Raw genomic sequence first — 115,343 nt, 5'->3', positions numbered from 1 at the left:
ATCATCAATATAATCGACAATGCGCAACACATATTTTATTGGAGTATTACCACTTTGATAATGAAGGATGAGCTTTTTACCCCTCATTTTCCATATCAGCTCGCTTTGCGTATTGTCCCAATGCTGAATCGTGCCTGTTCCATCTTCGTTAAAAGTCACGCTGGCAGTACTCGCTGCTTTAAACCAAGATACTTCGGCATGTGTCACTTCATCAATATATTCGATTTCCCAAGTTTTGTTTACCAGTTGAGTTTGCCACTTTTGAAGCTGACGTTGTTGCACAAGCTTGGCATTGTTTACCTGAGTAAATGTTCTGAGTACCCTCTGTGCTTCTTTATGCCAGACTTGAATATGTTGAGTGTAGTGTGTGTCTTGCCCTAAATTTTGAGTATTCACGGTCAATGCCGTTAACTGATAGATATGTGTTTCATTTTCTGCCATCAACAGCTCATATTGAGTGAGGGGCTGGTCAAGTTGAATATGAATTTGTTGCTTAGGTTGCCATTGCCACCGGCCTGTAACTTTAGTATCACTAAAGAGTATTGCCTGCTTATTTGGCCTGAAGGTGAGCTTATAGGCCTGATTCACAACATCATGATCCACAAGAAAATAGTGCCCCTGAATATGGGTGGTGTGTTTAGCAAATACTGACGCTGAGACAGAGCCAAGTAATAGCATTGCGAATAATAGTAGTGTGTTTATTGGTTTTATTTTCATTATTATCATTTCCTTGATTGTATAAATCTTATTCAACTTAGCAATAAAGGATATGATATACAATGTGTTGGTTATGAATTAAATAATAAAAAAGTATGGATGTTGTGAAGGGAGTACATGAAAAGGAAAAGGCATACTTAAAAGCAAGGTAGCGGCGTGAATGTCCGCTACCTTATCAGTATTTGGTGCCTTATTGGTTAGATACCACGATTAAGCGAATAGCATCTAACTTAACTTGTGCTTTTGAGATGTGCTCACTCAATTGTGCTTTTTGCTTATCGAACACCTGAATTTCTTCATCACGAATATTCGGGTTGATTGCTTTCAGTGCACTTAAACGATTTTGCTCTTCTTCTAAACGCGTTTGCATATTGCTTTGCGCTTCGGTCTGCAAGGCTTCTAATTGCTGGTTCGCAAGTTCATTTGCTTTGGCAATAAGTGGGTGGATCCCTGACTGCAATGCATTTGCCAGTTTACTAGCCGTTTGACGTCCAACGGCTGAAAGCTGCTGATTAAACGCGTCAAAAGCAACATTGTCCGCCAAGTTATTACCTGCTTTATCCATTAATACACGAATTGGCGTGGGCGGTAAGAAGCGACCTACTTGTAGAGATTTTGGTGCTGATGTCTCAGCGACAAAAATAAGTTCAACAAAGAAAGTTCCCACTGGGAGCTTGTTATTCTTCAGTAGTGCTACAGACGCACAGCCAAAATCATCATCGCAGATCATGTCCATCACACCTTCAACCATTGGATGGTCCCAGCTGATAAACTGTGCATCTTCTTGAGACAGCGAAGTTGAGCGGTCGAATGTAACAGTAATGCCGTCATCCTTTAAGCACGGAAATGATGGATTGAGCATATGTTCCGTTGGCTTGAGGATAATGGTGTTTTCGCCTTTATCTTCTTGGTTGACGCCAAAGGTATCAAATACATTGATCATAAACGCAGGCAAGATAACATCGTCATCCAGTTGCTCAATCTCAGTGACAATGCGCTCTGCGCGACCTTGGCCACTAGAGTGCAGTTCTAGCAAGCGGTCACGGCCTTGTTCCATTTTGGCACGTAATACTTTGTTCTGTTCGGCGACTTGCTCTAGTAGCGGGTCTAATTCTTCTTCATCACAGTTATGTGCGCCGATAAACTCTAGTAAGTCTTCACCAAACTCTTTATAAAGTAGCTGGCCTGTGGTGCTGGTGGTTTCAAACGCATCTAGCGCTTCGTCGTACCATCTTAGTATGACTTCTTGCGCGGTATTGCTGAAATAAGGCACATGGATGTTGACGTCATGTTGTTGGCCAATTCTGTCCAAGCGACCAATTCGCTGCTCTAATAGATCTGGATTAAGAGGCAAATCAAATAGGACAAGGTGATGCGAAAACTGGAAGTTACGACCTTCGGAGCCAATTTCAGAACACAGCAGCACTTGCGCACTATCATATTCATCTGCAAAGTATGCCGCTGCGCGGTCACGCTCAATAATCGACATGCCTTCATGGAATACTGCTGAGCGGATACCTTCGCGTTCACGTAGGGTTTGCTCTAAGCTAATGGCTGTTTGTGCTTCTGCACAAATTAAAAGCACCTTTTCGTGTTTGAGCTCTTTCAGTTTTTCGATTAACCAAGTTACGCGCGGATCAAACTGAGTCCAGCTTGCGCTTTCACCTTCAAACTCTTGGAAGATTTTTTCAGGAAATAATGCACGTAACGCGCTCTTTTCTGCACTTTGAATACCGCCAATGTTGCCTAAAACAGACATGGCTGTTTTGTATTGCTTCGGCATTTCTACAGGGTAGGCGTGTACTTTACGGCTTGGGTAGCCATCGATGCCGCTGCGGCTGTTACGGAATAAAATACGCCCAGTACCGTGACGGTCTAAAAGCATACTGAGCAGCTCTTGTTTTGCACTTTGCTCGCCACTTTTTACCTGACTCAGTAATTCTGAGATATCTGTTTCTTTTAACAGTGAGGTAATGGTTTGAGTCGCTTTTTCGTCAAGCACGCCATCTTGTAGTAGCTTATTAGCGGCGTCGGCGATTTCTTTGTAATTACTTTCTTCTTCAACAAACGCATCATAATCGTAGAAACGATCAGGGTCTAACAGTTGCAGGCGTGCGAAGTGACTACGATGGCCAAGTTGATCTGGTGTTGCCGTCAATAGGATAAGCCCAGGAATGTCTTGGCTCAGTTCAGCAATGCGTTGATATTCCGTGCTTGGCTTGTCATTTTCTACCGTTAAATGATGTGCTTCATCGACGATGAGGAGGTCCCAATCAGCCAAAGTTGCTTGTTCAAACCAACGGCGCTTTTTCGTTATAAATTCTAGACTGACCAGCACAAGTTGTTCTGTTTCAAATACATTGGGTGAGTCGGCAAAAGCTTCATCACAACGCTCTTCATCAAATATTGAAAAGCGTAAATTGAAACGTCGTAGCATTTCAACTAACCACTGATGCTGCAGGCTCTCAGGTACAACGATGAGCACGCGGTTAGCACGACCCGTGAGTATTTGCTGATGCAGGATCATACCCGCTTCTATGGTTTTACCTAAACCGACTTCATCCGATAGCAAAACACGGGGTGCAAAACGTTGTCCCACTTCATCAGCGATATACAGCTGATGAGGGATCAAACTCGCACGTTGGCCAATTAGACCCTTAAGATGAGATTGCTGACGGTTAAGCTGGTGCTGCCAAGTTTGATAGCGTAATGTGTAGCGATCAAAACGGTCAACCTGGCCAGCAAATAGTCGGTCTTGTGGTTTGTTGAACTTAATAAAATGATCTAGAAAAGTCTCTTTTAGGCTGACTGTTTCTTCTGTATCTAGACGAACACCATGATAGCAAAGTAAATCTCCTTGCTCTTCAATGCTGTCGACACGCATTTCCCACTCTTCAACACTGCGGATCACATCCCCAGGATTGAACGCTACGCGAGTAACCGGTGCTTCTTGTACAGAATAAACGCGGTTTTCTCCACTGGCGGGAAACAGAATGGTTACTTGTCGACCCTCTAGGCCGACAATGGCCCCTAAACCCAAATCTGATTCGGTATCGCTTATCCAGCGCTGACCTAAGGAAAAATTCATGGTTTTCTCATCTTCGCAGAAAAAAGGCGGCTATGTTACCGAGAAGCAAAGCCTTGTTCAAGATTGTAAAAGCACATTAAATATGCCTTGCCTCAGGTATTTAATACGGTTTTGCACAGTGTCTTGTACACAATGCAATTTTACTTATTGGTAATTATTTTTTATTACGCAATATTGGTTCTTAAGCATAGCCAAAGTTTATGTGCATTGAAGATAAAATATACGAACTTACGGGGTAAAAAAAGTACTCAGCAATAAATTTTGTTTTTACTTTAGGAACTTTACAAAGGGGGCGTTGAGAAGTTTTTGTCATAAAAACGACTTTTGTGACAAATAGACTAAAATTAAGTTAGAGCTTTGTACTGTGTGGCGAGCAGTACGTGGTTCATTCATAGAAATTGCAGACGAATAGGAATGCACTATGGGAAAAGATGACCTCGACCGGAAAATTTATGTTTTAGATACCAACGTTTTACTTCACGAGCCCCTCGCTTACCTCTCCTTCCAAGAACACGATGTAGTTATCCCTATGACAGTGTTAGAAGAACTTGACCATATCAAAGACCGCAAGCGCGATGTGAGTCGAGATGCACGTGTAGCGATCCGTAGTCTAGATGACGTGTTAACTAATGCAACGCCAGAGCAAATGCTCGAGGGGGTTGATTTACCAAAAGTACAAAGAGATCCAAATAAACCTGCTAGCAGCGGCAAGCTGATTATCGTTAATGATCACCTCTATCCAGATAGTATTTCAGGCTTACCTGGCAATGAAAACGATCACAGCATTATTAACTGTGCGCTACAGTTACAAAAGCAATACGCAGACAAAAAAGTGGTGCTAGTCACCAAAGACATCAACATGCGTTTAAAAGCCAAAGGAGTTGGTCTGAAGTTTGTTGAAGACTATCGAACAGACCAATTAATTGATGACATCAACCTGCTCACCTCTGGGTATAACAAATTTGAAGGGGACTTTTGGGCCACCGTAGGGGAGTGCCAAACTGAACAACAGGGTCGCTATAGCTTACACAAAGTGCCCAAATCTAGAATGCCAGAAGTGTTTTATAATGAGTACCTGCTGGACGATAGCGAACACTTTGCCGCAAGAGTGGTGGGATATGATGAGTCGTATGTGACATTAAAAGACATCAGTGTTGAGCGACTACTACATCAGCAAGCTTGGGGGGTGAAACCCAAAAACGTGTATCAGGGTATGGCGCTTGATGCGTTACTCGACCCTAATGTAGAGCTGGTGGTTCTGACTGGGCCCGCTGGATGTGGTAAAACCTTACTGGCCCTTGCTAGTGCGCTGGAAATGATCATCGAAAAAGGCATTTATGACAAAGTGATCGTAACGCGAAATACGCCAGAGATTGCTGAAAGTATTGGCTTTTTACCAGGCACGGAAGAAGAGAAAATGGCGCCTTGGCTCGCTGCTATTACTGACACCTTGGAAGTGCTGCATAAGCATGATGAAAGCCCAATCTCGAGCCGTAATTACATTATGGAAAAGGCCAATATACAGTTTAAATCCGTGAATTTCATGCGTGGTCGCAGCATTCAAAATGCAGTCGTGATCTTGGATGAAAGTCAAAATCTCACCGCGTCTCAGTTAAAAACCATTATTACGCGCTGTGGCGAAGGGACCAAGTTAATTTGTACGGGAAACCTTGCCCAGATTGATAGTAATTACCTGACGCCTGTAACTTCAGGGCTTACCTATATCGTGGAGCGTTTTAAGGATTTTGAAGGTAGTGCGACCATTAACTTGAATGGTGTCGTGAGAAGCCGTTTGGCTTCATTTGCAGAGGAAAATTTATAATTTTTTAAAGCATCTTCACAAACCGTGGATGTCATGTATTAAAAAGCTGTGGTCTTTTCGCCGCAGCTTTTTTGTGTGTCATCATAATGGTTTGCAGTTGCATTATTTATCGATGACACCGAGTTTAGCTTGCTTATCCAACACTGGCTCGCTAACCTTTCAAAAAACAAGGAATAATAATTAACGAGTCTTTTAATGGACATTTTGTCAGAATTCCTGCCGCTAAAAACCTATCGACGTTCAATTTGTGTTGCACTATTTATTCCCCTTATTTTGGCGATCGTACTGTGCTTTCACCTATTCAATATCAAACTCGAACGTCAGTATGAAATTTATCAGCTGCAATTTTCTTCGGCACTGGCACAAGTTGATCAAGCCGCGAGTGCTGCAAGCACGGTCATTGGCAGCATAAAACGAGGCTTGGACACGCCTATCAAGTATCAGCTTGACGACAGTGTTCAGCAGCAGGTGCGTCAACAACTCGGTTATTACTATCACCAACTGCCCGATCAGGGAGGCGAACTTATCGGGCTCGGTACATATCAGGCATCTCCTCGAGTGATTGAGCATTGGTTGCATGTTATGGCCTTGGGACCAAGTTTTGATACGGCATTGGCACTTATTTCAGAGCTAGAAGCCGTTGCCTATTTTAATGAATATGGATTTGCGTTTGTAAAGCGTCGAGATAATACCAAAAGTCATTTGTTAACGGCCATTGTTGAAGGGCGATTCAGCCCAAGACGAGGGGTTATTTCTACGCCAGATAGCAAGCATAGCCGTATATTCGGAAACGAATACTTCAGTATTACGCAACCGGTAAGTAGTGGTGGAAAGTCGCATATAATACTGATTTATAATGCAGATAAAGTAACTGATCTACTAGATAAACTCATATTTAGCGGTGGATCATTAGCACTGGTTGATCAACAGGCCCGCGTATTGGTGCAAAGCCGCAATCAAGGTGCGCCTATCAAGATTAAAGAAACGGACAAGTCGCTGCCTTGGCTTGGGGGCGTTGAATTTCAAGGGGATACTCAAAATGCGCCCTATACATTGCGATTTTCTCAATCAGAGTCTGAATTTACGGCGGCAGTTTATTTAGAGGTCATGGTTGAACTTGGCTTCCTAGTGTTATTTATCTTATTTACCTTTTTCACGTTTACATGGCTTAACGGACAAATTTTCATTCGCCCACTGAGACACTTTGTCAATTATCTCACTAAGCAAGATTTGGTTGAAGAGCAGACCTTGAACTATCCCGTACCGAAAGATTGGCAGCCTTGGTTTAGTGAAATTAAACGGGTGGTTTCACAGCGGCAAAGCCTATTTTCGCAGATGGAAACGCACAATGCGCGTTTGGACGAGCAAGTACAACGACAACGTCAGGCTCTTTCTAGGAGTTTTGAAGCCAAAGAGCGCCAGGCAGCGTTACTGAATACCGTGCTTAACTCAGTGCCAGATTTAATCTATTTCAAAAATATAGATGGCTCTTTTATTGGCTGTAATCAGGCATTTGAGCGTTTTATCGGGGTGACGCAAGGTGAACTTGTGGCCAAAGAGCATCATGAGGTGAGTCAAAAGTACTTTGATTTACTGGACTTAGAGCATGCGATGGAAGTACATAGCATCCCCCTGACTGAGACATTTGACTTTGATGATAAATCTTACTTGGTGAGTGTATCTCCCTTATTTGACGAACAAGGAAAGCGCATAGGTAGCTTAGGGATCGCAAGGGATATCAGTGAGCAACAACAGGCGATGACCGCGTTACGAGCCTCGGAGCAAAACTTCAGAGCGGCCATTGAGCATGCGCCCAATGGCATACTGCTCGTTTCAACAGAATGTATCGTACTGGAATTTAATCGCGCCGTGCGCAAGTTACTCACTGGTGTGGAAGTGGGCACGCATATTAGCGGTTTATTTGATACTGATGAATTGGATACATTAAACAGCGTGTTGCAGCAGCTGCTAGAGGAGCGTAAGGGTGCTAAAGTCCTCAGTTTGGCCCAAACGGAGCCTGCCATTTGGTTGCAACTAAGTATCTCTTTGGTTTGGGATAAACAGAAAAACCCTAAATATTTCGTTATTCATGTACAGAATGTTACTGCATTGACCCAGGCGAAGATTGATGCTGAGCGGGCTAACAAGGCAAAAAGCCGCTTTATAGCTAATATTAGCCACGAAATTCGCACTCCCCTTAACGCCATATTAGGGCTTGTCGGGATTTTAAAACCTGGCTTATCCAAGCCGCAAGATATTGAAAAGCTCTCACATATTGAGGGGGCCGCTCAGCAGTTATTAACAATGCTGAGCGACATTTTGAGCTTTGCGCGTCTAGAAGGTGGGCAAGGAAAGCTTAACCACAAAGCCTTTTCAGCCATTAAATTAGTGAATAGTCTCAGTGCTTTAATTCAGCCATTAAGTGATGCTAAAAACCTTGCATTAAGGTTAGAAGTGGGCGCGACCGTCTGGCCAGAATTTATAGGTGACGAAGCCCGTTTAAAACAAATATTGGTTAACCTGCTGGGTAATGCTGTTAAGTTTACGACCAGAGGAGAAGTTGGATTACGGGTTGAATCTAAATGGGGTAAAGAAGGAGAGCAATGGCTGTCATTTTCTGTGTTTGATACGGGGCCTGGGATTAAAAAAACGGATCAGAAAAGGCTATTTGATGCGTTCACGCAGGGCAATGAGTCTAATTCTCGGGAGCACGACGGGATAGGTTTGGGGCTGGCCATTGTTAAGCAGCAAGTGGCTTTGCTAGGTGGTAAAATTGAAGTGCGTAGCGAAGAAGGGTGCGGTAGTACCTTTGAATTAGAGTTAATGTTGCAAACAAAGCAAAGTACGCAATTGGATCGTCAAACGCCAATTTGCTTGATATCTAATCAGGACCAACCTGCTTACTTAGATGCGTATGAAATTCAACATTTTGCCAATTTTGGTGAGGCGCTACATCATTTAGATGCGTTTACTTATGTGGCATGCGATAACTTTGATGAACTAACGTACTTATGTGACCACTACAGCGAAATAGGTTCCTCGACATGTAAAGGGTTAGTGATACCTGATAACTTAGACATTGATAATCGTGTTATCCCGTTGCCGATATTTAAATTACCGACGCATGCTTTCTACCAATCTTTGTGTTTATCACCTTTCGAGTCCAGCCATTCACACTCAGTCGAAGAGCACAGCTTAGCAAATGCTTTGTGTGTCGTGGTGGATGATAATGAACTCAATTTGGATATTTCTAAAACCGTTTTAGAACAACATGGTGCGGCAGTTGTGGCATTGACAAGTGCACAAAATATCGTGGAGATATGTGCGAAATTAATGCCCGATATGGTGGTTATGGATATATACATGCCGCACATTGATGGTTACCAAGCTACCGAGTTACTGCGTAAAGAATTTGATCAAACGACTCTCCCTATTATTGCGTTAACAGCCAATGCGCATGAGCATGAGCGAGAAAAAGCGTTTGCCAAAGGCGTTAACGAATTTTTGGTCAAGCCCATTTCCCCGGCTGAGTTAGGCGCTGCGCTTAAGCCGTTCTCAAGCAGTCAACATATTGTATTTGATAAAGACTTTGCGTTTAAGCAATTGATGGAGAACCAGCCTTTGGTTACGGCAATGCTACAGAAGTTTGCTAAACTGTGTGATGAATATACTGTTCGCATACATCAAGCGAGGACTCATACTGAACTTGCTGATGTAGCACACAGCATCAAAGGTGCCGCAGGTGGCATTGGGTTATTACGTTTAGCTGAATGCGCAAAAGAGGTCGAAGCGATTGCGCGGCAGCAGGCTAAAAACATCAGCATTGAGTGTGCTCAATCAAATGACGCTGATGAGCTAAAAGACAGTAGAAAAGGTGAATTAGCCGCGTTAGTGAGCCAAGCTCAGCAGTTTATTTCATTCGAGATAAAAGGAAGTTAAATGCAAAAGTCAGCCAATATCTTAGTATTAGACGGAGACCCATTAAATCGTGTGGTTCTTGAGAATACCCTCAGTGAAGACCATCTCGTCATTAGTTGTGCTTGTAGTGAAAAGGCATTTGAGCGGCTAACGCAAACCAAGTTTGACTTGATCATTGTTGATATTTTAATGCCAGATGACGAAGGGCTAGATTTTCTGTTACAGCTAAAAGCAGACCCCATGTGTTATCAAATCCCCGTGATTGTGATTTCTGCAAGCAACAGCTATCAAGATGAGGCCCGTGGGCTGATGCTTGGGGCTGTTGACTATATTGTGAAGCCATTTAGTCCGAATATCGTCAAAGCGCGGGTTAAAATTCACCTCGCTATCAAACAAAAAAACGATTTGCTAGAGCGACTCGCAAATATCGATGGTTTAACAGAAGTACCCAATCGCAGAGCGCTGGATGAAACGCTGGCACAATTATGGTATCAAAGCAGAGATCAGCATGTGTCGCTATCCATTTTGTTGGTGGATATAGACTACTTTAAAGAGTTCAATGACTCATGTGGCTACAGTGCTGGGGATGAATGCCTTGTTAAGGTTGCCAAAGCGTTAGAAAGCATCACCCAGCGGGTCGATGGCTTTGTAGCACGTTACGATGGGGTACGTTTTGTTGCGCTAGTGAACAAGCGCGGTGCGGAGCAAGCCTTGGCATTGGCTTCAGCGATGCATCAAGCTGTCGATGCATTAGAGATACCCCACCCCAGTTCACCAATTTGTGCCCATGTGACAATCAGTGTTGGTGTGGTTCATGTGAGTGATGATTTTTCTGGCGATCAAACCGAAAGCTTAGTGCAAGCGGACGAAGCTTTGGTTAAAGCACATCAACTTCAAGAGAGGGTGGTGCTTGTTAATCGATAAACAAGCACGAAAAAGCCGCATATAGCGGCTTAGAACAGGGAAATTAAAAGTTATTTATCTTTGGTTTTACAGGTAGCTATCAACCGCAGATTGACCAAAGCCAATTAATTCTTTGTCTTTAAAGACAAGTGGTGTGCATTCATCTTTAGTGACTTTGCCATCCGAGTGCTTACTGTTCGTCGCAAAATACAGCACCTGATAGGTGTGGCCATCCTTTGATACAGCTTCGGTAAAGTCTGGGGTATTAAACTGCTTGATGACTTCTTTGTATGTCGTGCCAAGCGCAAGGTTACTTATTTTTTCTCTGTTACTCTTGTGGGTTGATTCCCAGCTGCTGTTGTAGTGGCGCATTTCGCCATCTGACACAGCAACAATACAGCCTGATAAAAGAGTCGTGCTTAGAAGCGCAGTTGCAACAAGTAGTTTTTTCATTTTTATATCCTCTGTAACTCAACATATGGCGATGATTGATGCCAAGTTATCCATTTGTTTTCCAGTTTGCTTGATAGATTGCAAATGCTTTGCCAATTATTTTTTATTTATTAAACAATGACTTACTAATTCTTGTTAGTGTGCGCATGTGTATAAAAAACAAATAAATAACTAAAAAAATCAAAATGTAGTCGATTACACCACACGATTTGTTTGACCACCATTTAGGTAGCTGTCGATGTTTTCGGCGATGCCTGCGACCAGTCTACCAATAGACTCTTTACTTGCCCATGCCGTATGTGGTGTGAGAAGTAGGTTGTCGCCTCGATATTGTATAAGCGGGTTGTCAGGTTGTGCAGGTTCACTAGACAACACATCTACTCCTGCCGCTGCAAGTTGATTACTTTTTAGGGCCTGTGCCAATGCGTGTTCATCAACTATACCACCGCGTGCTGTATTGATTAAAATGGCGTGTTTAGGCAAGAGAGCCAAAGTGTCTGCATTGAATACATTTTCTGTTTGTGGAGTGAGCGGGCAATGAATAGATACAATGTCTGCAACTTCTAAGGCTTCTTCAAAGGCCATCCTGCCACGTCGCACTTCTTTACTGTTGGGACGCTCAGCAATAATTACTTGTGCACCAAATGCCTCTGCGACATTGGCGACTGCTTGGCCTAGGTTGCCATAACCTACGATAACAAATCGTTTATTGGCAATCTCATTGATCGAGTGATCTAAACGGCAAAACATGGGGCTTTTTTGCCAAGCGCCGTTACGACAATCTTCAGCATAACGATGGATATTTGTCATTAAGTTGCCAAGCAAAGTAAACGTATGCTGTACCACAGACGGAGTTGAGTAACCTGCAACGTTGGTTACGGCAATGCCCGCCGCCCTTGCCGCTGCCAAGTCAATATTATTGGTCCCTGTCGCAGCGACGCAAATTAACTTTAGTTTGGGCGCTTGAACAAAGTGGCTCTCATTTAATTGTACTTTGTTTGAGATAACAACATTGGCGTCTTGAATTCGGTGATGTACTTGCTCAGCGGTTGTATGGTCATAAGTGGTCACGGTACCAAACTTCATCAAAGGTGACAGATCAACGCCGGCTAAAGTGGCCGCATCCAAAACTACAATAATCATATTTTTATCTCGTTATTGACCTTGGAGTTAACACCAAGGTTTATACTTTCTATTAGGATGAAATATGCAATCGCTTGAGCGACGTTTTTATAAAAGTGAGCCTTACCGCGAGATTTGCAAAGTTCATAAAGTTAAGTTCGAAAAAGCGTTGCGCAGTTTACCACTTTTCAGACCAAAGTAGGGGGATTGCGGCAATTGATTTTTTAATCGCCATTGTGCGGCGGCGGTGGCGAAAGTCGTTAATGATAATAAGGGAACAGTGAGATGTTTCGAATTGGGCAATTAGCAAAGCAGCTAAATGTGTCGACAGACACCTTAAGGTACTACGAGCAGCAAGGATTATTGACGGCTTGTGAAAGAAGTGCTGCTGGGTATCGTCTTTATGATAAGCAGGCTGTAGACAGGATGCAGTTTATTATTCGCGCGAAAGAAGTCGGATTTAACTTGAAAGATATCCAAGAATTGTTGAGTATCAAGATAGATAAACAACTACACAGCTGCGAAGAGGTAAAAGCATTGACGCTACAAAAACGAGACTGGATCAGAGCACGAATCGCCCAGTTGAGTATCTTTGAGCGGTCATTGACCTTGCTTGCAAACCAATGTTGTGGAGGCAGTGAGCCTGCGGATACATGTTCAATTTTAACTGCATTGGAGGATGTAGATGGCGCTAATTGAGAATTTTTGGCAACTATTTGTGGTATCGGCACCGTGGCTAATGCTGGGGTTATTGTTGGCGGGCTTACTTAATGTCTTTATTCCAAAAAATTTTTTACAAAGACACTTGGGAAAAGAAGGCCTTTGGACGACGGTAAAAGCGGCATTGATAGGCGCACCCATGCCATTATGCTCTTGTGGGGTGATCCCCGCAGCCATTGGATTGAGACGAGCTGGCGGCTCTAAGAGTGCAACAACTGCATTTTTAGTATCGACTCCTGAGACTGGTGTTGATTCTATTTCGGTGTCTTATGCGCTGCTTGGCCCTTTTATGGCAATCATTAGGCCGATAGCCGCAGTGGCAAGTGCTATTACCGCAGGCCTGCTGGTGGGTAGAGATAAGCAAGTGAATGAGCCGCTAGAGGCAGCACAGAGCGAAGAAAAAACATCTAGTTGTTGTGGCACTGAAAAGCACGTGGCGCCACTTGTGGCCAAAACATCATGTTGTAGCACAGATGCTGCAACAGTTGCGCAGGTCAATTCATGCGGATCGGTCGCAGTAGAAACAAGTTGCTGTGATATAAAGCAACCAGCAGTGCCTAGCAGCGTGCACCACCATTCACAAAAAGATCAAACACACACGTCGCAAAGTTGCTGTGAGCATGACACTGAGCCGAAAAAAACAGATGCGTGCTGTTCAACGCAATTGCCCGTGGTGCCGAGCTTTGGGAATAAGCTTTGGCAAGCAACCAAATTTAGTTGTAACAAGCTGTTATCTGATACTATGGTTTGGCTTTTAATTGGTATATTCTTCGCAGCTCTCGTGCAAACGTATGTACCAACAGAGTTTTTAGCTCAGTGGGGAGATGGCATTTTAGCCATGTTGGTGGTGATTTTGATCAGCATTCCCATGTATATCTGTGCGACCGCTTCAACACCTATTGCTGCGGGTTTATTGTTGGCAGGCGTCTCTCCGGGGGCCGTGTTGGTATTTATGTTGGCAGGGCCAGCCACGAATGTGGCCACGATTGGTGTGGTTGCAAAAGAGCTTGGCCAGAGGGCGGTGGCTGCCTATATTGTCGCAGTTATTGGCGTTGCTATCGTGTTTGGCTTTTTGACTGACTATTTGGTGTTACAGTTTGGTTTTGAAGTTGCGCCAATGGTTGGCCATGAGCATGAGGTGTTACCCAATTGGCTAAGCCAAGTGAGCGCATTGGTATTGGCAGCCTTGATGCTGCGCTTATTTGTAATCGATTTGAAACAGCGTTTGGCCAATTAGTGTGGTCAGACTTGATATTCTTAGCATCTCTTCGGAGAGCGGGATAGAATAGGCCGTTTTTTGTCACACGATCCAGATCAGTAAGAGTAATTTAGTGGATAAATACGCAGATATAAGACCTTATAACGATGAAGAAGTACCAGCTGCATTGGCTAGGCTGTTAGCCGATGAGCAGTTTTTGGATGTCATTGCTGAACATAATTTACCAAAGTGGATTGCTGCTTGCCCTAAAGTGAGCCGTCCACTGGTGCGTGCGCGCTTAAAGTTAAAGTGGCGCACTGTTAACAATGTAGAGGCTGTTCAAAATGAGGTTGCCACTTACCTGTCAATGCTGATTGAGCGCACAACGGATAAAGTGACTTATTCAGGCCTAGAGCAACTGGATAAAGACTGTGCTTATTTGTTTATCTCAAATCACCGCGATATTGTCCTAGATCCTGCCCTAATGAATTGGGGACTACATCAAAACAATTTGCCAACTGTGCGAATAGCGATTGGTGATAACCTATTGCAAGTGCCGTATATCACTGAATTGATGAGGCTCAACAAAAGCTTTATTGTGAAGCGCTCGGCAAAAGCACCAAAAGAGATGCTTAAGGCCTTGTCTCAATTATCTGGCTACATACATGACTCATTGGATGAAGGCCACTCTATCTGGATTGCGCAAAAAGAAGGCCGCGCTAAAGATGGCATTGATTTTACCGATCCAGCACTTCTGAAAATGCTGCAACTACACGGTCGAAGACTTAAACTCCCGTTTTCTGACTATGTCCGTAAATTAAAAGTGGTACCGGTTTCTATTTCTTATCAATACGAGCCATGTGCGCTGGCAAAAGCGAAAGAGCTTTACCATAAGCAGCAATTTGGCGAGTACCAAAAAGCTGAAGGCGAAGATATCAAGAGTATCATTGATGGCTTTAGTGCTGATAAAGGCAATGTCCATGTTGCATTTGGTACCCCGATTAATGATGAGTTTGAAACGCCAGAGCAACTTGCTGAGATCATTGATAAACAAATCATTGAAAATTATCACCTTCATTCAAGCAACTATTTAGCCGCTGGAGAAGCGGGGCAAAGTAGTCACGAAGAGACGGCATGTTTCAATAATAATCTTGAGTCTGTACCACAAGAGTTGAAAGAATTTGTGCTATCTATGTACGCACAGCCAGTGAAAAGAAAGTCGTCGATTTAACATACTGAATAACGAACAAAACTAAGCGTTCAAAGGGCAACCTTTGGGCGTTTTTTTGTATTTGTAATGTGAAGAAAATTAAACTTACAAGATGGGGGTATAAGTGTCCCCGGCTGCGCGGATGCGGATATAAGTCCTTGAACCCTAAGGTTCAAGGCGGAAGGCAACAACCCACCGTAGGCTTCTCGGTACCTGCCAAGCTTGCGCAAAAGTGGATAAACTGCATCCCTTAAAAAAGTTTATCGGCTCAGGGACATAATCCACTGTCCGGCGAGCTAGGGAACGCTTTAAGTATATAAGACATCTTGGCTAGCTTAAACCTAAATTTGAAAAAAACTCGTCTGTTTGCTGCGAAAAACAACACTTCATAAACAGTGGTCTGATTTTGTTGATTTTACGTACATACAAACGCACGCGTACGAGAGTTATAAGACTTTATTGGCTCGCAAAGCATACATGTACGTAAAAATTGTGTACGAATAACACAAACGGCAATTGTCAGATATAAAACAAGGGTTTTTTCTCTGTATGACAGACAATTCGTTGGAGTTGCTATACTTCGAATGGTAGCATTAACGCTATCAAGTGAATGAGAATTAAGCCTTATGATCGAACTAAAAGACTATCAGCAAGCTCAGTTATTGCTGGAGAAACACGGTATTTTTGTAGCACCTTCAGAAGTACATGGCACCATCAGCGGCATTTTGGCATGCGGCTTAAACATCGATGAAAAAGAGTACCTAGGCTTACTCAGTGATGTGTTTAATGATGGTCAGGGCTTTGGTGTTGAGTTAAAAGTATTTTTGGCAGAATTATACAAGTTAGTTGTAGAACACTTTAACGATCCTGAATACACGTTTGAGGTGTATTTACCACAGGAAGACGAAGCGCTCATCGATCAAGCCAATGCCCTTGTTGCATGGGTATCAGGATTCCTACTTGGTTTTGGTTTAAAACAAAAAGACTATGGAAAGCTATCGGCAGATGTCAAAGAAGTGATCAGCGATTTTAGTGAAATCACCAAACTTGATACACATTTTGACGATACAGAAGAAGACAAGCAGGCATTCCATGAAGTCGTAGAGTATATTCGTGTGTCTGCGCTGCTGTGCTTTGCTGAAATGGGTCGAGAGCAAGGCGACGCGTCCACTTCTAAAACAGTGCATTAATTATGATAAAAAATGAAGAATTTGTAGCTCGTCGACAGAGGCTACTGCAAAGCCTAAAAAACAATTCTGTTGCGGTGATCCCCGCAGCATCTGAGATCACGCGAAGCCGCGACACTGAGTTTCCGTTTCGCCAAGACAGCGACTTCTTTTACTTAACTGGTTTTAAAGAGCCAGATGCCGTACTGATACTGAGCAAAGATAAAGACGGTGTGGCTAGTAGCATTTTGTTTTGTCGTAATAAAGACAAATTGGCAGAGGTATGGCACGGCCGTCGTGTAGGTTTTGAAAAGGCAAAAAGCCAATTTTCGATGGACGAAACCTATGCGCTCAGTGAATTAGATAACGAGTTGCTTACCTTCATCAATGGTCGACAGACACTGTATTTTGCACAAGGGACTTACGGCGCATTTGACGACAAAATTTGGACTGTATTGTCAACTTTGCGCGGTGCGCCAAAAAAAGGTTATCGCGCGCCAGAAGTTATTCAAGATATTCGCCCACTCATTCATGAAATGCGTCTGTTTAAGTCTGACGCTGAAATAGAAGTCATGAGAAAAGCGGCAAAAATCAGTGCCGAAGCACACGTTAGAGCAATGCAGTTTGCCAAAGCAGGGGCGACGGAGTATCAGCTAGAAGCGGAGATCCACCATCACTATGCGATGAATGGCGCACGCTACCCTGCGTACGGTACGATTGTGGGCTCAGGCAACAATGCCAACATTTTACATTATACCGAGAACAGTGATGAGCTAACACAGGGCGATTTGATCTTGATCGACTCAGGCTGTGAGCTTGAAGGGTATGCTGCAGATATTACGCGCACCTTTCCGGTCAGTGGCCAATATAGCGATGCGCAAAAAGACATTTATAACTTGGTATTAAAAGCACAGCTGGCCGCTTTCGAGGAAGTGAAACCTGGCGGTACTTTGGTGCAGGCGAACAATGTTGTGATGCGTATTCTAACCGCAGGTTTGGTTGAACTTGGCATTCTCGCGGGTACCGTAGACGAACTCGTTGAAGCGCAGGCGTGTAAAGCGTTTTACATGCATGGACTAGGTCACTGGCTAGGTTTAGATGTACACGATGTGGGTGAGTACAAACTGGATGAAGCGGATCGTCCATTTGAAGCTGGTATGGTGTTAACCATTGAGCCTGGCTTGTACTTTGACGAAGATGCAGAAGTGCCAGCAAAGTATAAAGGCATAGGTGTGCGTATTGAGGATGACTTGCTGGTCACGCAAGCGGGTTATGAAAACTTAACAGTTGATGTGCCAAAATCTATCGAACAGATTGAAGCACTGATGCAAAAAGCCTAATCGCACAGTTTAGGAGTATCGGCTTGCAACACTTTGATGTGCTAATCGTAGGTGGCGGGATGGCTGGAGCAACCGCTGCCATAACTATTAAAAAACAACACCCTCATTGCCGTATTGCTGTGGTAGAGGCTTTTGTACCAAAGGCTAATACTCACCCTAGCTTTGATGATCGAAGTATCGCGCTGGCTGAGCAATCGATTGATTATTTGAGTAGGTTAGAGCTGTTTAGTAAAGAGTGGCGTTTTGCCGAGCCCATTTTACAAGTCAATGTGTCTGATCGCGGTCACTTTGGTAAAACCACCATCGAACCAAAGGCGTACGATGTTGATGCACTCGGCTATGTTGTTGAAGTTAACCCCTATGGACAATTTCTGCATCAGCAGCTGCAAAAGCACGACATTACGGTATTTTGCCCTGCGACGGTGTCATCCTTATCTCAACATTTGGACTATGTAGAGGTCTCGATAGCCTTAGCGTCTTCAGAGCAGAAGGTTAGCCTGCAAGCCAGTTTGCTCGTTGTTGCCGATGGCGCACAATCGCCAACGCGTGCGCTTTTGAATCTTGAATTTAATAGCTTTCCTTACGAACAAGGCGCCTTGATTGCCAATGTCAAAGTAGCACAAGGCCACAAAGGCCATGCCTTTGAGCGTTTTACACCGCAAGGGCCTATGGCGCTGCTGCCTATGAGTGATGATAGGTATTCAGTTGCGTGGTGCATGAACCGAGAAGCGTTAGATGACGTGTTGGCCTATGATGATGCGCAGTTTTTAGCGCGGTTACAGCAAGAATTTGGTTATCGCGGAGGTATCTTCGAAGCGGTGGGAATGCGCAGTAGTTATCCATTGGTGCATGGGCGCGTGTCAGACGTGGTACATCATAGAGTGGTACTCATTGGCAATGCTGCACATGCTATACATCCCATTGCAGGGCAAGGTTTTAACTTGGGTGTACGTGATATTCAATGTTTAAATGCGTGCCTCAAACAACATGATGTAAGTGAATGGGGCAGCCATGCATTCACTCAAGCATATAAGGTGGCACGAGAGCGTGATATTAGTCGTGTGATGACGTTAACCGATGGATTAGTACGCCTGTTTTCAAATCATTCTCGTACGGTGGCTTTTGGACGCAGCTGTGGATTGCTGTTAATGAGCCTGTTTACCAATTTCAAAGCGCCATTAGCCAAGCAGCTAATGGGCCGAGTTAAATAAAGGACGCTTTATGCAACAAGCGCAAGTTTGTATTGTCGGCGGTGGTTGTGTCGGATTGACCTTAGCACTTGGTTTGGCACAAAAAAACATTTCTGTACTGGTTTTAGACGCAGGTAAAGCACCTTCGCCTTTGGGTGAGCAATACAGTATGCGCGTTAGCGCAATCAGTCTCGCAAGCCAGCAATTGTTTGAATCGATAGGCGCATGGCCCGAGATCGTCGCAAGTCGCGCAACGCCGTATTCTGCGATGGACGTAAGAGATGCAGACAGCTTTGGTAAAATTGCGTTCGATGCCGCTTCTCTCGATTTACCAGAATTGGGTCATATCATTGAAAATGATGCGATCCGCTTTGCGCTGTATGAAAAGTTGCAAGCATACCCTCAGGTAACATTGGCCTTTGAAAGCCGTTATAGCACCATTCATCAAACCGAAACCGATGTATTGGTGACGCTCGATTCTGGCATGCCAGTGATGAGCAAATTGCTAGTGGCTGCGGATGGCGCAAACTCTGGCGTAAGGCGATTATTTGATCTGCCACTGAGTTTTTGGGACTACGACCATCATGCGTTGGTGGCAACTGTGAAGACAGATTTGCCCCATGAGCATGTTGCCAGACAAGTATTTTTACCGACAGGGCCATTGGCATTTTTACCTTTGCATGAAGACAACATGCATTCAATTGTTTGGTCTACTTCTCCAGAGCATGCTGAGCAATTAATGGCACAGGATGCACAGGCATTTAATAAATCACTATCTGCGGCAATTGATATGCAGTGTGGACTGTGCGAAGTGCAAAGCGACAGAGCGGTATTTCCATTGACGATGCGTTATGCGCAACAATGGCTTAAAGGCCGGGTGGTGTTGATGGGTGATGCTGCGCATACGATTCATCCGCTCGCGGGCTTGGGAATGAACCTAGGTCTTAAAGATGCCGCGCATTTAATCTCTGCTCTTTCGAGTGATGATACGGAGTTTGCAGCGCATTCGGTGCTTCGAGAATATGAACGCACTCGCAAGCTTGACGCGCAAAAACACATTGCCATGATGCAGGGCTTAAAAGAACTCTTTGAGGGCAGTCATCCAGCCAAAAAGTTAATTAGAGGTTTGGGGCTCAGCATGGTAGATAATTTAGGCCCAATCAAAAACTTATTTGTAAAGCAGGCGGTTGGCCAGTAAACCGCCGCAAGGTACTACCCAAGTCGCAGTGCAATAAATTCGGCCAGTTTGTTCACAGCGTGCGCCGACTCTTGGGTGTTTTTAATTAAGCTGATGCCGATTTGCCCCAAAGCGGGTAGGTGAGGTGTATGCTGTTGATAGGTCAGCTCGCTCGGTACGGTACTTTTGGCAAGTACTGTCACGCCCAACCCTTCTTTTAGTGCTGCGGTTAAACCAGTTAAATCGGCATTGCTGTATACGATGCGAAAAGGACGGCCGCTTTCTTGCAGTGCTTCAATGGCTCTGCGGCGATAAATACACCCTTCAGGCGCAGTAACGAGAGTAATGACTTCTTGCTTTGCGAGATTTAAATCGCCCACCCATACCAGTTGATCACGCATAAATACGGGATGAGACATTGACTCGAGCTCTTCATTTAAAGCGAGTACTAGGTCAAACTGGTCTTGTCTCGACACTGAAAGTAAATGCTTACTTAGTCTTGACTTTACTTCCAGTGCAACATCTGGATACAAAGATACAAAGTCGCCGATAATAGCAGGCAAAATGCGTGCGGCAAATTCACTGGGTATGCCAAGGCGTACACGACCTGTCACACTCTCTGAGGTAAACTGTTGTAGTATCGCGTCATTGTATTGCAGCATTTGTTTGGCCTGCGGTAGTAACAACTCGCCATATTGATTGAGTACTTGTCTCTGGCCTTGTTTTTTAAACAGCTTGCAACCGAGCAAGTCCTCTAATCTACGGATCTGTAAACTGACCGCTGGTTGAGATAAACCCAGCAGTTCACCCGCTTTGGCAAAACCTCCGACCTCTACAACCGTGACGAGCGTGCGTAGGCCATCAATTGATAAGTTCTTCATATTTAAAAAAGCTATTTATAATTCTCGAATACATTAATATTATTTATCAATTGATAAATAATTACAATTTGTTGTTGGTTATCCGCCACCCTATACTTTTGCTCATCTTAATTTCACTAAGGTGGTTGTATGACGTTTTCACCCATTATTTTTGCCAAGCACCGTCAGGGTACTGTTCCTGCGCAAAATGCCTACAGAAAATTGGAGTGTCAGGTTGTTATTGATTTTAGTGGCTTCGAAACGACTCCTTTTCTTAACAAAGAGCTGGGTATCAATCTCAACAAGCTGATTGCCCCAGGTTTAGGTATCCAAGGCGTGTTTGCTAATGGCGACAGCTATGCCGTCTACTACTTTAGTGAAACTGCATATCGTTTTGTGTTAGGCCAACAAGCCGCCAATACTTTAGTTGCTTTGGTTGCTGAACATGAGCATGAATATGACATCGAATTGATGCGTCGTGACGATCTCATGATTGGCCAGATTTGTGGGCAATCTGCGTTTGATTCATTACTAACGCATTTTTCGCTTACACCGGGTTTGGGGATTTCAGATCTACACACTTGTTATGGTAAGCAAAGTGGTGATGTATTTGTAACGACATTACTGCAAGATGGCGTTCAGCAACATCAACTGATTGCGCAGTCTAAACCGCTGACGGTTTGGCAAGAAAAGCTTAGCGCAGAAGGTTTCAGTATAAATTAATTCCGTGCATTTGAGTTGCAATGCAGCTCAAGATTAACCCCGTTCGAGGTCTTGTGATCTTGATATGTGTGACCACCGTATTTGATGGTCGCATTAGACAAAAAGTGAAGGACAAGTATGACTTCTAAAACAGTACTACATGCTAAGCACCTAGAAGCTGGCGCAAAAATGGTTGATTTCCATGGTTGGGAAATGCCAATCAACTATGGTTCGCAAATCGAAGAGCACCATGCAGTGCGTCAAGACGCAGGTATGTTCGACGTGTCTCACATGACAATTGTGGACGTTAAAGGTGCGGATGCGCAGGCATTTTTACGCAAGCTAGTAGCAAATGACGTTGCTAAGCTAACTGTGCCTGGTAAAGCGCTATACACTGGCATGCTAAATGAGCAAGGCGGTGTAATCGATGATCTTATCATCTATTTCTTCACTGAAACTGAGTACCGTCTAGTTGTTAACTCAGCAACACGTGAAAAAGATCTAGCGCACATCGGTACTGTGGCAGCTGACTTTGAAGTGACAGTAACTGAGCGTCCTGAGTATGCGATGATTGCTGTACAAGGTCCTAATGCAAAAGAAAAAACGGCAACAATTTTAAGTGCTGAGCAGCAAGCGGCTGTTGAAGGCATGAAACCATTCTTTGGTGCACAAGCTGGTAATTTATTCATCGCAACAACAGGTTATACTGGTGAAGCGGGTTATGAGATTGTTGTGCATAACGACGATGCTGAAGCACTTTGGCAACAATTACTTGACGCAGGTGTGCGTCCTGCTGGCTTAGGCGCGCGTGATACGCTACGTTTAGAAGCGGGCATGAACTTATACGGTTCTGATATGGATGAAACTGTATCTCCACTGGCTGCAAACATGGCTTGGACCATCGCTTGGGAACCAGAAGATCGTGATTTCATCGGCCGTAAAGTGGTTGAGCAGCAACGTGCAGACAAGAGCACGGATAAGCTGGTTGGCTTAGTGCTTGAAAGCAAAGGCGTACTACGTGGCGGTTCTAAAGTTATCGTAGAAGGTGGCGAAGGTGTTATTACTTCTGGTACATTCTCTCCGACTTTAGGTTTTAGCGTTGCCTTGGCACGCGTTCCTCGTTCAACTGGGGAAACGGCACAAGTTGAAATGCGCAAAAAGCTAGTAGACGTTAAAGTTGTGAAGCCTTGCTTCGTACGTAACGGCAAGTCAGTGATCTAAGCTATCATTGTAACGAGTAGAATAATGGGCAGTTGCCCAAACAAATGACCAAAGGAACAAAAAATGAGCAACATTCCTAGCGAGTTAAAATACGCATCTTCACATGAATGGGTTCGCGCTGAAGGCGACGGTGTATTCACTGTAGGTATCACTGAGCACGCACAAGAGCTGCTAGGTGACATGGTATTCGTTGACCTACCAGATGTTGATGACGAAGTAGATGCTGGCGAAGACTGTGCAGTTGCTGAGTCTGTGAAAGCAGCTTCTGACATCTACGCGCCTATCACTGGCACTATCGTTGAAATCAACGAAGAGTTAGAAGACTCACCAGAGTCTGTTAACAACGACCCATACGGCGACGGTTGGTTATTCAAAGTGAAAGCATCTGATGAGTCAGAGCTTGCAAACCTACTTGACGCTGAAGGTTACAAAAATTCAATCGACGAAGACTAATTCGTTGTAGAACTTAAAAGCCCCAATTTCTGGGGCTTTTGTTGTTAAATTAAACCGTTTTGGTTTGGTTTATCTCAAAGCATTATTTTGTGACTGCGTTACCAAGGCCTTTGCTTGGCAATGTTTGCTAGGCATCAATGCAGGACACACCCACTTAATTTGGATCATAGGAATCTGGACTAATGTCAAACGCCAAATCTCTTGAACAATTAGAGCAAAAGCAAGACTTTATTCGTCGCCATATCGGCCCGAATGCCGCACAAGTAAGCGAGATGCTTGCTGAGCTTGGAGTATCAAGTGTTGAAGAGCTGATCGGTCAAACGGTACCTGACTCTATTCGTTTAGAAACAGGTCTTAAGATTGGTGAAAGCCGTACTGAAGTTGAAACGCTAAGCTACCTAAAATCAGTAGCGGGCCAAAACAAAGTATTCAAATCATACATCGGCCAAGGTTATCACCCTACACACGTACCTAACGTAATCTTACGTAACGTGTTAGAAAATCCAGGTTGGTATACAGCGTATACACCTTACCAGCCAGAGATCGCACAGGGGCGTTTGGAGTCACTTCTTAACTTCCAAACTCTAACTATGGATGTGACTGGCCTAGACTTGGCAAGTGCATCTTTGCTTGATGAGTCTACCGCAGCTGCAGAGGCGATGGCCCTAGCTAAGCGTGTAGCAAAAGCAAAAAAAGCAAACATTTTCTTCATCGCAGATGACGTACACACACAAACGATTGACGTAGTAAGCACCCGTGCTGAACAGTTTGGTTTTGAAGTTGTGGTTGCCCCTGCGAGCGACGTAGTAAATCACGAGATCTTCGGTGCACTATTCCAGTACCCGTCAACATCTGGTGAAGTAGTTGACGTCACAGACCTTATCGCACAAGTACAAGACAAAAAAGCGATTGCGTGTGTTGCAGCAGACATCATGAGCTTAATGCTATTAAAAGCGCCGGGTAAACTAGGCGCAGACGTGGTACTGGGTTCTGCACAGCGCTTTGGTGTACCTATGGGCTACGGCGGTCCACACGCGGCATTCTTCGCAACACGCGATAAGTACAAGCGTTCACTACCGGGTCGTATTATCGGTGTTTCTAAAGACCGTTTAGGTAACGACGCACTACGTATGGCGATGCAGACGCGTGAGCAGCACATCCGCCGTGAAAAAGCGAACTCAAACATTTGTACAGCGCAAGTATTGCTCGCTAACATGGCGGCGTTCTACGCGGTGTACCACGGTCCACAGGGCCTTAAAACCATTGCACAGCGCATTAACCGCTTTGCAAGCATCTTGGCAACGGGCCTTAAATCTAAAGGCGTTGCACTGAAGCACGACACTTGGTTTGATACCATCACGGTTGTGGCTGAAGAAGCAGACAAAAATGCGGTTGTTGGCCGTGCCGTTGCAAACGAAGTGAACTTTGCAATTAACCACGCCGGCGAGTACTCAATCGCACTGAACGAAACAACAACGCGCGCAGACATCACAGAATTATTCGACATCATCCTAGGTGAAGGCCATGGTCTTGATGTGGCTGCGATTGACGCTGAAGTGGCGGCAAACGACATCACAGGTATTCCAGCAAGCTTGGTACGTGATGACGAGATCCTCACTCATCCAAACTTCAATGAGTATCACAGCGAAACTGAAATGCTGCGTTACATCAAGCGTTTAGAGAACAAAGATTTGGCATTGAACCACTCAATGATTTCTTTGGGCTCGTGTACTATGAAGCTAAACGCGACAGCGGAAATGATCCCAGTAACTTGGCCTGAATTCGCTGAGCTTCACCCATTCTGTCCACTTGAGCAAGCACAAGGTTATCAAACTATGATGACTGAGCTGCATGACTGGCTTGTAAATATCACAGGTTACGATGCAGTATCACTACAGCCAAACTCAGGTGCACAAGGCGAATACGCGGGTCTTATCGCGATCCGTAAATACCATGAATCACGTGGCGAAGGTCACCGTAATGTGTGCTTGATCCCAAGCTCTGCACACGGTACTAACCCGGCGTCTGCACAAATGGCAAGCATGAAGGTTGTGGTTGTTGGCTGTGATGACCAAGGTAACATCGACCTTGACGACTTACGTGCTAAAGCTGAAGAAGTGTCTGAGAACCTATCTTGTATCATGGTAACTTACCCGTCTACACACGGTGTATACGAAGAGACTATCCGCGAAGTCTGTGACGTTGTTCACCAGCACGGCGGCCAAGTATACATGGACGGCGCGAACATGAACGCGCAAGTAGGGGTAACAAGCCCAGGTTTCATCGGCTCTGACGTGTCACACTTAAACCTACACAAAACGTTCTGTATCCCACACGGTGGTGGCGGTCCGGGTGTTGGTCCTATCGGTGTTAAATCGCACCTAGCGCCATTTATGCCTAACCACAGCATCATCAATGTTGCGGGCACTACAGAAGGTAACGGCGCAGTATCTGCAGCACCTTACGGTTCAGCGGCGATTCTACCTATCTCATGGGCATACATTGCGATGATGGGCAGCGAAGGACTTAAGCAAGCGACTGAGATTGCAATCGTCAACGCTAACTACCTAACAGCGAAACTGGCAGAACACTACCCAGTGCTATACCGCGGCCGTAACGACCGTGTAGCGCACGAGTGTATTGTTGACTTGCGTCCGCTTAAAGAAGCGTCTGGCATCACTGAAATGGATGTGGCGAAGCGTCTTATGGACTATGGCTTCCACGCACCGACGATGTCATTCCCAGTAGCGGGCACACTGATGATCGAGCCTACTGAGTCTGAGTCTAAGGTTGAAATCGACCGCTTTATCGAAGCGATGATCTCAATCCGTGAAGAGATTGCTAAGGTTGAGTCTGGCGAGTGGTCTGTAGAGAACAACCCACTGGTATTTGCGCCGCACACACAAGCTGACGTACTAGGTAACGAGTGGGAGCGTGCATATGACCGCCTCGCAGCGGCATTCCCAGTACCTGCTGTAGCAAAAGACAAATTCTGGCCAACGGTAACGCGTATCGATGATGTATACGGTGACCGTAACCTGATCTGTTCATGTCCAGCTGTTGAGACATATGCAGAGTAATGGATTTTTGTGTCGGGATATTTAAAATCCAGACAAAGGTAATTAAAAATAGACAAACTTAGGTTTGTCTATTTTTTTACTCTTTTTTTGATAGGTAAATAAATTTATATGTTGTAAGATTAATTACCAATAATTATAAAAATTAAAGTAACTTAATTTTGAATACTCTATTTACTTGGCTTGGTAATAAAGACCTTGAGAACATGCGGCCAGAGCAAAATGCTGCAATTAGTACCATAGCAATAAAATCAGGCACGCCGTTTGATAAAATAGTCATCTTAGCGAATAAAGATGAAGGTAAATGGAGCTCATTCGAAAAATATCTTAAAAAGAAAATGGCAATTATTGGACGGCCTTCTGAAGATATAAAGATATACAACGCTAATATAAGCAGCCCGATTGACTATCCCTCTATAGCTATCGAAACAGAGCAATGGCTTAATAAATTATCAGAGCAAAGCGAAACTTTATCAATAAACCTTACTTCTGGAACTCCCGCAATGTCGACGCTATCTGTGTTAATCGGCAAAGGGAAGACTAACATTAGATTTGTACAAGCTACTCCAAAAAATGAATTAATCGAAACGAACATACCAATTGATTTTGGAAAAGAGTATGTAAAGTCAGCCTCAAAGAGTATTGCATCTAAGGCTTCCTCAATGCCTAAGAGCAGCAAGGCGTTTGATGGTATTTCTGCTAAATCGGAATCAATGAAAGAAGTTATTTCAAAAGCAAAAATTATAGCAAAGTCAGAACTACCCACTTTAATCTTAGGTGATACCGGTACTGGTAAAGAAGTAATGGCTAAAGCCATTCATAATGCTAGTTTACGTGCAGGTAAACCAATGCGAGCGGTTAATTGCGGCGCATTTCCTGAAAGCATAATTGAGTCAACATTGTTTGGTCATGTAAAAGGTGCATTCACTGGAGCATCAGGAGATAAATTAGGGCTATTTGAACAAGTTGACGGCGGTACATTATTTTTGGATGAAGTTGGAGAGTTAACTCCTGCAATCCAAGTTAAGTTATTACGAGTGTTACAAGAGCAGGAATTTGAACGACTAGGTAGTAACAAAACTCTCAAGGTAGATATAAGAGTTATTGCAGCAACACATCGAAATCTCATTGAAATGGTGGAAAAAGGTGATTTTAGAGAGGATTTATTCTACCGGCTGGCTGTAGGCATTATTAAGTTGCCTAGCCTGAGAGAAAGAAAAGAGGATATTACTGCGTTAGTCGAGCATTTCACAAATGAAATCAATTCCGCTGGCGATAAACATCCGGACTATAAAAGTAAGATAATCTCCGAAAAAGGAATAAAATTTATAAATTCACAACCTTGGCATGGCAATATCCGGGAATTATGGAATACGTTAAATCGTGCATTTTTGTGGTCAGAAAAACAAGTTGTTACAGATTCTGATATATCTGATGCAATGATTGTGAGAGCTAAAAAGTCAGAAGAAGCGGAAGTAACATTAATGTTAGGTCAAACAATAGATCTTAATGAAAACATTGAGTTATACAAGAAGAAATATATTTTGGCAGCGCTTAAAGCTACAGGGAATAGTTTAACTAAAACGAAAGATATGCTTGGGTTTACTCATCACCAAACGCTAAAAGGCTGGATGGAAAAACTTGGAATAGAAATACCGAAATAGCATAAAGCAAGTTTTGGCATTTTCTTTGCGATAGGGAACATAAGGAATAATTTGGAATGAAGCAATCAATGAATTTTGAGTTTATAAGACCACATATGCCACAGGCGGCAGATCTCGGTTGGTGTGCAGAGAATGTATTGCACATAGATCCGGGAAGCTCTCAAACGAGACTCAGAGCTATCTGTGAATGCATAGTGAATGAGATCTATGAACAAGAATCATTGACTAAAAATGCGCTCGATACACTGAATAACTTGATGAAAAAGCCTTCTTTCAATGACTGTATTGATAAGTCATTGAGCTATCAATTACAGCAATTAAAAAATTCTGGAAACAAAACCGCTCATGGTGGGATGGGACAATATCGTGATGCGTGTGTATGTTTAGGTACCGCTCACAGCGTTCTTACTTATATGGCCGTTCATTATTTCGGCATAGCAAAGTCTGCTATTCCAGCTTTTAAAGATATTCCAGACCCGAAAATAAAAGCTAAACAAGAAATTGAAGAAAGTAAAAAGAAAGCTAAAGAAGCAGAAGAGAAAGCTCTAGCTGCAATTAAAGAAAAAGAAGTTGAACGAGCCAAACGTAAAAAAGTAGAAGCGTCAGCAGAGCAGGTTAAGAAATCCAGACAAAGGAGTGTTCATACAGCTGAGTCTTTACAATGGAATGAAGCAAAAACTCGCGAACTACTTATTGATTCAATGTTAGCTGATGCTGGTTGGGATATTAAAGATAAAGACCAAGTAACCATTGAAGAGAAGTGTGTAAGCCCAATCGACGGGCGTAACTTAAAAGCTGATTATGTACTTTGGGACAAGAATAAACTTCCTCTTGCCGTTGTAGAGGCAAAACGAGCAAGTGATGAAAATCTAGAAGCTGGTCGAGAGCAAGCGCGTGAATACGCATCTGCGTTGCAGGAAAAAACAGGTCAAAGACCCGTTATATTTGTTAGTAATGGTTACGAAACAGAAATTTGGGATGATGAGCAAGACAATAGTGCTCGTACTATTTACGGGTTTTATGACATAGACAGCCTTAAGTATCTTATTTTTCAGCGTATCTATAAAACAAAAGAGTTAGAAAAAAATAATCCCGATACAGGTATTGCTGGTCGAGACTACCAAATTGAAGCTATCAAAGCAGTCGCTAAACGTTTTCAAACTGATCATAAAGATCACGCCAGAAGAGCACTAATTGTTCAAGCAACAGGAACAGGAAAAACACGTGTAGCAATTGCCATATCAGATCTATTGGCGCAACACAGTTGGGCTAAACGAATTCTATTTCTGTGTGACCGAAAAGAACTTCGTAGACAAGCTGATGATGCGTATAAAGGTTTTCTTCCTTCAGAATCTCGTTGTGTTGTGGGTGACAAGTCCGAAATTGACGATACTGCTAGAATATACATATCTACTTACCCTAGCATGATGAATAGATATGCCAGCCTCAATGTTGGCTTTTTCGATTTGATCATTGCAGATGAATCACATCGTAGTATTTATAATAAGTATCGAGAATTATTCGAATACTTCGATGCATATCAACTGGGGCTAACTGCTACACCAGTGAAATTTGTGAAACGTCATACCTTTGAATTATTTGGCTGTAAATCTACAGATCCAACATTTGATTATGGTATGGAAGAAGCAGTTAAGCAGCATTACTTAGTGCCTTATCGAGTTAAAGATTTTACTACTGAATTTTTACGTGAAGGTATTTGTTATAGCGACTTAACTGATGAACAAAAAGCACAGTTAGAAGAAGACCTAGGTGAAGAAGAAGCTAAGCGAACTAGAATTGCAGGTAAGGATATTGGTCGAAAAATTCAAAGTGATGATACAGATCGTTTATTACTAGAAAATCTAATGAATAATGGTATCAAAGATACTAATGGCTTAATCGGCAAAACAATTGTGTTTGCTCAAAGCCAGCCACATGCTCAGAACTTAGCCAAAGTATTTAAAGAAAATTATCCACAATACGGTGATCGCGTTTGTAAGGTTATTCACAATAAAGTGCGTAATGCCGAAGCATTAATTAAAGAATTTAAAAAAGGCACAAATGAATTCAGAATCGCAATATCTGTAGACATGATGGATACGGGCATTGATGTTCCAGAAGTAGTTAACTTGGTGTTTGCTAAACCTGTTCGTTCTTGGGTTAAGTTCCATCAAATGATTGGCCGAGGAACCCGTTTGTGTCCTCAGCTATTTGGACCTGCCGATGAAGATGATCATACCCATCCGAATCACAAACAAGAGTTTTGGATCTTCGATCATTTTGGCAATTTTGCCTTCTTTGAAGAAGAGTACCAAGAGGTTGAACTGACAAGTTCTAAGCCAAGCCTACAATTATTATTTGAAGCCCGATTTGAATTAGCTAAACAATCTTTATTAAAAGGTATAACAGCAAAAAAATCTTTTGATTTAGCGAAGAACTTACTTAGACAGGACATTAATGACCTTCCCCAAACGGCGGTAGTTGTTAAGCGTGAGTTACGTAATGTTCATATTCTTCAGCAAACATCGGCAATTGATGATTTTGATGCATCAACACAAAAGCTCTTGATGGATGTTATCTCACCATTGATGGCGCAACGTGTTGTCCGAGATAAAGATGCAATCATGTTCGACCGCTCAATTGTAGAGCTACAGCGGGCGGTATTAAATTCATCATCTAGCTTAAATGATTTAAAGATAGCTCTTATTGCTGAGCTTGATGAGCTAGCTGTAAATATTGGTGCTGTTAGAAGGAAAGAAACTCTAATTGAACAAGTAAAATCAAAAGATTTTTGGGATAATGTTTCAGTTGAGTCATTAGAAAATATCCGCACTGAATTACGTGAAGTAATGAAGTATAAAAAGCGTAAACAAGGCCCAATTAATGGCGGCTTAAAAACGTCTACAGCGGAAGATAAAGACAAAATACAGGATGAAGAGCGTAAAGTAACATTAACTGATGAATCACAAGCCTTATTGTATCGCGAACGTACTGCTAAAATTTTAAAAAAAATGTTAAGCACTAATCCAGTATTAACCAACGTTTATGAAGGTAAAGAAGTTAAACCAGAAGAGCTAGATAGTTTAGTTTCTACAATATTGGTTCAACATCCAGGTGTTGATATTTCAGTCCTTAATGAGTTTTATGGTCGTACTGCTGAAGATTTACAGACTACTTTGCGTTCACTTATAGGACTGGATATTAAATTTGTACAAAAGCACTTTGCGGCATTTCTAAACGACCATCCGCAACTAACGCATAAACAAGTGCAGTTTTTAAGAATGTTAGAAAACTTTATTGGTGAACACGGTGTGATCAGTCAAAGCCAATTATTTGAATCACCGTTCAGTAATATCGACCCTATGGGAATATCAGGTATTTTTGAGCATCAAGATATAGCTGAACTTGTAACTCTACTTACACCGTTTGTGTATGAAAACAAAGGCTCAGGTTCACAAACAACAAACTAATTAATTACATCGAGCAGAACAGTGATGCTTGATACAGGAAAGAATAATGTTAACAGGTAAAATTCGTAACGAAATTGACCAATTATGGGAAAAGTTTTGGACAGGTGGTGTTACTAATCCGCTAACCGTAATTGAGCAAATTAGTTACCTTATGTTTGCGCGTATGCTTGATGAAAAAGAAACGCAAAAAGAAAATACATACAATACTCAAGTTGCTCTCGGTCAAACGCCAACACCTTTTAAACGTATTTTCCCTGAAACGGAAGAAGGCCAGTTACTGCGTTTTCAAAATTTCGGTAGCATCAACAAAGGTGATGAACTGTTAAAACACTTACGAGATAACGTATTTCCACATTTTGGACAAATCGAAACAGAAGCTAATGATTCTATAAATGCTGATATGGTAGCATTTATGGCTGATGCTGACTTAGCTGTGCGAAACCCTGCGGTATTGCAAAGTGCGATCAAAATGATTGAAAAACTTCCGTTAGATCAGTCTGATGTTAAAGGGGACATTTACGAGTACTTATTGAGTAAATTAACTACCGCAGGCATTAACGGCCAGTTTAGAACACCTCGCCATATCATTGACACTATGATTGCCTTGGTTGAACCAAAACCAACAGAAGTAGTTGCAGATCCATCATGTGGCACGGCTGGCTTCCTTGCTCGCACAATGGAGTACTTGAATCGAAAATACTCAAGCGAGTTTGGCGTGTTAACCGATGAAGACGGTAACAAGCATTATACTGGCGATAAGTTAACACCATATCGTGACCATATTGAACAAAAAATGTTTTGGGGCTTTGATTTCGACGATACCATGTTACGAGTATCAGCAATGAATATGCTTTTACATGGTGTACCTGGTGCCAATATACATTACCAAGACTCTTTAAACAAAAACATGCAACAACACTTCCCGGAGCAGGTTGAAGATTTTTTTGACGTAGTTCTTGCAAACCCTCCTTTTAAAGGATCTTTAGACAGTGAAGGCGTGAATCCTAAAATATTGGATCATGTTAAAACAAAGAAAACTGAACTTCTTTTCGTTGCCCATATCCTTAATATGCTCAACGTTGGAGGCCGAAGTGCTACCGTAGTGCCGGACGGTGTATTATTTGGCTCTTCAAAGGCTCATGTAGAATTACGTAAATTCTTATTGGAGAACAACCAATTAGAAGCCGTTATTTCATTACCGAGTGGTGTTTTCAAGCCCTATGCAGGTGTATCAACAGCGATATTAATTTTTACTAAGGGCGGTGATACTGAAAAGGTTTGGTTTTACGACGTTGAAGCTGACGGCTTTAGCTTAGATGACAAACGTGTAAAAATTGATAGTGATGATTTGCCTAATGTTATCGAACAATATCATGCTTATCAGCAAGCGATACAAAATAATAAGCCATTAGACAAATGGAAGGATAAAACAAAAAAATCGTTTTTCGTTGATTTTAAAGATATTAAAGCAAGCAAGTACGACCTTTCTCTTAATCGCTATAAAGAATTGGTTTATGAAGCCGAAGAGTATGAAGAACCTCAAATTATACTGAAGAAATTAGTTACTTTAGAAAACGAAATTTTAGATGACTTGAAAGCTCTAGAGGATATGTTATGAATTGGCCTTTAGTCAAACTGTCTGATGTTGCACAAGTAAACCCAAGGCTGCCAAAAGATGTCGATGAAAACCAAGAGGTTACATTTTTGCCAATGGCTGCGGTTTCAGAGAGTGGCGAGCTTTTAGTTCAAGAGAAACGTATTTTAAAAGAGACAAAAAAAGGTTTCACTTATTTTGAGAAAAACGATGTCATTGTCGCTAAAATCACACCTTGTTTTGAGAATGGTAAAGCTGCATTTTTATCAGATTTAGATACATCAATTGGTTTTGGAAGTACAGAATTCCATGTCATTAGAGCAGAACGGAAAAAGTTAGATCCCAGTTATTTATTTTATTTAATTTGGAATGAGTATTTTCGTCATTTTGGTGAGCGAAATATGACGGGCAGCGCTGGGCAAAAACGTGTGCCAGCCGACTTTTTGAAGACCCTTGAAATCCCGCTCCCTCCACTTAGTGAACAGAAGCGTATCGCTACTATTTTAGATAAAGCAGACAAGGTGCGGCGTAAACGTCAACTATCCACTGACCTAGCCGATGACTTCCGCCGAAGCGTCTTTCTAGATATGTTCGGCGATCCGGTGAATAACCCTAAAGGGTGGGAATCTAAAAAACTTGGTGACTTGTGCGCTGTTGGTTCTAGTAAACGAGTATTTGTGGATGATTTCGTAGAATCAGGCATTCCATTTTATCGTGGCACTGAAGTAGGAAAGCTGGGAAATGATGAACAAATCGAACCGAGCTTATTTATATCTCAAGAACATTATCAACAGTTAAAAAATCATGGTGGAGTTCCACAAATTAACGACTTATTACTTCCTTCCATTTGTCCTGATGGACGTATTTGGCAGGTAAGTCATCGAGAACCCTTTTACTTTAAAGATGGAAGGGTGTTGTGGATAAAATCAAGCCAAACGTCGGTGAGCACCGATTACCTGAGAAGCTTTTTACAACGAATATTCTTAGCAAATTATAACTCTATTGCTTCAGGAACAACGTTTGCAGAACTGAAGATAGTCGCATTAAAAAATCTAGATATTTTAATACCTCCAGACGACTTACAAATTGAATATTCTCAATTGATGGAAACAGCAATGAAGCACACTACGAAACAGATAGAAGCGACTAAAGAGCAAGCTCAGCTTTTTGATTCATTAAGCCAAAAAGCTTTCGCAGGTAAGTTATAAATATAATAACAGGGAGGTTTTATGCCATTTGATTTAAGTAATACTCTGGTCGTCGGAATTTCTGCAACAGCTTTGTTCGATATGAACGATTCGGACCAGATGTTTCGTGAAGCAAAAGAAGAGGATGCAGATAAGGCCATCGAGCTTTTTCGGGACTACATGCGCAAGTATGAAAACGATCCGTTACAGCCTGGCACAGGGTATCCACTTGTTAAGGCGTTGCTTGGCCTTAATCAATATAAACATCAAAACGATAAGTCACCATTGGTTGAAGTGGTGGTTATGTCGCGCAATAGTCCAGATACAGGTTTGCGAGTCTTAAACAGCATTCGCCATGATGGGCTGAATATTAGCCGCTCAGCCTTTACCGCAGGAGAATCTGCGGCGGATTATGTAGAGGCTTTTGATGTCGATCTTTTTTTAACAACCGATGTAAAAGATGCCCAGCAGGTGATTGACTCGGGTCATTGTGCTGCTGCCATTCTAAAAGAACCGCCAAAAACCAACAGTCAAATTCCGGAGGGGCAAGTTCGCATTGCGTTTGACGGTGATGCTGTGCTGTTTTCTGATGAGAGCGAACTGGTTTATAAAACTCACGGTATGGAAGCGTTTCATGCGCAAGAAGATGCCTTGCAGGATACGCCAATGGAAGAAGGCCCTTATGCCAGTCTCTTGATCAAGTTATCTAAATTGCAAGACCGCTTACCTATGAAAGTAGAATATTCGCCCGTAAGAATTGCAATAGTGACCGCCAGAAATAGCCCATCGGAAATGCGCGTTATTAAAACGCTGCGTCATTGGGGGGTGTATGTTGATGAAGCATTTTTCTTAGGTGGCGTGGGCAAAGATAAGGTATTGCAAGCATTCAAACCCCATATTTTTTTTGATGATCAAGATGTGCATCTTGATTCAGCCGCAAATCTAGTACCTTCAGGAAAAGTTCCTTATTTAAGCACCTCAGCACTTTCAGAATCAAAAGAAGAAGTAGAACAATAATGAGAATAACCCAATTATCACTGACTAATTTTAAGTCATTTAAACAAACTCAAACCATTAAGTTTGCACCGGTTACATTGCTTTTTGGGCCAAATAGCGTTGGTAAAAGTACCGTGCTGATGGCGCTAGCCTATCTTCAACAAATATTACAAAAAGGCCAATGTAACCCTCAAAGGCTTGATGTATTGGGCGGTAAATTTGTTGGCGGCTTTAAAAATTTGGTACACGGTCGTGATTTAAATAAAAGCATAAAGCTAGCTGTTGAATTTGATAAACAAAAATATATTGGGCAAACCTATAATGAAGTGATGGACCTTTTAGCTTATGAGCTTAATTTCCATCATAATAGCCCAAGCGAGTTTCAAACGGCAAAACTCGAATTCGAAATATCTTGGTCGAAACCACTTAATACTGCTTACGTATCTGCCTATAAAGTATGGTTAGATGGCTTATTTATAGCGGCTTTAAATAGTGATTCAGGATTAAAACAACCGATCATTGAAAATCTAAACTACCTTCACCCACTTTTGATTCCAGAGAATCATGATGATTGGCTGGAAGAACAATTTGATGACGGTGATAAAGTACATTCTGCACTGGAAGCTAAATCACTTGAACTGAAAGGGTATGAAAAACAGCATTGGCGAGAAGTCGCAAAAGGAGCCGATTTCATTGAAGACCCAGAAGAGTGGCCTGATTTTACTGACTACTGCTTCGTAAGTCACTTGCATAAGTTGTTAAATGATAACCGTCTGATTTCAAAACAAATGGATGACACGTTTATTGTTAAATCATGTAACGCAAAGTATTGGCATGTTCCCATCGGTTTTGAGGGGCACTCAGGTGCCCTTCCAAATACAGGTAAGGTACTAAAAACACCAATTGATTTAGATGATGACCCCTATACAGCTATGGTTCATGAAGTGTTAAGTGATATCGTTGTTTCACCATTGGATGATTTGTTGATATTCCTTGAAAAAAGTTTAAGCATAGGCCCTCTTAGAAACATACCTGATGCTACTTTCCAAGCAAATCCTTATCCAAAACAGTCTGATTGGCACAATGGTATCGCCGCTTGGGATGTATTAGCTCAAGCCGATGTTGAATTATTAAGAAAAGTGGATAGTTGGATTTCTAGTCAAGAGCATCTGAACTTGGGATACGGAATAGCTTTAAAAGTGGAAAAGCAGTTTGCTGAGTTTAAGAAAATTAGCACAATTGATGGTCACGATAAAGTTGAGAAACAATTGGAAAGTATGATTTTTGAAGATACATTCCAAAAAGAAACAAAGTTCAGATTTGACGAAAAAAACACTCACTATGAATATGCTTTATGGGATGCCGATAACCATATTGATGTTAGACCAAGTGACGTTGGCGTCGGAGTTTCACAACTGATGCCTTTGGTTGTTGCGGCTTTGAGCCGTGATAGTGGATTAGTGGCTGTTGAGCAACCAGAACTGCATGTACACCCAAGAATACAAGTCGCCATTGGTGATCTGTTAACGCAGTTAGAGAACCCTGCCAGCTTCTTAATTGAAACCCATAGTGAGCATTTAATCCTGAGAATTTTAAAGCGTATAAGAGAGTCATCCGCGAAAACGCTTCCTGCTGGATTAAGTAATGTATCTCCAGGTGATATTAGCGTTGTTTGTTTTAAAAGTTCAGAAGATGGAGTTAGGGTAAATAAATTGCCTGTAACTGAGGATGGCGATTTTTCAGAAAGGTGGCCAGGTGGATTTTTTGATGAAAGAGACGAGGAATTATTTTAATGTATAAGGAAGTTGCATTAGATCCCTCGTGCTTAGTTGATTTTCATTATTATGGGCTTTTGAAAACGGCTTTTGGCTTTGAAAAGGGGCGTTACGTAATTGCTCCTGTTAGAAATTGGGCACAACAGGCATTTCACTATGTTAAACACTCAGAGCTTCAAGATGTTAAGAAAAAATCCATTACTAATTATCTAAATAAGCTCCAAAAGTCGAAAGACGAGTCGCTAATTTTATTGCCAAAGTATAGACAGGACACCGGAAAAGAGTTTGAAGCCAACTGGATTCAATGGCTGGAGCATCAATTAAAATTAAGAGATTTTTCATCTGTGGTTTCTGAAAATTTGGGGGAAAGCGCGATTTCTTACAATCAGTTAATCGAAGAGCACCCTGCTTGGAAGATTCCACCTTCAATACGTATTAATAAAAAAGCCCAAGATATACTTGAAGCAATAAGTCCAGTCTTTTACTTAAGTGAGAAAATATTAATTGTTGACCAGTATTTTAAATTATCTTCTAATCCAGTTTTGACAGGTGTTTTCAGTCTTTTACAACAGCTTAAATACACAAAGTCACTTACTTTGGTTACTAGCATCGAGACTCTTAGACCTTTAGAAGTATTTCAAAATGAGTATGCTAATAAATTTGATTTCATTCCTAATTTTAAACTAATAGTTGCACCTGAACGTTATTTTCACGATAGGTACATTATTACAGAAAAAGCTGCTATCAAATCCGGTCAAGGATTTTCCCAAGATGTAATAAAAGGTACACAAGCTGACCGCTTGAGTATAAATTTAGCGGGCATTGATGAATGTGATGAAACAAGGCTTTGGGTCGGAAAAGTTGTGGAAGATGGAAAAGCCAGCTGCATAGAATTAAAAAAATAGTCATAACTTGCTATGTGGGCGATTGATAAGGAGTACAAATGAAGTTTTGGAAAGTATCACATGGAAAAGGAAGTCTAAATGAAGAAGAGTTTAATTGGCTTCTCGACAATGAATTGCTGGCTGTCCATAAAGATACGGGTCGTGGACAAGCCAATCTATTTTCAGAAAAACTAAATGAAGGCGATATCGTCTGTTTAAGCAGAAGTAACGAAGTTTTTGCTTTGGTTAAAGTTTCAGCGACGGGAGTTGAACCTGAAAAGTTAGTTGATACTCCCTTAGGTAATGAGTGGCTACTAAAACCATATTCAGTTTTAACTTTTCTACCAGAAGAACGCATATATAAAGGAAAACAAAAAGGCTGGACGCCTAATTACAATAGTACATGTGCAATTGTTGCTAACAGTGATTTAAGAGAATTCGAAGAATTAATACTCAAGCCTTTCTTTGATGTGGAGCTTGATGAGGTTGGGCAAGGTGAAATGACCGCGCAAAAAGAAACGGAAGTTAAAATGAGTTTAAATACTATTTTATATGGCCCTCCGGGCACCGGAAAAACATTTCATACGATTCAAACGTCAGTTATGGCAGCGGAACCAGATTTTAAAGCTAAATCACGTGCAGATTTGAAAAAGAAGTATGATGAATTAATCGCTGAGAAACGTATTCGATTTGTCACTTTTCATCAAAGTTATGGTTATGAAGAGTTTGTGGAAGGCTTGCGTGCAAACTCAGATCAAGGTCAAGTTTCATATGATGTTGAACCAGGGATCTTTAAACAAATTTGTGAGCAGGCATCGCAAGGTGTTGAACCAGATAGCGACCCTTTAGAGCAAGCGCTTGAACAATTTAAAGCAGAATTAGAAGAATCAGCAGTATTAAGTCTAAAGACACTTCGCGGTAATGATTTTGGTGTACAGTATCATGGCAACACAACCTTTAGAGTTTTCCCTGAAGCAACCAGTCATGAAGACTTAGGTAGAGGTTACCCTGTTTCCATCGATAATATACGCAAGCTATATCGTGGGTTAAGTACTAAAAAAATCTATAACTCTTCGTATGTAAAATCGATTCTTAATTATGTAAAAAAAACCTATAACGTTAGTGATTATGAAGCCCCTAAACAAGGCCAAGCAAAGAACTTTGTCTTGATTATCGATGAAATTAATCGCGGTAATATATCAAAGATATTTGGTGAGCTCATCACCTTGATTGAAGACACTAAACGTTCTGGTGAAGGTCAGGATGAAGCGATAGAAGTGCTGTTACCAAACTCAGGCGATCCCTTTACTGTACCTAATAATTTATACCTTATTGGCACAATGAATACCGCAGACCGCTCTTTGGCAATGATGGATACAGCTCTTCGTCGCCGTTTCGATTTTGTTGAGATGATGCCAAAGCCTGAATTATTTAATGACATTACCGTTAATGGAATCGACTTAGAAGAATTAATTCGTAAGATGAATCAGCGAATTGAAGTGCTTTATGACAGAGAGCATACGCTGGGGCACGCTTTCTTTATGCCAGTTAAAGCGCTAGTTAAAGATCAAGACAAAGCATTTAATGAACTTAAATCGGTATTTAAAAATAAGGTCATACCGTTATTAGAAGAGTATTTTTTTGAAGATTGGAACAAAATCCGTTTGGTGCTTGGTGACAACCAAAAAGCTGAAGACTTACAGTTTGTCAGTGAAGAAAAACAATCATTTGATAGTTTGTTTGGAAATGACCACGGTTTGAACAGTTACCAGCAAGAAGAAAAAAGCTATAAACTTTTACCTTTTGATAATGATGTTTGGGATTCCCCTGAGGCATATATAGGCATATATAGAGCTAAGAAAGAAGATTAGCAGTGAAAAGGATTCAAACAGCAATAACAGTATTCGAATTTGGTTATTTGGGTGTTGGTGAAAAGGCTGAGCAGTCAAAGCGTATAACTAAAATAAGCAATGCTGCGTTTACTTACCTTAAACAGCTTTGTTTATGTGACGAATCTGAAAGTCGCTTTCTAAGCCTTAAAAGCATTGAGAGCACAGAAGTACTTCAGATTCAAAACTATGCAGGCGTATTATTTACGCCAGATGGAACTCAAATTGAGGTTCTGCCTAAAATAGGTCGTAAACTTGAAGGCGAAGATGGTGAAGAAAAGGCTCGTGGCTCGTTGCTTAATATGCTGGCGACACTTGGCACATTTCGCCATATTCAAACTCACAGCGCAAATCTCACCAAGTCAAAAATGCCTCTACTTGAAGTATTCATTAGCCAGTTCTTAGATTCAGTAAATACCCTTGTTAAAAGAGGCTTACGTAGCGACTATGTGAGTAGGGAAAGTAATCTATCATTCTTGAAAGGTAAGTTACTTGTTGGCAAACAAATAAGAACAAATTCAATTAATAAGCATAAGTTTTATGTTGAACATGATGAGTTTTTACTTGATAGAGCCATCAATAGATTAATTCATACCGCATTAAATAAAGTATCGAGCTATAGCAATAGTGCAAAGAACCAAAAGCTATCTAAAGAGCTAATGTTTGCCTTTGCTGATATTCCTCTTAGTACCAATGTTAAGAAAGATTTATCTGCTGTTAAGTTAGATAGAGGGATGAATTATTATAAAGTCCCTTTTGAGTGGACTAAACTCGTTCTGGATGGTTTCTCTCCATTAACCATGCAAGGCAATAGCTATGCATTATCACTGTTGTTTCCATTAGAAGCTGTATTTGAAAGCTATGTAGCGTCAGAGTTACTGACATTACTACCGGAGCACATGACTCTTGATACGCAGGTGAGAACCGAGTCATTGGCTACGTTTAATAAACGAAAATTCTTCCAGCTAAGACCGGATCTTTTCATTATCAACAAACAAAGCACCAATGTTGTTTTAGATACTAAGTGGAAGGTAATTGATAGCACTAAAGACAATGGCACAGATAAATTTGGCTTATCGCAAGGCGACTTGTATCAAATGTTCGCTTATGGTCATAAGTATCTTAAAGGTAGTGGTGAGCTATTTCTAATATATCCTAGCCATGATGACTTCATTGAACCCATTCAATACAGCTTTGAGTACAGTAATGAGTTAAGGCTTTGGATCATCCCTTTCGATGTTTCTCCGAATATCCCAAATGATGTAAGTCGAATTACCTTTCCTAAAAACAGCACATTTCAAATTTAAAACCTCTAAATAAGGTAGATAAAACTACTAAAAAGTAAGGTTTATTACTTTTTGGTGGCTCTTTGTTTGTTAATATCCTTAAAATTCAACAAGATAGCTTTTGGCATAAAGGTTGTAATAGTTGGTGTGTAACTAACTACTATGAGACTTTGCCATGACTTCTAAAATTATACTTAATGCCGACGACCAAATAGCTTGCCCACATTGTGATAGCGAGTTCCACATTCGGGACGCTATTGCCAAACATTTAATTGAGCAGCATGAAGGCGAATACCAGCAACTTCTGAATCAAGAATTAAGCTCGATAAGAGAGCAGGCCGCAAAAGACGCTGAAAAATCAGTAACTAAAACTTTTAAACAACAGCTTGCTGTATTGGAAGAGCAGCTCGCTGACAGTAAAGAAAGTGCTGATACTCTACAAAAACGAATTAAATCCGAAAAGCTGAAGGCTGAAGAGCGAGTTCGTGAAGCCGTAAAGCTTGAGAAAGATGCACTGGAAGAGTCACTTAAAACCAAAGATGAACAGCTTGCGCAATTTAGAAAAGAAGAGCTAGCACTGAGAAAAGCCAAAACTGAGCTTGAAGATCAGCAAAAGAATATGGATCTAGAATTGGCTCGTCGTATTGAAGCTGAAAAGCAAACTCTACGTGATGTAGTGTCAGATGAATTTAAATTAAAAGAAGCGGAATACCGTAAGAAGATTGATGATGCTTCAAAGGCTAATGAAGAGTTAAAACGAAAGCTAGATCAAGGCTCTCAACAACTTCAAGGTGAAGTGCTGGAGCTAGAATTAGAGTCTGAATTGGCTCTATCAAACCCATTTGATGAAATTGAACCTGTTAAAAAGGGTGCAAGAGGCGCTGATGTTATTCAAACAGTACGCATGCGCTCTGGTACTCCTTGCGGAAAAATTGTATGGGAAGCTAAGCGAGCTGAAAACTGGTCAAACACTTGGATACCGAAGCTAAAAGGCGACACACAAGACGTGGGTGGAGATATATCAGTATTGGTCACTACGGTGTTTCCTGCTGAAGCTAATGAACCAATGTTATTGAAAGATGGTGTATGGCTAGTCAAACCTGCATTAGTGAAGGGGCTAGCGGAAGCTTTACGCACCGTGTTGATTGAATCTCAACGACAAAAAGTTGTAAGTGTAGGTAAAAGTGAGCAAATGGAAGCGCTTTATGACTATATCTGTAGTAATCAGTTTGTTCAGCGCATCAAGGCGATAGTCGATCACCAGGATCAAATGCGACTAGAGCTGGGGAAGGAAAAATCAGCGATGCAGCGAATATGGAAGAAACGTGAAGGGCAAATTGACGGTATTACAAATCAAGTGATGTCTATGTGCGGTGAATTACAAGGGTTGTCGAATGGAAGCATGCCTTTGTTAGATGATATCGCTTTACTTGAATCTGAAGGTTGAAGCAATGACTGCGCCATTGAAATGTAGATGGCGTAGGCGATTTTTTTATGAATCTATAAGGATAAGCTACTTGTCTTTTTAGAATTTATTATCAATACCAAGCGGCTGTTTAGAACAGATATCTATAAAAAAAACTGTCAGAAAAATAAGCTAAATAACTACGGTTTTGAAAGTTAAGTATTAATTTTGTGCTGCTATTTCATATCTGACAGTTTTTTATTTATTGTAAAAATATGTTTTAAAAACAACGGCTTGAAGTTTGTTGTGTGTTTTGCTAAATCTAAGAAGTTGTTGTTAGTGTGAACTTAAGGGTAACTATTTTAATAATGAAACGTAGAAACAAAATCACAAATAAAATCAGAGATGGTTGGATAGAAAACTGGAAGCGTGCAAACCAAAATAGCGCTCACTATGTTTCATTCATAGAAACTCAAGATATGAAGTCACAGGGAAGTAAGTCGAGAACCCCTGACTTTGATGAGTCTGGCCAAGATCGTGATTTTCTTTCTACAAATGAAAGACACTTTTTTTATCGATTGCGTTTTTCTCGACGATTTGTGTGGATAAAGGAGCAGTATCCATTACTGTAAATTGAGAGAGGTGTTGCCATAGCTAAAGCGCTGGGAGTTAGGTACCCCACATATCCATATTCTGCTAATGTTCAAGTTGTAATGACAACAGACTTTTACTGTCAGCAGATAAATGGAAAGAAAGTTGCTTATTCAATTAAAGACCAAAAGGCTTTTGAAAAGTTAACTGATAAACAAAAAGAAAACTTAGAAGCTAAGCAAAAACTGGAAAAGGCTTTTTGGGAGTCACAAGGCGTTAAATGGTACTTGGTAATGAGTGAAAACATCAAGACTATTTTCTCTCAAAACCTTGAACAATTGTACCCATCTAGCTCATTAAGCACATCGTTAAAGCTAATAATTACCCGATGGCAAATACGTTTTTTTGACTTAATTTCAGAGAGACCCAAGAACCGCTTTAGCGATATTTTAAATTCGTTGGCGAGTGAGTTTGGGATTGATTATTTTGACAGCGTAGAGATATTTCAACATTGCGTATGGCACAGAAAAATTTACGCTAATTTGTCGGAAAGGTTACTTGAATTTGAGTTCTCACCAAATGAACTTGGTATCCGAGGCGTTAACTGATGTCTCAAATTACTATAACACTTAACGACTTGGTTTTACCAAGAAAAGGAATGAAGGCAGCGATTTCAGAACCCCATGTGATTATCTATATCGATAAGCAACTAGATCGAGTATACGCAATGGATATGACCAGGGATAAAAAACCAACATTACTTAGCTACGAAAAATTAATTTTGGAGCTGGAATCTGGTGATTTAACTAAAGGTGAATTGGATTTACCTGACTATATGAAGAAGTCTGACAAGTTTATTAAACCAAGCCAGTTAAGTAAGCGAGATAAAAAATTTCAGATTATCAAGCCAATTTTGTACGACTTAGAGACTTTCTTGGTTTCTAGAAATTATGGTAATCGAAAAATTAGTAATTGTTTAGAGGTGGCCAAAAATGTTGGTTTAAAAGCTACTCGTACTCAGTTATATGAATGGCTTTACAGGTATTTCCGAACAGGTTGCAACATTAATGCATTCTTAAGAAAGCCAGGTACAGGAAAATCTTTGGAGAAGAAATATACCAAAAAGACGGGACCTAAAAGGGCTTCTGGTGTCATTGGGCGAATGAGAAACGAAATTGACGATAAGCATATAACAAAAATAGTTAACCAACATATCAAATGCAGAAACCCCAAATCGATTCCTGCTGCGTTCATTGAGTATGAGGATACTTTTGCTAGTGACCCTACTGTAAATGCAATTACTGGAGAAATTACAGGTTATAAACGCTGGGATGAAGAGAAGAGGATCTCTGAGGGGCAATTTAAATCTTATGCTAGAGAACTAATTAAAAAAATATTGAAAGTTTTAGAGCTACTCAGGGTAAAACTGACAAATTTAATAAAGATCAAAAGGGTCTTTCTGGTGATATCGATAAATTTTACGCCAAAGGGCCTGGGCACGCTTATCAAGTTGATGAAACACCTTTGGATATTGAATTAGTTGATGAGTTTGATCCAACAAGAACAAAAAGGTTAGGAAAACCAACTTGTTATTCTGTTATTGATATGTTTTCAAGGGCTTGGGTTGCACTACTTCTTACCTTTGCCAAGGCCTCAGCTCATACCGCGCGAGAAGTTTTGTTTGTAGCGTTTAGAGACAAAGAAAAGTTTTGTCAGGAAATTGGTGTTGAATTAACAGAAGGTTGGTCATTTAGTCGGAAGTGTAGATCAATATTTGTTGACAATGCTGAGTTTAAAGCTGAGTTGGAAAGAGCGTTTAGCAAAGACGCTCAGATTGAGCAAGTTTACAATACGGAAGGAAACTCACAACAAAAAGGACTTGTAGAGCGCAGGCATATGACGCTTGAGGATTTTTAGTATGGAAAGGTACCTGGTGTAGGCAGAAAGAAAATAGATGACTATTTGAAAAGAAATTTACGACGAGATGCCCTAATAAATAAAAGGGAGCTTTACCAAATTTTGATTGATTTTATTACTCGCTATAACAATTACTATCCACTTGAAGATATGCCATTAACCAAAGAAATGCGTATTGATGGTGTTGATCCTATTCCAATGAGCAAGTGGAATTGGGGGCTTGTTAATCGTCCTGGATATCTAAAGTCCGTGTCAGAGGAAGAGCTTTATTTAAGTCTTTTAGAGGTTGGAGAAGTTACTGTCCACCGTGGTTACTTGTTATTGCCCGGTAGGTTTTTAAAGAGACGTGACGGCAATAACTCTAAAGGGCTGAAATACAAATGTGAATGGACCAAGGAGAATGGTATTCAAGACCTGAACGAAGGTCCTAATAAATTACCAAGGTTATCGTGTCGATTTATGCGTTATTCAATGGGTCAAATATTTATTGAAACAGAGGATGGTTTTAAAAAAGCAGTATTAACAGAGGTTGATGCTGCTTATCAAACCATGTCTGATGAAGAGGTTAGAAATGACAAAATTCATCAGTCTAATAAGTTGAAAAATTTAAAATCTAAACATGATGAAAAGCAGGGTGAAACTCGCTTAAAAGCCAGCAATATTGTTGCCAAGGCCGCTTCAGAGAAAGCACCAATATCAACACACGAAGCTAACTCTCAAGATATAACTGCCAACCGTGAGGAAAGCCATTCTTAGGGAAGTGAAAGATTCTCAGAATAAGTTTCATGAACATACGGGCTCTCTATCTAATGCAAGTAAAGAAGCTGAAACTAGCCTTCATGATGAGGATGAACCAAGTTTGGTTACTAAGTCAAACCCGACGGCATCATTATTTGCTGAAAAAATGGCAAGTCGTCGAAATTCAAGATCAATTAGAGGTAGATAATGGAATTTGCTAAAGCTGTTTATAAGCATTCAAATAATACTGATTTTCAAGGTAATCCACTTATAGAGACATTACCCATTAGGTTAACTGTAGATAAGTTCTGGGATGCTGTAGAGGATTTAGTTGAAGTTCCCGATGACTTTGAAAGTTTGGATGTTGAAACGTTAGAGCATAAAGCTTCTAAGATCATGAAGTCAGTATCACCAACATCAGAGTATTACGATGTTTATTGCGACTTCTTAAATATATTGAAAGAAGGGTTAGCTGAAAGGAACCCTTGTGAAGAAGATACCGTAAAGTGGCAAAACCAGGTTGCAACAGCAAAGTATAAACGCACTCGGACGACTGCTCCATCTGTTAAGTTTACTGGATATAGTGGTATGGGGAAAACCACACTGTTTGACAGTATTCTTACGTTGATTAAACCTGTATTTCGCCACCCAGAAGATGGGCCTATGAAGTGGGAGTGGCTTCAAATAGTCTACATCAAAGTTGATATTCCGGCGGATGCGGACAGTAAAGAAATATGTTTAATTATCGCAGCAGAGATAGATAAAGTGCTGGGTACTGATTATGAACAGCAATATGAATCACTAACACGCAGAGGTGTATTAAGAAGCTAGTCACATTATGCTCAACATTGCTTATTGGAGCGATCATTTTTGATGAAATACATAATATTTGTTTTGCTTCAGCTAATGAACGCGCCATGATCTTTATGCTATTTGATCAATTAACACAAGTGGCTCGAATACCAACTGTGAAAATTGGTACCTCGAAAGCTAACCGGTTGGCAGAAAAAGAATTTACAAATGCTCGTAGGTTGGGTATTCCCCATGAATGGCGCAATTTTTCAATTGGTTCTGAAGATTGGAAGATGTTGGTTGAATATGCTTGGGATTATCAACTAACCCCAGATTTTACTGAATTAAATGATGAGATATTTAAAAAGATTTATAGCTTAACTTTGGGAATTCCTCACTGTTTGTTTTTTCTAGTAGAGCAAGCAAATAAATATTGTTTACGAAAAGGTATTAAGAGTATTTCTATTGCAATACTTGACCACATATTTGATACAAAATTTTCAATGATGAAGCCTGCAATTATAGCCCTTCGACATGGGAAACTTGATGCTTTTGACGATATCATGACTTTGGGGAGAGGATTGGACAAGGAAGTTAAAAAGCTAATTAAAGAATTACTAAAAGTAGCTGATGACCATAATTTTAGTGGCGTTGAAGCTAGAGCTATATTAGAACAAATTGAGGTTTATTTACCTGAATACAAATTAACTCAAAAAGAAACGAGAACTGTAAAACGGCTAGAGAAGCAAGTAGCAATGATACCTTCGGAGTTACCGCTTGACGATGATGGTTATGAAGGTGTTCCTCTATGATTGTTTCATTAAACAATCCATTTTCGGGTGAACATATATACTCCTGGCTTATTAGAGCTTATAAGCTCTCCGGGTATGCGGAATTTTTATATTTTCAAAAAAAGTTGCTATTCCAAGATCGGTTTCTGCATCCAAATAAATTGTTTTCTAAATCTATTGAGGCATTAGTAAATCAACACTGTGATAGAAGTAAAGTTCTATCGAACAACACAGTAGCTCCATTGTGGCAGTTATCCGTGGGATCTCTTCTTAATGATAAGGATCCAACATTAGATGCATTTAGCCATATGAACGAACAACAGCTTTTTAGCTTTGATACAAGCTGGCACAGTTGTAAAAAGTGCAGGCAAGAAGATCTTACTGAGTTTGGCGTTAGCTATTGGCATACACAACACCAAATTCCAAGTGCCTTTATGTGTTACAAGCACAATACCATTATTGAAAAAGCACATGATCCAGTAAAAAACTTGTATACCGAATTACTCCCGAGTGACATCAAAGGGTGGGTTCCTGTTATTAAATTCCCCTCGGAAGAGTTAAAAACATGGCAATCATTTGTATTTAAGGTTTTCGCACATTGTATAGATAAACAAAAAGAGTTATTGAAAATTCAAAAAGATATAATAGAACATCTCAATTTAAACCAACAACGTGCGTCTAAAATAAAAGTAATTTGTACAGATTTAATCCCTAAATTTGAAGTTGGTCTAGGTCAAGAATTACTGGAATACTTATTCAGAGACTACGCAAGATATACCAGACGAGGTAGGCCCAACATACTTGCTGCAATGTTTGTGGACTCTACCTTTATAAGCGGGCGAAATCCGGTTTATTGGCTTGCTTTATTTTATTGGCTAAGACATGAATTAAAGCTCGATGGAGCGTTAGCGTGAGACAACATCCTGCATTTCCTACGCCTTTTCCGGATGAGTCTATTTTTAGTCTTCTTTGTCGGTTTCATCTTCTGTCTGCTGGCGCTTCATTTAAGAAGAATACATTAAGTGTCATTGGAGTTAACGGCTCTAGGCCTAGTAATGAGTTTCCTGGTTACCTGCCTTCTATCGCTAAGTTATCGGGAATATCAATGGAGTACATTATTGAACACATGACAAGTGTTCAATATTACAAACCATTCATTAGCAATGATATTTTTCAGTTACTGATTGGAGCATTAGAAACTGGTGGCACAGGGAGTCTCCAGAGTAAGTTAGGTAATGTAGCTAGTAGGCTTACACCTGGTCAAACGTTGAACTATTGCCCTAAGTGCGTTGAAATTGATTTTAAAAAATACGGTGCAGCTTATTGGCATAAAGTTCACCAACTTATAGGCATTACTGTCTGTCCAGTGCATGGCTGCTATTTAGGAACGGTTCAGCGAAATAGTATCAAGATTCTTCTGTCCCCAAATTATACACGTGAAGTTAATGCTCTAGCAGAAGAATTTGATTTTAATAAACTCATTTGTGAGGAATTTTTTGATTTTGAGTTTCGACTTTCCTTAAGTGATGTTTATAAAACTTATAGAAATCAGTTGTTAGAATTAGGCTTTGTCACAGAAGCAAATCATATTAGGCAAAGGCTACTGAGGAAATTTATCGCGGGTAAGCTTAATTTGCTCGCTAAAAATTCAGCTATTTTTAAAGTTCTTGAAGAACAGTGTATTAAAGAGCGTTACCCAGAAACTTTATTTTATAACAATTTTCGATACCACCACCCAATAAAACATTTAGCATTAATTTATTTATTGTTTGGCAACTGGAAAGCTTTTAAGAAGTCCGTTATTTCCAAAGAGAGAAGTATTGAAACTACTAAGCCTACTAAAACTTGCAGTACCTTAAAAATTGACTGGACTATAGGATTAAGGATGCTGAAATCAGGCCATAGCCTGCGTTACGCTGCAAGAGCGATAGGCACAACTATAGCAACATTAAAAATTAAAGCTCAGCAACAGAACCTTCCCTTAGATTGCAGACCTTCTAAAGTTTTTGACACAGAACAGAGGATGATTTGGCGTAAATTGTTCGTAGGTCAGGGGTGTAAAAATATTGCTGAGACAATGAATTTTTCTATAGGTGCGGTTGAGAAAATCTTAACCCGATATCCAGAGTTAGTGGTACTCAGAAAGAAAATTAGATTTAAAAACCGCTTAAATCAGCACCGACAAAAAATAGCACAGCTTAAACTTGAGCTTTCTACAAGAAATGAAATAAAAAGCGCAGCTCCTGCAAGCTATATCTGGCTTTTTAAGCATGACAAAAGCTGGTTATATCGGAATTTACCTATCGATATTCCAAGAAAAAGTCGCTACAAGAATCGTGGCACGTGAAAGTTATCTTCTTTTAAAAGGAAAAACTATGGTACCTGAAAATCATTTTGAGCGCCTGACAGAAAAATGCCCTGAAATTAGAAGTAAATTGTTAAAAATGTTCAAAACAGAAGAGCAAGCCTTGAAGTGGTTGAAGCAACCTAAATGGCAGCTAGGAGATCAGGCTCCATTAAGTTGTTTGGATACTAACCCTAATTTGATATTGGAACTAATTGACCAAATCAATCGCGGTGATTTCTCATAGGTCTAATAAGAAGCAAATGAGAGGTAAAGGGCTAGAGAGTGACGCAGTACATATATGTTGAATTATAAGAAAGTTTTATTAATTGATTTACTGCAAAAATCAACTAAGGACTAAAAATTTAAACTATTAGGAAACTAAGCTTAATGACTAATGAAGTAACAGAAAAACGAGAAGATCAAATTCCACAAATGGTGAAAGATATATGTGATCGAGAATTTGAAATATTGAGACATCGAATAAAATCAGAGAACAGCTCAATAAGTGAGGCAGCGATTGACAAAACTTTGAGGCTAATAACTCCCATTGCTGCGGCTTTAACTCTTATTATTGCAGTCTCTGGCTACCTTGGATATCAGGATATAAAAGCATCAGCTGAAGACCTTGTTAAACAAAAAGTTAATAATTGGTTTTCTTTGGATACACCGTCACCGCTAGTCTCTGAAGAATTGAACCCTCTTCGAGATAGGTATTTGATAGACAGCGTCACAATTAGATACTTGAGAGACAAAGCTGAACCGCATCAAAATTATTTTAAATTAACCGAAAAAGAGCGTGAGACATTAATAAGGATAGCCAATGACAAAAATACAAGCTTAGTGGACTTTTCTGATGCTATAGAAGCTTTAAAAGCTGGAGAGCCTGGTTTTAGTGACTTAGTTAATAGAATGCCTGGCGATTATCGCGGTATAAGATTTGAAAAAGTTTTTACAGAAAAAGGATTTAAAGATCAGATTACCAAACAAAAGTTGATACTCAGAACTTATAATAATGACTATTCCCTCGTATCGATCGCGAATAGTATTCTAAAATCTGAATCTCAGCTTTTAAAGCCGGAAGCTTTTCAATTAATTGCGAATACTAGGCAGCCTTATGCCATTGAATATGCTAAGAAAACCTTGGCCAAAAACGATTTTAGTATTGATGGGTTTGAGTTGGTTAAATACTTAGCTAAAGAAGCTCCACATTCCACAGAGCTCTTGGAGTATATTGAGCAAAATTACAAAAATGGTAAGTACAATATACACACTTTAGGTGACGTTTTAGGTTTATATTCTGAGCTTATTCCTTACAAAGACAATTGGTTTCTATTTGATGAAGATGAATCTCTTTTGAAGTATAAAACCGAATTGGCCTTTAGCTTGTTTGAGGGGCTCGTTGATAACGGCGTGAGATTTAGAATAGATAACCGAACTGAGACATTATTTTCAAGCATAAATGAAGGTTCTTATATTTCGATGGATAGACCTAGTGCTGAAGAAATTTTTGAAAATCATGAGCTATTAAATTGGTTAGTTTCAAAAAAAGAGAATGACCTACTTTGGCTTACAAGAATTGTGGATACATTTGATATCAGAAATAACGACGAAGTAATTTTAGCAATTCAATTAAATCTAGCCAAAGGGACAGAAATTGAATTGATTACAAATAAAAGTCTAAACGAATCTAATGTCATTGGACCTATTTTGTTAAAGGTCAATGAAACTTCGAATGAACTTTCTGTAGTTTATAGAAATGACATCGGTACTATTATTTCAGATACAGTTAAATCAGTAAGTAAGCTCTCAGGTTCTAATCTGACCTTTAGCTTTCACGAAGATAGTTTATACAGATACTCGCCTTATAATTTTAATTAAATAATATGATATAAATTGTCTGGAATTTAAATGCATTAATATTGATTTTTAACTATCGGTTTAATTGCCTTATCGTGGAGGTTTGTCCAATTTTAAAATAAACCGTGACATTTTAGGTTGGGCTAATTCCCGACTTGGAATTTTGAAAACCGCCTTAAGAGATTAAGGCGGTTTTTTTGTGGGTGTAGGTCGTCAATTATGGCGACACTTTAATACCCGTGGCAGCGGCTTTATGACGGGATTTGTTCTGAGTGTAGGTCGTGCTTTAGCGTGACGGGTTTGAAATTTGTCTTCAATTTGACTCTTTGTCGCGTTGGCGACGGCAACCAAGGGGCGGCAAGCATTTCAATTTAATAACGTGCAGAAGTTCATCCATGAAGCTTCTGCCTGTCGGCATCCATGCCTCCACTTCCTCGCGCTGCGAAACTTCGTTTCGGTCACTCGTCACCCCTCTATCACGCTTAATCTTCAAATAATCACTTGATGAAGGTGCAAAATATACGTTGCGAAGCAAGGTTACTTTTGCGCAAGGTGAAATGAGCAACTTACACAAATATTAAAAATACTGATTAGCACATCCATGTGCCAGCGTGGCTAGGCTCACATCCATGCGCGCGCATTACTCATCAGTTGCTTATTTTCAGGGGGGAGTGGAGTTGTCTGTGGGTTTGTGTGCTTGGGTTGAAATATCAATGACTTTGACCCCTTTGATTACTTTAGTTGACGCAGGTATTGAGCCTTGATTTTGAAATTTGTCCATGGTTTTTTAAAATTCGCTGCGCGATTGGAAAGTTGCTTATACAAATCTAACAGTGCTTGCAGATAAGAGCCTTTTTGGTTGCCGTTGTTTTCAATAAATATTTTAGCGGCTTCGTTAATTTCGCTTTTCTTAACAGCCAAAACCTGACGCTGTTCGTTGATCTCTTCATCAAGAGCCGCATGCAACATTTTATTTTCCTTGTCTACTTCTTATGGTTGCTGATTGGCGTTTTCACCGTCTAGGTTTTGCGACAAAGGCGAGATCATAGATTTTTTTCGGGTTAAAGTCAGGGCGTTGCCTTGTTGTAAAGGCGGCTGCGAACTTGTGGTTTTGACATCATTAAATGAATTACTTCGTTTCATCGTATAGTCCTTGTTATTAACAGTGGACGCAGCCTAGAAGAATGGGTTGAGGTGATACTTGTTGTTACAACGGTTGCTTTTGGGCTAATGACTTAATTGTTCGGTGTTCCTTTCCAGTGCCTGTAATCAAATGGGTCAGAGTACTTAATCCGCAATCCTCGCAATAGCCAACTAAGTTGTTTGTTGAAAGCGTTTCATTTGTATGAAAATTCATTGACTCTGTCGCGTTATTTACTAAAAATCGCTTAAATCAAGCGCGTAAAGCTACAGGCATGCGTTTGTGGGTCGTTAGTTTTAGTCCGCAATTATAGTGCTAGCTGAGCGAGTGTTAGAATACTTTTTATCATTGTAGTTAGGGGAAGATTTTGGAAACAGTTTCAGAGAAATGGGTTTGTGGGTTTTGGAGAAGAATCGGAGCCTTGGCTATTGATACGCTAGTTTTAGGTGTTTTGGGGTATGTATTAGGCTTATTTCTTGAGGATCTCTTTGTCGAGCTTGGAGGGTGGGGCCGGCTAATTGGTTTTGCATTATCAATTACCTATTTTGGTATAATGAATAGCTCCTTATTCAATGGCCAAACAGTTGGTAAAAAATTACTTAATATTAGAGTCGTTGATTCATCCAATTTGACTATCAGTCTACCTAAGTCTTTTTTAAGGTATAGTTTCCTTGCAGTTCCATTTGCACTCAATGGCGCGCAAATTATGAATGAAGCTTTGCTCTCATTCTTAGTCTATCCCTTATCGATGATCCTCTTTGGTTTTTTCTTTTCAATTGTCTATTTGTATATTTTTAACCGCTCAACTCGACAGTCATTGCATGATCTAGCAGTAGGTACATATGTTGTTAATGTAAAAGTTAGTTCTGAAAAGCTCCCCCCTGTGTGGAAAGCACATTTCGCTGTAGTGATATGTTTGTTCATAATAGGGGCCTTGAGTCCAGTATTTACTTCTGACTTAGCTAAATCAGAACCTTTCAAAGGCTTGCTAGTAACTCAGGAAGCCGTAATTAAAAATAAATCGGTGAAGTATGCTGGGGTCACAGAAGGCGTAACCACATTCACCTCATCTGACTCTGTCAGCAAAACCACAACATATGTGAATGTTCAGGCTTTTCTCTATAAAAATAAAGTGGACGATTCTGAAATCGCAAAACAATTAGCTCAAATAGTAGTTGATACTTATCCAGAATCACTCACCAAAAACTTGATTCAAGTAACCCTTACCTATGGCTATGATATTGGGATTACATCAAAGTGGAATCGGCATAATTATCAATTCAACCCAAAAGAATTGAAAATGTCGAAGTAAGAATCAAAGGGGTCAGAGTCATTTGATCCTAACTTTTAATGAGTCTGCAATCTTATAAGAGTTTGGTTGAGGAAAGAGTACTGTGCATTTTTAAAATCATTTACTCTGACCCCATTGATCCCATCCTGCGCAAAAGTACATTTTGCAACTGAACCAACCTTGTAGCTGGTACGATGAGTTGTTACTCTCAAAATAAATAACCACAATTTGAGGCAACATCATGCAGGAGTTTTTCGAAAAGTTTGCAATTAATACAAAAATTAATGTGGTATGGGGCGAAATGGATGCATTGGGGCATGTGAATAACGTGTCGTATTTTCGTTATTTCGAAACCGCTCGGATTGATTTTTTAAAGCAAACCGGCTTACTTTCTATTTTGTCTGAACCCAGCCATAGTCCCGTGCTACGTGATACTTATGCGCAATACAAACGACCAGTGACTTTTCCTGATACTTTGTATATTGGGTCATATATCACTGATATAAAAGAAGACCGCTTCACAATGCGCTACGAGGCGTTTAGCGAATCACAGCAAGCAGTATGCACAACGGGGTATGCTACTGTGGTGATGTTTAATATGAAAACAGGGCAAAAAGCGCCGATCCCAGACAATATGCTCGCCATACTTAAGCGATACGAGATGTAATCAATAGGGTCAGAGTCGTTTGATCTCGCTTTTTATGATTCCTTCGTCTCCGTAATAGCCTGCAAAGCTGTTTGTAGGCAGCGAGCATTACATTTAAAAATCATTGACTCTGACCCCATTGAATTAGCAGGGATGAGAAGGATTTTTAAAGGCCCCTCTCTGGTTTACAAAGGGGCTTGTTTCAGCATTTATTTAAATTTGACTTGTATTATGAGGTTACTTTTTTATTAAATAAGTTACTCTTTTTATTTTGTTTTTGGGTCGTGTTTTGCTCGCCTTTTGAAAATGATTTAGCGAGTATTACTGAAGAAATGATGAGCAAGATAATTTCTTTTGAAAAGGTATTCCAATGAAAAACAGGGTTTTGAAATACGTATTTCTCCATGCTCCAATAAACTACTAACATCACTCCAAAGCCGATTATTGATGAGAGTACCTTCTTTACTACATCTGGAACATCGATTGAGGATAATTTAGCGATCAGGGTAAATATACTGGTTAGCACTAAGAAACCAATATATGAACTCCAATCTAGGCTTTCCTCTTTAACACTGAAGAACATGACAATAAATGCAGCTAAAGCACAGACAGAATAAAAAACTGATAACAGGACTCTCGAGGCTACTTCAACAGCTTTCCAACCAGTAAACTTCATAAAGGCCGACGTTGCAATTGCAAATACAACAAGGCAGCCTGTCGAGATCAACCAACGAGGGCTCCAAAAGTCGGAATAAACTTCTTCACGGATAAATGTATAAATAGTTAAAAAGCTAGCTAATGCAGAGGCTGTGCTCAAAATAAAGGCCATTATGTTATTCATTACTAATCCTTTAACAAGTGATAAACACCATTTTTATTGATGATATAGTTTCATAAAATTAACACTTGTCTGGCTGTTTGTACATCTAAAGTCAAATAAATACAGAGTGCTCTGCTCAGCATTGGGGTTAGAGTTATTTGATGCTGGCCAGCAATGAATTCTCGAAATAGTCTGCAAAGCTGTTTGTGGGCAGCGAGCATTACATTTTAAAAATCATTGACTCTGACCCCATTGATATTCATCTATTGGATATAAAGTTATGGAGACTTGTTTAATAAGGTGATAGCTTACCGAAAAATTTCATTTGTACTCGTTTTTCGCCTAAAAACCTTTGCTTTGGCGGGTCACAGTACTAACAAGTCGCAACAGCAAAGGAAGTATGAGCTTTTCAGATAGACCTTACCTCAGAGAGATTCAATTAAAGCGCGACAAGATAGACAACTTCGAGGTTTATCCTTTTAGTATTCCAGCGATCAACGAGCTAGATTATTTAGAGTTTCATCCCGATGTGACCTTTTTTGTAGGAGAAAATGGGGCGGGCAAGTCAACGCTGGTTGAAGCAATCGCAGTCGCTATGGGGTTTAATGCCGAAGGTGGCACTAAGCAGTCAACGTTTGCTACCAATAAAACCCATTCGCTTCTGCATGAGTACCTCAAGCCAATTAGAAGCTTCAAGCACCCAAGAGATGGCTATTTTTTGCGTGCAGAAAGCTTTTATAATTTAGCGACTCTGATGGATGAGGTTGGATACCTTCAGAGTTATGGAGGGAGATCTTTGCATCAACAGTCACACGGTGAATCATTTATGGCGACGTTGCTGAATAAGCTGCGCGGCGACGGTTTATACATTATGGACGAGCCCGAGGCTGCTTTATCACCTGCACGGCAAATGGCAGCGGTATCTGCAATTCATCAATTGGTACAAGAGAATTCTCAATTTATTATAGCGACTCACTCGCCAATATTATTGGCATATCCAAGGGCAAAAATTTATCAATTCTCGCAGACAGGCATATATGAAGTCGCTTATGAAGACACCGAGCATTACGCAATAACGAAAGATTTTTTGAACCATCATCAGCAAATGATGAAAGTACTCATGGAAGAGTAATTCCGGTATGATATTGGCATTAATCGGACAGCAAAACCATGAATGTCAAAATTAACCGCGAAGCAGAACATCAAAGCCATAGTGACTGCAATTAACGCTGAAGAGGCTTCACTTAGAGCGCGTTACCCTATTCTTAGTCAGCAAAACAGCATTGCCATGGTGATTTTGCTGTTGTCATTATGTTCATTTATTGGTGTTACAACGCTCTACTATTTTGCCTTGATGCCTGCGTGGCTGTGTATTATTTTGACAGCCTTTATTACTTCCATTGCTCATGAACTTGAGCATGACCTACTCCATAAGCAGTATTTTAGTAAACGTCCGTTTATACATCATTTTATGATGTTAATTGTGTGGCTGATGCGGCCAAATACGGTGAACCCTTGGTACCGCAAAAAAATTCATCTACACCATCATAAAGTGTCTGGTACTTCTCAAGACCTAGAAGAGCGTTTAGTGGGCAACGGGATTCAATCGCCTTTTTTGAGAGCATTGGTGATTGCAGATGGGTTGCTTGGTTTAGTAATCAATGCAAAGCGTTTTAGTAAAGAGATCCGTGGTTTTAAGTTTTTACAGGTATTCAATGCAGGCGCGCCGCTTGCGACGGCTTACTTTGCGATTTTATATGGTGTGATTGTCTACTATGCGCTGCAATTTGTTCAGCCATTTGAATTGCCTAGCTGGGGAGCTGAGTTACTTGCGGTTGCTGAGTTCTTGATGGTAGTGCTGATTTTGCCAAATGTTGTCCGCTCGTTTTCGCTTAATTTGGTGACCTCTTCAATGCATTATTATGGCGGTGTGAATAATGTGTTGGAGCAAACACATGTGATCACCAGTCGCTGGTTTTTACCCTTTCAATTATTTTGTTTTGACTTCGGCCGTACGCACACCATTCATCATTTCGTGCCTAATCAGCCCTTTTATATTCGACAAATGATTAGTAAAAAAATACGGCCAATTATGGCTCTGCACGGTGTACGATTTGACGATTTGCAAAGCTTAAAGCATGCAAATCAGTACCGAGAAAAGCGCAGGTAGGCTGCTTTTTGTAGCCATGGGGTCAATCAATGGGGTCAGAGTCATTGATCCTTTTCAAAAATACTTAGCTTTAATTGATTATTAAAAAGCCAAAGAGAGTGTGAGGTTACAGTCTGAATGAGGTCAGTTCTCTAAAGCTGTCTAAGCAATCAACGACTCTGACCCCATTAAAATTAATGCACGGTTATTGGGTGATCATTCACCACCAAAGACTGGCCATTTTTCTGGGCGCGAAGAAAGCTCGATACGAGAACATCGTTGGACAAGGTATTGATATCGTCGACCTCTTCGACCATACAAAACATAATGGACTCCCAACCTAAGTCTTTAATAAACGTCTTAAGTTGGTTGATATTATCTTGATAGTTTTCATCGGTTGTTAATAGGCCGATAGAGTGCTTATTGCCGTGTTTGTACTTTCCTTTTTGAGTGGCCGAGCATTTTGCATACCCGCTTAACACATACACTGTACTTTCGCTTTTATTCATAATGATGACATTACCCAATTGAATTTGGGTTCTCTAATGCATTTTTCAAACCAAACTTATCAGTATCTCGATATTGCATGTCTAAGCCTTGAAAGTATTGAGGAAAATTATCTCTTACCTATATCAGAGAACCATGCCTCATAAAGGTGTCAATTTTTTGCAAAACAGAGGGGGAAAGGGGGCAGAGTAATTTGATTTCACACAAAAATACTCAGCTCAAGTTAATGGGCATAAAATTAAAGTGTCGATACGACATGACTTATTACGCTCAGAAATGCTAAACGCGTAACTCTTTAATCGGGCTTATCTCATTTGACGCCAAAGTTAGGTTAATTGCCAAGCGTTATCCAGAGGTCTTTATTATTTGTGGGGGTTGATTGCGACAAAAATGGATTGTTTATCGTTAATATCGTTTTATTTTGCCATTGGCTGAGAGGAAATAGGTGTTTAGTGGCTGAATGGGTTTTCATATAGTGATCAAAACTCCCATCTTCTAGCGCACGGGTTAACCCTAATTTAAGGTCATTAATGAGCTGTTTGTTGTCTTTGTGTGTAAAAAAGTACATCGGGAAGCGATAGTGTAGTATCAAATCATCGTAAACCATTAAATCGGGCATGATTTTATTGCGACTTACCACTTCAGAAAATGCCTCGTTTATACCTCTTGGAAATGCTTTACACCTTCCGGCATACACTTGTTTAAACATGTTTTCGTAAATGACATTTGTAGTAACACTAAGGCCTGCCGCTAACATAATATCGGTATCTGGCCAGTGTTGCCCTTGGCACAGTGAAATATTTTTAAGCGATTCTATGGACTTAATTTCAGAGAAGAACGGCGCATTGTCTTTGTGAATCGTAAAAACGCGATACCCAAGCAACCCCTTGTTAAGTGGAATGCGCACGACGCCCAACTCAGATTCTCTCTGATGATTAGTGCCAGCCCAATATAAGTCAATTAAGCGCCCTGACTTTAATTCAGAGAGTGCACGGTCTTGCACCATGTAAGGAGAAAACTGAATTCGAATTGGTTTATTTAGCTTTTCAAATGCGAGCTCGATAAGACCGACGTAGTAGTTGTGAGTGCTATCATGTTCAGATTGGCTACCGCGCACGCGAATAGTCTCACTTGCAATAGAAGTGTAGCTTAATAGCAATAGCCAAATAAGAATGACTTTGTTCATTGGCTTCTCTTAATTACTTTTTACTTATACTAGCGTAGTGCATATTTTTAACTTTCGTGACGTTTGTCTGCAAATCAATGGGGTCAGAGTCGTTGATTCTATGAAATAGAAAAACTTGCTCATATATCTATAAGTTACACTTTACGAGCAGGCTTAGATTAAGTTTGAGGTGCTCATTTTGACTTGGCTGAAGTAATGCAATGAGGCGTCGTTATATTTCTTCACTGGGATGTGGGCTACTTTTTTTGGGCTTTCCAAGTTCCACCGTATCGATATGATTGCGCATAATGCTTTTTGATAATAAGTAAACAGCGGCCACAATCAAACTGCCATTGGGTGATTGTGTTATGGCGACAGCGATACATAACTGCTTTACTTTGTTTGCATTGTGCACAGAGTTTATGGCGTATTCATATAATATCTCACTTATTGATTATATTGAAAAAACACACTTAAATTACATTCATTTAGTTTTTCTAAGTTGGTAACTAAGTGTTCAGAACAGTGCCTATAAATACGAAGTTAATTGTAGTTCGAACAGTGTCGCTCATTTAATGCATTTAATTATATTAAAAATGATTAATGCTATAAAAATCAATATATAAGAAAGTCCGTAACCTCGAATGGCTCTTGCTAATTTAAACTAGAAAAAATACTTAATGACTCTGACTACTTTAAAATTTAGATAAAAATAAGGTGAGGAAAAAGTTTTATTTTTGTGTTGATCAAAAAGTGTGCTGGTGTTAGTGTTTTGTAAAATAAAAACAGAAAAGGAAATTAAAATGAAACTAAAACTAAAAAGTAAACCAATTAAAAACCTTTCGAAGGGTAAAAGTGCGTTACAGGCTGATGTTACACCTCAAGTAGGCGGTGGATATACTATCGATCATACTAGATTAGCTAGCTGTTGGGTTTGTCATATTACTAAGTAGTCGCGGAATATCGCCACTAGTCAAAGGGATCAGAGTTGCTGATCCCTAAATAAAATACCTACGAAATAGATAAGTAACTAGAGATTTTCACTTTGTAGGTTTCAATTTATGCTTTGCTGTTAGTAAAGCGATTTTTACTTCAACTCTTCAACTTCTTAATAAGATAGCAGCGTGATTTGGTTCTAAGCTACATGTGTCTTTGCTCAGTTTATTTAGATTTAGACAGTGCGCATTGTGTCATATGGCTAGTACAGCACACGTTTTACACATATTGGTAAAACACAAGGAGCAAGTGGAAGATATTCTTAAGCAGTTAAAGAAAGATGTTAAGTTTCAAACTTTAGTTAAAAACGCTCAAAGAGTGGGATTTGGGAGAGTTTAGACGCGACACGATGCTTCCTCAATTTGATAAAGTTTGCTTTTCTTATGAAGTATTCACACCACAGCTAGTCAAAACAAAATTTGGCTGGCACATCATCAAAGTATTGTACCGCTTATAAAATATCAATAAGGTCAGAGTTGTTTGATCTCACCTAAAAGGTCTCCAGCCTGATTAGAAGTCAAAGAATGATCCGCGCTCTCAAATGCAGCCAGCTCATATACTCATCCGCATGTTTTTAACGCCTTATTACATAAAACTCCCCGAGCTCATTATCGGGCTGTGCCTTAAGGTGTGCGTCTAAAGCGCAATTTACAGGATCACAACTATGGCACTAGAAGACTTATTGGTTCGCTGGTATGACGCAAATGGCAAAGCGGCGGCTACGGTAGCAGACATGGATAAAGAAGAGCTGGTTATCGGCCCATTTAAGCTTTGGTTGTTAAAAGACATGGCGGTCACTTTATCTGGGCGAAGACATTTTTTTGCATTCCACGTCAGTGACACCAACGTACTCTCAAGCAGATACTTTTGGGAATCGAGCAGCGAAGGCTGTTGGCGAGCGGGTACTGGTCACGATGACAATGGTCGATTTAAAAAGGGTCGTGAGAGGGACTTTGGAGGTTACATTTTCGAAACGCAATTACACCACCTACTCGAAGCCAAGCTCAATAGCAGTTTTGTTGAAAAGAGTCAGGCTGGCGACCTGTTCAGTGTCGTCAAAAAAATCGGTGATGCGCCTAAAAAGAGTTTAGTTGAGGCTTATCTAAAAGACGGTATTTTTAATATCTACACTCCTTTGATCAGTTATGAAAAAGCCCTGACCAATGTATTAGCGGGCAGACTCGACAGTATTGACGAAGACTTCGTTAAAGGCCAAATCGGCGCGACCGATTTACAGCAGGAGATTGAATCTGCAACGACCCCGACCAAGCGTAAACGGCTCAAGCAAGATGATACTTTTTGGCGCGGCCTTAATGACTGTTTGACCCATAAGGTTGCTAATGGTGACTACCACTACAATTTAAGCACTCTGGACGATAAACGCGTTAATATAGAAACCTATCAATATCGCGGCGACAAAAATGTCGACATTGAGATTGCTTATACTCAGGACAATTTTCAGTTATCGTTCAAGAGCAAAGATTTAAGGGTTGAAGACACCATCAATACGCGTATTTGCTGGGTTAAATCTGTACGTATTGCAGATGCCGCGCTAACCAGTTTCGGCAACTATGCCAAGTTTCCGATGGATCTTTGCTTTTTACCGCAAAAAGCCATGGATTATAACGAACAGGTGGGTCTGACTTCGAAGAATCGCCAGGGGTTAAATTATGGCTCAGGCGGCCAATACACCTGCCTAGCTTTGTACGATGAAAAGTATTGCCCGCTCATACAGCAATTCAAACGCGAAAATAATTTTTCATTGTTCACTCAAAAAGCGCTCTTGCCCGTGGTCAAGACTTATGCCGATGCCTTAACCGCCAGTTTTGACCCCGCAAAAATCACCCAACTAAAAGAGGCCATCGCCCATGGTTGCGACGCTTACGTAGTAAAAAACGGTGAGATTAAGGGGTCAATAATACATCGTCATGGTAAAACAGGTGTAAACAGGGCTAACGCCTTTAAAGACAAAATTAAGGGCTGCGTTACTTTGCCTGATATCACATCGGCCATTGACCAACTATTTCGCCTTAATCAAGTCGATGGGAACAACCAAGGCGGTAGTATCAATCATAACCCCAGTTCGCTGATTACCTACATCTACAAGGATATATTCCCATTACTCGAAACGGCTGGTCTACAGTTGAATGACCCGAGCAACTCGGTGATTAAAAAGGTGCTGATCAAGCATTTTACTGGCAGTGCTAATTGTTTGGTGCGATTGGGCGTTATTGTCGCACTTTACAAATATACCGCAGACACTGCCACCCAGACTGATTTGGGCGTGATCCTCAATGCAATAAAAGGTTCTCTTTGATATATCATTGATTTAAGTACGAAGGCCATGGTGGCCTTCACGCTTAAACTAAACTTGAAAGTGCTCAACCACGTCGATTTTAAATCCGGCAGGGTCTTGTAAAATAAAGTGTCTTTGCCCCCATTGCTCCTCTTTATAGTGCATCGCTATGTCTAATTCTTGTGCTTGTGCATAGGTATAAGCTGCTCGAGCATCATCCACTTCTAGCGAAATTACATATCCATCTTGTTCCATTTTGGGATGCAGAAAATCTGGTTGAGAAGGGTGGTTTGGATGCAAGAATCCCAATTGAACACCAGAGCTTGGCTGCACTAAATGTAAGTAAAAGTCCTCTTGATAAAAAACGGCAGTAAACCCAAAAAGGGTATGGTAATAGTCTTTTATAATTTGGAGGTGTGGTGTGACCATCATCGGAAACATGGCTTGTACTTTAATCATATTTATACCTTTTTAACTTGATTATGTTGATGTCACATATACTGCGTTATTCAGTTTTGCTTTTATTGTATAAAACGGACAAGTTTTGAAATTTTCTGGGGGTAACACCGGCAAAGCGCTTAAAGTGCTTAATAAAATGCGCTTGATCATAGTAGCTATCTTGCCAAGCGTGCGTTTCAGGTGTGTTTATCAAAGCTTTTAATGAATGTTGAAAGCGTAATACTTGCGTAAAGTCTTTGGGGGAAAGGCCTAGGTGGGCATGAGTTAAGCGACGTAATTGGCGCGCAGAGAGACCAAACTCGCTGCATTGTTTGTCTGATAAAGGCATATGGGTATTTAGGTGCGCTTGGCTGTACCGAATAAAGTTTATCAGTCTTGGGTCTAATTGAGGTAGGTTCACTTCTTTTAATAACAATTGAGATAACGCTTTGCAGCGAGATGAAAAGTCTAAGCTGGACTGTAAAATTTCATAGGTATTTTCAATTAAATCAAATGGAAACAAACTTGCGGCATCAACAGCGCCATAGCTTGCCCAGTCACCCAAAGGGGCCTTGCACAAACTTGTGTGCCCAAGCAAGTTAAAGCGAATACCAAAAAACTGTGCGGGTCCCTCAAACTCGAAGGTATTGGCACAGGTAAAAGGAGCGATAAGCATATTATCATCAAAACAATTGAGATTAATTATCCAATCAACACAGTTGTCCGGAACACTGTGGTATGCAAATTGACCTAATGGGGTATGTATTTGCCAAAATAGATTCACCCAACGACAAAGGGGGGTTGGAGCGTGCAATGTTTGGTACTGCTCTGCAATCGCTACTTTACCTTGAACGGGATGATAGTTAAGTCGAAGCATATGGTCTTAAGTATGACATTGGTTGATAAGTAATATTGGTTCGCACGCCAAGGGAGTTAAACAATTGATACTATATAACACAAGACTACACGATTTTTGAATCAATGGGGTCAGAGTCATTGATCAATTCTTAAAATTCCTTGTTGTGACAAACACATGTCTAGCTAAAGAATAAGTGATACTTGAATTGAACTATGGCGAGTATGCCTAAACGTATATAGAGCAGGTAAATATTCAAATGTATTGCTTTGTTGGTAAAACCAACAAAGCAATATGCAGTTTATCTAGCGTCTTTATTCAGCTGCTGTTTTTGCTGTTTTGAAGTGAGTGATGAGTGGCTTGATACAAAAGTGTGCAAAAAAAGATACCGCTACAAATAGCACTACGCCCACAAATGGGATCATAGGACCTGTAAAATAGGCCCCGCCTAATATGTAACCGACAATGGCTTCAATTCTGTACAGGGGTAAAAAGAGTGCAATAAATACCAGGAACATTAATATCGATACTGCGATTGTAGAATAGCCTAGGGTAAAAATAGTTGATTGAATGAGACTAATAAGTAACATGCCTAAAAAACTAAAGCTGGCCATTTTATTAAACTCAGTGCGAGCCTGCCCACTTTTTAAATGCCGACCTCTTTGTTCAAGGCTGTAAGCGGTGACCCATACCAAGCTGGGTAATATAACAAGCCCCCACCAATTTGACAAACCAGGCATATTCTCTCGCGCTAAAAAGTGATGAGTAACAACACCACCATGCAAGCTTTCCCAAATTAGTAGAGTGATCTGACAAACGATAACCACCATCAAGAGGTAATTTCTTGTTCTTTTTATATCCATAATACAGTTCCTTATTTTGTACAGTAAGTGCATAGTCATACAGAGCAATAAGCACACCAAATATAAAGTATTGTATTTTCAGTAGGTTGTTATTTTAAAAGGGATGCATTTTTTCTCAGCTACCAATTGTTAGTGATTTTAATGAATAAGTGGCGAGAACCAGTAAAAACTGACTCAGTGGCGTCGGCTCAGTTGCAGTAGAAAACGACGCGCGCAAATCATATTTGTTTATGGGTACTACCCTGTTTAATCAGACCTCAAAATAGCTCATTTCACTGTATGTACTTTGTCCACTCATACCCCAACTTCAAGACCGCTTTTCTAGGCGAGCTTTGCTTCTAGCGGGCGAGCGCAGCAGCCTACGTAATAATCTGTAATGGTGATTAATATAGAGAATGCTAGTTTGGTTATTGTTCGTGAATGCAGTATTCACTAATTAGATATGATTTTTACTGAATCTAGAAAGGAATTAAAAAATGTGCACCGACTTTTCAATCAAAGCTCTAACATTGAATCCAGATAAAAGTATTCCTGTAATAGGCCGCTCTATGGAGTTAGGTCCTAATTTAAAATCACAGATATTTTTTCGATCTCAAAATTTTGAATATACGCAGCTAGCAGGGCACTCATTGGATATATTGGCTGAGGATAAGACCAGAGAGCATTTTATCCTTCGTCCGGATATTAATAAAATCACCCCGTTACTGTTAACTTGGAAAGGGAAGTATGACTTTATAGCTCTAAATGGTTTTGCGACTGAAATTAGTGACGTACTTGATTTAAAGAGCGATATAAACGCAAATATTGCGACCAATGGAATGAATAGCGAAGGCCTGACAACAGGGACAATGGTGTTAGCACAATCAAAATACCAAGACCCTCTCGACGAGCACAATAAGCCCATTGCATTAAAAGGTGTGATCTATTATCCGAGTCTAACAACGTGGATTTTGTCTAACTGTGCAACCTGCCAAGATGTAATTGATGGCTTGCAATATGGGCAACTTAAAGTCAATAAACATGGTTCTAAGCTAAAAGAGAGCAAAGTTGCCAAGAAAGACAAAATAGTGGTTGCCAACCCTTTCATACCAAGCTCGGTACCTAGTGCTATGAATTTTCATTTCCCTGTTCATGATGCACTTGGAAACAGCATTGTATTGGAATATGTAGATGGGCAATTACAAATCACGGATCTAAACCCGATTGGTGTGTTAACTAATGATCCTTTAATTAGTTGGCAGCAAGAAAATGTGATCAACAATTATGTGAATGTGGTGCCATTTAACTTCCAAAATGATGATGGATACCCAGATGTTCCGAATGTTGATGTCGCTCATCGCACAGCGTATAAATTTCATTGTTTTTCTCATGCCCAAGGCACCGGGTTTTCGGGTTTACCTGGGAGCTCAACGCCTGTAGACCGCTTTGTTCGAGCTGCAATGATGAGTAATTTCTCATTCCCTGTTTTTCAACTTTTGGAACCGGGAGAGGTGGAGAGTGTTAAGCTATTCAAGAAAAATGCCAGTGACTATGCAAAAGTTTACAATGAAAGGCTACCGATAGAAGCCGATATTGAAGTTGGTATTGCTGATGCAACCACATTGGCATTTCATATACTGAATACGGTTGATATCCCATTGGGAACCAGTCGCGATTCACAAGGAAGAAAAGTACACGATTATACTCAATGGGCAACCGTCGCTGATTTAGTCAACAAAACATTTTCGGTTCGAATGTACCAATCAACACAGGTTTTTGAATTCAAATTAGAAAATATTGATTTTGAAGGTTTGGAATCTCACGTACATTCGCTTGATGTAACGATTAAGTCTGTAGACTTAACTGATGTAGTTAATCAACACTCTTCGTTTGTAAAGCAGTCACAGCAGCAGACCGTTTAATCGAACTTAAATCAATGGGGTCAGAGTCAATGGTTTCTATCGAATTACATGTTAGACCTGGCCTTTTATATCTTCTGTGATTGTTCACAAAGTCACACTTAGCTTTTATCCATATTACTTGTAATTAGTGCCTAGCACTCATCATTCACGGCGTTTTGGTGTATTATTGCTGTCATAAAAAGTGCAATAATTTGAAAGTGAGCATTGAGTGATATGGCCAGTACAGCACATGCCTTACACATATTGGTAAAACATAAAGAGCAAGCAGAAGATATTCTTCAGCAATTAAAAAAAGGGGCTAAGTTTCAAACACTAGCAAAAAAACATTCGACCTGTCCATCTGGTAAAAAAGGGGGGGATTTAGGTGAATTTAGGCGCGGTACCATGGTCCCTCAATTTGATAAAGTCTGCTTCTCTTGTGAAGTGCTCACGCCGCAGCTAGTTAAAACGAAATTTGGCTGGCACATCATTAAAGTCTTGTACCGCACGTAAAATATCAATGGGGTCAGAGTCATTGATCCCAATGTAAAATACTCAGCTATAGTTAACAGACTAAACACTAAAGGATTAGTGATACTATGGCTAGACTGCCCAGATTAAACTTACCCAATATTCCTCAACATGTTGTTCAGCGTGGTAACAATAGGCAAGTGACTTTTGTCGAAAATATCGATTACGCTGTTTATTTAGATAAGTTAAAACAGTATGCGCATGAATACGATGTGCAAATACATGCATACGTTTTAATGACAAATCATGTGCATTTACTGCTTACACCAACCACCGCCAATGGGGTAAGTAAGCTTATGCAGTCACTAGGGCGTTACTATGTAGGTTACTTTAACCGTGCTTATCAAAGGACTGGTACTCTCTGGGAAGGGCGTTATAAGTCAACCTTGGTGGAGACTGACAATTACTTTTTGCTAGTCAGCCGCTACATCGAGCTTAACCCTGTGCGTGCTAATATGGTGTCTCGCCCAGCGGACTATACTTGGTCGAGTTACCAGCATAATGCGGTGGGCAAACGGGTTGAGTTAATTACAGAGCATGCGCTGTACAGGGCGCTTGGCGTAACTGATCAAAATAGACAAGCGTGTTATCGCGCCTTATTTGAAAAACAAATACCCGCAAAAACGTTGGCGGATATACAGAGTGCTACCAACAAAATGTGGGTACTTGGCAGTGATAGGTTTAAACAGCAAGTTGAGGCTTTGGCGGGCAGAAGAGCCACGCCATTACCACGAGGAGGGGATCGTAAGTCAACAACATATAAAAAACAAAGCAGCAATCAATGACTCTGACCCCATTGATTTTAAAGTATGTCTGCGGGCTTCCCTTCTCTAGCTATTTTGCCATCTTTAATCTCAATGATGCGGTCCATCATGGTAAGTACATCATAAGAATGCGCAATAGAAATGACGGTTTTACCTTTCATAAGCGTTTTGAGGGTGGCAATAAACTGTGCTTTTAAGTCGGGGTCTAGGGCGCTAGTTGCTTCGTCCAGCAAGAGTATTTTTTTATCTCTTAATATGGCTCTAGCCAATGCTAGGCGCTGGCGTTGGCCTCCAGATAACTGTCCACCATTTTCACCGATAAATGCACATAAACCTTGGCGACCTCGGGTATCTTCGTAGCTTTGCACAAACTCTAGTGCATTGGCTTTTTCGAGTGCTTGCCTCACGGATTCTCTGCTTACATTGTTCAAACCAAATGCGATATTCTCAAAAATACTTTGATTGAATAGACCAATATCCTGATTTAAAAAGCTTAGCTCGCTACAAACGCTATCGGTTGAAAAATCTTCGATATTTTTGCCATCTACATAAATTGCACCCTCTTCAATCTCGTCAATACCTGAGAGCATATTGAGTATTGAAGATTTGCCTGCCCCAGACGGGCCTATGATCCCGACTTTTTCTCCCGCTTTTATTTTTAGAGATAAACCGGTAAAGAGAGGCGCTTTGTTTTCATATGCAAACACAACATTTTTGAAGGTAATTTTACCTCTAGTTACGTTGAATTTACCCTCTTCTTCAAAAGGCTCGACGTCTTCAAGAAACTCGTTAATTACCTCTCTACCGACAGTGACTTGACCCCAAGAAACAAAAAAAGCGTCAAACTCATCTTGGCACCATTCCGACAATGAGATGACCCGATAAACTAAGGCTAAAACCATTGAGAATTCGCCAATGGAAATGCTGTTATCAATCCATAATTTCAAACATAAAGCACCTGTACCAACAACTAAAATGCCATTGAGCAATCCTGTCATAGATGCAAAGTTCGAGAAGACACGATATTCTTTCGCGACAACTCGGCGATGCCTTGTCGCCCATTTTTCTACGAACTTTTGTTCGTATTCTTTATTCGATAGCATTTTTACTGTGCGAATACGCGCAAAGCGCTCTGTGAATTTGCCAGTGATCTCAGCGCAGCTTTCTGCTTCTAGTCGATTAGTGACTTTGGCTTTGGGTATCCATTGCCAAATGAGTAAGGCTAAAAATACGCTGGTCCAAATTAAAAAAGGTAAAATAAGCCAACCGTCAATATTACCAACATAAAATAGCAGCGCGCCCAAGAAGGCGAGTAAGAAGCCCGCAAATCCACAAAACTGCAAGACCACATCGATGATGGCTTCAGATGTATCTACAATCACAATGGCTGTTGAGCCAGGGTCATCCTCTTCGTGGTAGCTTGCGGGTGAGCCTATCAATGTACGATACAGTTTTATGATGGTGTTTTTTTGAAGGTTAGGCCCCAATAACTGATGAAAAACGAGGTTTTTACCTAGGGTAATTGTGGGAATAACAATCGCAATGGCAATTGCGATGATGGCTAAATCAACTCCTTTTTCGTTCAACTGGGCACGATCGCCAGAGGTGTCCAGCCAATCAACTAACTCTCCTAAAAAGTCGAAGGTAACAATCTGCAAAACGCCGCCTAACAACGCAATGATAAACGCAAGCGCTATCCAGCTTGAAAACTCCTTTGAGCACTGGCGAATAAAAGGTAGGTTGTGGTGGGCTTCATTTAACTGACTGTCAAAAGTGTCTTTGTGACCTAATCTTTCAAAGAGTTTAAATAATGATTTCATCGCATTATATCGCATCTGGATGTATGGGGCCTGACTCAGATGGGGCCTGAGTTCGGTATAAATAAGCCACTGATTAGGGCGTGACTCCTCATATCAGTGGCTTGTTCTTCAATGTTAATGTGCGTTTAGGGCAAGTTGGGTAATTAACTAGTCTTCGTCTTCACTTTCATTAGATGTTTCTGGGGTGTAATCGTCCCAATCTCCTGCTTCTGGCATTGATAGCTCATCCACGTTTTCACAATTGATTGCTTGATTCACATAGTCTCGCATGTCTTTCGATAAAAAGAAGGAACCAAAATGCGCTTCTGGTGAGTAATACTTAGTTTGAATATCTGCTTTAGCAAAACGCGATTCAAGCTCTTCAATCGACAGGGTGTTGATACTGCCATTTCTCGTCGCCCAAATAAACGCGTGTGAGCCGCCAAAGTAGTCGTAGCAACCACCCAAGTAGATACCGGCAGGGTTATTAAATGCCTGAGTCAATCGGGAAACCATAGACTGCATCATATAAGGTTCAAAGTAAGGGGTACCACCTTGTGCGACCAAAATACCATCAGCTTTGAGGGCTTTTAAGCAATTTCCGAAAAATGACTGGGTAAAAAGTGTTTCTGATGCACCTCCATCTGGATCGGCTGCATCTAGAATGATCAGATCAAAACAATCTTGGTATTGAGAGATAATATCTGCACCGTCGCCAATACGAAGCACAAACCTTGGGTCATCAAATGCGCCATTGTTGATTTCTGGCAAATACTTACGGCTTAATTGGACGATTTGTTCGTCAATATCCACCATAACCACATTCTCTACGCTGTGGTGTTTTAAAACTTCGCGCGCACTACCACCGTCACCACCGCCAACGATAAGTACGTTTTTTACGCGATTATGAACAAGAATAGGAACGTGAGCCATCATTTCATGATAAATGTGTTCGCCTTTTGTGGTGACTTGAATACCGTCATCGATGCGCATGACTTTGCCAAGGTGGCGGGTTTCAAAAATGCTAACGTCTTGAAATGCAGTTTCCACATCGACTAAGTCTTGTTCTGAACGAAGTGCAATGTGAACGCCACTTGTCATTTGCTCATAATGCCATTTTATATTTGTCATTTGCGTTATTACTCCGTTTTGTTATGCGGTTTTGAGGGTTGTTTTTAACTGGTTGTGTAAAAGAGGTTGGAACTCTCCAAAGCGAGTGACAGTGCCTCCCCTTGTGAGGGTATTAACCACCATCTTGCCCGGCTGGAAGTAGCGTTCGATGATCGGTAGACACAACTCTGGTTGTGCGTCACCACACATAAAAATGTCCATGGCAGCAAAGTTAAACTCAGGCCAAGTGTGAATCGAAATATGGCTCTCAGCTAGAATAATCATGCCCGATACACCGCCATTTGTTTCGAAGGGGTGTAAATGGGTATTCAAGATCGTGGCGTTTGCAGCATGGGCACACTCAACCATCATGTCTTCTATACGCTTCTCACCGACTAAGTTTGAAGCATCGAATATATCGACGATTATATGTTGACCCAAAGGGTGAACTGACTGTGGCTCTGAAGAGGGTATATTCATTCTTTTACTCAGTTTTTGTTGAAACGGCGCTCCGGGGCATCGTCTTTTTCAATACTTTTGAGGCGATGTAGACAAACACCTAGCGGCCCAATACAGACGCATTTGAGCACTGAATTGTGCAACGATTGTGGAATCCGAGATCAATGGGGTCAGAGTCGTTGATTTTGACACTGTTATCTTGTTTATTTGTTAAAGGTGTTAAAAGCAGGCATCTACGAGCGTTCAACATGGCCGCCGTCGCCATATAAGATTTAAGCGGCTACAGTTATTTTCTTGTCTTTGTTGATGCTGAGTATCCTATTTTAACGTAAACTAACTAGGTTATATTTCTATATCTATGTGCGTTCGAAGTTCGTACCCTATAGATACACACCTTTTACTCAGCCAGCCAGTGATAGGCTCGAGTATTCCTTGTTTTGAAGGCAACTATGAAAAAAACATTTGAGTTAACTCACCCAAAAATTAAATTAGCCAGGCGTGTTGACGCGGTTAAATATGAAATTAAAAAATATCTGAAGCGCGAGCGTAATAAAACTCTACCTGCAGGTGTTGATTTTTGGGACTTTGACTGTAAGTTCGGTAAAACTGAAGCAGAAGCTCAACCAGTGCATGTATCGCAAATTAATAAGCTAATAGATCAGACACAGCTTGAAAATCTTACATCATTTTATGTTGAGATATTGGCGAAAGCTGGTTACAGACAGACGCGTTTGGATGACGAAGAGTAAAAACAATTAAAGGGGTTAGAGTCGTTGAGTTTGATCTTTTAAATTCAAAGAATCAATGACTCTGACCCCATTGATTTAGGTTTGTTAATTGACCGCTTTTGGTGCCTTTGATGCAGTTGCCAGTCTCGTTTCAAGACGTTCTAATTGCTCTGCTAACGCGTTTTGTGTGATTTCAAGTTGCGCAAGCGTGCCACCAATTTCTACCTGTTTGGCATCTCTGCCACGTGATTGAGATTTCAATTGATCTAGGTCGGTGTTTATCGAGGATAACTGCTTTTTTAATGCCTGTGCCGCCTGCTGTTGTTCTTCTAATATCGATAATTTAAAGGCTAAATCGGTTTGGCTTTGTGAGAGTGTCGCTACTTTTGTTGCGACACCTGATTGGGTGTTAGCCTGCTCGCTTTGATTTTTTGCAATGCTGCTAGTTTGCTCTTTTAACTTTTTGATTTCAGATTGGTTTCTTCGCCAAGCCGACGCCCAAAGTTTATCCATTTGTGACCAAAGCTCATCGGTGCGTTCGCTCAAAGCTGCTAACTTTGCCTGTATCGCTCCTGCCGATGCGCCCATTTCTTCGCCTGTTGCAGACAGCGTGCGTTCCAGCTCTGCAATACGCTTGGTTGACTCGAACAATTGAGCCTGTGTGGTTTGGTTTTGTTGGTAAAGTCCATATGACCCGGCAGCCAATGCAATAATTGAGATTGCACCTAACCAACTCATTGCGCCCGCTTTTTTTACCGGAGCCGTTTGTTGTTCGGGGCCTTCGCTAGAAGAAGAAGGTTGACTATTAGAAGGGTTGAGGGACTGTTTATAGGTTTCAACCTGATCTAAGTCGGGCGTAATACTGGGTAATTCAGGTTCAATTCTTTTATCCAACGCACTTTCCTCGCTTGGGTTTATATGGAATGGGGCAGCTTACTTGAAATCTGTCGTAGATGGAATCCACAAATGACTTGAGTTAGTGTCGCTATGTACATTGAACACGCGCTTAATTTTATTGATTTATCCGCTATTGGCCTGATTTGTCAGAAAAGTATCTAGCAATACATGGTGTTTTGGATGCAAAGAATAGATGGGCAAATGACGCGTCACGCCATCAACCTGAAAAATGCTAATACTTAAACTTTGCACTGTACCGAACAATCGCACTGTCTTGAGGTTGTCATATATTCTGAAAATTCTCTCTTAAGCCCCGTCAATGCTGGCGTTTTATGTGCCGAATCGTATTTTGCTGTAACGATGCAAATGTGAATTTTTTAATAAATGCGCGATTTTCATTATTCCATACTGGCGGGTAATTTTCTTCCTGCTACTTTTTTGTATGAAACAGCACTAATGAAATGATTATTAGTTACAGCGCCAAGGATCTGCCGAGTGTACTGGTAGAAGCTTGACTAAATGGACTCTTTTACAGGCTAGGTATTATGGGGATCTCATACCACAGTTATATTGGCACAACTGTTGACCAGCTGCCAAAATTACCGTGTTCTTCAAACGGACACCTTTCTCTAAGCACGCCAGTCGGTAGTTGCGTCGATAAATATGGTCGTATTTGGTTGGCCGATACGGCACATAACCGCGTATTGGTGTTCGACTCTGAAATGGATCAAATTCTTGCAAGCTATGGCACTGTCGGGGCTGGGCAGGAACAATTCAATATGCCGTTTAGGTTGCATGCTCATCCGGATAAAAATTGGGTGTATGTTACAGATATTGGTAATTTCCGAGTTCATATAGTGGAATACACCGAGCAGTTACATCTCCGCTCGATTAAAGTCTTCGGTTCTGAGCCTGAGGTCGAACTTAAGGGCCCCAATGGCATTGTGGTGCATAGTGGTAAAGTGTGTGTGGCTGATGAATTTTATGAAGGGCCAAATAGCCAGTCCCGATTAGTTATCTTCAGCGAAGATGGCAAGTTTGAAAGATCAATTGAAGAGATAGAGCCGCAAGGTGGTGGAGACTCTGTTCACTTACTGTGGCCCCAAGGTCTGAGCTTAGATAACAATGGCAATATTTATATAGCCAACACGGGGTTCGCAACCGTAGTTCGTTGTGACTGGCAAGGTAAAGGGGTGACTTTTAAGGCGTCTGGTAAGTGCTACATCGACGGATTGGCACTCTCCCGTGGTGTGTCTGTGATCCAAAACCGTATGCTTATCCCCGGTGGTGAGCCAAACGCCATTTCAGTGTATGACTTAAATGGTCAGTTTATGGGTCGTTTAGACGGTTTTTTTGCGCCAGTGCAGGTTACCCAAGCGATAGAAGCAAACACTTTGCTTATCACCGAACCATTTTTAGCATCGTTGCAAAAACATGCTGTCAATTTATCCACCCTAAAAGGGGGCAAATCGCGGGCGACGCGAGTTCTAAAAACGATTGGCGACGAACGTGATAATCCTGGACAGCTGCATTTTGTGACCTCTGTTGTTGGAGACGTTACTCGCACGCAGTCGGGTTATTCAAGTAATGCTCCTATTTTTGAACATTGGGTTGAGCATCAGCTTGCATTTCAGGAGCAGCTGGTAAAAGTCATGCAACCACCTGGGCTACCTTCTTGGTTGAGCATTGCTTTATCGGCGCAAACGGAATGGGTGCAACGGTGGCAACAGACTATGGTGCGGATTTTCTTGAATGATAAGTTTGATGATCCAGAGGACCTGCTTTGGATGATGGACTCAGGTAATTACCAATTGCAAGCAACCGAAGATGGTCAAAGTGATTCAGCCAGACCCATTAGTTTACCCATGTTACCTGGGTCGTTAGGGATCTCGTCATTAATACCTAAGCGAGCGCTGCCGGGTCAATTAGATCCAGAGGTACCCTTGTTAGTTGTGAGTAATTATTTAAGTGGAATTGTGACTGTTTTACAGTACAACGATACATTGGGTGAAATGGTGCCTTACACCGTTTTCGGTGGTCTAGGAACTGGTGATGAACAACTTAATAAGCCGCAAGGGATAGCAATAGACCCCACCAATAACGATATTCTAATTGCAGATTCAGGCAATAACAGAATTTGTCGTTGGCGCCTTGCAGATACTGGTGGGCCTTTTTTAGTTCATACCTTTGGTCGTCTGGGCTCTGAGCATGGCGAGTTTCACACCCCTTCAGATATTACCGTTGATGCGCAAGGCACATGCTTTATCACCGACCAAAATAACAACCGTATTGAAGTTTATGATCAAGCAGGTAAATGGGTACGCAGTTTTGGTCAAGAGGGGTATGGCACCGACAATGGTAATTTTTTACTGCCAACGAGCATTGATCATGAAAATGGCTATTTGTTTATTTCTGATCTTGTGAATCGAGCAATCAAAGTTTTCACTTGCTCAGGTAAGTACGTGGAGTCGTTCAGCGGCTTTGGTGCAGACAGAGAGAAGGGACAGCTGTGGCTGCCTTATCTATTGCACGTTAAAAACAGCAAAGTCTATTTGCCAGATTGTGCGCTGAACAGAGTGAACGTTTATCAATTTAACATTTAACAAGGACTGTGCGTGCGCTGCAAGCCTTAACTGTGCAGTGGTGGCGTGTACAGGCAATCTCAGGGGGAGTTATGGAGAGTGTATTTAAGCGTGCACAGGGAAAAAAGCTGTTGCATCGTAAATCACAGGACGAAAAGAGAGTATGCCAAAAGTCAGAGGCACACTCTCGTGATCTTATGCAGCAATTTCAAGAAGTGATCCAACACGTTGAAAAAAACGGCAAGGACGAGGACACATGTCGAGAGGCACTACGCCGCCTTTACAGTAGCCATGAGTCCTGTTTTTCTTCTCAAAAAGTGACAGAACCGCACGAGTAGCTGGGAGGCTCTATGAACTATTCAATTCATAATGCACCGATCGGTGCCCGCGCATGGATGATAGTGGTGTTGTTTGCGGTAGGGTTATTCGCTAACTCTTTGCTAGATGCACATAATACGAATAAACATATGCGTGCCAACTATGAATATGGCGTACAACTTATTATTGAAAGCGCGCTGGGGGTGATTAACTATTATTATGAGCAAAGTAGCAGCGGTGTATTGAATGAAGAAGAAGCAAAACGCTTAGCGCTAGAAGCAATCTCAGCTATGCGATTTGACAACGGTAATTACATCTTTGTCTCAGATAAAAATGGGATCCAACTGGCATCCGGTTTAAAGCACTTGCTGGGGACCAATATTCTGCCTCTGAAAGACGGTAACGGTAAGCTGTTTGTTGAGGAGTTATATGCAACAGGCAAAAGTGGCGGGGGGTTTGTGGAGTACTTATGGAAAACGTCACCAGATGCCACAGAGTTGACTCCTAAAACCAGTTACGCTGACTACTTTCACCCATGGGATTGGATGATTGGTACAGGCATCAATATTACCGCTTTGGAGGAAGACATCGAGCAATCTCAGATGATTTCTCTGATGAATGTCGTAATGGTTTTGGCAGTGCTGTCCACCTTGGTGATTTATTTCATCAGAAGTATTACTAAACCAATTAAAAATACGGTTTCGGCAATGCGGGATCTCGCCAGTGGTGAAGGCGATTTAACACAGCGTCTGAAAGAAGAGGGCAGCAAAGAGTTGATTGATTTGGCACAGTATTTCAATCGTTTTGTGGGGTCAATTCAAGACATCATGCTCAGTGTCAGTGCTGCGGGAACACAACTGTCCGATTCTGCTAATCGACTTTCTTCCTCTGTGTCGAGTGTTGACATGAATCTAAATCAGCAAAGAAATGACACACAAGAGCTGGCTGGCGCCATGAATGAGATGCTCAGTGCGGTGACGGAAGTATCTGGTAGAACTGTGGATGCTTCAGAGTTCAGCGTAAAAGCGGCCAAGCAAACTGAACAAAGCCTTGAGATTATTGAATGTAACATTCAAAAATCTCAATTGTTAGCGCAAGACATCGGTGAAGCCAGCGAGGTAATTGCACAATTGGCTTCGGATAGTCGCAATGTAGATACCGTACTTGAGGTGATCCGAGGAATCGCAGAGCAGACCAACTTATTAGCACTGAATGCAGCTATTGAAGCGGCACGAGCAGGGGAAGCCGGACGAGGCTTTGCGGTGGTCGCCGATGAAGTGCGCACTTTGTCACTGCGTACGCAGGAATCGACGATTGAAATCCAAACCATTATTGAAAAACTTCAGGCGGGGGCTGAACAAGCTGTAGAAGTGATGAGCAAAGGCGCTGAAAAAGCTTCAAATACGTCCGAGATTTCTTCCTCTGCTGGTGATGCGTTAAATGAAATCGCGCAGGAAGTGCACGCTATTCAAGGTATGAATCAGCAAATTTCAGCGGCGACAGAGCAGCAAACTATGACGGTCAATGGCATTAATCAAAATGTCGCGAATCTAAATGATGGCTCATCATCACTGGCTAATGAGTCAACCTTAATGGCGACCGCCAGTGAAGAGCTGAGTCAGGTTTCTGACAATATGATGAAAATGATTAATCGGTTTAAGTTAGCTTGATACTGGTATTGATATCACACGCAATCAATAACCATTTCAATAGACGTTTTTTGACTGGTTGTGCTAGCACGCAGTAAAGTGCTAACACAACTGTATATAGCTTGAAAGTCATTCCTGCACGCTGTTTAAAAGCAAAGAACAGCGATAATGTAAGGTATTTTCAAGTGTTTAAGATGCTTGAGCGTCACCCCTAGTTATAACTCTCATCAACTTTCGGTCGTTGATTACGATTTTGGTCTGAGCGTTTCGATAACTTGTGCATCAACCCATTTGGGGGCGCCAACAACGTAGCGGCTGCCATCATGCCTAACTTTGGCATCACCACGCCAGTAAAATAGGTATTTGCCATCATATTAGCAAAGGGGTTATACGTACTAGGTCTAGCACTTAAAAAAGGTGTATTTAATGTGTTTTACATTTAGGAATGTAGCACCATATAACAATAATAAGCACCGCAAGATAATTAATGAAGGTTAAATATAAAGTGATTTTTTAGGCAAGCAATATTAAATTGCTTGCCGGTTTGAAAGAATTTAATTTACTTATTAATAAACGTTGTGATTGTGTTTTATTCTATCTGAAGCGTATTGTTTAATGTGTCAGGAGGGACTATCCCATGGCTTGTACCACCTGATACTTTTTTTACTTCGACGTTTGAGAGCTTTTTCATCGTTTTTTTATGAAGTTTCATTTAAAGTCCTTTTATATTTTGTTTGGTATTTAGTCGTTTTAATTTGGTTGGTTATGCTGGTTTGCTTTTGTTATTATAATTTGAATTTATTTTATATACTATTGTTTCGGTATGAAAGTTTTAATTTTATTCTTGCATTATAAGGGATGTTTTATTTTCCTTTTTTGAGCGGTTTCTCAAGTTTTTAATACGCAAATTAACATTAAAAAGTTAAATAATTTTCACTGTTTTTAAAGCGCCAGTGAAATAGTGCCTATTACATAGGTGTAAGCACGGGTGTAAGCACGGGTGTAAGCCAATGTTATTGGCTCATCGATATCTGGAAGATGTTAAAAAACGCAGTAAAAGTGAATTTGATAGTATGTGGTATTTGGCATAGAGCAGAAAATGTTTGCTGACTGTTGTTTATGGGGGGGTTATTTTCTTGATTAAAAGTAGCAGTTCAAATAGAGCTATTGTAGCTGCTACTGCTTAATTTTAGTCCTCAGGTCCATTCATGGTAAATACCAAGTGCTTGCGCATATCTTTTAAAATCACCCCTTTTTTGACCATGGCGGCACTTAAACGTTTTTGCCATTTTAGGAGATCAGGTTTTGCGGCTTCTAATGCTTGCTCATTTTCGAATTGGAAGCACAATAACAAAGAGCTAGGAAACAAGTGGAATTCCATATCAAACCAACATTGCAACATTCCTGGGATTTCTTCACGTGCTTGCGCTTCCAGCTTGTCAGCAACTGCAAGTACAAGTGCTTGTTGTTTTTCTTGCACTTTAGAGAGTTTTTTCATAATTGGGCTCCTGTCAAAAGCTAAATATCAGGCCTGTTAGGCGGATTATAACCAAGGCGGTTGCGAGTCAACAACCAGAATCAAAACAGAAGAGGAAAAGGCCTAAGTTGGAGCCTGTGATCAGCTAATAAATCACCAGTTCAATAACTCTAGAATATATCTCATTCCCAATCATTCTTTTCTACTAGGCAATAATTTATTACTGTGCACGCTAGATAAAAATTCAAATTATCTTCTTAGTTAGATTTTCTCATTTACAATCATTTATAGGTAAATTTATGTCCTTCATCGCTATGGTGAGCCTTGCCGTTTTCGCCGCAATTCTCATTGTATTGTTCCAGTCTCAGAAAAAAGGTGCAACGCTTTCTCGGCTCGTGCTTATTGGCCTTTCTTTGGGGAGTGTATTTGGTTTTGCATTACAGTTTTTGCTCGGAGAAGGCCATCAAGCCATTGAAGAAACTTTAAACTGGACGAATGTGGTCGGAAGCGGCTATGTCAGTTTACTTAAAATGATCATAATGCCGTTGGTATTGGTTTCTATGGTCGCTGCGGTGGTTAAACTTGATAAGTCGGGTGCGCTTGGCAAAATCAGTGGCGTGACCATTTCAGTGCTGGTGGTGACGACCATGATTGCAGCATTGATTGGCATATTTATCACCCAACTATTTGGTCTGAGCGCAGAGGGTTTAACTGAAGGGGCGCGAGAAACATCACGTATTGCGGTGCTAGCATCTCGCAGCGAAACGGTCAGCGAGCTGTCAATTCCACAAATGTTGGTAAGCTTTATCCCTACTAATATCTTTCAAGATTTAGCATGGGAGCGTTCAACGTCAATTATTGCGGTCGTGATATTTGGTATTTTAACAGGTGTTGCGGCGCGAAAAGTGATGAATGAGCGTGAAGAATTAGAAGCTCCTATTCGTACATTTGTTGAAACGCTTCAAGCAGTAGTCATGCGATTGGTTAAAATGGTGATTTCGCTGACACCATATGGTGTTGCTGCGTTAATGGCAAAGGTGGTCGCGACTTCCAGTTTGGCTGATATCACCAATTTGCTAGGCTTTATTGTAGCCTCTTATTTGGCGATTTTCTTAATGTTTGTCGTACATGGTCTGCTAGTTGGACTAGTTGGTGTAAGTCCTAAACAGTTTTTCCAAAAGATTTGGCCTGTACTGACTTTTGCATTCACATCTCGCAGCAGTGCTGCAACGATTCCGCTGAATGTAGATACGCAAATAAACAAGCTTAATGTGCCCCCAGCAATTGCTAATTTGTCAGCGTCATTTGGTGCGACAATCGGTCAAAATGGCTGTGCGGGCATTTACCCTGCGATGTTGGCGGTTATGGTTGCTCCCAGTGTGGGCATTAACCCTATGGATATCTCTTTCATAATGTCATTGGTGGCGATTGTTGCAATTAGCTCTTTTGGTATTGCAGGAGTGGGTGGCGGTGCGACATTTGCAGCCTTGATCGTGTTACCTGCAATGGGCTTACCTGTCACAATTGCCGCGCTGTTGATTTCAATCGAGCCGCTGATTGATATGGCGCGTACTGCGTTGAATGTTTCTGGTTCGATGACTGCTGGCACCATAACTCACCGCCTTTTAGGCGACAAGGCACAAGCTTCAGCGCCGGCTGAGTCAGTCGTGCAATCTTAATTGATACAGCAAAAAGGGGTCAGATATTGACCCCTTATATCACCCTAAAACTTCCTTTTTCAACTCTTTTGGATAACGTGTTGCCAAAGGCATATATCTTTTGCCACCTAATAGATGAACAAGAAACTTATTTCATACACCCAAATGATATGTCAGCAATGATACTAGTAAAGTAGGGCTTTCCGTAATCCTTATAAAGTAAGGTAGGATGACGTTTTTTTCATTCAGTGATTTAATTAAAATATTAATGCTTACGTATATTTTGCTTCAATCTATTTGGTTAAATAGGAGGCTTGTAATAATATATAGCCAGTTTTTATTCCAGCTTATATCCTATGAAGTTACTACTCTGTATTTTACTATTTGTTTCGTTTAATGGGGCTGCCAAGCAAATCTATGCTCAAAATAGTGAGTGCCAGTTAGAAGATGCCGAGCCCATTAAGGTGGAACAGGATTATATTGAGTTTATTAATCGTTACAACTACACACAAGTGGTTGATATGCTTCGTTCCTTTCTTTTTGACAAAGCGGCATGGCATAGCAGAAAGCATCCAAATGGTTTGAAGGTTAAAAGCTTTAATATTGAATATAGCGAAAGGTTGCACACCGTATCTTATGCGTACTTCATTCTACAACCTGTTAAATCATGCTCAAAACCCGTGATAGTTGATGAGGCTAACTTAAAGCTTATCTCTCTAACTAATCAGAAGTATCTAAATAAAAGTGAGCAAGATCCTAACCCTTTATACATCAGAACCAATTTAATCACGCCAGAAAGTGCTTTTGGTGCAAAATTGGGAGAAAGCTATGCTGAAATCATTGAGCGCTTTGGTCGCTTCTCATTATTGTGGCCAATCAATGACACCATCTTTATGGCGGTACTGGGGAGGCGGCATGCTTTTTTATTTGAGGACCAAAAGTTCGTTGGTTATCACTATAACGCCAATTTGCTTCCCGTCTCGCTGACAAACATGTTAGAGCAAACGGATGCGGGCGAGATTTCGGTGGATGGGAAAAATGCATTTGAACTTGGAGCTGGACCAAGAGGGCAAATTACCAAAAGACATATTGAGTTGTTTAAGCTGTATTTTGACAATATTGACTGGTCAATTTGGGAAGATGGGTATGACCCGACTGAGAAATTTATTAAAGTGAGCGGTCTGTCAATTGGTGATTGGAAGATAAGCAAACATAAAGCAAATCCAATTCCTTGCTTTGACTTTGAAAAAGATGTCGAGCAATTTGTAGGTGAAAACACAGGGAGGCTGATATCGTCTGTAGACAAAAAAGGCCGATTGAATTATCTCACTGGGTGTATGCAGCAAATTGTGATCGAACATGGGCAGGTTTCTGAGGTCAATTTACTAGAGCAGTGGACAATCTCGAGAGCTAAATTACTGATTAAAGACAATACTCTAAGCCAACTCTCACCATGGCAGTTTTTAACAGTTAAAGAAGGCGATCCGGAAGAGGTATTGAATGGGGTGGGGTATACTGAATACAGTCGTGAGTCTGTGCCGTTTATTTCAGCTAAGTGGCAGGGCGAATTTTTAAAGTACGATGGAATGGTGTATGCCGCAAAACTAAAGCCTGTGACCAAGCAACAAGAAGAGAGTGATGATTCGCTTTAGAGGGAATCAAAGGCCCTAATTAGTGAGGTCGTATAACTATTACATTCCATTAAGGTTTGAAATAGGTGAGACTATTCTCTAAAAGCAAATACAAGCATAGGGACCTAGTTCTAATGGAGAAAAATATAAGGCAGCTATGATACGGAGCATATTTTTTGTAGTAGTGAGTTTGTTTTTTAATTCTGCATTCGCCGCACCAGTAGTACCAGATGGTATCGAGTCCGTTGTATTTGCGCACTCATATATTGAGAAAGTTGGTGGTGAGGTTATTGCCGAAGAAACGGCCGTTAACGACATAATTAGTATCGGTGAAAGTGCTAAAGTTTTACAAGAACGAACTTGGATTATCCCCAATAGACTGGGGACGGGGTTTGAAATTGGTGTGGCTTTTTATTCTATTCCTGTGCAAATACAATATTTTGATCTTTTGATAACTTATCCTGAGACCACTTTACCCTCTGGTGAAAAAAAGTCTCGGCTGGAACGTAAGATTGATATTTCGGGGCATCAAGGAGAATACGTTTGGGGATTTGGCTACTATTTTGATTTCCCCTATGAAACTACACCCGGAGACTGGCATATAGAAGTACGAGCAAAAGGGAGTTTAATACACCGCTCTAAGTTTACGGTGGTTACCCAAAACTAACTCATGTATTTATCTAACCAAGGTGGTGCAGATTGAGCCGTAGCGAATTTTTTACTCCACTGCACCTAGTTGATTGGCTTTATGACTCTGAATTTTTGTCGATAGGCCAAGGCCTCATGCTATAAAGCACTTTATCTTTTAGAACCAGCTTGTGTCTAATGGCTGCCCCAATGTGTAATACGACCAATGCTATTAGCCCTTGAATACACAAAACATGAATCGCACGAAATGTGTTAAACAGCTCTGGGTCATGATTGCCATTAAGCAAAACACTGCCAAAAAGCTGCACTGGTAAGTAATGGAAATTAGCGGTTGTATAGCCGGTCAACGGGACCAATACCATGAAAATATACATGGCATAATGAGCTGATTTTGCCATGTTTGCCAGCGTCGTTGATTGTGCATGTTTCGGTCTTGGGTGCTTTAAGACAAACCTTTTGCCAATGCGTATTAATAAGATGGCAGCTAGGCAAACTCCAATACTCGCATGGCCAATTAGCATAACGGTGCGATCTGCATCACTCATCTGCGGATAAAAACCAATAAATGCAAAACACATAAGGGTGAATAAAAAGGCGGATAGCCAGTGCAGTAATTTATAAGACCAACTGTAAGAATTCACGAACCGTTTCCTCTAAAAAGCAGTAATTTGTTTCAGGTTGAGAGCTTAATTGATATCTTTATTTAAATAATCGTCGAAATTTACAAAAGATTGTTTTTATATATGAACAATGATTTGAACCAAATTCGTATTTTTTGCAAAGTGGCTCAATTGCAAAGCTTTACCAAAGCCGCTGAGGCACTGGACATTGAAAAGTCCACAGTGAGTAATAAAGTCAGTCACCTCGAAGCGCGTTTAGGCGTCAAGCTGCTGCAGCGAACCACACGCTCCGTAAAATTAACGGAGGAAGGAGCGCAGTATTTACATTTTTGCGAGCAGGCGATGTCGCAATTGGCGCAAGGAGAAGCTTTTTTAAGTGAGATACGCGAGCAGGCTTCTGGCCATCTACGGGTTGCAGTCCCGCAAAACTTTGCTGATTTTATGGCTTCAACGATTGTTGTGCCATTTTTGCAAGCACATCCTAAAATCACTTTGGAGGTGCAGCAAGGCGCACATAGTGTGGACTTAATTAAAGATGGTTTTGATGTGGCGGTGAGAGCAAGCTTTAGTGACGTGGAAGACTCTAGCCTCGTCTACAGAAAAATATATCAGTCGCAGCGCGTGTTCGTCGCGTCACAACAGCATGTTGCCGAGCATGGCGTTGCCAGCAGCATTGAACAATTGCGCTCACAACCTTATATCGCCAGCTTTGCTGGCGCGCGCAGCGATGAGTCATTTAACCAAGTATATGCACAAGACAAATGGCATACCCTAAATGCACGGCTAACGGTCAACTCGACAGCCGCGGTACTCAGTGCGGTTGAAGCTGGGCTGGGATTCGCTATTATGCCTATTGGCATGGTAAAAGATAAAATTGCATCAGGTGAGTTTGTACAGATTGCATCCGATATAACCTTAACGGATTCAGTGATTTATCTAGTGTACCCAAGCAGAGTGGGGCAACCAGCCAAATTGAAAGCCTTTCTCGATATGATGGTCAGTTGGGGAGAGGGGATGATGCAACCAAATAAAGTGAAGTAGCCTGTATTTGGTTGCATTTGAATCGGGGTTTGCGATGCTGTTTCAGTTAGGATTAACTCATTGAGTCGAAGGTTCCTCGTCTGGCGAGCTCCACTCCTTTGTTGCCAATGAGCAAAAACCTATGTGCTTCGTTAAAACACGGCCACTGCAATTTTTCTATTTGCTCTGAAATAACCTGATTGTCTACGCTAAATCGACGATCTTGATTATTACGTCGCAGTGACTTGTCACTTAATTGAAAGGCGACCAAGGTGACAAGTGCACCGTAATTTCTACCCAGATCACAAACAATACTCCTGAAGTCTTTACGAATATTTGTGGCGTCCCACACCACATTACGCTTTTTGGCGAGCGCTTGCTTTAAGCGTCTTTTGGCAAGTTGAAGAACTTGTCCACGGCTTTTTTGGCAGGCTTGGTGACCATTTAGCTCCTGCCGTATGCCGTCAAGAGAAATGACTTCAAATCCAGCAAGGTGTTTTTTAATCCAAGTAGACTTGCCGCTGCCACTGATGCCACACATCACATACAGGTGGCTATAACTTTGACAGGCGTCATAGTTCTTAGCGATAGCTTCCTCGATGGTACTGATTTGTCCATGTGCCAATTGACTGATGGCAAGATTACTTAAATATGTTTGCTGAGAAGGAACTTTTTTCACTTGAATTTTGGATAACAGTGTCAAAATAGCGTTGTCTTGCAGTCCCCATAATTCATAATCTTGCGCAAACATTTTAAACTCTTCAAGCATGCCAAGCTGTAGTGCAAGGTCATCACAGGTCCTGCCTTTCATATCTGCAACTTCAAGCCAATATAAAAGTTCTAGGTTGGCATTTATGGCTAAGTGCAAATAATCTCCATAACTTTGGTTCTTTATCACCAGTAGCTTCAATTGGTTGTGAAAACCGACTAATCCCATAACCGTGGAAATGACACTATATGCCAATGGGAGCGCGATTAAGCGAGTGGCCAAGTAACTGGCACCCATCTCTTCATGTCGAGGAGCGACAACGCGCTCTATACCCGCAATTTCTTTGCGCCGAGTAGAGCGTGGCTTGGCAATATCATGAAGCAGTGCACCGAGAATAAGCGCTTGTCGGTGGACCCCTTTTATATGGCATGCCTCATTATTGAGCTCTGTGTATAACGCTTTTAATACCATATCGGTATGAATCGCGACATTGCCTTCAGCATGCCAGATAGGGTCTTGTTCTGTATCCTCGAATTGTAATAATAGTGGAAAGTAATCCGCCAAGTAATCAAGGCACTCTTGAAAGTCTGGTGTGTGATCTTGCGTGAGGCTGTTTAGCCAAGCTTCGAGCGCGCTCATTTTCGAGTTCCTTTCAAGCGATTGGGAATAACGTCAGTGTGCATCCAGTGTTTATTGGTTGTAACATGGTCACGCCTGACCCACTTCGCCACAGACTGTGAAAAAGCCTCAAACGCAAAGCTGTCGGCAAGACGCACCACATAGCCTTCTTGTTTTGAGGTATCCAGAGTGATGCTTTTAATTACCTGCTCATCCCAAGGGCCGACGTACAACTCTTTCGGTGCACTGAGCCCAAGCTGCTGAAAAAAGACTTTGCTATCATGCCAGTTTAGAGACTCATTGCGTTCATTCCACACCGAAAAAGCCAAGAAATAGCTACTCAAAGCATCGTAACCAATGGCGTGTTTGGCATACAGGTTTTCACCACAAATACGCCAACCTTTCGGTATTTTGTAACCTATTTGCGCTTGCAGCGCTTTGACCCAAGCTCTAGATGGGTGAAAGCGACTGTCCAACGACCGCGCGTGAATATAGTCGGTGTATAATGTGGTGTTTTCACCATCCATTTTTTCAGTTACAACGACTTGCTGGCCTTCAAAAAAGTGCGCATGTGTTTGTTGTAAATCATCTGGTGTCGCACCCGGCGACCAAGGTAGGTGCGGTGTACGGGGGTACTTAACTCTCATAATGTAATTCCAATATTTATGTCAATGATGGCCAACCGTGAGACTGGCCAGTACGCAAAGGGCATAGGCACATATCGCTTCCAAAATTAAAAGCACTCGAGATGCTGAAGCTATGTGCAAAGGTGGAATTACATGGTTTTATCCTCTTTAAATCGGTTAGGCATTGAAGGGATATGAGATACCTAAATGCATGCTTACAACTTCTTTGAAAAGTTGAACAAGTGCTGGGTCCATATACCTGTATTCATCGGGTACATCTAGCACCCGTATATCTTTGTATCTTGTTTGGCGAGCAAACTGGCATTTCAGTCGACACTTATGCTTTTCTTCCATGGTAAAAATGATATCCGCCCATTGGATATCTTGTGTGTTGACCGTCTTTTTTGCTCTTGGGCTGGTGCCAGCTGAGCGCACATTGATCGCTGAGTGATTTTTCCATACTTGCTCCCCTGTTGGGCTACGCCATTGATTACGGCTACAAATAAATAAAACATGACACATAATTTGCTCCTTGTTAGGGAGTTGCAGGGCGCATACTAGTGTTTGGCGACAAACTTTGGCCCTTTAAAAACCCTCATAGGGTCGCCTCGTTCAACTTTCTGATGCTGTTGCCAACGCGATTTCTCTTGTGCGTGCACTTGTGTTTGCTGAATTTCAGCCAACTTTTGCAGAACCAATGCTCGAGCCAGCTTTTTATTAGCATGTTGGCTGCGCTCACTTTCAACGCGTACCGAAATCCCCGTTTTAGCATGCGTCGCTCTGACGGCTGAATCGGTTTTATTCACATGCTGGCCACCGGCTCCCGATGCTCGGCATGTTTGAAAGGTGATCTCGGCGTCAAATTGATGCTCATCTAATTCATACATTTGGCCACTGAAAAACCAGTTTTTACGTCTATGGTTTGGACGAAATTGGCTTTCGCATACCCACAACATCGCGCCTTGCCAACTTTGCGCAAATTGCTTTGTGGCCTGTATATCAGGTGATGATAACTTCACCACGACTGACTTGTAGCAGGTTTGCTTTTCTGCGGGTGTCAACTCAAGAGTCTCGCAGACTATCCCTTGAGATTTGCTCTCTTTTAGTATTTGAGCAAAAGCTAGACCAAGCGCTTTACAGCATTCAAGGGGGCCTTGCCCAGAAGACAATTGCAATAAAATCATTCTGAGCAACTCCCATTGGTTTTAAACGTGAGTACAGGGCGAAGTCTGGCAATGACTTCAATTAATTTTGCATCAATGAGATCACTGATGATGGTTTCGCATTTTTTATAGGCTTGGGGTGCTTCATCGTACAGCAGTTCTTTGTTGCCACATATCACGCGGCTCCCAATTGCAGTGCGATACAAATCATCACGTTTGTATTTGTGACTCAAGCGCCCCTGACAATCACCTCGTTTCCACTTTCTGCCCGCTCCATGGGCCAGCGAAAGCAAGTTAGAGTGCGCTTGTTCACTGGTGCCAGTAATGGGTCGAACTAGGTAACTGTAATCACCTCGAGAACCAGGAATGACCACGCAGCCTTTATCGCTCGGCGTTGCGCCTTTACGGTGCAGCCAGCCAAAGGTGTTACCAATACGTGTTTCACAAACTAAATTGTGATTAATATCTAACGTGCAGTGCCCAGTGGCTCTGATGGCATCTAAAAAGCGTAGCGCAATCAACTCTCGGTTGAGCTCGGCCCATCGCAGCGCCTCGTCGTGCGCCGTTATATAGTCTTGAAAACTCGCCTCATGGATGTGCAACCCGTCATGATTATAGTGTTCAATGTGGTTTACTAAAATGGATTGGCCTAAACCTCTTGAGCCGGAATGCACTAATAGTTGCAGCTGCTTTTTGTTGAGGCCAAGCGACTCCAAAGCGCTTTGGTCATACACTTCGTCGATAGCTTGGAACTCAGCAAAATGATTGCCACCGCCTATTGTGCCTAGTGCATGGTCAAAGCGATGAGTGACAATGTTTTTTTCTGCTTTACGTGCCTGAATTATTTGTTCCCAGCTCGCATCAAGAGGCTGCTCTACGTGTGCAAACTTTTTAGTCAGCTTGTCTAAGTTGACCTTAGCGACCTTCACGGAAGTTTGCCATAGCGACATTCCACAGCCAATATCGTTACCGACAAGTGCTGGATAAACTTTATCTTGAGTAAAAAACGCAGCCCCAATAGGGTAGCCTCTTCCTGGGTGTAGATCTGGCATACCAGCTACATGGTGCATACCTGCAAGCTGAGAAGTTTTAACTAGTTGCTGGATAGCTTGCCCTTCAATCCACGTATCATCAGACGCAATGAGGGTCGTATTTTCTGTAATTTTTTGGACGGAGTTGCCCATAATACCAATACCTTAAAATAGTATTTAAAACGAAAAACGTATTGGCAGGCCGTACTCACTTTAAGTGACCGGAGGTAGCTTTACACGAAAGCTAAAAATGTAGTTAGCTTCTAGCTACTTAGCGGATTAGACCTGCAAAGGGTAATAATGTATGTGTCATGGTTTATACTCCTCTACAGTTAGGTGGTAATGAATAATTCGGCGCAATGTTAGTCCCTTTTTTAAACCAATGCAAACACAAATTTTATATTTGTTGGTCACAATAACGGTGGCTAAAAGCGCGGGGATAATGTACAAATTAAAATTAAGACTTTTTAAGTGTTTGTTTATTTTGATTTTATAGGCTTGGGGAGAGGCGTGACTGCTCCCCAAATAGTCGTGTACTGTCTATTCTGGTTCGTGGAACATCTCTTCAACCTTTAACCCTGTGAGCTTCTTGAGGGAGGTTAGGAGATAATAAAGCGCAACAAAAAAGATGATCATGGTAGGTAGCACAATGACTGGGTAACTCAGTGCGGTCATACGGCCCAATTCGCTATTGTAAGCTTCAGTGCCAGCTGGGCTGACGACGATCATTTTTGCCAAGACATAGTTTAATACCGACGATAAGAAAAAGGATGCGGCAAGAATATTGGATGCGACAACTTGCACTTTTGACAGCTTTTCGGTGTTGCCTGCTTGCTCCAGTGCAGACTCTATTTTTTTGATGTCCATGATATTGTCGTTAAACATCATTGTTTTAAGTAGCGGGTATTTAGTGTATTGGCTTACTACGATGGCAATACCGATGATGCCCGGTATTAACGCTTCTTTAATCGCAATGTATTTAGCATCAAGCTCTAGCAAGCTAATGCCGCCAGTTAGAAGAACAGACACAATGCCTAGTCCAGAAATAAAGTTGAATTTCCCTGTTCTACTGCGCTCCCAAAGACCAAAACCGACAGGGAAGGCAAGGGCTACGATAATACCCAATGTTGGTCCTAAAGAATCTTCACCAGACAAGCGAGTAAGCACAAGTACAGGAATAATAATGTTAAACATCAACTGGCTAAACATGCCAGATTGTTTCTTGTCAGTTTTAGGCACAAGCACCTCATTAAAAATAATCTGAAATTGATTAGAGTGTACGGCAATTTAGGCCTGCGCGGCAATCTTCATCAACAATCCACAAGGCATTCGACCAGTTTTTCGTACAGCAGACAGTAACTTCTAATAGCATTACAGTGATGTGAATGCTTATTCACGAGGTTGCATGTTATCAATGTTGCTTTTATTGGGATTTAAAAGTTGGGTTGTAGATGAAAAAGCACAATCAAAGAATAATAATTCTTTAATTGTGCATAATAATTCTTTATGATGTTGGGTAACTTGTTCGTGTTTAATCATTCTGCATTCAAAAGGTAAATACAGTGCGTACAACTGAATTGGTCGCTGGCTTTCGCCAATCTACTCCGTATGTAAACGCTCACCGCGGCAAAACGTTTGTCGTTATGCTTGGTGGAGAGGCCGTGGAGCAACCAGGTTATCGAAGCATCATTAATGATGTGGCTTTATTAACGAGCCTAGGCATCAAAATTGTTTTGGTGTTTGGTGCGCGACCACAATTTGACAATGCTTTGTCCCAAGCTGGTATCCATAGCGCGTTTCACAATGGGATCAGAGTCACTGATAACGAGTCGCTTCAAACTATTAAGCAAGTGAGCGGCGCGATGCAGTTAGATATTACGGCAATGCTTTCGATGTCACTTTGTAGCACGCCTATGTCTGGAACTTCATTAAATGTGGTGAGTGGAAACTTTGTGATTGCTCAGCCTCTTGGGATTGATGATGGGGTGGATTATCATCACTCAGGGCGTGTTCGCCGTGTTGATGTCGATGGGATCAGGCATCAACTAGACAATAATAGTATTGTTCTGTTGGGGCCCATTTCGGCTTCTGTAACTGGGGAGAGTTTTAACTTAACCGCAGAAGAAATTGCAACTCAGGTGGCGCTTAAGCTCAATGCGGACAAGATGATAGGATTCTGCCATGAAGCGGGTATCCTAGATGAAAAAGGTGAGGCGATTGCGGAGTTGATGCCCAATGAAGCCGCTCATTTGTTGGCAAAGTACCACAAGAGCAGTGAGATTTGTAAAAGTGCTGCGGTGTTTTTAAATGCGGCAATCGAAGCATGTCGAGGGGGGATCCATCGATGCCATCTAGTGAGTTATAAAGAGGACGGTGCACTGTTGCAAGAGCTTTTTTCATTGGATGGGATTGGTACGCAAATCGCGCCACAAAGCTCAGAGCAATTGCGAAGTGCAACAATTAGCGACATTAATGGTGTGCTTAACCTGATCCGTCCGCTTGAAGAGCTGGGCTATTTGGTGCGTCGATCAAGAGAGCAATTGGAGATGGAAATTGAGCAGTTTACAGTCATCGAACGGGATGGCTTAATCATTGCCTGTGCTGCTCTTTATACATTCCCAGAAGAAGAAGCCGGAGAGTTTGCAAGTCTTGCTGTGCACCCACAGTACCGAGATGCGGACAGAGGCAGCTTTTTATTAAGAACAGTCATAAACAAAGCAAGAAAACAGGGCTATAAAGCTCTATTTGCTTTGACTACGCGCAGTATCCATTGGTTTTTGGAGCAGGGTTTTGACTGTGCCAACGTGGACGACTTACCAGCTAAGAAAAAATCACTATATAACTATCAGCGACGTTCAAAAATACTGAAGTTAGACCTGACTCGGCTGCCTAAAAACCGCCATTTTTAAGGCCATTTTTACCCTGTCACTTGGTTAATTGATTCAGTGATGGGGTAAAAGTCTTTGAGATATTGTGCCTGTGCAGAGTCAATAAACCAATTTACCCGCCAAAACTTTAACCGCAATTAAGAAATAAACCTAATAACACTGTGTCTTAACCCTTCTAATAAGGTGCATGATGCTACTTAGCAACTCTGGGCTTTTGCGAGGGTGCTTATTAAATGATTAATAATGTACCTTTTATGGGTTTTTATTTTGTTTTTTCTGAGGTAGGGTTACTTTACTGAATGATTAAGCCCTAATTTAGATGGGAGTTTAATTTTTCACTTTCCAATGTACGCCGGAATATAATAATAATAACAACATTCCGGCAGCAGTATTGTTTATAAAATGGTAAGGATTAACCATATGAAATTAAAATTACAAAAAAAACAAATTAAAAGCCTTTCTCAAAAAAATATTAATGATGGCAAAGCTTTAACACCTAATGCCGTAGGCGGTTTGGGTAATACTCATCAAACGGATGGTAATATTTGTCAAAATTTGTCTCTTGCTCCAAAAACATGCGGATACGTTGAGTAACCTCCCCCCTTTGACAGATTTGGTTGTTTGAGAGCATCATTTATGTGATGCTCATTGTCGTATCTACAAGGTTTTAATAACCAATCTTTTATACAGGCCCGACCTTAAGAGTCTGCTAATCTTCATCGTAATTGTTGAGCGCTTTATTTATCCGCCATTTCATAACTGATATTCTACCTGTATTGCACATCCAAAGAGCCAAACAGCATGATTGATGACAAAGAAGAAATTAGTACTTTAGTAGAGTTAGAGTCATTTTTGACTTTAGTGGAAAACGGAGGATTGGGACTGGAGAATGTAGCGGGCATTGCGCTTGCAGTACATAATAGCAGTGGCAGACCGTTTGTAGCGGTATTAGATGATAACCATCAGCTTTTGCTCGGGCGCTGGGTTACTCAGGAGGTCTTCGAAAATGGTAAAGACCTAGTAAGGGTTGGTCCTAAACAGCGCCATTAGTGTATTCGTCTGTTGAGTTAAAGGCGCGATTTTGTCGCTTTTAGCTCCGCTAGTTACAGTAATATTGGAAGCTTATCTGCATTTTGCGTGGCGATAGTGTTACATCTTCCCCCTCTTTTACTTCACCTCAAGCCTTTCTAAATTGTCTATCTGATGGTTAAAATGACACCTTTGTACTGATTTGACCGGTTGGTTGAAAAAGTAAGAAGTTTATAAACATTAGGAAAATTCGCGTGTCGACAGCTGAAACGGTAAAACAAAATGGGAGTGGGGTTATCTCATTTATAGAAAAAGCCGGTAAGAAAATCCCTGATCCCATTATTATATTTATATGGTTCATCCTAGGTGCCTTTGCTTTAACAGCCCTCATCGGAGGTTTAACGTTTGAAACACAAGGTGCAGATGGGAACCCGGTTATCCATACGATTAAAAACATGACAGATCCTACGCATGTTGTATGGTTTTTTGACAATGCCTTGTTGCAAAATTGGCTTGGGTTTGGCAATGGGATACTTGGTGTGATCCTGATCGTGATGCTTGGCGTTGGGGTTGCAGAAAGCTCGGGTTTATTCAATGCGATAATTAAAAAACTAGGTACTCGCTTAAAAGACAAGTACTTAGCTCCTGCCCTTATCTTCTTGGGGATTATGAGCTCCATTGCGACAGATGCGGGTTATCTAATTTTAATTCCGCTCGCAGGTTTACTCTACGCAGGGCTTGGTAAAAATCCATTGATTGGTATGGCGGCTGCGTTTGCGGGGGTTTCGGCTGGGTTCAGTGCAAATTTACTCCCAGCAACGCCAGTTGATGTTGTTATTGGTTTAAATGCACAGATCTTTGCTGAATCACAGGGGATTCCGTTTACGGATGCGAATGGCAATGAATTAACGCCAGCAACGATGCATTATTACTTTATTTTTGTATCTACCTTTATGCTAGTCGGTATTGGTGCGTGGGTAACTAAAAAGTTTGTAGAACCGAGACTGTCGAAGATGTCCTACGAGCTACCAGAAGGCATGGATCTATCTGATTTTGCGGTTACGGAGCAAGAGAAGAAAGGTCTTAAAGCCGCTTTATGGGGGTTATTACTATCATTAGGTTTGGTTGTATTACTCGCAATTGGACCGTTAGCGCCTTATGTTGATGAGTCGGGAAAAACCATCACACCTTACTTAAACAATGTCATTTTACTCATCACTTTAGTCTTCACGACTGTAGGAGCCGCATTTGGTGTAGCAACCGGCAAGTTTAAAAGCCTCCAGGATGTCGTAAAAGCCATGGTCGCACAAATGAATACAATGGGTTATATCCTTGTATTGACCTTCTTCTGTTACAACTTCTTAGGTATTTTGGGTTATTCAGGGTTAGGTACTTACATCACATATATTGGTGCAAGTGGTTTATCTGCACTTGGTCTTCAACAATTCCCAATTCTCCTGATTATTGGTTTTGTGATTACCACTGGATTGATAAACCTGTTTGTGGGCGGGTTAACATCAAAGTGGATGCTACTAGGACCGATTTTCGTCCCGATGTTATATCAGGTTAACCCAGCTATGACGCCAGATTTGGTTGCTGCGGCTTACCGAGTAGCAGACTCTTCTACTAATATTATTACGCCAATGATGACCTATGCAGGTGTCATTTTAGCATTTATGCGCAAGTACAAACCTGATCTGAGTTTTGGTGAGGTTATTGCGATGATGATCCCATACTCAGTGGCATTTTTGATATTCTGGACGTCACTGTTGGTTGGCTTTTTTGCCTTTAACATTCCATTCGGTTTCTAATATCAAAGCATAAAAGCGAAGATAGCTACATACATTAAATGCAAAAACGCCGCGAGATGTTCGCGGCGTTAGCTTTTTTAAGCCCTTTTGCTTTTTTAAATTCAAGTCCACTTTGTAGATGTGATATTTGTAAGTGGTAATGATTTGCGTTAGCATTTATTGAAATTAAACATCTAGGTATTCAACATGAGAAAAGAACGGCCAACTAATTTGGCAATTCAAACCATGGCATTACCCATTACTGCGTATGCTTCAATTTTGCACAGAGTAAGTGGCGTTATAGTCTGGGGCGCGGCTGTGGTTTTACTGCCATTGCTAATTTTTGCTATACAATCAGCACAAAACTTCGACACGCTAAGTACAATTTTTAATGAAAACTTTTTTGCGCAATTTGTAGTTTGGGGATTATTAACGGCACTAGGTTACTATTGCTTGGGGACACTAAAACATATTATTCAAGAGTTTGGATATTTCGAAGAACTCGCCAGTGGTTGCATGATTTCTCGTGTTGCGATTGGGCTAGGTGTGTTACTGAGTATCGTTGTGGGAGTTTTGATATGGCTATAATGAACATTGCGCGGTCGGGTACTAAACAGTGGGTTTTGCAGCGTATTAGTAACGCTATCATCGTCGCGTACAGCATATTGATTGTGGTGATGTTGTTATCTGAACCTGTAACCAGTCACCATGCATTAGTGAACATGTTCACACCACAGTGGTTTAAAATAGTAACAACGCTCGCCGTATGCGTGTTTGCTTTTAACGGTGTGATAGCCGGTTGGCAGATTGCTGGTGATTACGTCAAAGGCGATACGATCAACAAAGCCTTTAACTTAGTTTGTGTGTTGTTGAGTTTGTCTATGCTCGTAACTGTTACAAAACTCATCTGGCTTTAGTGCAATAGATATCAGTCATACTGCTCTTCTTCTAATGGGAAGAGCAGATCAAATAAAGGCGCAATGACACTCACGGCAATTAAAGCGGCAGATAACGCCCAGACATAGCCAAGTTCAGTATTTGCTTCAATTAACCACGATACGCTCATGCTAAGCCAGAACACATTAAACAGCATAATGTAAAAGTTGGGCTTTAATGACTTGGCACAATGTTTACAGCGAACCGATTCTCTGTTCAGCAGTGGTGTTCGCTCACCCAGTGTTAGTGGTTTATTACAACAAGGACAGGGGCGTGTGACAAAATCTTTTAGCATAACTAGACTTGAATGATAATTGTTATCATTCAAGTCTAGTGGTTTTATACTGCAATTGAAACCCCTAAATGACAGCTGGCACAATTTTTATCGATTAAATATTAGAAATGTACTTATTCCCCATGTTGCCGGGGAATAGAGAGAAGTTGATAAGAAAAACGGCGAAGACTTCCGTGTCTTTGTTTGAATAAAATTAAATGAACCCCAAGCCAAAACCAGCGAGCATAAAGGTCAATACAAGCCAAATTATTGGGAGTTTAAGCTGTTTCATTAGGAAAAAGCCAACGAGCACTAAGGCTAGGTCCAGCGGTTGTATTACTGCGCTGAGGAAGACTGGTTGATATAAAGCTGCTAGCAATAGCCCAACAACCGCAGCGTTTACACCACTCAATGCGCCAGCAACTCGTGGCATATTTGCCAGCATTTGCCAGTTTTTTAGAACCGCTAAAAGGAGTAAGAAACCTGGCAAGAACACGGCTAATGTCGCGACGAGGGCACCTGTCAGTGGGCTGCTAGGCATCAACTCATAGCCGATGTAAGTTGCAAAGGTAAACATTGGGCCCGGTACAGCTTGTGCAGCAGCATAGCCAGTTAAAAAAGCGTCTTGGCTAAGGTTGTCACCAACGATATTCTGCAGCAGCGGTAATACAACGTGGCCACCACCAAACACCAAACTACCCGCTTGATAAAAATCATTGAATAAATCAATGAGTGGGGAAAAAGTGGCGATAAACGGCAAAGTCACCAGTAATACCGTAAACAAGGCTAGCGGTGCGTAACTTGGCCGAAAGCTTTGCGGCGCTGGCGAAGTGGTTGTCGGTTTTAAGTAGTGAGCCCCCACCATAGCTGCGAGGACAAGCACACCGATTTGAGTAGTAATACTAGGGGCTACAAGCAACGCGATGGCTGTACCGACACATAATCCGACAGTGAGAGTGCGCTTACAGAAGTTTTTGAACATACCCCAAGCTGCGTCAGCAACCACGACAACAGCGAGCAGTTTTAGACCGTGTACGACATTTTGAAATGCACTGCTGTCGGTAACGTGACTGGCAAGTAAGGCAAGTCCTATCATGATGATCACCGAAGGCAGTGTAAAACCTAGAAAAGCCGCGAATGCGCCAGGTAATCCTCCGCGTTTGTAGCCCAGTGCAAAACCGACTTGGCTGGACCCAGGGCCTGGCAAAAACTGACTTAACGCGACAATTTGTCCATATTCATGGTCATCTAACCATTTGAGTTTCTCAACAAAGGTTTGCCTAAAATAACCTATGTGCGCAGCTGGTCCGCCAAAGCTTACCCAGCCGAGCAAAAAAAACAGTTTGAAGATTGAAAGCATGTGAAGACTTTATTTGAAGTTATTTTTTAATCGTGCCTATAGGTTAAAAAATGGAATATAATTAATCAAATTAATAGTATTGATTAATATTATGAATAAAATGGGATTGTAGTGAGTTTTTCAGATTTTCAGTGGCGAAACATAGATTTAAACTTGTTGGTAGCCTTTGCTTATTTGTATCGATATGAAAGTGTAAGTATTGCCGCAGAAAAAAGCTGTGTCAGTCAATCTGCAATGAGTCATAGTCTGGCACGTTTGCGGCGCTTATTTGATGATGCGTTGTTTGAGCGCCAAGGTCATAAAATGCGCCCAACAGAGCATGCACATGTTCTCGCGCCAACAATAAATCAAATACTTGATTCAGTTACCCATGACCTTCTAACCACGGTAACCTTTGAACCAAAGGCGTATCGGGGTGTTTGTCGTATTGGTTTAACTGATTATGCAGAAGTTATTTTTGCTCCGCTGATTTATGATGTGATCCGTCAACAGGCACCGCATGCTCAGGTTAGTTTTCTCAATGTTAATCGCAGCAATTACATCACATTGGCAGAGCAAGAAAAGTTAGATGTCATCATCGGCAGCATGCCAGAACTACATCATTCCTTTCATCGCACATTTTTATATACGGAGCGTCATGTGTGTGTGGCTGATCCCGAGATGATTGATATTGAAAGCGGGTTAAGTGTTGAAGAGTTTGCAAACATTGAACATGCATTGGTGAGCCCTGATGGTCAGCTTTCGACACAAGTAGATAAAACGCTGCAACATATTGGGTTATCTCGTAAAGTAACTGTCGCAACCCGTAACTTTTTAACCGTACAGTTTTTACTAAAGCAGCGGCGTTTAATTGCGATTGTCCCGCAGAAAATGGCTGAAATCGCATGTTATAACAATGGGCTTGAGCACTTTTCGCCACCTATAACTGTGGCTGATTTTGATATTTCGATGCTGTGGTTTAGCCGCAAAGAGAGAGAAGATAAAAACATTTGGCTCCGACACCTGATACAAGATGCCATTGTTTCACTGTCCAAAGCAAAATAAAGCCATGCTGCTCGACATGGCTTTGTTCCTTGTTACTCCATCAGTTTTATCGTGATAAAGCCAATTGTGTCAGCACTTTGAAAATGGATCCCTTCCGCAAAGTCAGTATCACTGCGGGCACTATTTAGTAAGGTGATCGTACCCTGTGGTTCGGTTGCTTGGTTTGCTGCAGAAAATGTTACGCCACTATCGCTGCCAGCATCATACACTTTTAACTGGACTGTCTGTTCAGTTAGCCACTGGCTCTCGTTGAATAAGGAGAGGCTGTTAATGCCAATAAACCAATCGGGACTTGGGGCAACCATAGAAACTACACTGAGCAAGGGAAAGTCTTGGCTGGCCTCAAAGGTCATGCTCACACTTTGACTATTGCCAGATATGCCAGACTCGTCAATGAGGTAATTAGAATTCCCCTGATTTTGAATGTCGCTGATCTCTTCTTTCAATGCGGCTTTAGAGCCTGTTTCAGCCATGCTTACAATACCGGCTGATGCAGATTCTCCGCGCTGAAATATCCGTCCCTCGGCGTTATGTGTAAGCCCTATGACTGGTGAAAAGTGGGTGCCGCTTGGATAGTTAGTCGGGAATTTTTGTGCGTCCCAAGTACGCGTAAATGTTAACTCATAGGTGGTATTATTTGGTGCTGCTGGCGGAGTAGTGGGGGTGGTCGGTGTCGTGGTATTTTCGGAAGCCGTTGGTGTGCTCGTGTCACTACTACTGCTACCTCCACAGCCAACTAAGGTAAGTACAGCGCTGAGTGTTACTAACTTGAATACATCATTCATATCTAACCTCTAAAGGTAAGGGGGCCTGTGAAACACAGACCTAGCATTGCGCAACTATCTTTCAAAATTTAGTATAAATTATGCTCACTTTGTGGGGGCTAAAGTTTGATCGCTTTTTGCATTATGTCTCTGCCCTCTGTTTCAACGTAGTTGAGGAACACGTTTGCAATGGGCGATTGCACTTTGCGCTTGGTCCATGAGAAAGACCACTTTGACCGAATGGGGAGTGACTCTACGTTAATGACTTTTACGTCATGTATCTCACCAAAAGCGAGCGTATGAGAAGAGAGGATCGACACGCCAAGTTTTGATAAAACTGAGTGAATAATGGCTTCGTTGCTGGCGATGGTCATTTTTATATTTGGTTTGACGCTCTGGTTCTGAAAAAAAGCTTCTGTCGCGTAGCGTGTTCCCGAGCCCGATTCGCGAATTAAAAAATCTTCTTGGCAAAATTCTGCGAGCGTTACACTTTGTTGTTTACTAAATGGGTGAGAAGCTGGGGCAATTGCGACTAAGTCGTTAGACATAAATTCAATGACTTCGAGATCGAGACCCTCAGGTAAGTGACTGAAAACATAAAAGTCATCTAAACCTTGCTCTAATCGCTCAATGACCTGTTGTCTGTTTGCTACTGTAAATTGAATATCAATACCGGGGTAGCGTTCACAAAACGGACCGAGTAAATGGGGGATAAAGTATTTTGCTGTGGTGACACTAGACAGTCTCAATGTGCCCGATTTGAGCCCGCGCAGGTTCGATAAGTGCATATCTAACTCTTCGCAACGTTGCAATATTTGCTTGGCAGTCTCAACCGTCGCAAGACCTGCGTCGGTGAACTTTAACTGTTTTCCGGCTTGTTGATAGAGAGGGAAGTCGATGGCTTCAGCAAGCTTTTTTAGCTGCATTGAGACTGTGGGCTGGGTTAGAAAAAGCTTTTCTGCCGCAGCCTTAACACTGCCTCCTTCATACAGCGCGAGAAGAATTTCTAGCTGTCTAAATGTACCAATATGTGCGTGTAATCTGGATGCCATATGTATGCCTGCTTACATGATTAGATTATTGTCTATGAACTAATTAGTAACTATCTATTTTTATCTATATTTGTATTTTTGTAAAATCCTCAAAAATAACGAGGAGAAGTGTATGACGTTTAAAAATCTGGCATTGCCTTTAATAACGAGTTTTTGTCTTTTAGCCTTTTCTTATTTCAGCATGCAAATTGGTACCAGTGCTGTGGGGTTTGCTGTTGTGGCTCTTTGTTTATTCGTTTTAGCCCTTATACACAACTTTAAAGCTTCAACGGTTAAGCGTTCTACCCCTTATGCAGCTGAGGTCAAGTCGTAAATGATAGACGCAGTAGTCGCATTTTTCGTGCTCGGTATTCTTGCTCAGCTGCTGGGTGCTAAAATCCCATTTACGGATGGGTTGTACAAATCTCTCAGCATGTTTTTAATGATAGCCATTGGCTTAAAGGGCGGGATAGCATTACAGCAACATGTTGATTCTTCGTTATTATTCATGTCCATGGCGGTGGTTGGATTTGGTTTACTATTACCACTTGTGGCGTATCCATTACTGAGATATTTTGGTCAATTGGACAAAGTGAATGCCGGTGCTATTGCAGCGCACTACGGCTCTGTCAGTGTAGCGACCTATGCCGTTGCAGTCGCTTTGCTTGAGGCCAACAATATCAAGTACGAAGCGTACTTCCCCTTATTTGTTGTGTTACTTGAAATGCCGGCGATTGTGGTTGGCTTGGTGCTGGCTAAAGGCAACTTTAAAATTATTAATCGAGCGTTTGTTAAAAAAGAGCTGGTTGCAAATCAAAGCATTTTATTAATGGTTGGCAGTTTAATCGTTGGTTTTGCCGGTGGAGAAAGCGTACAAAAACTGACACCTTTTTTTGTTGAATTGTTCCCAGGTATTCTAGCCTTGTTCTTATTAAAAATGGGTTTGGTTGCTGGTGAGCAATTAGGTGCGTTAAAAAAGAACAGCGTGTTTTTAATCAGTTTTGCGGTTCTAATGCCTATGATTGGTGGACTGGCTGGTACAGGGTTGGCGCTACTGCTAGGTTTTAGTGCTGGTGGAATCGCATTAATGGCTGTCCTTGGCGCGAGTGCTTCATACATCGCTGTACCCGCTGCAATGAGAGAGAGTTTGCCGGAAGCGAATGCGGGTATGTCTATTACCGCTTCACTGGGAATTACATTTCCGTTCAATGTACTAATTAATGTCCCTTTCTTCATTGCGCTTGGGCAATTTGTTGGCGCATAATCCACATCTTAATCTTGTATGTTGTTACTGACGTCCACAGGGCGTCAGTGTACATTATGCTGCATAGCTTAAAGACATATAAATAGGTAAGAAGCCGTGACGGAAAAGAATTTATTAAAAGCAGAGCGCGTGGCATATATTCTCGAAGAATTACAAGCACGTTATCCAAACCCACCTATACCACTCGCTCATAAAGATCCCTATACCTTATTAGTTGCTGTGCTGTTGTCTGCGCAATGTACCGATGAGCGCGTGAATAAAGTGACGCCAGCTCTTTGGCAATTGGCTGATAATCCGTTTGATATGGCAAAAAAATCTGTTGAAGATATTCAAAATATAATTCGCCCTTGCGGTTTATCGCCGCAAAAATCTAAAGCTATCAAGACGCTTTCCGAAATCTTAGTCGCCGATTACGACGGTATCGTGCCAGAAGATATGGAAGCGCTAGAAACTTTGCCTGGGGTTGGGCATAAAACCGCGGGCGTTGTGATGGCACAGGCATTCGGTGTACCTTCTTTTCCCGTTGATACGCATATTCACCGGCTGGCACAGCGTTGGGGACTCACCAATGGTAGAAATGTGGCGCAGACTGAAAAGGATTTAAAACGTCTATTTCCTAAAGCGTGTTGGAATGATTTGCACTTGCAAATTATTTATTACGGGCGAGATTTTTGCACTGCAAGAGGGTGTGACGGTACGGTATGCCCTATTTGTACAACTTGCTATCCCAATCGCAAAAAGCCAAAGTTGGTTAAAAAGCCATAGTTGTTTGCTCAAGATCTGTTTAGGCATAGGGTCTAAACAAATATGCCAAATGAGATGCAAGGTATTACAAGTTGAACCACTGCACCTTTTTGAAAATGGGTTTGAAGATAAATTGACTGGCTCGAACCCGCGTTTTAACGCGATATTTGCGCTTTTTACCCGAGTAAGAAAAAAACACCTCGCACTATATTAAGCGTGTGAGCCAACCACACCAAGGCGTGTTTCTCTCAGCACTCGCTTAAGCAAATATGAGTAATAGAGAGCACGCCTTTTTTATGTGGTGTCGGTCTATCTGTTTGGGCCATTGCTAAATAGATTATTGCACAGCTGCAAGCTCTTGATGAATGGACTGTACCAGCTCTCTGGGTAAGCAAAGTTGTTGAGCAAGTGCCTGCAAATATTGCTGTGATACGCTCTGATGTAAGTCAATGGCACTGGCACTTGCGGCATATACCTCTATGCCAGTCTGTGCATTGGGCACCGCTTGGACAAGTTCGGTTAAACTCATTGGTTTTCTTAGCTCGTCAAACAGCATTGCTTTTTCAGTAACACTTAACGCCATAGTCTCGACCTGGGCAAATATTTTTTGTCGTTCAATTTCATCGATGTGGCCATCGGCATAGGCTGCTGCAATCATGGCACGCATAATAATTAACTGGCCAGAACCCCCTTCATTTTCAGCTACTTCCTCGAAGCTTTGCTCGGGCATTTTGGCGGGTGTAAAGTCGAATGTGCGATTAGGTCTACTGCGCCCAGCCATGGCTTGGTCATAGGCTGCGCTGTCTCTTTGCTGATTGGATGCCTGACTTTGTTCTGAATACTGTTTGTACGCTTTCCACGCCAGCCCCCCAACGGCTGCCAATGCGCCATATTTTACGGCTTTTTTACCGGTTTTTTTTCCCTTTTTACTGCCCAGCAACGAGGTCAATCCACCGCCAGCAACCCCACCTAAAAATCCATTTAATGCGCCAGATTTATTGAGGCTTCCTACGAGTTTTTGTAATTCTTTCATCGCTGTCTCCTTGTTTTTGGTTTTACTCAGAGTAGGGGAAATGAGGCGCTTTGAAAACCACCATTTTGTTACAAATCGATTCAACCACTGAGTGGTTTTGCTGCTAAGTTTAGAGGCTGAGAGAGGAGTTTTGGGGCGCGTTGGTGCGAAATCACATTGTATTTATCACACTAAAACTCAATTTGCTTCTACTGCATTTAACTCAAATTGGCGCGTCGCTTAGCAATTCTTTTATTGGAATTTGATAGAATAAAGCAAGCTGTCTGGCTGTGCGGTGGTAAACACGATACCCGCATTCTGCACGCTTTAAAGTGGCAATAGAAACACATAAAGCGCGTTCTTGACATGCACATGCGAGCTTCTCTTGGCTCAACCCTAAATCCCGACGTAATTGTTTCAGTCTTTGACTGTTTAGCTGTACTCGGCCATCCATCATTAGTGCTCCTTACAAAGGGTAAGTAAGCCTAGCAATGACTCTAACGCTTCGCCAATCACACAATACAAAGCGGTGTTTTTTAAAGTGTACGGTACTGTCAGAAATGCTGCACAGCAGGGGACATCTTGCATCTAGCTTGATACCAAACTGATACTAACCTGATACCGATAAGTGCCTAGTAGGTGTCTACACTTGGAACCAAATTCAAGGTGCACTGATCACCAGTGTGCTGTTCACTTAAAGAGATAAAAGGAAAACGTTATGTCTCAAGCAAATCGCATGTTAGGTGGGTATGGTCCAGTGGTTTTAGCACAGGACTTTGATAAGGAATATATCAGCGCATTTGAGCATATCAATCAACGCGCAGGTGTTGATATCAAGCCATTGGCTGGCCAATCACAAGTCGTAAATGGCACAAACTATGCGTTTTACTGTTTTGTTTCACCGGTGGTTGCACCGGGCATTCCGCAGGTTAATCGTCTAGAGCTGATTGTAATAAATCAGTTAGGAGATCAATATACTGAACTTAAAGACCGTGTCTTCAGTGAGCCTGTATTAGTACCACCAATTGGCTCTTTTGATTCTGTTGCGCTTCGTAATGATTTTAGTGATGCTGAGCGTCAAACAGCAGAAAAAATTGAGTCCATGATTGGTGTTAGATACGACATTTTGGCAGCTCAACAACAGGTTGTAGCAGGTCTAAACTTTGCGTTTTACACCGTGGTTGAGCCTGTTACTCCAAACGCTCAGGCATTTTTCGCGCGCCTAGATGTATACGTGAATTTACGTGGCGAAATTGAAAACGAAAACCTCGTGCATATTCAACCATAATATATGTGCCACGGTTTAGTTGACCCTAAACCGTGGCAATCTGTTTCTGCACACTTACCAGCTCGCCAAAGAAACTGGTGCACTGGTTTGAGATTTAACCGCGTTGAGTACTTGTTCTAAAGTGTTGTGCTCACTTTGTGCATGGGCCTTCAATCCAATTGATGTAATGTCACCTCTGGCTGCTACTCTGGCGATATTAATTGCAATTGTGTCTACATCGATTTGCCTTTCGTTCAGATAGATTAAGTTCTTATCATCAATACTGATTTGTGGTGTCAAATTGGGCATTAGAGAGCGTGCAGCTTTATCTTGCTTACTGATATCCAACACAGGTTCTTTAGAAAAACTCGCGGTAACAATAAAAAAGATGAGCAGAATAAAGACAATATCAAGCATCGGGTTCATATCTACATTGGCACTTGGTTGCATCGCAAATTGATGTTTTTTACTCATATGGGTACTCCTTATGGGTGGCTGCGCAAAATTGTCATTTTTGTTTGGGTATAACGCCGCAGTATCAAAAAAGGGGTGATTAAAATGCAATTAAAGTTTGGAGAGCTTAGGGTAAAAGCTCGAAACTAAACGTATTACATACAGGTGTTTGGGTTTGTTACACAAGCACACAGATAGAAAGGCTTTGTAACAGTGTTGTACATTTTTTGACTTTGAAACTGAGGAGGGGCGTGGTGGAATGAGTTTAATTTCACTCAAAACAAGGAAAGAAAAATGAAAATGTCTCTTATTGCAGCTGTCGTATCAGCCTCCATGTTGTTTGGTGCGTCTACTGCTTTTGCCAGCGATTCAAAAGCGGATAAAGCGCAATATCGCGCCGTGCTTAAAAATGAACTATCCAAGAAACAACCAGGTGCGGCTGCACTCATCAGCAAAGAAGGTGATGTAATTTTTAAGAAAGCCATCGGGAGTGCAAACCTTGAGTTAAATATACCGCTTAAGGCTAAAAATGTTTTTAAAATAGGTTCGATATCTAAGCAATTTACTGCTGCCGCAATCATGATTTTACAGGAACGGGGCAAACTCTCAGTACATGATGATATCCATAAATATGTACCGGATTTTCCGACCGAAGGGCACGTTTTAACGATTGAACAACTGCTAACCCATACCTCAGGTCTTGCCAATTACACCGAAGACAGAGAATTGATGTTAAAAGAAGTTCAGGCGCCTGCAACACTTGATGAGATTTTAGCAAGATTTGCCGTTCACCCAATGAAGTTTCAACCGGGAGACGCGATGGCTTATTCAAATACCGGTTATGTATTGCTAGGTAAAATCATCGAAGTAGTCAGTGGTCAATCTTACGCGGACTTTATTGATGAGCATATCTTTGACAAATTAGGCATGAAAAATAGCCATTATGCAGGTCGCCAAATTATCAAGCATCATGTATCTGGATATGAGTTGAGTCCTAAAGGATATGTGAATGCTGGTTATATAGATATGATTTGGCCGCATGCAGCAGGCGCATTGTCATCGAATGTATTTGATTTGAATATTTGGTACACCGCGCTCGCGAACGGTTCATTGATCAGTGAACAAAGCTACCAACAGATGATAGCACCGGTGACTCTCAACGATGGGAGTGTATCAAATTATGGCTATGGTCTAGTTACCACCACCATTGGAGAGTATCAGGCTATTGGCCATGCTGGTGGTATTCACGGTTTTGTCTCTGATGCGGTGTATATTCCAGAAGAGTCACTTTATGTTGCTGTACTTGCTAACTCAACAGATCGCAATCCACAGGTGTTGACGCAACGTCTGGCCGCCAAAGCGTTAGATTTACCAAGCCCAAGCTATAAGGAAGTCCGGTTGACATCACAGCAACTAAACGCGTTTGAAGGCGCATACCAATTTGAAAGCGGTGCGGTGCGTCGCATTGAATATCATGATGGAGATTTATATACGCAAGAGGGGGATGGCTATATCGCTGAGTTATTACCAGCTTCGTCAGATACGCTATTTTTTGATCAAAGCACGGCGTATATGAAGTTTGAAACGAATGAACAGGGTGATACCGTTATGAATTTGTACGTAAACTTCTCCGAAATACCCCTTAAAGCAATAAAAATTCGCTAACAGTTGAAAGCCAAAAGGAACCTCGTTCCTTTTGGCTTTAGAAAGTATCGCAGATTAATTTAACAGGGTTAAATTGCTCACACTGCGCACACCGGGGTGACTCATATAATCATTTTTAATCCCCTCGACACGAAGGCGCTTACCAATCAGTTCAGGGTTAAGCAATGGGCTAAATGTATCTCGCTGAGATGATTCAAGTTTAATGTATAGCTTGTTGCCAGCATTACTCGGGTCCGTTAACTCCAGCGCATATTTGTTATTGATTGCAGCGGTGATAGTACCGCTTACAACAACTGGTTGGCCGTTATTCAATGCCAATACATCAGATACCGACAGATCACTGCCTTGATCTGGGTCGCCATTTCCATTGCCTGAAGAGATGGTAATGCTAGATACTTGGCGAACGCCAGGCTGGCTCATATAGCTATCTCTTACACCTTTGATAACTAATGTGGCATTTAAAATATCAGGGTTTAGCTCTGGGCTGAACTGCGCACGTTGGCTACTTTCAAGCTTGATATTGATGGTGAAACTCGGGTCGTTCAGGTCTTCCAATATGAGCGCATAAATACTGTTTAGGCCTGATTTTACTCGCCCTGTAAGCTCAATTGCTTCACCTTGTGCAGTTGCAAGCGCCTGCTCAACGGACATATATGAAGGGGCAATTTGTAGATCTGTCACATAACGGATCCCTGGTTCACCCATATAGCTATTACGTTTACCCGTGACAATGATGTTTTGATTAAGAATTGCAGGGTTCAGCTGTGGGTTAAAGTCAGCTCTTTGGTTGCTCTCAAGCTTCACATAAATATGGGTTGCAGGGTTATTGAGGTCGCTCAATGCCAGTCCGTAGATCCCATTGATGGCGGCAGTTACTTTGCCCACGACAACAACAGGGGTATTTTGTGCTGCTGCTAATGCATCAGTCACTGAGATTGCATTCCCAGGTGTTGGCGTTGGATCGGGGTCGGGGTTAGTTTGGCCGTCGCCATATGGCGCATTGAAGGAGTTGTTTTTATACGTATCGGTATTCCATGCGTCGAAACCTGATGCAGGAGTGCCCCAAGGTTGACCATTATTAGGGTCTGACATTTCCTGTGAGGCCATCGGAGTAGGCGTGACAAAGCCACTGTAATGACCATTTTGACCGTCAAAATACTGATAGCTTTCAGGTGTCGCTAGCCAGTTTATAATATTCACAGCAAGCACAGAAGCATGGCCTGGATCTGTCCATCCCGGATAGGTTCTTTTGGTGTTGCCATTGTCTTGACGGCGATATTTAGGCGTTGCGTCTTCAATAGGTGAAGAGTCACCGATAAATGCTGCTTTTCCTGCACCTGACTTTGCGATTGCAGCATAGGGGCCTTCAGCTTTACCACCAAAATACAGCCCTTGGTCTTTAGCGTGTCGCCACTTCACCGGGGTGTCTGACTCAGAAAAATAGACTAGGCCCTTAGCCTTTTGCGGATCTACGATGGCCAATGTGGCGCCTGCGGCCATTAAAATAGGGTCAACCCCTTGAGTGATCCCTTCTGTTTGTGAGCTAGGCTCAACACCACTCACCCCCTGCTTGTAGTCCACGCCATTAAAGCGAAAACGAATACCGAAGTTCTCAACTAGCCAGCCAGCACTCGCTGCTTTGGGGTTACGCCAATCACCATAGGCACCGCCCATATTGTATTTGCTGAGATCTGAGCGATTGTAGCCATTAAAAACTTCTGTGGCATCCCATGTATTGAGGTTACGGTCTGCATCGTAGTGGTCGGCAATGAAGAAGATGCCTTTGCCGCTTGCAACATATTGTTCTAGGGCTGCTTGTTCCGCAAGTGTGAATGGGCGATTGGTTTCAGCTAACACGAATACATCTGAGTCCTTAATCGCGTCATAAGTAATAATCGCCTCATTGGTATTACTGCCATTAGTGCGATCATCGTAGAAACGAATACGGCCATCATTATTTAAATCTATACCGCGGTATTCTTTAACGGTATAACCTTCTTGAACTAGCGCATCCGCGAAATCGGAGAAAGCGCCGTCGATTACCCAGTCAGCGTTACCTTCTACGCCGCCGTGTGAGACATCAAAGTAAACGGTCTTACCATTATTATTAGCAGCAGATGGTACTTTAACTGGTGCTGTATTGTTCCAATCATATGCTGCGGCAAGTGCAAAGCTACTTTGAGCAAGTAAGCCTGCACCGAGCAATACTGATAAGGTCAGTTTGTTCACTGTCATTTTTTCAATTCCCGTTGTAATGGTTTATTTTTGGCAGCCAAATTCCTAGATAGCTGCCAATGGGTGGCAATGGTGTGCAAGTGATGAATTGCACACCAAATCAGGTAGAGTCTTTGTATTATTGGTTTTGCGGTTGTGTCAGGTTGAGCTGATAGAGTGCAAAGCCGTCGTCGTTAGTTTCATTTAGCGGTTCGATATGCTCAAATTGCGCACTGTATGCTTTGGCTTCATCACTGTTTGAACTTGTAAATTGGATTTGCACATTATTGATTGGCGCAAATGTCCAGTTCTTATCTGCTGACGGATCTAATCCGTTACCGTCATTTTGTTCACTTTGATAAGTGATGTAATTGGCAACAACTTGGCGATTTTCATCTGGTGAATCGACTACGATTTTGTCTGCGCCGATATTCGGGAAATTACCACCGCCTGAGGCGCGATAGTTATTGGTCACGACCAAAAACTGCTGCGTTTCTGTGACTGCTTTTCCTTCAAATTGTAAGGCGATGATGCGCTCACCGTCAGACACTTTTTCACCTTTGCTAGTGTAGCGAGCTGGTTGGGTAATATCGATTTGATAGGTGACACCATCGATGACATCAAAGTTATAAGAAGGAAAATCAGGGTTGATTAGAGACTGCATTTCTTCGCTTTGAGGGTCGATTTGATTAAACTGCCCAGCGGACATTTCCAACCACTCTTTCACCTGTGCTCCATTTAGCTTAAGTACTTTCAGAACATTAGGGTAAATGTATAAGTCCGCGACATTTCGATATGCTATGTCACCTTTTGCAATGTAGGTGTAGTCGTCCGCGCCGCCACGACCGGCTCTAAATGGCGCGCCTGCGGACAAAACAGGCAAGTCCGATAGTTCTGTGCCTTGTACGATTTTCTGGGTGTACCAAGTTTGCGCATCAGTGACAATCTGAATAGAAGGGTCGTCATTAACGAGCGCAAAGAAGCTATTTACTTGGCTAGTTACTTTGGCGAAAGGCTTATTAACCCAAGTACGTGTTTCTTCATGATCATCATGGGTCGCAGCTTCAATAGTGGCGTCGTTAGTTACCAAGGAAATAACATTTCGATCTGCGTCTTGTTCGAATATGGGTTTAAGAGTTGATTGAGAGTCAGTGACTTGCCACCCATCTTCTTTGTATGTGAGGGTAAGATCTATGATACCTAAATGATTGCCCCAAAAACCAGGCATCACAGCGGCAACGCCATTGATGGTGCCTTTTTCTAAATCAATGCCTTTATCTTCCATGCCTGCATAGCGTGAGCTTGGGAAGTTAGCATGCGCGTGACCAAACATGATGGCATCAATGCCTTCAACTTTTGACAGGTGATAACTGGCGTTCTCTTTTTTATCGGTATGCTCTGAGGTATCTAACCCTGAGTGTGGAATAGCAACGATGATATCAGCGCCTTCTTCTTTCATTTTGGGCACATATTTATTCGCCATAGCAATGATGTCTTTCGCGATGACTTTGTTTTCGAGGTTTGCTTTGTCCCACTGCATGATTTGAGGCGGTACAAATCCGATGTAACCAACTTTAATTGTTTGCTCTTTCCCTGCGATGTCTTGGAATGTTTTTTCTTGGATTAAATAAGGTGCGAATAGAGGCACGTCATTAGTTTCGTCGTCGTCACCATCATATTTGAATACATTGGCAGAAATATAAGGGAAGTTGGCATCATCAATGGCTTCATGAAGAAACTCTAAACCAAAGTTAAACTCATGGTTGCCAATATTTGCCACGTCGTAGTCCAATGTATTCATTGCTTTATAGATGGGGTGAACTTCACCGTCAGCTAGGTTTTTGATTTTTGCAATGTAATCACCAAGTGGGCTGCCTTGTATGAGATCGCCGTTATCGACCAAAACTGAGTTTGTTGCTTCTTCACGGGCGCTGTGGATCAAAGCAGCTGTTTTGACCAAACCGACCTTATCGTCTTGCTTATCTGAAAAATAGTTAAAGTTGAGTATATTGGCATGAAGATCTGTGGTCTCAAGCAAGCGCAGTTGTAGCTTCGTACCGACCGTTGGGCTGGTGGGTTCTGGCTCCGGATCTGTTGGCGGTGTTGGCACTGGATCTGGTTTATCAGTTCCTTGTGTTGGCGCTGCTGGTTTTACTTCTACTTTGTTGTCATCTGAATCAAAGCACCCGGAAAGTAGCACGGATGTACCACATAAAATAGCCAGCGGCAGTAACTTGGTTTTCATAGTCCCTTCTCTTTTTTGATTTTTGAGCGGCCACTATAGAAGGGAAAAAAGACAAATAAGCTAAGAAAAAATGGCAAGTTAGTTCCAAAAATATGACATTTTATGAAGTGCTTATGAGCTCTGGGTAGCGTGAAAAAAATGACGGTATTTTATTTTTAATATTCTAATTTGTATGAATTTATTAATTTAAAATGTGGGTGGGAATATGAATTTATTTATCTTTTTTGGATAGCTCGATGCTAAGCCGTGCAAAACATTGCTTTTGATTAAAACTTGGGTACATTTAATAGGTTGTAAATCAGTATGTGCGGGTTAAGTTATGTCTTCATTTGAAGAGCGATTGAAACAAGTAGAAGAAAGGCTAAATAGGCAAGAGCTCTTGGGAGCGTCCTTAGGCAGTGTGATCGGGGCCGCTATTTCAATCGCTGTGTGGTTTCAAGTTTATATGTTTAACCCCAAGCTAGGTGTATTAATGCTACCTGTTAGTGGGGCTGTCATTGGACTCTTCGTGCGCTTTTTTGGGCGAGGGTACCTCGAATGGTTTTCGACAATAGCTTGTATGGTTTATGCGATTACAACGTTAGTTGCATGGTATATGGAGATAGTCATTGGCGGACACATTCCCTTAATTGTCTTGGCAGGACTCTTTTTTGCCGGGGGAGGGGTGGCTAATTATTTTGCTAAATTAAGTATGCCAATTGTGTTGGAAGAAGCTTTTGAACGCCTAAAGTTGTCGGATAACTTTCCAGAAAAGGGCACTAATATCAAGGGTATTACTGCGGTAATATTTTCGAGTACTTTGGCCTTGGGTGTGACCTACGGTGTTACATTCATGTTTGTCATCTTTAATTATCAACTGCAAAGCGTGCAAGAAGCCTCCGTTGAACAGGCACAGCAACAACGCATTGCACGTAAAGAGATTGAAGTGACAGAAGATGCGTTATCTCAATTCACAACGAGCCAAGCGCTACTCTACGCACATGCTTATTTTAGCGGTTATAAGTTTACTGAATTGGGGAGTTATACACGAGACTTCCCTCGTTCAATGCATAAATCTCAAATGATTCTAGAGCATTTGATGAAGGCGCGTGGCGATAGACGTGCGCAGTTTATTTTAGGCGTGCTGTTGCAGGGAAATAGAGGCGAGCGGCTGGTTAATTCGGCAGCTGAACAAGGCGACCACTACGCTGTCTTGTACAAAGCATTTTATGCGGGGTGCAATGCAGATGCTAGTACGGGTAATCAAATTTTAGATAATTTATATCCTACCGTAAAAGAATCGGCAATTAAGTCTGAAATCGAAAGTGTACGCTCTTATGGCTATGAGCCAGTATGTGCGGAAATTGCAAAGGCGCATTTTCCACATAGCTTCGTTCGAGGCTACATAGAGCTATTGCGATTACCTTAAATACGATAGAAAACACCTAAGCTCTAAGTACATCTCTGGTGGAACAGAGCGTGTTGCCGATATTGGTTGGGTGTTGTGCCTGTATATGATTTAAAAGCGCGCATAAAAGGTCCTACTGAAGCAAATCCACACTCTAAGCCAACCACCAAAACTGGCCAATGCTGTTTATCTGGGTCGATTAATATCTGTTTAGCGCGTTCAACTCTGAGCGTATTGATCAACTGATTAAAGTTCTTTGCATGTAAATGGTTTCTTAGCGCTCTACTTATTTTGTATTCAGGCACATTTAATGCTCTGGCAATATCGGCGACTTTAAGGTTGGCTTGCAAATAGTAGTTTTGTTCAACGAGTAGTGATTGGACTTGTTTGGCAAGCTCGACGTCACTTTCAAGGGGTATGCTGCAAGGTATTTCATTGGAGCCTGACTGTGAAGAAGAGTATGCATTGGTTGTTTCTTCGACAGTCGAATTTGATGTTTGAAAACGCCAAAATAAAAGAGATTGAAGGCCGACCAAAACACATAAAGTAATGCCCGACATGATACTGGCGAGGACTTCTGGATCTGATGCGAAGATACCTTTGACACTTTTGCTTACCAGTACAGCACAACCAAAAGTGACCATAAACAAGATGCGTTGCTGCTGTTCAGGTTTTCTTGCGTGTTTGAAGCCGCGCAAAGCTTCCCAAAACGAAAGAACTAAAATACACGAAGACAGCAAAATGGTTGCCTCGCGAAGCAGGTGACTGAATATGGGAAGCCACGCGGGATATAACGTCCATTGGTGTGTTGCAAACAGGTAGCCTTGCTGGATCATGATAAGCGCGGCGATGGCCAGTGCTACCGCGATATGAAGTAAGCCAATCGGATTTTTCTCTCTAAATAAGGCACGTGAAAAGAGCCAAATACAATTACAAGTGGCGCAAGTGGCCATGCCAATCAGATATTGATAAGGCCCAATCATATCACCTGTTAACTGTTTGAGTGCGACCATAGATATAGAACCGCAAAAGATTGCAAATAGAATATGGGCACTGTGTTTCTCTCGTACTGTCAATTGCGCCAGTAATAAAGTGAGGCTGACAGCAAGCAGCGTGAAGTGAACATAAACAGATTGCATAGAGAGTTCCGCACAATTTAGACCTGTACTATGGTAGTGAAAAGCTTCTATTTGCTCAATTTAGCTTTGTAAGAAATCTTTACTAAAAAGTGTGTGCCGAATTTCAAATTCGGTGCGACGAATTGATTTTTTATTGGCACCTTAGTAATTAAATCAATAGATTACGAAGGGGCTAGTATGATTTCATTAACCGTAAACAAACTTAGAGGTTTATCTTTCAATGCGGATAACATTCTCAGCGGTGCAACTAAAACTTGGGTTATTGTGGCGTTGGCTGGGCAGTGGGCTTTTGCGTTGTATATATTAAGTTTGTATGCGCTACCTTTGATGCTCGGAGCGATTGATAAGGCACAAGCCGTGTCTGTAACGCAGGGCTTAAATAGCAATATCGACCTCAATTCAGCCATGTTTTTTGCCCATGTCTTGCCTGCAATTCTGATGGCTATGAGTGGACTTTTTCAATTAATTCCAAATGTGAGATCGCGATTTCCAAGATTTCATCGCTACAACGGGCGGATGTTTTTTACACTCGGGCTGGCTGGTGCATTTACAGGTTTGTACTTAACTTGGATAACAGGGCACAGACTGAGTGATATTGGCTCGATAGGGGTGACAGTAAATGGCATCTTGATCCCAATTGCAATTTATTTTGCTTGGCAAGCAGCTGTGAAAAAGCGCTTTGCACTACATCAACGCTTTGCCGTACATAGCTTTTTACTGGTCAATGGAGTGTGGACATTCCGCCTGTACTTGATGGGCTGGTATATAGTTAATCAAGGAATGAATGGTAATACGCAAACCTTGGATGGGCCTGCTGATATTGCGCTTTCATTTGCATCTTTCTTATTACCAATGGCAATCTATGAAGTTATTTTATGGGGTAAAAAACAACGCAAAGAAAGTATTAAGTGGGGCATTTCGGCACTGGCTTGCTTCGGCACGTTAATCACCGTCATTGGTGTGATTGCTGCTGGCATGATGATGTGGTTGCCTAGGATCAGCGATATTCTCAAAGCGTTATTTTAGCTTGCGCATTTAATAAGGTGGCAATGTATCACTGCCACCAAGGTGTGCTTATAGGTTACCTGCATTCACTAATTGATGCAGTTCTTCAAGCGAAGCTGCGATTTTCACGCCAGGAACATTGGTGCCAATCGTTGCTTCAAATGACCCTTCAACCTGAGAGCGAAAAGACGTGAATGAAATACGGTATACGCCTCTTACTAGAGACTCTGTTGGGTTGTTGAGATTAGTGGTTTGTCTCAACAAAGAGTTGTAGTAAGAGCCACTAGGGTTGGCTGGTAACTCGCGTGTGTCGTCGTTGTAGCCCAGTGGTTGTAATACCTTACCACCTTGCGCAATTTTGCCGCTATCTATGATGTTCATACGATCAAATACGATATAGGTATCAAAAAACTTGGCTTTGTCTTTTTCCATACCAGGTGCAAAATTGTTATGTACAAAGTCTTTATCAGTCGGTTTAGTTTCAACCGGCGATTGCATTGAAATTCCAATTTCATCAACGGCAGCTGGTACCCAAGCGTACAAATAGTAAGTATCTTTACCTTTATACTTGCCCTCAGGTTTTACACTTGCATCGACATAGCCATAGTAATTGACGTAATTTGCATAAGGTGCGCGTACTTCTAATGGGCCAACACCTTGAGAGATTGAACTTTTTAGGTAAGGGCCTGAAGAGGTGCTCATGCACGCAGTAAGAGTTGAGAGAGAAAGCACTGCTAAAACCTTTCCCGTAGTTTTAAGCGTCATTAAATGACTCCTTGTCATGATTAAAATCAAGGCAAGTCTAGCCGCAATTTATGTAATTGCAACGTCGTTTGGGAGGATTTTTTCTAATTTATAAAATGTTTAATAATTCTTCTGAAGGAATGTGAATTCTGCGCTCAGTTAAGCGTATCAATGTGCTGTTGTAGCGTGTCTAATTGCTCCAAAACAGCCAAAAATTGCTCACCTAACTCGGTTACTTGGTATTCGACTCGAGGTGGCAACTCGTTAAAACTCTCTTTTTTTAAAATACCGAATTCCACATTACGCTTGAGGCATTGATTGAGCACTTTCGTGGTTAGCCCATCCACACAGCGCACCATTTCTCCGGGTCGATTGATGCCATCTTTGAGTAGTTGGTATACGGTGAGTGACCATTTGCATCCATAAATGGTTTCGACCATTTTTGCACTTTGACTGGGTGCAACTTTTCGAGAAACTTTTTT

Annotated in this window: 105 protein-coding genes, 1 other RNA gene and 1 pseudogene (2 of these 107 only partly in view); 68 read left to right on the top strand and 39 right to left on the bottom strand. The window is 41.5% G+C overall.

All coding sequences use genetic code 11. From position 1 onward, the window contains the following. Positions 1 to 717, bottom strand: the beginning of a protein-coding gene (locus N480_RS23450) for a hypothetical protein (RefSeq protein WP_063374845.1). It extends 771 nt beyond the left edge of the window; 717 of the gene's 1,488 nt are visible here — the first part of the coding sequence; the start codon lies at positions 715 to 717; the stop codon falls past the left edge of the window. 190 nt (positions 718 to 907) lie between these two features. Further along, on the bottom strand, positions 908 to 3,805 hold the full coding sequence (rapA, locus tag N480_RS23445; RefSeq protein WP_063374844.1) for an RNA polymerase-associated protein RapA: 2,898 nt from the start codon (positions 3,803 to 3,805) through the stop codon (positions 908 to 910). 421 nt (positions 3,806 to 4,226) lie between these two features. Between rapA and N480_RS23440 the strand changes: the two genes are divergently transcribed. The 3 genes from N480_RS23440 to N480_RS23430 all read left to right on the top strand — a co-directional run bounded on the left by N480_RS23440 (position 4,227) and on the right by N480_RS23430 (position 10,469). Beyond that, positions 4,227 to 5,627, top strand: a complete 1,401-nt coding sequence (locus N480_RS23440) for a PhoH family protein (protein ID WP_063374843.1) — start codon at positions 4,227 to 4,229, stop codon at positions 5,625 to 5,627. A 195-nt stretch (positions 5,628 to 5,822) separates the two neighbouring features. Continuing rightward, positions 5,823 to 9,566, top strand: a complete 3,744-nt coding sequence (locus tag N480_RS23435; protein WP_063374842.1) for an ATP-binding protein — start codon at positions 5,823 to 5,825, stop codon at positions 9,564 to 9,566. Next, positions 9,567 to 10,469: a diguanylate cyclase domain-containing protein gene (locus N480_RS23430; RefSeq protein ID WP_063374841.1), complete on the top strand. Its 903-nt coding sequence runs from the start codon at positions 9,567 to 9,569 to the stop codon at positions 10,467 to 10,469. A 66-nt stretch (positions 10,470 to 10,535) separates the two neighbouring features. Here N480_RS23430 and N480_RS23425 read toward each other — a convergent pair whose 3' ends face one another. Then, on the bottom strand, positions 10,536 to 10,901 hold the full coding sequence (locus N480_RS23425; protein WP_063374840.1) for a DUF3192 domain-containing protein: 366 nt from the start codon (positions 10,899 to 10,901) through the stop codon (positions 10,536 to 10,538). Between the two features lie 195 nt (positions 10,902 to 11,096). Next, positions 11,097 to 12,044 (bottom strand): D-2-hydroxyacid dehydrogenase, encoded by a 948-nt coding sequence (locus tag N480_RS23420; RefSeq protein WP_063374839.1) that lies wholly within the window; start codon positions 12,042 to 12,044, stop codon positions 11,097 to 11,099. 264 nt (positions 12,045 to 12,308) lie between these two features. On the opposite strand from N480_RS23420, the gene zntR reads away from it, so the two are divergent. The 3 genes from zntR (at position 12,309) to N480_RS23405 (ending at position 15,172) form a co-directional block, all read left to right on the top strand. Next, complete coding sequence (zntR, locus tag N480_RS23415) at positions 12,309 to 12,722, top strand: Zn(2+)-responsive transcriptional regulator (RefSeq protein WP_063374838.1); 414 nt, start codon at positions 12,309 to 12,311, stop codon at positions 12,720 to 12,722. After that, the gene (locus tag N480_RS23410; protein ID WP_063374837.1) at positions 12,709 to 13,980 is read left to right on the top strand and encodes an SO_0444 family Cu/Zn efflux transporter; all 1,272 of its coding nucleotides are present in this window, start codon (positions 12,709 to 12,711) and stop codon (positions 13,978 to 13,980) included. Before zntR ends, N480_RS23410 begins: the two co-directional genes overlap by 14 nt. A 94-nt stretch (positions 13,981 to 14,074) precedes the next feature. Further along, positions 14,075 to 15,172, top strand: coding sequence for a 1-acyl-sn-glycerol-3-phosphate acyltransferase (locus N480_RS23405; RefSeq protein ID WP_063374836.1), 1,098 nt, complete (start codon positions 14,075 to 14,077; stop codon positions 15,170 to 15,172). Positions 15,173 to 15,274: 102 nt separating this feature from the next. Here N480_RS23405 and ssrS read toward each other — a convergent pair. Beyond that, a non-coding RNA gene (ssrS, locus tag N480_RS23400) (6S RNA) lies at positions 15,275 to 15,457 on the bottom strand. Positions 15,458 to 15,777: 320 nt separating this feature from the next. Here ssrS and N480_RS23395 point away from each other — a divergent pair. Genes N480_RS23395 through N480_RS23380 form a run of 4 tightly spaced genes read left to right on the top strand, consistent with a single transcriptional unit; the run spans position 15,778 to position 20,045 of the window. Then, positions 15,778 to 16,341: a UPF0149 family protein gene (locus tag N480_RS23395; RefSeq protein ID WP_063374835.1), complete on the top strand. Its 564-nt coding sequence runs from the start codon at positions 15,778 to 15,780 to the stop codon at positions 16,339 to 16,341. A gap of 2 nt (positions 16,342 to 16,343) precedes the next feature. Continuing rightward, entirely contained in the window at positions 16,344 to 17,657 is a 1,314-nt protein-coding gene (pepP, locus tag N480_RS23390) for a Xaa-Pro aminopeptidase (protein WP_063374834.1), read from the top strand. 23 nt (positions 17,658 to 17,680) lie between these two features. Further along, positions 17,681 to 18,868, top strand: a complete 1,188-nt coding sequence (gene ubiH / locus N480_RS23385) for a 2-octaprenyl-6-methoxyphenyl hydroxylase (RefSeq protein WP_063374833.1) — start codon at positions 17,681 to 17,683, stop codon at positions 18,866 to 18,868. 10 nt (positions 18,869 to 18,878) lie between these two features. Beyond that, entirely contained in the window at positions 18,879 to 20,045 is a 1,167-nt protein-coding gene (locus N480_RS23380) for an FAD-dependent oxidoreductase (protein ID WP_063374832.1), read from the top strand. A gap of 14 nt (positions 20,046 to 20,059) precedes the next feature. Here N480_RS23380 and N480_RS23375 read toward each other — a convergent pair whose 3' ends face one another. Then, positions 20,060 to 20,905 carry a LysR family transcriptional regulator gene (locus N480_RS23375; RefSeq protein WP_063374831.1) on the bottom strand — a complete coding sequence of 282 codons (846 nt, stop codon included), beginning with the start codon at positions 20,903 to 20,905 and terminating at the stop codon, positions 20,060 to 20,062. 129 nt (positions 20,906 to 21,034) lie between these two features. Between N480_RS23375 and N480_RS23370 the strand changes: the two genes are divergently transcribed. From N480_RS23370 to N480_RS23260, 26 genes are all read left to right on the top strand, one after another. Next, complete coding sequence (locus N480_RS23370; RefSeq protein ID WP_063374830.1) at positions 21,035 to 21,607, top strand: hypothetical protein; 573 nt, start codon at positions 21,035 to 21,037, stop codon at positions 21,605 to 21,607. A gap of 117 nt (positions 21,608 to 21,724) precedes the next feature. Beyond that, complete coding sequence (gene gcvT, locus N480_RS23365; RefSeq protein WP_063374829.1) at positions 21,725 to 22,807, top strand: glycine cleavage system aminomethyltransferase GcvT; 1,083 nt, start codon at positions 21,725 to 21,727, stop codon at positions 22,805 to 22,807. A 63-nt stretch (positions 22,808 to 22,870) separates the two neighbouring features. Further along, positions 22,871 to 23,260, top strand: coding sequence for a glycine cleavage system protein GcvH (gene gcvH / locus N480_RS23360; RefSeq protein WP_063355690.1), 390 nt, complete (start codon positions 22,871 to 22,873; stop codon positions 23,258 to 23,260). 182 nt (positions 23,261 to 23,442) lie between these two features. Beyond that, on the top strand, positions 23,443 to 26,340 hold the full coding sequence (gene gcvP, locus N480_RS23355; RefSeq protein WP_063374828.1) for an aminomethyl-transferring glycine dehydrogenase: 2,898 nt from the start codon (positions 23,443 to 23,445) through the stop codon (positions 26,338 to 26,340). Positions 26,341 to 26,498: 158 nt separating this feature from the next. Then, entirely contained in the window at positions 26,499 to 28,001 is a 1,503-nt protein-coding gene (locus N480_RS23350) for a sigma-54 interaction domain-containing protein (RefSeq protein WP_063374827.1), read from the top strand. Between the two features lie 56 nt (positions 28,002 to 28,057). Further along, positions 28,058 to 31,471: a DEAD/DEAH box helicase family protein gene (locus N480_RS23345; RefSeq protein ID WP_063374826.1), complete on the top strand. Its 3,414-nt coding sequence runs from the start codon at positions 28,058 to 28,060 to the stop codon at positions 31,469 to 31,471. Between the two features lie 46 nt (positions 31,472 to 31,517). Then, complete coding sequence (locus tag N480_RS23340; RefSeq protein WP_063374825.1) at positions 31,518 to 33,089, top strand: type I restriction-modification system subunit M; 1,572 nt, start codon at positions 31,518 to 31,520, stop codon at positions 33,087 to 33,089. Further along, complete coding sequence (locus tag N480_RS23335) at positions 33,086 to 34,273, top strand: restriction endonuclease subunit S (protein WP_063374824.1); 1,188 nt, start codon at positions 33,086 to 33,088, stop codon at positions 34,271 to 34,273. The genes N480_RS23340 and N480_RS23335 overlap by 4 nt, the downstream gene beginning before the upstream one ends. Before the next feature lie 21 nt (positions 34,274 to 34,294). Next, entirely contained in the window at positions 34,295 to 35,269 is a 975-nt protein-coding gene (locus N480_RS23330; RefSeq protein WP_063374823.1) for a 5'-nucleotidase, read from the top strand. Continuing rightward, positions 35,269 to 37,041: an AAA family ATPase gene (locus N480_RS23325; RefSeq protein ID WP_063374822.1), complete on the top strand. Its 1,773-nt coding sequence runs from the start codon at positions 35,269 to 35,271 to the stop codon at positions 37,039 to 37,041. The genes N480_RS23330 and N480_RS23325 overlap by 1 nt, the downstream gene beginning before the upstream one ends. Next, positions 37,041 to 37,928: a hypothetical protein gene (locus N480_RS23320; protein ID WP_063374821.1), complete on the top strand. Its 888-nt coding sequence runs from the start codon at positions 37,041 to 37,043 to the stop codon at positions 37,926 to 37,928. The genes N480_RS23325 and N480_RS23320 overlap by 1 nt, the downstream gene beginning before the upstream one ends. Before the next feature lie 38 nt (positions 37,929 to 37,966). Next, a complete protein-coding gene (locus tag N480_RS25875) occupies positions 37,967 to 39,778 on the top strand; it encodes an McrB family protein (protein ID WP_063374820.1) in 1,812 nt (603 codons plus the stop codon). A 2-nt stretch (positions 39,779 to 39,780) separates the two neighbouring features. Then, positions 39,781 to 41,103, top strand: coding sequence for an McrC family protein (locus tag N480_RS23310; protein ID WP_081231975.1), 1,323 nt, complete (start codon positions 39,781 to 39,783; stop codon positions 41,101 to 41,103). Positions 41,104 to 41,257: 154 nt separating this feature from the next. Next, entirely contained in the window at positions 41,258 to 42,529 is a 1,272-nt protein-coding gene (locus N480_RS23305; protein WP_063374819.1) for a DUF2130 domain-containing protein, read from the top strand. Between the two features lie 326 nt (positions 42,530 to 42,855). After that, positions 42,856 to 43,119: a hypothetical protein gene (locus N480_RS25870; protein ID WP_231102308.1), complete on the top strand. Its 264-nt coding sequence runs from the start codon at positions 42,856 to 42,858 to the stop codon at positions 43,117 to 43,119. An 81-nt stretch (positions 43,120 to 43,200) separates the two neighbouring features. Then, positions 43,201 to 43,686 carry a TnsA endonuclease N-terminal domain-containing protein gene (locus tag N480_RS25865; RefSeq protein WP_419554959.1) on the top strand — a complete coding sequence of 162 codons (486 nt, stop codon included), beginning with the start codon at positions 43,201 to 43,203 and terminating at the stop codon, positions 43,684 to 43,686. Continuing rightward, entirely contained in the window at positions 43,686 to 44,618 is a 933-nt protein-coding gene (locus tag N480_RS25715) for a hypothetical protein (protein WP_063374818.1), read from the top strand. Before N480_RS25865 ends, N480_RS25715 begins: the two co-directional genes overlap by 1 nt. After that, positions 44,603 to 44,995: a DDE-type integrase/transposase/recombinase gene (locus tag N480_RS25535; RefSeq protein WP_063374817.1), complete on the top strand. Its 393-nt coding sequence runs from the start codon at positions 44,603 to 44,605 to the stop codon at positions 44,993 to 44,995. The genes N480_RS25715 and N480_RS25535 overlap by 16 nt, the downstream gene beginning before the upstream one ends. Positions 44,996 to 45,040: 45 nt before the next feature. Further along, a complete protein-coding gene (locus N480_RS25530; protein ID WP_155732940.1) occupies positions 45,041 to 45,751 on the top strand; it encodes a hypothetical protein in 711 nt (236 codons plus the stop codon). A 4-nt stretch (positions 45,752 to 45,755) separates the two neighbouring features. Next, positions 45,756 to 45,941 (top strand): hypothetical protein, encoded by a 186-nt coding sequence (locus tag N480_RS25525; RefSeq protein WP_155732939.1) that lies wholly within the window; start codon positions 45,756 to 45,758, stop codon positions 45,939 to 45,941. Further along, positions 45,941 to 46,564 carry a hypothetical protein gene (locus N480_RS25860; protein ID WP_231102307.1) on the top strand — a complete coding sequence of 208 codons (624 nt, stop codon included), beginning with the start codon at positions 45,941 to 45,943 and terminating at the stop codon, positions 46,562 to 46,564. Before N480_RS25525 ends, N480_RS25860 begins: the two co-directional genes overlap by 1 nt. Before the next feature lie 86 nt (positions 46,565 to 46,650). Next, entirely contained in the window at positions 46,651 to 47,337 is a 687-nt protein-coding gene (locus N480_RS25855; RefSeq protein WP_419554958.1) for a hypothetical protein, read from the top strand. Continuing rightward, on the top strand, positions 47,334 to 48,230 hold the full coding sequence (locus N480_RS23275) for a TniQ family protein (protein WP_063374815.1): 897 nt from the start codon (positions 47,334 to 47,336) through the stop codon (positions 48,228 to 48,230). Before N480_RS25855 ends, N480_RS23275 begins: the two co-directional genes overlap by 4 nt. Continuing rightward, the gene (locus tag N480_RS23270; RefSeq protein ID WP_063374814.1) at positions 48,227 to 49,663 is read left to right on the top strand and encodes a TnsD family Tn7-like transposition protein; all 1,437 of its coding nucleotides are present in this window, start codon (positions 48,227 to 48,229) and stop codon (positions 49,661 to 49,663) included. Before N480_RS23275 ends, N480_RS23270 begins: the two co-directional genes overlap by 4 nt. A 28-nt stretch (positions 49,664 to 49,691) precedes the next feature. Further along, positions 49,692 to 49,907 (top strand): antitoxin Xre/MbcA/ParS toxin-binding domain-containing protein, encoded by a 216-nt coding sequence (locus N480_RS23265; protein ID WP_063374813.1) that lies wholly within the window; start codon positions 49,692 to 49,694, stop codon positions 49,905 to 49,907. 143 nt (positions 49,908 to 50,050) lie between these two features. Continuing rightward, complete coding sequence (locus N480_RS23260) at positions 50,051 to 51,541, top strand: hypothetical protein (protein ID WP_063374812.1); 1,491 nt, start codon at positions 50,051 to 50,053, stop codon at positions 51,539 to 51,541. A 711-nt stretch (positions 51,542 to 52,252) separates the two neighbouring features. On the opposite strand, the gene N480_RS23255 is transcribed toward N480_RS23260, so the two are convergent. Both N480_RS23255 and N480_RS25520 read right to left on the bottom strand, forming a co-directional pair. Further along, a complete protein-coding gene (locus tag N480_RS23255; RefSeq protein ID WP_063374811.1) occupies positions 52,253 to 52,489 on the bottom strand; it encodes a hypothetical protein in 237 nt (78 codons plus the stop codon). A gap of 21 nt (positions 52,490 to 52,510) precedes the next feature. Continuing rightward, positions 52,511 to 52,663, bottom strand: coding sequence for a hypothetical protein (locus N480_RS25520; protein WP_155732938.1), 153 nt, complete (start codon positions 52,661 to 52,663; stop codon positions 52,511 to 52,513). Between the two features lie 365 nt (positions 52,664 to 53,028). Here N480_RS25520 and N480_RS23250 point away from each other — a divergent pair, with 365 nt between their 5' ends. Both N480_RS23250 and N480_RS23245 read left to right on the top strand, forming a co-directional pair. Continuing rightward, positions 53,029 to 53,973, top strand: coding sequence for an RDD family protein (locus tag N480_RS23250; RefSeq protein WP_063374810.1), 945 nt, complete (start codon positions 53,029 to 53,031; stop codon positions 53,971 to 53,973). A gap of 220 nt (positions 53,974 to 54,193) precedes the next feature. Next, entirely contained in the window at positions 54,194 to 54,619 is a 426-nt protein-coding gene (locus N480_RS23245) for an acyl-CoA thioesterase (RefSeq protein ID WP_063374809.1), read from the top strand. Positions 54,620 to 54,827: 208 nt separating this feature from the next. Here N480_RS23245 and N480_RS23240 read toward each other — a convergent pair whose 3' ends face one another. After that, positions 54,828 to 55,427 (bottom strand): hypothetical protein, encoded by a 600-nt coding sequence (locus tag N480_RS23240; RefSeq protein WP_155732937.1) that lies wholly within the window; start codon positions 55,425 to 55,427, stop codon positions 54,828 to 54,830. A 391-nt stretch (positions 55,428 to 55,818) separates the two neighbouring features. Between N480_RS23240 and N480_RS23235 the strand changes: the two genes are divergently transcribed. Both N480_RS23235 and N480_RS23230 read left to right on the top strand, forming a co-directional pair. Next, complete coding sequence (locus tag N480_RS23235; protein WP_063374807.1) at positions 55,819 to 56,550, top strand: AAA family ATPase; 732 nt, start codon at positions 55,819 to 55,821, stop codon at positions 56,548 to 56,550. A 42-nt stretch (positions 56,551 to 56,592) separates the two neighbouring features. Then, positions 56,593 to 57,588 (top strand): fatty acid desaturase, encoded by a 996-nt coding sequence (locus tag N480_RS23230; RefSeq protein WP_063374806.1) that lies wholly within the window; start codon positions 56,593 to 56,595, stop codon positions 57,586 to 57,588. A 173-nt stretch (positions 57,589 to 57,761) separates the two neighbouring features. On the opposite strand, the gene N480_RS23225 is transcribed toward N480_RS23230, so the two are convergent. After that, complete coding sequence (locus tag N480_RS23225) at positions 57,762 to 58,076, bottom strand: hypothetical protein (protein ID WP_063374805.1); 315 nt, start codon at positions 58,074 to 58,076, stop codon at positions 57,762 to 57,764. A gap of 329 nt (positions 58,077 to 58,405) precedes the next feature. After that, the gene (locus N480_RS23220; RefSeq protein WP_063374804.1) at positions 58,406 to 59,260 is read right to left on the bottom strand and encodes a hypothetical protein; all 855 of its coding nucleotides are present in this window, start codon (positions 59,258 to 59,260) and stop codon (positions 58,406 to 58,408) included. A 782-nt stretch (positions 59,261 to 60,042) separates the two neighbouring features. Here N480_RS23220 and N480_RS25515 point away from each other — a divergent pair. The 3 genes and pseudogenes from N480_RS25515 (at position 60,043) to N480_RS23205 (ending at position 62,552) form a co-directional block, all read left to right on the top strand. Next, complete coding sequence (locus N480_RS25515) at positions 60,043 to 60,192, top strand: hypothetical protein (protein ID WP_155732936.1); 150 nt, start codon at positions 60,043 to 60,045, stop codon at positions 60,190 to 60,192. 241 nt (positions 60,193 to 60,433) lie between these two features. Continuing rightward, positions 60,434 to 60,692 (top strand): annotated as a pseudogene (locus N480_RS23210) (peptidylprolyl isomerase). Between the two features lie 207 nt (positions 60,693 to 60,899). After that, complete coding sequence (locus N480_RS23205; RefSeq protein WP_063374802.1) at positions 60,900 to 62,552, top strand: hypothetical protein; 1,653 nt, start codon at positions 60,900 to 60,902, stop codon at positions 62,550 to 62,552. 48 nt (positions 62,553 to 62,600) lie between these two features. Here N480_RS23205 and N480_RS23200 read toward each other — a convergent pair whose 3' ends face one another. The 3 genes from N480_RS23200 to N480_RS23190 all read right to left on the bottom strand — a co-directional run bounded on the left by N480_RS23200 (position 62,601) and on the right by N480_RS23190 (position 64,688). Further along, positions 62,601 to 62,990 (bottom strand): VOC family protein, encoded by a 390-nt coding sequence (locus N480_RS23200; protein ID WP_063374801.1) that lies wholly within the window; start codon positions 62,988 to 62,990, stop codon positions 62,601 to 62,603. A gap of 46 nt (positions 62,991 to 63,036) precedes the next feature. Next, positions 63,037 to 63,846 (bottom strand): helix-turn-helix domain-containing protein, encoded by an 810-nt coding sequence (locus N480_RS23195; protein WP_063374800.1) that lies wholly within the window; start codon positions 63,844 to 63,846, stop codon positions 63,037 to 63,039. Positions 63,847 to 64,139: 293 nt separating this feature from the next. Next, a complete protein-coding gene (locus tag N480_RS23190; RefSeq protein ID WP_081231972.1) occupies positions 64,140 to 64,688 on the bottom strand; it encodes a hypothetical protein in 549 nt (182 codons plus the stop codon). Between the two features lie 476 nt (positions 64,689 to 65,164). On the opposite strand from N480_RS23190, the gene N480_RS23185 reads away from it, so the two are divergent. The 3 genes from N480_RS23185 (at position 65,165) to N480_RS23175 (ending at position 67,884) form a co-directional block, all read left to right on the top strand. Beyond that, positions 65,165 to 66,589 carry a linear amide C-N hydrolase gene (locus N480_RS23185; protein WP_063374799.1) on the top strand — a complete coding sequence of 475 codons (1,425 nt, stop codon included), beginning with the start codon at positions 65,165 to 65,167 and terminating at the stop codon, positions 66,587 to 66,589. 213 nt (positions 66,590 to 66,802) lie between these two features. Then, a complete protein-coding gene (ppiC, locus tag N480_RS23180; protein WP_063374798.1) occupies positions 66,803 to 67,081 on the top strand; it encodes a peptidylprolyl isomerase PpiC in 279 nt (92 codons plus the stop codon). A gap of 86 nt (positions 67,082 to 67,167) precedes the next feature. Then, a complete protein-coding gene (locus N480_RS23175) occupies positions 67,168 to 67,884 on the top strand; it encodes a transposase (RefSeq protein ID WP_063374797.1) in 717 nt (238 codons plus the stop codon). A 17-nt stretch (positions 67,885 to 67,901) separates the two neighbouring features. Here N480_RS23175 and N480_RS23170 read toward each other — a convergent pair whose 3' ends face one another. From N480_RS23170 to speD, 3 genes are all read right to left on the bottom strand, one after another. Continuing rightward, a complete protein-coding gene (locus N480_RS23170) occupies positions 67,902 to 69,683 on the bottom strand; it encodes an ABC transporter ATP-binding protein (protein ID WP_063374796.1) in 1,782 nt (593 codons plus the stop codon). 147 nt (positions 69,684 to 69,830) lie between these two features. Continuing rightward, positions 69,831 to 70,793: a polyamine aminopropyltransferase gene (gene speE, locus N480_RS23165; RefSeq protein WP_063374795.1), complete on the bottom strand. Its 963-nt coding sequence runs from the start codon at positions 70,791 to 70,793 to the stop codon at positions 69,831 to 69,833. A 21-nt stretch (positions 70,794 to 70,814) separates the two neighbouring features. Beyond that, positions 70,815 to 71,252, bottom strand: a complete 438-nt coding sequence (speD, locus tag N480_RS23160) for an adenosylmethionine decarboxylase (protein WP_063374794.1) — start codon at positions 71,250 to 71,252, stop codon at positions 70,815 to 70,817. A 428-nt stretch (positions 71,253 to 71,680) separates the two neighbouring features. Between speD and N480_RS23155 the strand changes: the two genes are divergently transcribed. Continuing rightward, positions 71,681 to 71,980: a DUF6172 family protein gene (locus N480_RS23155; protein ID WP_063374793.1), complete on the top strand. Its 300-nt coding sequence runs from the start codon at positions 71,681 to 71,683 to the stop codon at positions 71,978 to 71,980. 84 nt (positions 71,981 to 72,064) lie between these two features. Here the strand turns inward: N480_RS23155 and N480_RS23150 are convergent, their stop codons facing one another. After that, the gene (locus tag N480_RS23150) at positions 72,065 to 72,853 is read right to left on the bottom strand and encodes a hypothetical protein (RefSeq protein WP_063374792.1); all 789 of its coding nucleotides are present in this window, start codon (positions 72,851 to 72,853) and stop codon (positions 72,065 to 72,067) included. A gap of 548 nt (positions 72,854 to 73,401) precedes the next feature. On the opposite strand from N480_RS23150, the gene N480_RS23145 reads away from it, so the two are divergent. From N480_RS23145 to N480_RS23135, 3 genes are all read left to right on the top strand, one after another. After that, on the top strand, positions 73,402 to 75,459 hold the full coding sequence (locus tag N480_RS23145) for an NHL repeat-containing protein (protein WP_063374791.1): 2,058 nt from the start codon (positions 73,402 to 73,404) through the stop codon (positions 75,457 to 75,459). A gap of 71 nt (positions 75,460 to 75,530) precedes the next feature. Beyond that, on the top strand, positions 75,531 to 75,776 hold the full coding sequence (locus N480_RS23140; protein ID WP_155732935.1) for a hypothetical protein: 246 nt from the start codon (positions 75,531 to 75,533) through the stop codon (positions 75,774 to 75,776). A gap of 12 nt (positions 75,777 to 75,788) precedes the next feature. Next, complete coding sequence (locus N480_RS23135; RefSeq protein WP_063374789.1) at positions 75,789 to 77,426, top strand: methyl-accepting chemotaxis protein; 1,638 nt, start codon at positions 75,789 to 75,791, stop codon at positions 77,424 to 77,426. 568 nt (positions 77,427 to 77,994) lie between these two features. On the opposite strand, the gene N480_RS25955 is transcribed toward N480_RS23135, so the two are convergent. Further along, positions 77,995 to 78,117 (bottom strand): hypothetical protein, encoded by a 123-nt coding sequence (locus N480_RS25955; protein WP_269201065.1) that lies wholly within the window; start codon positions 78,115 to 78,117, stop codon positions 77,995 to 77,997. Between the two features lie 477 nt (positions 78,118 to 78,594). Continuing rightward, a complete protein-coding gene (locus tag N480_RS23130; protein ID WP_063374788.1) occupies positions 78,595 to 78,903 on the bottom strand; it encodes a hypothetical protein in 309 nt (102 codons plus the stop codon). 278 nt (positions 78,904 to 79,181) lie between these two features. Between N480_RS23130 and N480_RS23125 the strand changes: the two genes are divergently transcribed. The 3 genes from N480_RS23125 to N480_RS23115 all read left to right on the top strand — a co-directional run bounded on the left by N480_RS23125 (position 79,182) and on the right by N480_RS23115 (position 82,838). After that, entirely contained in the window at positions 79,182 to 80,561 is a 1,380-nt protein-coding gene (locus tag N480_RS23125) for an L-cystine transporter (RefSeq protein WP_063374787.1), read from the top strand. Positions 80,562 to 80,896: 335 nt separating this feature from the next. Further along, on the top strand, positions 80,897 to 82,192 hold the full coding sequence (locus tag N480_RS23120; protein WP_063374786.1) for a hypothetical protein: 1,296 nt from the start codon (positions 80,897 to 80,899) through the stop codon (positions 82,190 to 82,192). Positions 82,193 to 82,361: 169 nt separating this feature from the next. Next, positions 82,362 to 82,838 carry a DUF3859 domain-containing protein gene (locus N480_RS23115; RefSeq protein WP_196761543.1) on the top strand — a complete coding sequence of 159 codons (477 nt, stop codon included), beginning with the start codon at positions 82,362 to 82,364 and terminating at the stop codon, positions 82,836 to 82,838. A gap of 79 nt (positions 82,839 to 82,917) precedes the next feature. Here the strand turns inward: N480_RS23115 and N480_RS23110 are convergent, their stop codons facing one another. Next, a complete protein-coding gene (locus tag N480_RS23110) occupies positions 82,918 to 83,460 on the bottom strand; it encodes a cytochrome b (RefSeq protein WP_063374784.1) in 543 nt (180 codons plus the stop codon). A 102-nt stretch (positions 83,461 to 83,562) separates the two neighbouring features. Between N480_RS23110 and N480_RS23105 the strand changes: the two genes are divergently transcribed. Beyond that, positions 83,563 to 84,480, top strand: a complete 918-nt coding sequence (locus N480_RS23105; protein ID WP_063374783.1) for a LysR family transcriptional regulator — start codon at positions 83,563 to 83,565, stop codon at positions 84,478 to 84,480. 52 nt (positions 84,481 to 84,532) lie between these two features. On the opposite strand, the gene N480_RS23100 is transcribed toward N480_RS23105, so the two are convergent. The 6 genes from N480_RS23100 to N480_RS23075 all read right to left on the bottom strand — a co-directional run bounded on the left by N480_RS23100 (position 84,533) and on the right by N480_RS23075 (position 89,815). Continuing rightward, positions 84,533 to 85,807: an AAA family ATPase gene (locus N480_RS23100; protein ID WP_063374782.1), complete on the bottom strand. Its 1,275-nt coding sequence runs from the start codon at positions 85,805 to 85,807 to the stop codon at positions 84,533 to 84,535. After that, positions 85,804 to 86,433, bottom strand: a complete 630-nt coding sequence (locus N480_RS23095) for an RNA ligase family protein (protein ID WP_063374781.1) — start codon at positions 86,431 to 86,433, stop codon at positions 85,804 to 85,806. The genes N480_RS23100 and N480_RS23095 overlap by 4 nt, the downstream gene beginning before the upstream one ends. 156 nt (positions 86,434 to 86,589) lie before the next feature. After that, on the bottom strand, positions 86,590 to 86,934 hold the full coding sequence (locus N480_RS23090; RefSeq protein WP_063374780.1) for a low molecular weight protein tyrosine phosphatase family protein: 345 nt from the start codon (positions 86,932 to 86,934) through the stop codon (positions 86,590 to 86,592). A gap of 35 nt (positions 86,935 to 86,969) precedes the next feature. Next, positions 86,970 to 87,596 (bottom strand): peptide chain release factor H, encoded by a 627-nt coding sequence (gene prfH / locus N480_RS23085; RefSeq protein ID WP_063374779.1) that lies wholly within the window; start codon positions 87,594 to 87,596, stop codon positions 86,970 to 86,972. Beyond that, entirely contained in the window at positions 87,593 to 88,759 is a 1,167-nt protein-coding gene (locus N480_RS23080) for an RNA ligase RtcB family protein (protein WP_063374778.1), read from the bottom strand. The genes prfH and N480_RS23080 overlap by 4 nt, the downstream gene beginning before the upstream one ends. A gap of 387 nt (positions 88,760 to 89,146) precedes the next feature. Continuing rightward, positions 89,147 to 89,815 (bottom strand): VC0807 family protein, encoded by a 669-nt coding sequence (locus N480_RS23075; protein ID WP_063374871.1) that lies wholly within the window; start codon positions 89,813 to 89,815, stop codon positions 89,147 to 89,149. A 353-nt stretch (positions 89,816 to 90,168) separates the two neighbouring features. Between N480_RS23075 and argA the strand changes: the two genes are divergently transcribed. The 6 genes from argA (at position 90,169) to sdhD (ending at position 95,230) form a co-directional block, all read left to right on the top strand. Continuing rightward, positions 90,169 to 91,515 carry an amino-acid N-acetyltransferase gene (argA, locus tag N480_RS23070; protein ID WP_063374777.1) on the top strand — a complete coding sequence of 449 codons (1,347 nt, stop codon included), beginning with the start codon at positions 90,169 to 90,171 and terminating at the stop codon, positions 91,513 to 91,515. Between the two features lie 399 nt (positions 91,516 to 91,914). After that, entirely contained in the window at positions 91,915 to 92,088 is a 174-nt protein-coding gene (locus N480_RS25510) for a hypothetical protein (RefSeq protein ID WP_155732934.1), read from the top strand. A gap of 207 nt (positions 92,089 to 92,295) precedes the next feature. After that, positions 92,296 to 92,544, top strand: a complete 249-nt coding sequence (locus N480_RS23065; protein ID WP_063374776.1) for a hypothetical protein — start codon at positions 92,296 to 92,298, stop codon at positions 92,542 to 92,544. Between the two features lie 233 nt (positions 92,545 to 92,777). Further along, positions 92,778 to 94,334, top strand: coding sequence for an AbgT family transporter (locus N480_RS23060; RefSeq protein ID WP_063374775.1), 1,557 nt, complete (start codon positions 92,778 to 92,780; stop codon positions 94,332 to 94,334). Between the two features lie 186 nt (positions 94,335 to 94,520). Beyond that, entirely contained in the window at positions 94,521 to 94,901 is a 381-nt protein-coding gene (sdhC, locus tag N480_RS23055) for a succinate dehydrogenase, cytochrome b556 subunit (RefSeq protein WP_063374774.1), read from the top strand. Continuing rightward, the gene (gene sdhD / locus N480_RS23050) at positions 94,892 to 95,230 is read left to right on the top strand and encodes a succinate dehydrogenase, hydrophobic membrane anchor protein (RefSeq protein ID WP_063374773.1); all 339 of its coding nucleotides are present in this window, start codon (positions 94,892 to 94,894) and stop codon (positions 95,228 to 95,230) included. The genes sdhC and sdhD overlap by 10 nt, the downstream gene beginning before the upstream one ends. An 11-nt stretch (positions 95,231 to 95,241) precedes the next feature. On the opposite strand, the gene N480_RS25505 is transcribed toward sdhD, so the two are convergent. Both N480_RS25505 and chrA read right to left on the bottom strand, forming a co-directional pair. Beyond that, positions 95,242 to 95,379, bottom strand: a complete 138-nt coding sequence (locus tag N480_RS25505; protein ID WP_155732933.1) for a hypothetical protein — start codon at positions 95,377 to 95,379, stop codon at positions 95,242 to 95,244. Positions 95,380 to 95,737: 358 nt separating this feature from the next. After that, on the bottom strand, positions 95,738 to 96,883 hold the full coding sequence (gene chrA, locus N480_RS23040; protein ID WP_063374771.1) for a chromate efflux transporter: 1,146 nt from the start codon (positions 96,881 to 96,883) through the stop codon (positions 95,738 to 95,740). Between the two features lie 111 nt (positions 96,884 to 96,994). On the opposite strand from chrA, the gene N480_RS23035 reads away from it, so the two are divergent. After that, positions 96,995 to 97,927: a LysR family transcriptional regulator gene (locus tag N480_RS23035; protein WP_063374770.1), complete on the top strand. Its 933-nt coding sequence runs from the start codon at positions 96,995 to 96,997 to the stop codon at positions 97,925 to 97,927. Positions 97,928 to 97,959: 32 nt separating this feature from the next. On the opposite strand, the gene N480_RS23030 is transcribed toward N480_RS23035, so the two are convergent. Together N480_RS23030 and N480_RS23025 are read right to left on the bottom strand one after the other, a co-directional pair. Further along, on the bottom strand, positions 97,960 to 98,712 hold the full coding sequence (locus N480_RS23030; protein ID WP_063374769.1) for a spondin domain-containing protein: 753 nt from the start codon (positions 98,710 to 98,712) through the stop codon (positions 97,960 to 97,962). Between the two features lie 98 nt (positions 98,713 to 98,810). Further along, positions 98,811 to 99,743: a LysR family transcriptional regulator gene (locus tag N480_RS23025; protein ID WP_063374768.1), complete on the bottom strand. Its 933-nt coding sequence runs from the start codon at positions 99,741 to 99,743 to the stop codon at positions 98,811 to 98,813. Between the two features lie 112 nt (positions 99,744 to 99,855). Between N480_RS23025 and N480_RS23020 the strand changes: the two genes are divergently transcribed. From N480_RS23020 to nth, 3 genes are all read left to right on the top strand, one after another. Beyond that, positions 99,856 to 100,056, top strand: a complete 201-nt coding sequence (locus N480_RS23020) for a hypothetical protein (RefSeq protein WP_063374767.1) — start codon at positions 99,856 to 99,858, stop codon at positions 100,054 to 100,056. Continuing rightward, a complete protein-coding gene (locus N480_RS23015; protein ID WP_063374766.1) occupies positions 100,057 to 100,986 on the top strand; it encodes a sodium-dependent bicarbonate transport family permease in 930 nt (309 codons plus the stop codon). 96 nt (positions 100,987 to 101,082) lie between these two features. Next, positions 101,083 to 101,751, top strand: a complete 669-nt coding sequence (nth, locus tag N480_RS23010) for an endonuclease III (RefSeq protein ID WP_063374765.1) — start codon at positions 101,083 to 101,085, stop codon at positions 101,749 to 101,751. A gap of 316 nt (positions 101,752 to 102,067) precedes the next feature. Here the strand turns inward: nth and N480_RS23005 are convergent, their stop codons facing one another. Both N480_RS23005 and N480_RS23000 read right to left on the bottom strand, forming a co-directional pair. Further along, a complete protein-coding gene (locus tag N480_RS23005; protein WP_063374764.1) occupies positions 102,068 to 102,763 on the bottom strand; it encodes a tellurite resistance TerB family protein in 696 nt (231 codons plus the stop codon). Between the two features lie 202 nt (positions 102,764 to 102,965). Continuing rightward, on the bottom strand, positions 102,966 to 103,199 hold the full coding sequence (locus N480_RS23000; RefSeq protein ID WP_231101451.1) for a helix-turn-helix domain-containing protein: 234 nt from the start codon (positions 103,197 to 103,199) through the stop codon (positions 102,966 to 102,968). Positions 103,200 to 103,460: 261 nt separating this feature from the next. Between N480_RS23000 and N480_RS22995 the strand changes: the two genes are divergently transcribed. Beyond that, entirely contained in the window at positions 103,461 to 104,030 is a 570-nt protein-coding gene (locus N480_RS22995; RefSeq protein ID WP_063374762.1) for a hypothetical protein, read from the top strand. A gap of 54 nt (positions 104,031 to 104,084) precedes the next feature. Here the strand turns inward: N480_RS22995 and N480_RS22990 are convergent, their stop codons facing one another. After that, a complete protein-coding gene (locus tag N480_RS22990; protein ID WP_063374761.1) occupies positions 104,085 to 104,483 on the bottom strand; it encodes an ExbD/TolR family protein in 399 nt (132 codons plus the stop codon). Between the two features lie 273 nt (positions 104,484 to 104,756). Here N480_RS22990 and N480_RS22985 point away from each other — a divergent pair, with 273 nt between their 5' ends. Then, a complete protein-coding gene (locus N480_RS22985) occupies positions 104,757 to 106,127 on the top strand; it encodes a serine hydrolase domain-containing protein (RefSeq protein WP_063374760.1) in 1,371 nt (456 codons plus the stop codon). 54 nt (positions 106,128 to 106,181) lie between these two features. Here the strand turns inward: N480_RS22985 and N480_RS22980 are convergent, their stop codons facing one another. Both N480_RS22980 and N480_RS22975 read right to left on the bottom strand, forming a co-directional pair. Next, positions 106,182 to 108,362, bottom strand: coding sequence for a DUF6359 domain-containing protein (locus N480_RS22980; protein ID WP_063374759.1), 2,181 nt, complete (start codon positions 108,360 to 108,362; stop codon positions 106,182 to 106,184). Positions 108,363 to 108,480: 118 nt separating this feature from the next. After that, a complete protein-coding gene (locus N480_RS22975; protein ID WP_063374758.1) occupies positions 108,481 to 110,586 on the bottom strand; it encodes a bifunctional 2',3'-cyclic-nucleotide 2'-phosphodiesterase/3'-nucleotidase in 2,106 nt (701 codons plus the stop codon). 319 nt (positions 110,587 to 110,905) lie between these two features. Between N480_RS22975 and N480_RS22970 the strand changes: the two genes are divergently transcribed. Next, positions 110,906 to 111,994 carry a hypothetical protein gene (locus N480_RS22970; protein WP_063374757.1) on the top strand — a complete coding sequence of 363 codons (1,089 nt, stop codon included), beginning with the start codon at positions 110,906 to 110,908 and terminating at the stop codon, positions 111,992 to 111,994. Positions 111,995 to 112,017: 23 nt separating this feature from the next. Here the strand turns inward: N480_RS22970 and N480_RS22965 are convergent, their stop codons facing one another. After that, complete coding sequence (locus N480_RS22965) at positions 112,018 to 113,112, bottom strand: helix-turn-helix transcriptional regulator (RefSeq protein WP_063374756.1); 1,095 nt, start codon at positions 113,110 to 113,112, stop codon at positions 112,018 to 112,020. A gap of 177 nt (positions 113,113 to 113,289) precedes the next feature. Between N480_RS22965 and N480_RS22960 the strand changes: the two genes are divergently transcribed. After that, positions 113,290 to 114,138 (top strand): DUF2306 domain-containing protein, encoded by an 849-nt coding sequence (locus N480_RS22960; protein ID WP_063374755.1) that lies wholly within the window; start codon positions 113,290 to 113,292, stop codon positions 114,136 to 114,138. Between the two features lie 48 nt (positions 114,139 to 114,186). Here N480_RS22960 and N480_RS22955 read toward each other — a convergent pair whose 3' ends face one another. Together N480_RS22955 and N480_RS22950 are read right to left on the bottom strand one after the other, a co-directional pair. Continuing rightward, entirely contained in the window at positions 114,187 to 114,882 is a 696-nt protein-coding gene (locus tag N480_RS22955) for a LipL32 family surface lipoprotein (protein WP_063374754.1), read from the bottom strand. Between the two features lie 134 nt (positions 114,883 to 115,016). Then, positions 115,017 to 115,343, bottom strand: the 3' portion of a protein-coding gene (locus N480_RS22950; protein ID WP_063374753.1) for a winged helix-turn-helix transcriptional regulator. The gene runs 15 nt beyond the window's last position; only the last 327 of its 342 coding nucleotides appear in the window; its start codon lies off the right edge, out of view — the gene reads right to left on this strand; it ends in the stop codon at positions 115,017 to 115,019.

Source organism: Pseudoalteromonas luteoviolacea S2607, from assembly GCF_001625575.1.
In the GTDB taxonomy this organism is placed as follows: domain Bacteria; phylum Pseudomonadota; class Gammaproteobacteria; order Enterobacterales; family Alteromonadaceae; genus Pseudoalteromonas; species Pseudoalteromonas luteoviolacea_E.
Note: the sequence above shows the minus strand (reverse complement) of the source record. Positions and strands in the feature narration are given on the sequence as shown.

Excerpts from the sequence above, each read along its gene's own strand:
- N480_RS23330 (WP_063374823.1), top strand. The coding sequence starts at position 34,295 with ATGCCATTTGATTTAAGTAATACTCTGGTCGTCGGAATTTCTGCAACA.
- N480_RS22960 (WP_063374755.1), top strand. The coding sequence starts at position 113,290 with ATGATTTCATTAACCGTAAACAAACTTAGAGGTTTATCTTTCAATGCG.
- N480_RS23305 (WP_063374819.1), top strand. The coding sequence starts at position 41,258 with ATGACTTCTAAAATTATACTTAATGCCGACGACCAAATAGCTTGCCCA.
- N480_RS23440 (WP_063374843.1), top strand. The coding sequence starts at position 4,227 with ATGGGAAAAGATGACCTCGACCGGAAAATTTATGTTTTAGATACCAAC.
- N480_RS23015 (WP_063374766.1), top strand. The coding sequence starts at position 100,057 with ATGATAGACGCAGTAGTCGCATTTTTCGTGCTCGGTATTCTTGCTCAG.
- N480_RS25715 (WP_063374818.1), top strand. The coding sequence starts at position 43,686 with ATGTCTCAAATTACTATAACACTTAACGACTTGGTTTTACCAAGAAAA.
- N480_RS23420 (WP_063374839.1), bottom strand. The coding sequence starts at position 12,044 with ATGATTATTGTAGTTTTGGATGCGGCCACTTTAGCCGGCGTTGATCTG.
- N480_RS23425 (WP_063374840.1), bottom strand. The coding sequence starts at position 10,901 with ATGAAAAAACTACTTGTTGCAACTGCGCTTCTAAGCACGACTCTTTTA.
- N480_RS23030 (WP_063374769.1), bottom strand. The coding sequence starts at position 98,712 with ATGAATGATGTATTCAAGTTAGTAACACTCAGCGCTGTACTTACCTTA.
- N480_RS23190 (WP_081231972.1), bottom strand. The coding sequence starts at position 64,688 with ATGGATATAAAAAGAACAAGAAATTACCTCTTGATGGTGGTTATCGTT.
- sdhC (WP_063374774.1), top strand. The coding sequence starts at position 94,521 with ATGAGAAAAGAACGGCCAACTAATTTGGCAATTCAAACCATGGCATTA.
- zntR (WP_063374838.1), top strand. The coding sequence starts at position 12,309 with ATGTTTCGAATTGGGCAATTAGCAAAGCAGCTAAATGTGTCGACAGAC.
- N480_RS22995 (WP_063374762.1), top strand. The coding sequence starts at position 103,461 with ATGTCTCAAGCAAATCGCATGTTAGGTGGGTATGGTCCAGTGGTTTTA.
- N480_RS23145 (WP_063374791.1), top strand. The coding sequence starts at position 73,402 with ATGGGGATCTCATACCACAGTTATATTGGCACAACTGTTGACCAGCTG.
- N480_RS25875 (WP_063374820.1), top strand. The coding sequence starts at position 37,967 with ATGAAGTTTTGGAAAGTATCACATGGAAAAGGAAGTCTAAATGAAGAA.
- gcvH (WP_063355690.1), top strand. The coding sequence starts at position 22,871 with ATGAGCAACATTCCTAGCGAGTTAAAATACGCATCTTCACATGAATGG.
- N480_RS23370 (WP_063374830.1), top strand. The coding sequence starts at position 21,035 with ATGACGTTTTCACCCATTATTTTTGCCAAGCACCGTCAGGGTACTGTT.
- N480_RS23345 (WP_063374826.1), top strand. The coding sequence starts at position 28,058 with ATGAAGCAATCAATGAATTTTGAGTTTATAAGACCACATATGCCACAG.
- N480_RS25955 (WP_269201065.1), bottom strand. The coding sequence starts at position 78,117 with ATGAAACTTCATAAAAAAACGATGAAAAAGCTCTCAAACGTCGAAGTA.
- N480_RS25870 (WP_231102308.1), top strand. The coding sequence starts at position 42,856 with ATGAAACGTAGAAACAAAATCACAAATAAAATCAGAGATGGTTGGATA.
- N480_RS23320 (WP_063374821.1), top strand. The coding sequence starts at position 37,041 with ATGTATAAGGAAGTTGCATTAGATCCCTCGTGCTTAGTTGATTTTCAT.
- N480_RS23340 (WP_063374825.1), top strand. The coding sequence starts at position 31,518 with ATGTTAACAGGTAAAATTCGTAACGAAATTGACCAATTATGGGAAAAG.
- N480_RS23410 (WP_063374837.1), top strand. The coding sequence starts at position 12,709 with ATGGCGCTAATTGAGAATTTTTGGCAACTATTTGTGGTATCGGCACCG.
- prfH (WP_063374779.1), bottom strand. The coding sequence starts at position 87,596 with ATGATTTTATTGCAATTGTCTTCTGGGCAAGGCCCCCTTGAATGCTGT.
- N480_RS23120 (WP_063374786.1), top strand. The coding sequence starts at position 80,897 with ATGAAGTTACTACTCTGTATTTTACTATTTGTTTCGTTTAATGGGGCT.
- N480_RS23080 (WP_063374778.1), bottom strand. The coding sequence starts at position 88,759 with ATGGGCAACTCCGTCCAAAAAATTACAGAAAATACGACCCTCATTGCG.
- N480_RS23380 (WP_063374832.1), top strand. The coding sequence starts at position 18,879 with ATGCAACAAGCGCAAGTTTGTATTGTCGGCGGTGGTTGTGTCGGATTG.
- N480_RS25515 (WP_155732936.1), top strand. The coding sequence starts at position 60,043 with ATGAAACTAAAACTAAAAAGTAAACCAATTAAAAACCTTTCGAAGGGT.
- N480_RS23225 (WP_063374805.1), bottom strand. The coding sequence starts at position 58,076 with ATGAATAAAAGCGAAAGTACAGTGTATGTGTTAAGCGGGTATGCAAAA.
- N480_RS25865 (WP_419554959.1), top strand. The coding sequence starts at position 43,201 with ATGACAACAGACTTTTACTGTCAGCAGATAAATGGAAAGAAAGTTGCT.
- N480_RS23205 (WP_063374802.1), top strand. The coding sequence starts at position 60,900 with ATGGCACTAGAAGACTTATTGGTTCGCTGGTATGACGCAAATGGCAAA.
- N480_RS23325 (WP_063374822.1), top strand. The coding sequence starts at position 35,269 with ATGAGAATAACCCAATTATCACTGACTAATTTTAAGTCATTTAAACAA.
- N480_RS23130 (WP_063374788.1), bottom strand. The coding sequence starts at position 78,903 with ATGAAAAAACTCTCTAAAGTGCAAGAAAAACAACAAGCACTTGTACTT.
- N480_RS25855 (WP_419554958.1), top strand. The coding sequence starts at position 46,651 with ATGATCTTTATGCTATTTGATCAATTAACACAAGTGGCTCGAATACCA.
- N480_RS23170 (WP_063374796.1), bottom strand. The coding sequence starts at position 69,683 with ATGAAATCATTATTTAAACTCTTTGAAAGATTAGGTCACAAAGACACT.
- N480_RS22980 (WP_063374759.1), bottom strand. The coding sequence starts at position 108,362 with ATGACAGTGAACAAACTGACCTTATCAGTATTGCTCGGTGCAGGCTTA.
- N480_RS22975 (WP_063374758.1), bottom strand. The coding sequence starts at position 110,586 with ATGAAAACCAAGTTACTGCCGCTGGCTATTTTATGTGGTACATCCGTG.
- N480_RS23200 (WP_063374801.1), bottom strand. The coding sequence starts at position 62,990 with ATGATTAAAGTACAAGCCATGTTTCCGATGATGGTCACACCACACCTC.
- N480_RS23065 (WP_063374776.1), top strand. The coding sequence starts at position 92,296 with ATGATTGATGACAAAGAAGAAATTAGTACTTTAGTAGAGTTAGAGTCA.
- N480_RS23435 (WP_063374842.1), top strand. The coding sequence starts at position 5,823 with ATGGACATTTTGTCAGAATTCCTGCCGCTAAAAACCTATCGACGTTCA.
- N480_RS23195 (WP_063374800.1), bottom strand. The coding sequence starts at position 63,846 with ATGCTTCGACTTAACTATCATCCCGTTCAAGGTAAAGTAGCGATTGCA.
- N480_RS23185 (WP_063374799.1), top strand. The coding sequence starts at position 65,165 with ATGTGCACCGACTTTTCAATCAAAGCTCTAACATTGAATCCAGATAAA.
- N480_RS23100 (WP_063374782.1), bottom strand. The coding sequence starts at position 85,807 with ATGAGCGCGCTCGAAGCTTGGCTAAACAGCCTCACGCAAGATCACACA.
- N480_RS25520 (WP_155732938.1), bottom strand. The coding sequence starts at position 52,663 with ATGAAACGAAGTAATTCATTTAATGATGTCAAAACCACAAGTTCGCAG.
- gcvP (WP_063374828.1), top strand. The coding sequence starts at position 23,443 with ATGTCAAACGCCAAATCTCTTGAACAATTAGAGCAAAAGCAAGACTTT.
- N480_RS23375 (WP_063374831.1), bottom strand. The coding sequence starts at position 20,905 with ATGAAGAACTTATCAATTGATGGCCTACGCACGCTCGTCACGGTTGTA.
- N480_RS22985 (WP_063374760.1), top strand. The coding sequence starts at position 104,757 with ATGAAAATGTCTCTTATTGCAGCTGTCGTATCAGCCTCCATGTTGTTT.
- N480_RS22955 (WP_063374754.1), bottom strand. The coding sequence starts at position 114,882 with ATGACGCTTAAAACTACGGGAAAGGTTTTAGCAGTGCTTTCTCTCTCA.
- N480_RS23335 (WP_063374824.1), top strand. The coding sequence starts at position 33,086 with ATGAATTGGCCTTTAGTCAAACTGTCTGATGTTGCACAAGTAAACCCA.
- N480_RS23265 (WP_063374813.1), top strand. The coding sequence starts at position 49,692 with ATGGTACCTGAAAATCATTTTGAGCGCCTGACAGAAAAATGCCCTGAA.
- N480_RS23220 (WP_063374804.1), bottom strand. The coding sequence starts at position 59,260 with ATGAACAAAGTCATTCTTATTTGGCTATTGCTATTAAGCTACACTTCT.
- speD (WP_063374794.1), bottom strand. The coding sequence starts at position 71,252 with ATGAATATACCCTCTTCAGAGCCACAGTCAGTTCACCCTTTGGGTCAA.
- N480_RS23000 (WP_231101451.1), bottom strand. The coding sequence starts at position 103,199 with ATGATGGATGGCCGAGTACAGCTAAACAGTCAAAGACTGAAACAATTA.
- N480_RS23075 (WP_063374871.1), bottom strand. The coding sequence starts at position 89,815 with ATGTTTAGCCAGTTGATGTTTAACATTATTATTCCTGTACTTGTGCTT.
- N480_RS23155 (WP_063374793.1), top strand. The coding sequence starts at position 71,681 with ATGAAAAAAACATTTGAGTTAACTCACCCAAAAATTAAATTAGCCAGG.
- N480_RS23235 (WP_063374807.1), top strand. The coding sequence starts at position 55,819 with ATGAGCTTTTCAGATAGACCTTACCTCAGAGAGATTCAATTAAAGCGC.
- N480_RS23020 (WP_063374767.1), top strand. The coding sequence starts at position 99,856 with ATGACGTTTAAAAATCTGGCATTGCCTTTAATAACGAGTTTTTGTCTT.
- N480_RS23175 (WP_063374797.1), top strand. The coding sequence starts at position 67,168 with ATGGCTAGACTGCCCAGATTAAACTTACCCAATATTCCTCAACATGTT.
- N480_RS22970 (WP_063374757.1), top strand. The coding sequence starts at position 110,906 with ATGTCTTCATTTGAAGAGCGATTGAAACAAGTAGAAGAAAGGCTAAAT.
- N480_RS23240 (WP_155732937.1), bottom strand. The coding sequence starts at position 55,427 with ATGGCCTTTATTTTGAGCACAGCCTCTGCATTAGCTAGCTTTTTAACT.
- gcvT (WP_063374829.1), top strand. The coding sequence starts at position 21,725 with ATGACTTCTAAAACAGTACTACATGCTAAGCACCTAGAAGCTGGCGCA.
- N480_RS23430 (WP_063374841.1), top strand. The coding sequence starts at position 9,567 with ATGCAAAAGTCAGCCAATATCTTAGTATTAGACGGAGACCCATTAAAT.
- N480_RS23140 (WP_155732935.1), top strand. The coding sequence starts at position 75,531 with ATGGAGAGTGTATTTAAGCGTGCACAGGGAAAAAAGCTGTTGCATCGT.
- N480_RS25505 (WP_155732933.1), bottom strand. The coding sequence starts at position 95,379 with ATGAGCGTATCGTGGTTAATTGAAGCAAATACTGAACTTGGCTATGTC.
- chrA (WP_063374771.1), bottom strand. The coding sequence starts at position 96,883 with ATGCTTTCAATCTTCAAACTGTTTTTTTTGCTCGGCTGGGTAAGCTTT.
- N480_RS22965 (WP_063374756.1), bottom strand. The coding sequence starts at position 113,112 with ATGCAATCTGTTTATGTTCACTTCACGCTGCTTGCTGTCAGCCTCACT.
- speE (WP_063374795.1), bottom strand. The coding sequence starts at position 70,793 with ATGACAAATATAAAATGGCATTATGAGCAAATGACAAGTGGCGTTCAC.
- N480_RS23090 (WP_063374780.1), bottom strand. The coding sequence starts at position 86,934 with ATGTGTCATGTTTTATTTATTTGTAGCCGTAATCAATGGCGTAGCCCA.
- N480_RS23255 (WP_063374811.1), bottom strand. The coding sequence starts at position 52,489 with ATGTTGCATGCGGCTCTTGATGAAGAGATCAACGAACAGCGTCAGGTT.
- ppiC (WP_063374798.1), top strand. The coding sequence starts at position 66,803 with ATGGCCAGTACAGCACATGCCTTACACATATTGGTAAAACATAAAGAG.
- N480_RS25510 (WP_155732934.1), top strand. The coding sequence starts at position 91,915 with ATGAAATTAAAATTACAAAAAAAACAAATTAAAAGCCTTTCTCAAAAA.
- N480_RS23005 (WP_063374764.1), bottom strand. The coding sequence starts at position 102,763 with ATGAAAGAATTACAAAAACTCGTAGGAAGCCTCAATAAATCTGGCGCA.
- N480_RS23105 (WP_063374783.1), top strand. The coding sequence starts at position 83,563 with ATGAACAATGATTTGAACCAAATTCGTATTTTTTGCAAAGTGGCTCAA.
- N480_RS23135 (WP_063374789.1), top strand. The coding sequence starts at position 75,789 with ATGAACTATTCAATTCATAATGCACCGATCGGTGCCCGCGCATGGATG.
- N480_RS23275 (WP_063374815.1), top strand. The coding sequence starts at position 47,334 with ATGATTGTTTCATTAAACAATCCATTTTCGGGTGAACATATATACTCC.
- N480_RS23395 (WP_063374835.1), top strand. The coding sequence starts at position 15,778 with ATGATCGAACTAAAAGACTATCAGCAAGCTCAGTTATTGCTGGAGAAA.
- N480_RS25860 (WP_231102307.1), top strand. The coding sequence starts at position 45,941 with ATGGAATTTGCTAAAGCTGTTTATAAGCATTCAAATAATACTGATTTT.
- N480_RS22990 (WP_063374761.1), bottom strand. The coding sequence starts at position 104,483 with ATGAGTAAAAAACATCAATTTGCGATGCAACCAAGTGCCAATGTAGAT.
- N480_RS23245 (WP_063374809.1), top strand. The coding sequence starts at position 54,194 with ATGCAGGAGTTTTTCGAAAAGTTTGCAATTAATACAAAAATTAATGTG.
- N480_RS23125 (WP_063374787.1), top strand. The coding sequence starts at position 79,182 with ATGTCCTTCATCGCTATGGTGAGCCTTGCCGTTTTCGCCGCAATTCTC.
- pepP (WP_063374834.1), top strand. The coding sequence starts at position 16,344 with ATGATAAAAAATGAAGAATTTGTAGCTCGTCGACAGAGGCTACTGCAA.
- N480_RS23230 (WP_063374806.1), top strand. The coding sequence starts at position 56,593 with ATGTCAAAATTAACCGCGAAGCAGAACATCAAAGCCATAGTGACTGCA.
- N480_RS23260 (WP_063374812.1), top strand. The coding sequence starts at position 50,051 with ATGACTAATGAAGTAACAGAAAAACGAGAAGATCAAATTCCACAAATG.
- rapA (WP_063374844.1), bottom strand. The coding sequence starts at position 3,805 with ATGAATTTTTCCTTAGGTCAGCGCTGGATAAGCGATACCGAATCAGAT.
- N480_RS23025 (WP_063374768.1), bottom strand. The coding sequence starts at position 99,743 with ATGGCATCCAGATTACACGCACATATTGGTACATTTAGACAGCTAGAA.
- sdhD (WP_063374773.1), top strand. The coding sequence starts at position 94,892 with ATGGCTATAATGAACATTGCGCGGTCGGGTACTAAACAGTGGGTTTTG.
- N480_RS23095 (WP_063374781.1), bottom strand. The coding sequence starts at position 86,433 with ATGAGAGTTAAGTACCCCCGTACACCGCACCTACCTTGGTCGCCGGGT.